Genomic DNA, 89,326 nt, shown 5'->3' with positions numbered 1-89,326 from the left:
GCGGTCGAGTCGGCGCTGAGGAAGCCGGCCGCCCGGGGTGAGGTGGCGGTGAGGTTGATCGCGGCGGCGGTGGCCCCGGCTGGGACGGGTGACCCGGTGACGCCGGCGACCTTGATGGTGAGCGAGGCGCCGGCGGCGATCGCGGTGCGGACGGGGTTGGCCGTCGTGCCGACGCGGGTGTCGAGCAGGCGAGTGGGCGTCACCGGGACGAGGTGCGAGAAGGACGAGGGCCGCACGGCCGCCGACGGGGTCGAGGCTGGGCCGGCACCGATGACGTTCGTCGCCGTCACCGTGAAGGTGTAGGCCGTCTCGTTGCGCAGCCCGGTGAGGGTGGCCGACGTGGCGGAGCCGGACACCGTCGCGCTCGCCCCTGCGGGCGAGGACGTCACGGTGTAGCCCGTCACCGGGCTGCCGTTCGACGTGGCCGCGGTCCAGCGGACGGTCGCGCGGCCGTTGTCAGGGACCGCCGACACCGACGTCGGGGCCGACGGCGCGGTGGCCACGAGGGAGAACCGCATGGCGTCGACGCCGACCTGGGCGGTCGTGGGGCTGGGTCCGTTGTCGCCGGCGTGGACCCGCACCGAGGTCCCGGAGCGGGCGAGGTAGGTGCCGAGCGGGGACCACGTGCCCGCCGCCGTGGACTGGTCGACGACGGTGGTCGCGGACCCGCGGGCGTCGGTGACGGCATACGTGACCTTGGCGTCGGCGCGGGTGGCCGGGACGAAGGCGCTCACCGCGTAGAGGCCGGCCGAGAGGGCCGGGGACCACGTGGCGCCGTTCTCCTCCGTGCTGCCGTTGGCGTACGTGGAGTACGCGCGTCCCTGCACACCCTGGCCCTGGTTGGGCTTCCAGTAGGACATGTTGCCGGTGAAGACGAACGACGGGCTGCCTGGGCCCGTCGTGTCGGAGCCGTAGCTGATCGGGACCGGCGCGCCCGTGACGCGGCCGCCGACCCAGTCGGCGTCGATGTCGATCCTCACCCCGCCCCACGTCTCGCTGCCGGTGGCGTACTGGTGGAGCCGCTGGCCGCCGGCCCAGTAGCTGTCCCGGAACTCGGGGTGACTCGTCGAGTCGGACAGGGTCTGCAGCCCGTTCCAGCTGGCGAACCACACGTTGTCGGGTGCGGTGAAGCCCGTCGTGCCCATCGCCCTGGACAGGTCGACCATGAGCGAGGCGGTGCTGCCGTACGCGCCGGACGTGTAGCCGCGGGCGTGCAGCTCCTGCGTCCATGCCGTCAGGAACGACAGGACCGTGGCCGTGCAGCCGGACACGGTGGGGTCGTACGCCTCCATGTCGTAGTAGACGGGCGTGCCGGCGCCGAGACCGAAGAAGGCCGCGCGCCCGGCCGCGTCGGCAGCGGCGGCCTTGCCCTGCGCAGCCGCCTGCGTCGGGTCGATGGTGCTGAGGCCGGTCTGGTCGACGCAGGGTGCCTGTGGCCCGACGTAGATCGGCATGAGTCCCCAGCCCATCGAGCTGACCTGGCTCACCCACGTCGAGGAGAGGTTGCCGTCGCCGCAGGCCCGCATCGAGCCGCCGATGTAGATGCCCACGGCACGGTAGGGGGAGGCCAGCCAGGACTGCATCGTCGCGACGCTCGGGGCGGCGCACGCGTCGAACGCCATCCCGGTGAAGGGGTGTGGCCCCGACGTCGCGGCGGTCGAGGCCGTGCCCGGGGAGGCGGTGGCCGTGGAGGCGGTGGCCGACGAGGACGAAGCGGAGGAGGTGGACGAGGTGGCTGCCGCCGTGCCGGCGGCGGGGCCGGTGCGCGTGGCCGCCGAGCTCGCGGTCGCGGTGGCGAGGACGTCGTCGACCCTCGACTCGCTCGAGCCCCAGGTGGCGTCGACCTGCACGTCCTGTGCCGTGAACCTCGCCACCGTGGTGCCGGCGGCGCGGTCGGTGCCGGTGTGGGCCCGGAGCGTGCCGAGGGTGGTCGTCCTCGAGGTCGTCGCCGTGCTCGCCCGGTCGGATCCCGGGTGCAGCCAGATCGTCTCGGCGCGCCCGACGAGATGCGCGGGGCAGTCCTGCTGGGAGCCCGGTCGGCCCAGGTAGACGGCCCGCACGTCGAGACGGACGCAGCGGGTGGGGTCGGCGTCGAGGTCGACGACGGCCCAGTCGGACGGGACGGAGAGGTGGACGCCGCGGTAGTCCACGGATCGCGTGCCCGTGGGTGTCACGGCCGGGGCCGGCGCGGGGGTCGCGGCCGCGGGGCTCGCGGCCGCGGGGCGCGCTGGTGCCGGAGCCGCCGTCAGGGCAGCGGCGCTCGCGCTGGAGGCTGCACCGAGGGCCAGTGCGGCAGCACCGACGATTGCCGTGAGTCGGCGGGGTGAACCGGGCATGTCAGAACCTCTCGAGCGTCACGGCGATGGTCCGGACGGCACGTGGATCCCGATGGAGGCACGGCACAAATCGGGTGAATCGGACCACCCCCGTCGGAGGGTACCGGCTCGCCGCACCGCTGGGGCCCTTCCGGGCTCGTCAGCTGCCCGGGCGGGGTGCCGGCCCGCCGATCACGTCGTGAGGAGGTAGGCCGGGTGCTCGGGGACCGCTCCCGTGTCGCGCAGGTGCCGGGCCAGGTGGAGGGCGCCGTCGAGGGCCCCACCGCGGGCCGCTGAGCGCCGGGCGCCGCCGCCGACCCGGGCGAGCCGGTCGTCGAGAGCGTCCACGACCGGTCGGGCGCTGAGGAGGCCGCCGGTCGCGGTGAGGACCGGGTCGGTCAGGCCCTCCGCCGCGCGCAGCAGCGAGTCGGCGAGGTCGGCGCCGGAGCGGGCGCAGAGGGCGTGGGAGACGTCGTCGTCGTCGGCGGCCGCCGTGACGAGCGGGGCGACGGCGGCGAGGCGCTCGGGGGCGTCGGAACTCGTCATGACGAGTCGCGGCCAGCCCTCCGGAGGGCCGAGCAGGTCGCTGGCCGCTGCCAACAGGGCGGACGACCCGTCGGGGAGCCCGTCGTGGGCGCGCAGTGCGGCGCGGAGTCCGGCCATGCCGAGGGTCGCCGCCGACCCGGCGTCGCCGAGCACGTGCCCCCACCCGTCGACCCGGCGCCACTGCTGCTCGAAGTCGGTGCCGAACGCGACCGCCCCGGTGCCCGCCGCGACGACCGCGCCGGGACCGATCCGGCCCGTCGCGCCGACGAGGTTGGCGACGGCGTCGCTGACGACGACGGTGCGCTCGGCGCCCAGGCCCTCCGCCACGGTGCGCAGCACCTCCGACCGGTCGGCGAGGAAGAGCAGGCCGCGCATCGACCAGACGACGACCGCGGGAGCCGCTGTGCCACGACGGGTCTCGTCGTCTGGGCGCGCTCCCAGCAGGGCGCGGGCGTCGGACACGAGCGCTGCGACGTCGATGCCGCCCGCCCCGAGCCGCACGCCCGGTGCCGTGAGCACGGGACCGGGCGACACGGCACACGTCTGCAGTCGGAGGCCCGACCCGCCGACGTCGACGGCCACGACCCGCTGCTCGCTCACGCGAGGGAGCCGATCACTTCGCCATGCCGGCGGTCAAGCCCGCGACGATCTGCTTCGTGGCGACGAGGAAGAGCACGATGAGCGGGACCGTCGTGATGACGAGCCCGGCGAAGACGGCCGAGTAGTTCGTCGCGTTCTCGCCGAAGAAGCTCGTCAGCCCGACCGGGAGGGTGTACTTGTCCTCGCTGCGCAGCAGCACGAGCGGGAAGAGGAAGTCGTTCCAGATCGGCACGAACCGGAAGACGGCCACCGTCGCGAGCGCCGGGCGCACGAGCGGGACCATGATCCGCCAGAAGGTCTGCCAGCTGCTCGCGCCGTCGAGCGCCGCCGCCTCCTCGAGCTCCTCCGGCAGCTGCCGGAAGAACGTCGTGAGGACGAAGATCGAGAACGGGATGCCCGACGCGGCGTACATGAGCATGAGGCCGAGCCGCGAGTCGATGAGCCCGAGCCCGTCGAAGAGGTAGAAGATCGGCAGGATCGCGAGGTGGATCGGCAGCATCAGGCCGGAGAGGAAGAGCGCCTCGAGCCAGCGGAAGATCCGCGACCGCCCGCGGGCCAGCGCGTAGGCGGCCATCGTCGCGACGGCGGTCGAGATCGCGACCGCGCCGACCGTGACGAGGAGCGAGTTGCCGAAGTACGTCGCGAAGTTGCCGGTGGTCCACGCCTCGACGTAGCTGGCCGTCGTCGGGGGAGCGGGGAGGCCGAGCGGGTCGGTGATGAGGTCGGCGTTGGTGCGGAAGCTGTTGCTCACCATGAGCAGCAGCGGCACGAGCGCCAGGGCGGCATACCCCCAGAGGAGCACGCTGGCACCGGCGCCGCCCACGGGACGGTTGACCCGCGGTGGGCGCCTGCGGCTGCCCTGGGTCGGACGGGCCGCGACCTGCTCCTGCGGCGCCTCGGTGGTGACGACGGCCGTGGTCATGCGGTGATCCTCCGCTCGTGACGGCGCAGCACGGCCGTGGCGGCATAGGCGCCACCGAAGATGATGAGGAAGAGCAGGGTGGCGAGGGCCGACGAGCTGCCGATGGCGTCGGTCGCTCCCGAGTCGAACGCCGTGCGGTAGAAGAGGAGTGACACGAAGTCCGTTGCGCCCGCGGGGTTTCCGGTCGAACCACCGAAGGCGTAGGGGAGCGCGAAGGCCTCCATGGCGAAGATGAACGTCAGGACCGACACCGTGCCGATGGCGGGCACGAGCAGCGGCAGCGTGATCTTGGAGAACGCCTGCCGGTTGCTCGCGCCGTCGACGCGGGCCGCCTCGGTCAGCTCCTCCGGGACGCCACCCAGTGCGGCGCCGTAGAGCAGCACGGGGAAGCCGATCCACTGCCACACGCTGACGAGGATGACGACCCAGATGGCCGTCTTCGGGTCACCGAGCCACGGGAGGGCCCATGACTCGAGGCCGACCTTCGTCAGCAGCGTGTTGACCGGGCCGAACGTCGGCGACAGGAGCAGCGTCCAGAGGTAGCCGATGACGATCGGGCTGACGAGGTAGGGCATCGCGTAGAGCGTCTGCAGCATCCGGCGACTGCGCGGACGCGTGTAGAGCAGGTAGGCGATCGTGAGCCCGAAGGTGTTCTGGATGAGCATCGTGCCGATGAAGAAGAGCACGTTGTGCAGCAGCGCCCGCGGGAGGTCTGTCGTGAACGGGGCCCTGGTGAAGAGCGTCACGAAGTTCTCGAGGCCCGCGAACGCTCCGCGGGTCGTGCCCTGCCACTGGAAGAAGGCGTAGGAGAACGCCGTCACCATCGGGTAGAGCACGAACACCGCGAAGAGTGCGAGCGCCGGAGCGACGAAGACCAGGCCGGTGCGGCGCCTCATGCAGGAACCGTCACGCGCTCGGCTTGAACCAGGTCTTGACGCCGGTCTCGAGGTCCTGGCTCACCGCGGTGGCGTCCTTGGAGCCGAGCAGCATCTCCTGCAGGCCCTTGCCGAGCAGGTCGGTGCCCGTGGGTGCGCCGTAGCGGAAGTCGGTGAGCAGCAGGTACGGCGAGCCGGACTTCGTGTAGTTCTCGCTCATCTGCTTGAGCAGCGGGTCGGTCGGCTCGACACCCGGCACGGCCGAGATCTGCTTGATGTCGTCGTTGACCATCTGGCCGAACTCCTTCGTGGTCATCCACTTCACGAGCTCCGTGGCCTCGGTCGGGTGCTTCGACCTGGCGGAGACGGCGAAGTTGCCATCGGCCCATCCTGCCGTCGTCGCCTCGGACCCGCTCGGCGAGCCCGGGGCCGGCGGCACCTGGAAGATGCCGATCTTCATGGCCGGGTTGGCCTTCTGGAAGACGGACAGGTCGAAGCTGCCACCGGGGATCATCGCGGCCTTCTCGGCCGAGAAGAGCGTCTGCGCGTCGGTCTGGGCCACGCCGGTGGCGTTCTTGGGCATGTACTTCTCGAGGTCGCCCACGACCTGCACCGACCCGACCCAGTCAGGGTCGGTGAAGGTCTTCTGGCCCGAGAGGACCTCGCCCTGGAAGGCCTTGCCGCCGAAGCGCGGGGCCGCGAGCACCTCGTGGACGATCGGGAGCGTCCAGTCATCCTTGGCGCCGATGGCGATCGGCGTGACGCCGGCCGCCATGAGCTTGTCGTTGGCGGCGATGAACTCGGCCCACGTCGTGGGGGCCGCGATGCCGTTCTTCTCGAAGAGGCCCTGGTTGTAGAACATCTGGACGGTCTGGCGGGCGAGCGGCACCGAGTAGGTCTTGCCGTCCTCCTTGCCCTTGGCGCTCGCGACGACGTTCTCGTCCCAGCCGGAGAGGTCGACCTTGCCGTCGAGCGGCAGCAGCGACTTGCTCGCGACGGTGCCCTGGAGCTGGCCGTAGGAGCGCACCTGGGGCACGTCGGGGCCGCTCGAGCCGGCGAGGCCGGTCGCGAGGATCTTGTTGTACTCGGTCGCCTTGAACGCCTTGAAGTCGACGGTGACGTTCGGGTGGGCCTTCTCGTACGCGTCGAAGATCTTGGTGTACGCGGCCTCGTCCTCCACGCGCCACGACCACACCGTCAGGGTGACCTTGCCGTCGTCTCCCGTGCTCGAGGAGCTCGAGGAGGACGGCGAGCAGGCGGTCACGACGAGCGCTCCGGAGAGCGCGGCGATCGTCAGGACCGTGCGGCGTGCGCGCCGCGACGAGCCGGGGAGGCGTGAGGCGAACGTCATGGTGGTGCTCCTGTCGGGTTCTGCTGGGTGCCTGGGGGTCGGCACGTGTGGGTGGGAGGGTGGTGGGTTCAGCGTTCGGGGGTCGGGGCGGCGGGGGCGGCGGGGGCGGCCGGGGCGGCCACCTGGCCGCCGAGGGACGTCAGCGCGTGGGCCACGGAGCCGTCGTGGGCGGCGATCGCGTCGCGGGCCGTCGCGGCGTCGATGCCCGCGAGCATCGAGAGCAGTGCGGGCTTGAGCTCGCCGTCGGCGTCGTCGAGCGCCCGCCGTGCCTGCTCGGCGTCGGCGCCGGTGGCCTCCTGGAGGATCCGGACGACGCGGCCGCGGAGCTTGGCGTTCGTCGCGACGACGTCGACCATGAGGTTGCTCCACGTGCGGCCGAGGCGGATCATCACGGCGGTCGAGAACGAGTTGAGGACGAGCTTCTGGGCGGTGCCGGCCTTGAGGCGGGTCGAGCCGGTCAGCGCCTCGGGTCCGGTGCGCACGGCGAGCAGCAGGTCGGCGTGGACGGCGACCTCGGCGTCCGGGTTGGCCGTGACGAGGGCCGTGACGGCGCCGAGCTCGCGAGCCCGCGCGAGAGCGCCGGCGACGAACGGCGTACGCCCGGAGGCCGTGAGGCCGATGGCGATGTCGCCGGGACGCAGGGCCTCGGCCTCCTCGCGACCCAGGTCGACGTCGTCCTCGACGTTCTCGACGGCCTCGAGCAGGGCGCCGGGGCCGCCCGCGTGGTGGGCCACGACGAGCCCGGCCGGGGCGTTGAAGGTGGGGCGCAGCTCGGCGGCGTCGAGCACGGCGAGGCGTCCGGACGTGCCGGCGCCGAAGTAGTGGACGGCCCCGCCGGCGCGGAGCGACTCGACCGCGCGGTCGACGAGGAGGGCCAGCTCGGGGAGGACCTCACCGACGGCACCGGCCACCGTCGCGTCCTCGGCGTTGAGGGCCCGGAGGATGTCGAGGGAGGTGTGCGTGTCGATGGACGTCGTCCCCGGATGGCGCTCCTCGGTGGGGGCGTCCACGGTCACCTCGCTGCTCACCCGAGCGAGGTTAGTTTCCTACGCAGTCAGCGTCAATGCCGTAAATGAGTAACATTCGCGTCACGACGGTCGGTCCGGCGTGCCGGCGCTCGCGTCAGTCGGTGACGTGGTGGCCGGCGACGGCCTCGCGGGTGTCGGCGACGGCCTTGCGGGCCTTGCGGAGGTTGCGCTGCGCGACGGCGATGTAGAGGCAGTCGACGACGGTCAGGGCGGCGATGCGGCTCGCCGTGGCGCCGGAGCGCAGGCTCGTCTCGCGCGCCGCCGTCGTCAGGAGGATGTCGACGCCGGAGGCGAGCCGGGACAGCGGGAAGTTCGTGATCGCGAGCGTCCGCGCACCCGTCGAGCGCGCCGCCGCCAGCGCCTCGATGGTCTCGGTCGTCGTGCCGGAGTGCGAGATGCCGACCGCGATGTCGCCCGGGCCGAGCAGCGTCGCGCTCGTCAGGGCGATGTGGGGGTCGTTCCACGCGAAGGCGACGATGCCGATGCGGTGCAGCTTCTGCTGGAGGTCGGTGCCGACGATCGAGCTCGCGCCGATGCCGTAGATGTCGACGCGACCGGCCCGGGCGATGGCCGCCGCCGCCGCGGCGAGGGCGTCGCGGTCGAGCTGCTGGGCCGTCTCCTCGACGGCGCTCGCGTCGCTGAAGGCCACCTTGGCGATGATGTCGTCGATGGTGTCGCTCGCGCTGATGTCGGTGCCGCCGCGGTTCATGGTGCGCGGGTGGGCCGACTCCTCGGCGAGCGCGAGACGCAGCTGCGGGTAGCCGGGCAGCCCGAGCCGACGGCAGAAGCGCAGCACCGTCGTCTCGGACGTGCGTGCTGCCGTGGCCAGCTCGCTGATGGTCAGGCCGGCGGCGCGGCGCGCGTCGGCGAGGACGATGTCGGCGACACGGTCCTCGGCGGGCGACAGCGAGGGCTTGATCCCCCGCAGGCGGATGAGCAGCGACGCGCTCGCGGCACCTGCGGGGGACGAGGCCCCGTCCTCGGTCCTGGGCATGGGCCTACGCTACGGCGTCGCGGCCGGCGAGCCGCCAACCGTCCGCCGTGAAGGCGTCGGGTGTCTTCTCGCCGTCGAGCAGGACGCCGCCCGGTCCCCGGACGACGACGTCGTCGACGGCGACGCCCCGACCGAGGTAGCCCCCGTCGGTCGTGTGCCGCCAGCGCAGCAGCTGCGACCCGGCCGGCAGCTCGGCCCGCACCTGCACCCAGCGCCTCGTGCCGGCGCCGGAGATGACGCCGTCGGCCGTCTCGGTCTGCCCGCGGTCGACGACGTCGAACGGCAGGGCCGTCCACGTCGCGCCTCCGTCGGTGGAGCGCTCGAGGTGGAGCAGGTCGGTCTCCTCGGTGTCGAGGAAGAGGTCGAAGCCGAGGCGCGCACCTCCCGGACCGACGGGGAGGGCGGGTGTCGTCAGGGTGGTGGCCGTCGCGTTGTCGGATCCCGTGAACCAGGCCGTGTCGCCGTGGCGCGGGCGGATGCCCATCGACGCGGCGAGCCCGTGGGCCCACTCGCGACGGGCGACGTTGATCGATCCCCAGTTGCGAGAGGGGTGCACGCGGTTGGTGAGCAGGATCGCGAACGACCGCGACGTGAAGTCGATGACGATCGACGTGCCCGTGTAGCCGGTGTGGCCCGCGGTGCGGGCGCCCGACAAGGCGTCCATGTACCAGCGCTGGTCGAGCTCGAAGCCGAGGCCGTGAGAGTCGCCGGGGAAGGCGCCGTTGACGTTCGTGATGAGCGCCTCGACGCTCTTGCGGCTGAGGATGCGCTCGCCGCGGTAGGAGCCGCCGTTGAGCAGCGCCTGCGAGAGGATCGCGAGGTCGTCGACGGTGGAGAAGACCCCGGCGTGCCCGGCGACCCCGCCCAGCGACCAGGCGTTCTCGTCGTGGACCTCGCCGCGGACCATGCCGCGCGGCGGCGCCGTCTGGTACTCGGTCGCCGCCGTCCGGGCCTTGTCGGTCGGGTTGTAGCCGGTGTCCTTCATCCCGAGCGGCGCCGTGATCCGGTCGTGGACGACGGTGTCGAGCGGCTCGCCCCGCAGCTTCTCGACCATGACGCCGAGGGTGATGAGGTTGAGGTCGCTGTAGAGGTAGGTGGTGCCCGGCGCGTTGGTCAGCGGCTGGTCCATGACGGCCTTGATGCGCGAGGCCTTGTCGGGCCATTTGCTCCACAGCGGCAGCCACGAGGTGAACCCGGACGTGTGCGTCAGCAGCTGGCGCACCGTCACGGCCCCCTTGCCGCCCGCGGCGAACTCCGGGAGGTATGCCGCCACCGGGCTCTCGAGGGAGACGCGCCCCTCCTCGATGAGCTGGACGACGGCGATCGAGGTGAAGAGCTTGGACACCGAGGCGAGGTCGAAGATCGTGTCGGTGCGCATCGGCTCCCACTGGTCGCGGGGCAGCTCGGTGCTCGCGTCGGCGTAGCGCAGCGCCCAGCCGCTCGCGTCGCGCTCGACGATGCGTCCCTCGTGGCCCATGATCCCGACGGCGCCGGCGAAGAGCGGGTGGCCGCTCGCGTCGACCTGCTCGTGGGCGTGGATCCGGTCGACGGCCTCGGCGATCGGGGCCGGGTCGAGCCCCAGTGACACGGGGCTCGTGTCGGACAGCACGGTGTTGGGCGGCGCGAAACCGCGGTCGGGCTTGCTGAAGTCGTCGGCCGTCGCGGGGCCGACGGGTCCCGCGGTCACGAGACTGCCCGCGAGGGCGAGACTGCCGAGGGCAGCGGGGACGAGGGTACGCAGGCGCATGTCACTCCTAGATCGTGCAACAGGTCGTGCAGCGGGTGGTGAGCCGGTGGACAGGTCAGTTCGAGGGGCCGCGGTAGAGGAGGTACTGCTGGCGCCGCGCGTCGAAGGCCGCGAGCTCGTCGCGCCACGCGCCGACGACCTCGGCGGCGGGGGCGCCGGCCGAGATCTGGGTGCGGAGCCGCTGGGAGCCGGTCAGCTTGTCGATCCAGTAAGGCCGGGCCGGGTCGTAGGAGTCGTAGCGCCAGGCGAAGTCGCTGTAGAGCGCCTTGGCCGCGACGAGCATCTCGACGCTCGAGCGGATCGGGTCGAAGGCGGACGGGTCGGTGACGTGCAGCTGGACGCCGCCGCAGACGAGTCCGGTGTGCTTGCTGAACGTCGGGGAGAAGTAGGCCTCGCGGAAGTCCACGCCCGGAAGGTCCAGGGCGGCAAGGCGTTCGGCCCACCGGTAGTCGACGTAGGGCGCGCCGATGAGCTCGAACGGCCGGGTCGTGCCGCGGCCCTCGGAGAGGTTGGTCCCCTCGAACATCCCCGTGCCGGGGTAGACGAGCGCGGTGTCGGGAGTCGGCATGTTGGGACTCGGCATGACCCACGGGAGCCCCGTGACGGCATACGGCACGTCCCGGCGCCAGCCCTTGACCTCGATGACGGACAGCTCGCGCAGGCGGCCGCCCGCGTCAGCCGTGAGGAACTCGCCGTCGAAGTAGCGGGCCAGCTCGCCGACCGTCATGCCGTGCGCCTGGACGATCTCCTTGGCACCGACGCCGGAGGTCCACGGCGTGGTCATCATCGGCCCGATCGCCGTGCCGCCGATGGGGTTCGGGCGGTCGAGCACGACGAAGCGGGCGCCGACGGCGACGGCCGCGCGCATCGCCGTGTACATCGTCCAGATGTAGGTGTAGAAGCGGGAGCCGACGTCCTGGATGTCGAAGACGACGGTCTCGACCCCGGCCGTGCGGAAGAGCGTCGTCATCTTGGCCGCGTTGGCGCCGTAGGCGTCGTAGACCATGAGCCCGGTGCGCGGGTCGGTGTGGTTGCCCTCGGAGTCGCCGGCCTGCGCGGTGCCTCGGAAGCCGTGCTCGGGCCCGAAGACGCCGACGATGTCGACGGCGCCGGACTCGTGCATCTCGTCGACGACGGTGCGCAGGTTGGTGAGGATGCCGGTCGGGTTGGTGATGATCCCGACCTTCTGGCCCGAGAGCGCCGACCAGCTCGAGGCGGCGGCGCTCTGCGCGCCCGTCGTGACGGGGTTGTTGGGGTAGTTGCTGGCGTATGCCGTCGGGCCGGCCTGCGCAGCAACGGAACCCGCCGCGGTGGCGGGGATGGCGACGGCGCCGAGGGCGCCGGCGGTGAGCAGCTGCCTGCGGTTGAGGTTGGTCATCTGGTCGCTCCCTGTCGTGGCGGGTGTCAGTAGGTGAGGCCGTGGCCGAACGGGTAGAGCACCGTGGCCGGGTCGCCGGCGACGGGGATGTCGACGGGCAGCGAGGCCGTCGGCGCGACGTCGCCCGTGATGACACGCGCCACCGCCTCGATCGCGACGGGGCTGTAGGAGTACGTCGCGACGTAGGTCGGGGCGCTCGTGAAGTAGGCGATGTCGTAGGGGTCGCGCACGGCGACGACGACGACGGTCTTCCCGGTGGCGAGGAGCGCCTTGACGAGCTTCTGCTGCCCGCCACGGGTGTCCGTGACGCTCGTGTCCCAGGCCTTCATCGTCGTGACGACGACGACGTCCTTGTCGGCGGCCGCCGCGACGGCGGAGGCCACCACCGTGTCGGTGGGCGACGTGCCGGTCTGGACGGTCTGGACCGTCGCGCCCTTGGCCGTCATCGCTGCCGCGAGCGTCGCCGTCGTCGAGACGCCGTAGCCGGTGACGAGGACCTTCTTGCCGGCCGGGGCGATCGGGAGGGCCTTGGCGTCGTTCTTGACGAGCGTCGTCGTGCGGTCGGTGACCGAGCTCGCCGACGCGAGGTGCGCAGGCGTGCCGACGACCGACGAGAGCGCGGCGGGGTCGGCGTACGGTCGGGCCACGATGCCGCGGCGGTACTTGAGGCCCAGCACGCGGCGTACCTTCGCGTCGAGCTCGCTGCGCGGGATGCGGCCGCTGCGGACCGCGGCGATGACGGCGGCGTAGGCGTCGTCCATCGCGGGGGTCATGAGCAGCTGGTCGACGCCGGCGAGGAGGGCCCGGACGGCCACCTCGGCGTCGCCGTAGAGGTCGCGGACGCCCTGCATGGCGAGCGAGTCGGTGACGATGACGCCCTCGTAGCCGAGCTCCCCGCGCAGCACGCCCGTCATGATCGGCTTGCTCAGCGTGGCCGGGTTGCCCGAGTCGTCGAGCGCCGGGAACGACAGGTGCGCCGTCATGATCATGTCGATCTGCTCGTTGATGGCGGCCTTGAAGGGCGGGGCATCGATCGACTCCCACTGCTCGCGCGTGTGGGTGATGATCGGGAACGCGACGTGGCTGTCGGTCGCGGTGTCACCGTGCCCGGGGAAGTGCTTGGCCGACGACGCCACGCCACCGTCCCGCTGGTAGCCGGCCACCTGCGCGGCGGCCAGCTCGGCGGCGAGGGCGGCCCGGGACGAGAAGGACCGCGTGCCGATGACGGGGTTGAGCGGGTTGACGTTGACGTCGCAGTCGGGGGCGAAGTTCGTGTTGACGCCCATGGCGAGCAGCTCGCGGCCGGTGATCGCGGCGGCCGTGCGGGCGTCGGCGGCGCTCCGGCCCGCTCCAAGGGCCATCGAGCCGGGGAACTGCGTGGCGGGCGGCCCGATGCGTGTCACGACTCCCTGCTCCTGGTCGGTCGCGATCTGGAGGGGGATCCGGACCTTGCTCGCCTGCGTCAGGGCCGCCTTCTGCAGGCCGTTGGAGAGGCCGACGATCTGGCCGGGGTTCTGCACGCTGTCGGTCCAGGCGAAGTAGATGACACCGCCGAGGTGGTACTTCTGCACGACCTCGGCCGGGCTCGCGACGCCGTAGAGCGGGACGTTGCGGCTGTCGGGGGTCGTGGCGTCCTTGCCGTAGACGTTCTGGATGAAGAGCTGACCGACCTTCTCCTCCAAGGACATCCGGGCGATCGTCGAGGTGACCCATCCCGTCTCGCCGGCGGTCGCTGCCGGGGCGGAGCTCGACGCAGCACGCGCGCTGCCAGCCGCGGCACCGGCCGCTGCGGCGGCGAGGCCGCCCGCGATCACGGAGCGACGTGAGAGTTCGGACATGGACATGGTGCCTCCAGGGATGTGAAGAATTCACGCAATCTGCCGTCGCGCCGGAACTTACCTACGTACTGTGGCGTAGGCAACAGATAGCGGCGTGCCGTCTCACGACGCGCCGCGCGGGGACCGGCCCACCGGCCCCACCCGCCGGCCTCGCTCACCAGCCGGCGAGGGACCTCACGGTCTGCACGGTGTCGATCTCGGAGACCGGCTTGTCGTCGCGGTAGCGCAGCACCCGGGCGAAGCGCAGGGCCATGCCGCCGGGGTAGCGCGACGACTTCTGCACGCCGTCGAAGGCGATCTCGACGACCTGCTCGGGCCGCAGTGACACGACACCCCACTGCTGGGTCGAGCGCCCCGCCTCGACGTCCGCCGGGTCGAGCGCCAGGGCGCTGAACCGCTCGGTCTGCCACGTGAGCATCTCGTCGGTCATCCCCTTGAACGTCTTGCCGAGCATGACGAGCTCGCCCGAGTCCGCGTCGCGGGCGCCGAGGTGGATGTTGGACAGCCACCCCCGGCGGCGTCCACTGCCCCACTCGACCGCGAGCACGACGAGGTCGAGGGTGTGCCGCGGCTTGACCTTGACCCACCCGGGACCGCGGCGTCCGGCGGCATACGGCAGCGCGGGGTCCTTGACGACGACACCCTCGTGCCCGGCCGCGACGAGGTCGGCGAAGAACTGCTCGGCGCGCTGGGGGTCGGCGGTGCGCTCGCGCGGCACCCGCCACGCGGGCGGCACCGTCGCGGCGAGGCGCTCCCAGCGCACGTGCGCGGGCTCGTCGAGGAGGTCCTCGCCGTCGAGGTGGAGCACGTCGAAGAAGTAGGGCGTGAGCGGCACCTCCTCGCGCAGCCGGTCGACGTCGGCGCTGCTCGCCGTGCGGGCGCCCGTCACCTGGAAGGGCTGGGGCCGGCCGCCGTCGCCCAGGGCGATGACCTCGCCGTCGAGGACGAGGGTCTCGACGTCGAGGGCTGCGAGCGCCTCGGTGATCTCGGGCATCCGGTCGGTGACCTCGTCGAGCGTGCGGGTGAAGAGGCGCACGGTGCCCGGGCTCGTGCGGTTGTCGACGTGGGCCTGGAGGCGTATGCCGTCGAGCTTGGTCTCGACGACGACCTCGCCTCCCAGCGTGGCGAGCGCTGCGGCGACGTCGGGGGCCGAGCCGGCGAGCATCGGGCGCAGCGGGCGGCCGACCTCGAGGGTGAGCGCCTCGAGGGCCTCGGTGCCCCCGGTGAGGGCGGCCCGGGCGACCGGCCCCGCGAAGCCGGCGAGCATGACGGCCCGGCGCACCGCGGCGTCGGGGACGTCGGCGGCCTTGGCGACGGCCTGGAGCATGACGCCGTCGCCGGCGCCCTGCCGGGTCTCTCCGGTGATGAGGCCGCGGAGCCAGGCCTGCTCGTCGGCGGTGGCGCGTGCGAAGAGCTCGCGCACGGCGGAGGATCGGGCGGCGCCGGACCCGGACCCGCCGATGGCGGCGATCGCCGTGGCCGCGGCATCGACCTCCTCGACGGTTAGGGTGGAGGTGTCGGCCGGGTCGGGCAGGCCCTGCAGGCCGCGCCAGCTGACGCCGATGCGCCGCTGGGGGAGCGTGCCCGACAGGTGGTCGGTGACGACCTCGACGACGTCGGGCCCGTCCTGCGCCGCACGCCGCAGGCAGGCCGCCAGCGCCTCGACCTTCGCGGTGCGCGACGACGTGGCGGCGACGGTGTGCGAGGTGGTGACGACGTCGGAGAGCTGCATGCCCCGATCCTGCCCGCTCCCACCCACATCCGCACCGTCGAGAGGCCAGAGTTTGTGGGTGGCCAGGTGTCGAGGGGCCAAGGTCTGCGGGTGCCCGGACTAGATTCGCAGGATGAGTGGCATCGTCGACCGGACTCGCGGTCTCGTGCGCAGGGTCGCGCTGGGCACGGCAACCGCGGCCGGTGCGCTGCTCGTGACCGCCCGGACGACGCCCTGGCCGTCGGCGCTGCTCATCCGGGCCGTCTTCGACCGTGGGGCCGCGCACGCGAGCGCTGCCCTGGAGAAGCACGTCCCGGGCGACCTCGTCGAGGTCGTCGACGAGGCGTATGACATCGCCTCCCCCGACGGGCGGCTCGACGTCTTCCGGCCACCACGGACCGAGCCGCTGCCCACGGTGGTCTGGGTGCACGGCGGGGCGTTCGTGTCCGGGTCGAAGGGCGACGTCGCCAACTACCTCCGGGTGCTCGCCGGCCGTGGGTTCACGACGGTCGGGGTGGACTACTCCATCGCCCCCGGCTCGCGCTATCCCACGCCCGTCAAGCAGGTCGCCGCCGCACTCGACCACCTCGTCGACCACGCCGACCGGCTCGGCGTCGACCCGGCGCGCATCGTCCTCGCCGGCGACTCGGCGGGCGCCCAGATCGCTGCGCAGGTCGCGCTGCTCGCCAGCGACGCTGCCTACGCGAAGGACGTCGGCATCGAGGTGGACGTGCCGCCGACGTCCCTCAAGGGACTCGTGCTCTTCTGCGGCGCCTACGACTTCAGCCTCGCGCAGGGTTCGACCCGGCTGGGCAGCTGGCTCATCGACACGGCCATCTGGTCCTACCTCGGCTCGACCCGGCGCCACGACGAGCGGACGACCCGTCAGGGCTCGGTTCCGGTGCACGTCACGTCGTCGTTTCCCCCGGCCTTCGTCTCGGCCGGAAACGGTGACCCTCTCCTCCCGCACACGGTCGCGCTCGTCGAGGCACTCGACCGGCACGGCGTCGACCACGACGCCCTGCTCTTCGACGACGGCCACGAACCACGGCTCGGGCACGAGTTCCAGTTCGACCTCGACACCGCCGACGGGCGTGAGGCGCTGGACCGGGCGGTCGCCTTCATCCAGCGCGTCGCCGGCTGAGGACCGCGCGAACTCTGGCCCCTCGACGGTCGAGGGGTGGGGTGGGGCGGCACTTGACGTGGAGGGGCTCTTGTCGTCAGGGTAAGCAAGCGCTTAGTCCATCGCGAGGAGCACCATGCCCGACACCGCCGTCGTCACCGGAGCAGCCCGGGGGATCGGCCGCGCCATCGCCACCCGTCTGGCCCACGAGGGTTGGCAGGTCGTCGTCGCCGACCTCGACGCCGCTGAGCTCCAGGCGGTCGCGGACGAGCTGGGCGCCGTCGCGGTCCCGGGCGACACGTCGACCGACGCCGGCGTGCAGCACCTCGTCGACACGGCGTACGGCCGCCTCGGGCACGTCGACGTCTTCTTCGCCAACGCGGGGATCGGCACCCTCAAGGGTCTCGACGCCTCGGACGACGAGTGGACCCGCACCCTCGAGACGAACGTCCTCGCCCACGTGCGTGCCGCCCGGCACCTCGTGCCGCGCTGGCTCGACGCCGGCGGCGGGCGCCTCGTCGTCACCGCCTCGGCCGCCGGGCTGCTGACGATGCTCGGCGACGCGCCCTACTCCGTGAGCAAGCACGGCGCCGTCGCCTTCGCCGAGTGGCTGAGCGCGACCTACCGCCACCGCGGGATCGTCGTCCAGGCGATCTGCCCCCAGGGCGTGCAGACCCGGATGCTCGACGGCTCCGGCCCGCTCAAGGACCTGCTCACCCTCGACGCGACGCTGACCGCCGACGAGGTTGCCGACGCCGCGTTCCGGGCGCTCGCGGGCGATGAGTTCTACGTCCTCCCGCACCCCGAGGTGAGCGGCTACTACGCGCAGCGCGCCGCCCACCCCGACGCCTGGCTCGCCGGCATGAACCGGCTCCAGCAGAAGCTCGACCACCAGACCGCCGACCAGCAGGAGAACGCATGACCGACCAGCCGAACACCTCCCAGCGCACCGCCATCGTCACCGGGGCCGCGCGCGGCATCGGCGCCGCCGTGGCCAAGCGCCTCGCCTCGGACGGGTATGCCGTCGCAGTCCTCGACCTCGACGAGTCCGCTTGCGCTGCAGTGGTGTCCGAAATCGAGTCCGCAGGTGGCACGGGTCTCGCCGTGGGTGTCGACGTGTCCGACGAGGCGGCCGTGCAGGCGGCCGTCGACCGCGTCGCGTCCGAGCTCGGTGCCCCGACGGTGCTCGTCAACAACGCCGGCATCATCCGCGACAACATGCTCTTCAAGATGAGCGCCGACGACTGGGACGCCGTCATGAACGTCCACCTCCGCGGCTCGTTCCTCATGACGCGGGCGACGCAGAAGCACATGATCGACGCGAAGTTCGGCCGCATCGTCAACCTCAGCTCGACCTCCGCGCTCGGCAACCGCGGGCAGGCCAACTACTCCGCCGCCAAGGCGGGCCTCCAGGGCTTCACGAAGACCCTCGCCATCGAGCTCGGCAAGTTCGGCGTCACGGCCAACGCGATCGCCCCCGGTTTCATCGCCACCGACATGACGCGCCAGACGGCCGAGCGGATGGGGATCACCTTCGAGCAGTTCCTCGAGGGCGCCGCCAAGGAGATCCCCGTGGCCCGCGTCGGCCAGCCCGAGGACATCGCCGCCACGACCTCCTTCCTCGTGCGCGACGAGGCCGGCTTCGTCTCCGGCCAGGTCATCTACGTCGCCGGCGGACCGAAGGACTGACGTGACCGACGCCCGCGACGCCGCCCCCGACGGGGACCCGCCCGGCCTGCCGCTCGACCGGCTCCGGGGCTTCCTCGACGACACGGCGCCCGACCTGCTGTCGGGCCCGCTCAGCGGGAGGGTCGTCGCGGGCGGCAAGTCCAACCTCACCTACGAGGTCGGTGACGGCACCCGCACGGTCATCGTGCGCCGTCCGCCGCTCGGCCACGTGCTCGCCACCGCGCACGACATGGTGCGCGAGCACCGCGTCATCACCGCCCTGCGCGACACCGCCGTCCCCGTCCCCACGACGTATGCCGTGTGCGACGACCCCGACGTCGTCGGGGCGCCCTTCTACGTCATGGAGCGCGTCGAGGGCACGCCCTACCGCTTCGAGGCACAGCTCCAGCCCCTCGGCGCCGCACGGGTGCGGGCGGTCAGCGAGCGGATGGTCGACACCCTCGTCGCCCTGCACGCCGTCGACCCCGGGTCGGTCGGTCTCGGCGACTTCGGTCGCCCCGACGGCTTCCTCGAGCGGCAGGTGCGGCGCTGGAAGCAGCAGCTCGACGCCTCCCGCAGCCGGGACCTCCCGGGCATCGACGAGCTGCACGAGAGGCTCGCGGGATCCGTTCCGGCACAGGGTGACCCGACGATCGTCCACGGCGACTTCCGCCTCGACAACCTCCTCGTCACGAACGACGACGAGGTCTCGGCGGTGCTCGACTGGGAGATGGCGACGCTGGGTGACCCCCTCACCGACGTCGCCCTGCTCGAGGCATACCAGACCCTCCCGCTCATGATGGACAGCGTCGCCGTCTCCGACGTCTCGCGGACGCCGGGCTTCATCAGCGGTCCCGAGCTGCGCCAGCGGTATGCGGCCGCGAGCGGTCGCGACCTCGGGCACCTCTCGTTCCACCTCGGGCTCGCCTACTTCAAGCTCGCGGTGATCCTCGAGGGCATCCACTACCGCTACACGCAGGGCCAGACGGTCGGGAGCGGCTTCGCCCGCATCGGTGAGGCCACCGTCCCCCTCGTCACCGCCGGCCTCGCCGCCGTCAAGGAGAGCTGACCATGGACTTCGGATTCGACTCCCGCACCGAGGAGCTGCGCCAGGAGCTGCTCGGCTTCATGGACGAGCGCATCGTGCCGTCGCTGCCCGTCTTCGACGAGCAGGTCTCGGCACTGCCCGACCGCTGGGCGTGGAGCACCGCGCCCGTGCTCCAGGACCTCCGGCAGGAGGCCCGCGACCTCGGGCTGTGGAACGTCTTCCTCCCTGGCGAGCACGGCGCCGGCCTGACGAACCTCCAGTACGCCCCGCTCGCCGAGATCACCGGCCGCTCCATCCGCCTCGCGCCCGCGGTCCTCAACTGCGCCGCCCCCGACACCGGCAACATGGAGGTGCTCGCCCAGTTCGGCAACGCCGAGCAGCAGGAGCGGTGGCTGAAACCCTTGCTGCGCGGCGAGATCCGCTCGGCGTTCGCGATGACCGAGCCCGACGTCGCGAGCAGCGACGCGACCAACATCGCCACGAGCATCCGGCGCGACGGCGACGACTACGTCATCAACGGCCGCAAGTGGTGGATCACCGGCGCGATGAACCCCGAGTGCGAGGTCCTCATCGTCATGGGCAAGACCGATCCTGACGCCGACCGGCACCGCCAGCAGTCGATGGTCCTCGTCCCGCGCGACACCCCCGGCGTCGAGGTCCTCCGCGGCATGGAGGTCTTCGGCTACGACGACCACGACCACGGCGGCCACGCCGAGCTGCGCTTCACCGACGTCCGCGTGCCCGCGAGCAACCTCATCGGCGAGGAGGGCACCGGCTTCGCCATCGCCCAGGCCCGCCTCGGCCCCGGCCGGATCCACCACTGCATGCGCTCGATCGGCCTCGCCGAGGTCGCCGTCGAGGCCATGTGCCGCCGCGCCTCCGAGCGCGTCGCCTTCGGGCGGCCCATCGCCGAGCAGGGCGTCGTCCGCGACTGGATCGCCGAGTCCCGCGTGCGTATCGAGCAGCTGCGCCTGCTCGTGCTCAAGACCGCCTGGCTCATGGACACCGTCGGCAACAAGGGCGCCCATGCCGAGATCCAGGCGATCAAGATCGCGACGCCCAAGACCGTCGAGTGGATCCTCGACAAGGCCATCCAGACCCACGGCGCCGCCGGGCTGAGCCAGGACACCGAGCTCGCGGCCGCCTTCGCCGGCATCCGCACGCTGCGGTTCGCCGACGGTCCTGACGAGGTGCACAAGAACGCCCTCGCCAAGGCCGAGCTGCGGAGGTATGCCGCCCGCTGACCGCCGCCGGACGGCATACGCCCGCTGGGCGCCCGACGGCACGACCCACCCGACCGCACGACGAAGGGACCGACGATGGACTTCGACCTCAGCGCCGAGGAGCGCGAGATTCGCGACTGGGTGCGCACCTTCGTGCGCAAGGAGATCGTGCCGCTCGAGCCGCAGGTGCTCGAGCGGGAGCGGCGGGGCGAGCGCGGCCTGACGGCCGAGGATCTGAAAGCCCTTCAGGACAAAGCCCGCTCGTCCGGCTTCTTCGGCATCCAGACACCCGAGAGCCACGGTGGCATGGGCCAGGGTGCCGTCGTCGCCGCGCTCATCGAGATCGAGCTCGGCCGGTCGTTCGTGCCGTTCCGCTTCGCCGGCGAGGCCGACAACATCCTCTTCTCGGCGACCGAGGAGCAGCAGGACACCTACCTCCGCCCGACGATCGAGGGCACCCGGAGGTCGTGCTTCGCGATCACCGAGCCCGGGGCCGGGTCCGACGCCCGCGCCATCCGCACGAGTGCCCGACGCGAGGGCGACGAGTGGGTCATCAACGGCGAGAAGACCTTCATCACCGGCGGCAACGAGGCCGACTTCGTCATGGTCTTCGCCGTGACGGACAAGGAGAAGGGCGCCGACGGCGGCGTCACGTGCTTCCTCGTCGACCGCGACCGCGGGTGGACGAGCACCCCCATCGACACGATGGGCGAGTGGGGCCCGGCCGCGCTCGTCTTCGACGACGTCCGCGTGCCGCACTCCGCGATCCTCGGCGAGGAGGGCAAGGGCTTCGACCTCGCGATGCGCTGGATCGGCAAGGGTCGCTACATGCTGCCCGCGCGCGCGCTCGGCTCGAGCGAGCGGCTCGTCGAGATGGGGATGGAGTGGGCCCGCAACCGCGTCACCTTCGGTCAGCCCATCGCCGAGCGGCAGGCCATCCAGTGGATGGTCGCCGACTCCGCCGTCGAGATCGAGGCGCTGCGCTGGCTCGTGCTCGCCGCCGCCTGGCAGGTCGACCGCGGCCTCGACTCGCGCCAGTCCCAGTCGATGGCCAAGCTCTACGGCGGCGTCAAGGCCAACGAGATCGTCGACCGCGTGCTCCAGATGCACGGCGGCATGGGCTACACCCGCGAGCTGCCCGTCGAGCGGTGGTACCGCGAGCTGCGCCTGCTGCGCATCTACGAGGGCACCGACGAGATCCAGCGCCGCACCATCGCGCGCAACCTGCTCAAGGGGCACGTGTCGGTGCGTGGGCACCTGGGCTGAGGCGCGGCCCACCCGACCCGACGGCATACGCCCTCGACCAAAGGAGCCCCCGCGGGGCCGGTGGGGAGGATGCTGTGGGGATGGCAGGCCCACCCGCAAGCGCGAAGCAGTTCAACAAGGTCGCCGTCCGGCTCGCCGGGCACCGCGTCTTCCCGCTCTGGGCGGTGCTGCGCCACCAAGGCCGCTCGAGCGGCAAGGACTACGCGACCCCCGTCGCCGTCATCCCCACGCCGTCGACCTTCATCATCGCCCTCCCGTGGGGACGAGGCACCGACTGGGTCCGCAACGTCCGCGCCGCCGGCGGCTGCACGATCCGCTGGAAGGGGCGCGAGTTCACCTGCACCGAGCCGACGTTCGTCGACAAGGCCGTCGCCCTCGCCGGCGCGAAGGGCATGACCCGACGGGCGATCGACCGCCGCGACATGCCCGGCGGCTTCCTCCAGCTGACCCGGACCCCTGCCCCCAAGCACTCGGCGATGCAGTCCGGCTGGTGACGACGGGCCAGCCCCGCTGACGACACGGGGTGCGAAAAGTCCCTTTTGCCGGATTGTTCATCCCTCTGCGACATCATGAGTCAATGAGGTCAGCGGAGAAGGCTGCACGTGACGCCCCGCGTCGACCGACGAGCTCCGGGACGCTGGCCCCGAACGGGGCGCCCTCGTGACCCGCCCGACCCTCGGCCGCGCGCGCTGGTGGGTGGCGGCGGCCCTGGCGCTCGTCGGCGTCTTCGTCCTCGGGGCGACCGCGGTGCGCTTCGCCCCGCCCGGGTCGACCGTCGCCGTCTGGTGGCCGGCAGCCGGTCTCGCGGTGTCGTTCCTGCTCGCGACGGCACGGGGTGCACGGGCCTGGCTCTTCGTCGCGGGCGTCCTCGTCTCCAGTGCGGCCGCCAACGCCTACGGAGGGCGCCCGCCCCTCGTGGCCCTGTGCTTCGGCGTGGCCAATGCCGCCGAGGTGGCAGTCGTCTACGGGCTGCTGACCCGCGGCGGCCGGCGACCCGCGCTCGCGTCGATGGAGGATCTCTGGAACCTCCTCGCGGCGACGCTCGCCGGAGCCCTCGTCTTCGGCCTGTTCGCCGGGCTCACCGTGAGCATCGGTGTCGGCGGTCCGTTCCTCGCGACCGCGTCCGCCGTCACCGCCTCGCACGCCGCCGCCGTGCTCGTCTTCGCTCCCCTCGGCATCGCCGTGGGCACGCGCCGCACCCGCCGCCCGGGCTTCGAGGACCTCGTCCAGTGGGTCGTCGTCGTCGGGCTCACGACCTGGGTCTTCAACCCCGGCCAGGCGCTGCCGCTCGCGTTCCTGCCGATCCCCGTCCTCGTCTGGGGCGCCCTGCGCCTCGGGCTGCGCACGGTCGCGATCCAGCTGCTCGTCGTCGGTGTCCTGGCCGTCACCCTGACGAGCATCGGCGGGGGACCCTTCGCTGCGGCGGCGCGGGTCGGCGGACTCCGGCCCGAGACGGTCGGCGCGCTCACCCAGGCGTTCCTCGTGACGGCCGCGGTCACCGCCCTCTCGCTCGCCGTCGCCTCGACGCAGCGGCGCGCGGCCCTCGCCGACCTGCGCAGCGAGGTCGAGCTCAGCGGCGTCGTGCTCGACACCGCCGCCAGCGCGATCATCGTCGTCGACCGCGCCGGCGCCATCGCCCGCCTCAACGCGACGGCGGCGCGGCTGCTCGGTGCAGCCGAGGCGGAGCTCGTCGGACGTCCGGCGGCGGAGGTCTTCCCCGTCGACGACCACGAGCGCGTCTCCGCGCAGATGGCCGGCATCGGCGAGGGTGCCGTGCCGCTCCACGAGGAGCAGGACTGGCGCGTCACGGGGCTCGGGGTGCGCCACATCGTGTGGACCAACGCGTACCTCACCGACGACACCGGGCACCGCACCCACCTCGTCAAGACCGGCGTCGACGTCACCGACGAGCGCGCGGCCCGGACCTTCGTCGAGGCCGTGCTCGAGGCCGCCACCGCCACCGCGATCATCGGCACCGACCTCGACGGCGTCATCACCCTCTTCAACCGCGGTGCCGAGACCGTGCTCGGCTGGCGCGCGTCGGAGGTCGTGAGCCGCAAGGACTGGTCGCTGCTGCACGACCCCGCCGAGATCGACCGCCGGGCCGAGGAGCTCGGCGTCGAGCCCGGATTCGACGTGCTCGTGCACCGCGTCCGGGGCGGCGCCGCGACCGAGACCCGTGACTGGACCTATGTCCGCAAGGACGGCACCCGTCGCACGGTGTCCCTGACGATGAGCGGCATCCGCGACGAGGGCGGCCAGCTCACGGGCTATCTCGGCGTCGCGGAGGACGTCACGAGACGCCGGCAGGTCGAGGTCACCCTGCAGGTCGCGCTCGACCGGGAGCGTGAGGCGGTCGAGGAGCTGACCCAGCTCGACCGGACGAAGTCCGACTTCGTGTCGGCGGTCAGCCACGAGCTGCGCACTCCGCTCGCCAGCGTGCTCGGCTACACCGAGATGCTCGAGGACGGCGCCGCCGGCGCTCTCACCGACCGCCAGCTCGAGCTCGTGGCCCGCGTCGACCGCAACGGCCGTCGCCTGCTCTCGCTCATCGAGGACCTCCTGCTCAACTCCCGCATCGAGGCCGGACGTCTCGAGCTCGCCCCGCGCCGGTGCGACCTGTCCGACGTCGTCGCCAGCGCGTGGACGTCGGTCGAGACGGTGACGGCGCAGCGCGACCTCGTGCGCGAGGTCGAGGTGTCGCCGCGACCGCTGTGGATCGAGGGTGACCCGGCCGCGCTCGAGCGGATGGTCACCAACCTGCTCTCCAACGCCGTGAAGTTCACCCCGGACGGCGGCCGGGTCGCGCTCGCCGCACACCCCGACGACCGCCGTCCGGACACGGTCCGCCTCGTCGTCTCCGACTCGGGGATGGGCATCCCGGAGTCCGACCACGAGCGCGTCTTCGCGCGGTTCTTCCGCTCGAGTGCGGCCAACGAGCGGGCCATCCAGGGCTCCGGTCTCGGGCTGTCGATCGTGCGCGCCATCGCCGAGGGGCACGGCGGGTCGGTGTCGGTCGCCTCGGCCCCCGACGAGGGATCGACGTTCACGGTATGTCTTCCCGTTGCGGGTTCTGCAGGTCCGCCCACGCAGGCGGCCACTCGGACATATCGTGACCATCGGGACGATTCCTAGTGGCGGCGGCCACGATCCAGGGGTATGACGCAGACAGGGGACAGCGTGCGCGACGGCGTGGTGTGGGAGGTGCTGGCGCTCAGTCGGCTCACTGAGCTGATGAACCGGGTCAGCGCGCAGGACGACCTGTCGATCCTCTTCGACATGGTCGTCGACGGCGCCGCCGACGTGGTCGGCTTCAAGGTGGCGGCAATCAGTCTCGTCGTGCCCTCGGGCGACATCGAGGTCGTGGCCGTGGCCGGCGACGACGACGCGCGGGTCGAGCTGCTCGGCAGGCGGACGCCGCGTCCGGTCCTCGAGGCCGAGTTCGCGGTGGCCGAGAGGTGGGGGAGCCTGCGCTTCGTCCCCGCCGGCGAGCTGCCCGACGGGTCGGCCGAGGGCTGGGTGTCGGCCGACTGGACCGCGCCGACCCCTGCCGGTGACCCGGACGCGTGGAACCCCGAGGACACCCTCATCGCACCGTTCTTCGACGCCGTCGGGGAGTTGCTCGGCATCCTCTCGGTCGACCTGCCGCTCAGCGGGCGTCGCCCCGACGTGACGCAACGGGCCGTGCTCGAGCTCTTCGCGAACCAGACCGGCATCGCCATCTCGGCCGCCCGCCAGCGCCACGCCCTGTCCGAGCGGGTTCGTCTCGGTGAGGCCGTGCAGACGGTGGCGCGCATCGCGCAGGAGGACCTCGACCCCGCCCGGGTCGTCGACGTCGCGGCGATGCCGATCTCGGCCGGCCTCGCGTCGGCGGGCCTGTGGCTGCGGGCCTTCGCGGGCGAGGACGACGACGAGCGTGAGAGCGTCTCGGCGCGCAGCGGCGAGCGCGTGCACACGCCCGTCTCGCTCGTCGCGATCGCCCGACGGATGGCCGCCCGCTGCTGGCGTGCCGGTGTCGTCGCGGTCGTCGGCGCCGACGGCCACGTCGAGCCGGCGCGCCTCTGGAGCGACGACGACATCGCGCAGGTGCGCGTCTTCCTGTCCGACGCCGCAGCGCGCTCGCTCCTCATCGCGCCGATGGGTTCGGGGTCGAGCTGCTTCGGCTACATCGCCTGCACGCGGGGGCCCGGTGACCCCGACTGGACCGACGCCGAGGCCCAGGCCGCGCTCGAGATGGGCCGTGACCTCGGGCGGGCCATCCGGAACGCCCGGCTGTATGCCGTCGAGCGGCGGGTCGCGGCCGAGCTGCGTGAGGCCGACCGCAGCAAGACGCAGCTCTTCTCGACCGTGTCGCACGAGCTGAAGAACCCCCTCGCCTCGATCGTCGGGCACGTCGAGCTGCTCCGGCAGGAGCCGGACGGCAACGGCGACTGGTCGCTCGGGGTCATCGAGCGCAACACCGAGCGGCTGCAGAGCCTCGTCGACGACCTGCTGACGCTGTCGCGGGTCAGCGACCCCGACCGGCCCATGCCCGAGGCCGACGTCGACCTCGGCGAGGTGTCACGTGACGTCGTCGACATGTTCCGTCCGCGCGCGGACACCCAGCAGGTCAGCCTGACCTTCGACCTCGAGGAGCGGTTGCCGCTCGTCCGGGGCAGTGCTGGCGACCTCGAGCGGGTCGTGCAGAACCTCGTGAGCAACGCGGTGAAGTTCACCCCCGCCGGCGGGAAGGTGGCGGTCTCCGTCGCGAGCCGACGCGACCGGGTCGTGCTCGAGTGCATCGACGACGGACTCGGCATCTCACCCGAGGACCAGGAGGGCCTCTTCACGGAGTTCTTCCGCGGCACGAACCCGGAGACCCTCCAGGTGCCGGGCACGGGTCTCGGCCTCAGCATCGCGCAGCGCGTGGTGACGAGGCACGGCGGGCGCATCGACGTCGAGTCCGAGCTCGGCCGGGGGACGAGCATCACGCTCCTGCTGCCGGCTCTCTGACCTCGGGCGCGGGGGCCCGACCGGCGAGCAGGGCGACGACGAGCGCGAGCGCGGCCACGGCGGCGAGCACGATCGTCCAGCCCGTTCCGAGGTCGCCGGCGAAGACGACGACGAGCACGCAGACGACGGCGACCCCGATGGCGACCGGGATCGCGAGCGGCGTGCCGGCGGCGCGGTCCATCCCGCCGCGGGCACCGTTCCACCCGGCGACGGCCAGGGACCGCACCCGGCGGGCCCCGCGCGACGGGCCGACGACGAGGGCGACGAGCACCACGGCGAGGGCGACCACGACGACGACGCGCACGAGCTGGCGCAGGCCCTCGGTGACCGTGTCGATGACGGAGACCGCGGCTGCGGAGGCGCCGGGCGGCAGGCTGCTCGCCACGTGCGACCGGGCGAACGACAGCCCGAGCACGAGCACGACGCAGGCGACGGCGGCACCGAGCCCCACGCGTACCAGTGCTCGCCGGTGGTCGCGCGCCATGGCGACCCCTCCGGCGATGAACGCGAGAGCCAGCAGCGGCAGGGCCACGCCGCCGATGCGCAGGGCGTTGTAGGCGGTGCGTGCGGTGTCGAGGTCGCTGCTGGGGAGCAGGGGCACCGACACGGTGATCGGCGGCAGCTTGTCGACGAGCGGGACCCCTGCGGCGACGAGGCGTTGTTCGATGGGCTCGACGAGGTTGCCGATGTCCATGCTCACGGTCGACCCGTTGTCGACGATGGCGCCGTCGGGCGACCGTGACAGCACCGCGACGAGCTGGGCGTGCGAGACCTGGTTGGCGGCGACCCAGACCGTGGCGAACTGGTCGCTCCCGACGACGGCGGTGACGACACGGCGCACGACCTGCTCGACCTGGGCGGCGAGGGGAGCTTTGAGCAGCCCGAGTGATCGTGCTGCGACCGGTCGGCCTCCGGCCTCGAGCGCCTCGATGGCTCGGTCGACCAGGTGCTGGTCGCTGATGGCGACCAGGACGCGTGCCGTCGCACGGTCCTCGACGAACGCGGTCACGGCCGGGTCGGTGGCGAGCGGGGTCACGGTCTCGACCCAGTTGTCGGTGTCGGTCACCGTCGTGCGCAGCCACGTCGCGGTGGCCCCGACGGGCACGAGCACGACGCCGATGACGAGGAGCACGGCTGCCAGCACCGAGCGCAGTCGTGCGGGCATCTCGACCTCCGGGTGTCACGGGGACAGGCCTCCGACCTGTCCTCCGAGCCTCCCGCGGCGCCGGAGCACCCGCATCCCCCGATGCGGGTGAGGCTCAGGCGGCGTGCCGCTTGGCGGGTTGCGCCAGCTGGGGCGCCATCGACCGCCCGCGCAGCAGCAGGAGGCCGCCGACGACGATGCAGACCACCTCGGCGATCGCGGCCGTCCAGACCGAACCGCCCGCCCACACGGTGTGCACGCCGAGCAGTCCGACGGTGGACGCGATGATGAACGCGCCGAGTGTCGCGGCCCCGAAGCCGGCGGTCAGGAACGCGGGGACCCAGTGCTCCCAGCGGAGCAGCAGGATCGCGATGACCACGCCGGCCACGACGTTGATGAGGAACATCGGCCCCACGCTCTGGTTGCGCACCCCGTCGAACCACAGGTAGAGGTGCACGCCGGCGGAGACGAGCAACGCCACCGCTCCCACGCCTCGGAGTCTCATGATGCGCTCCTGTCGTCCGGGTCGCGCCGCGGCGTCCCGTTGGCGTCGCGGTGTTGGACTCCCTTCCCCTGAAGACGCTTCGTCGTGGGCACCGGTTCAGCCGCCGGCGGTCGGCCCGTAGGCGGTGAGGAAGCGGTCGCGGAAGCGGTCCATCGGCCAGACCGGGGCGGTGGGTCCGGGCCGCAGCCCGTCCTGCCAGCCCCACGAGGAGATGCGCGCGAGCACGGCCGGGTCGCGGGCGACGATGCTGACGGGCACGTCGTGCCCGGCGTGCTCGCCCGAGACGATGCTGACCGGCTGGTGGTCGCCGAGCACGAGGACGACGAGGTCGTCGTCGTGGGTCGCGCGAAGGAACGACACGACGCTGTCGAGGGAGTACGCGACCGTCTGGCCGTATGCCGCCCGCACCCTCTCGGGGCTGCTCCACACCACGTCGCGTGGCGTCGCGAGCCCCGCCTGGGCGAGGTAGGGGGAGCCGTCGCCGATCGTCGCCCAGTCGAGCAGCCGCGGCAGCGGCGCCCAGGGCACGTGGCTCGTCACGAGGTCGATCTCGGCCATGACCGGCGGCCGTCGACCGGGTGGGCGGCGCTGCAGCTCGAGCCGGTCGAAGGCTGACAGCGTGTACTGGTCGGGCATCGGTGCGTAGCCGAAACCGGGCCCGGCATAGCCCAGGGTGCGGGCGTCGTAGACGGTGTCGTAGCCGTAGAAGGCCTTGCCCTCGGGCCAGTCGTGACGGTTGGCCGGGATGACGTCGACGGTGCGCCACCCGGCGCGGGCGAAGGCACCGGCGAGGGTGAGGCGGCGGCCGGCCGACGACCCGGTGTCGAGGAGCTGGTCGTAGCGCCGCTGACTGCTCACCCAGAGTCCGGACTGGAGGGTGGAGTGGGCGAGCCAGCTGATCCCGCCGAAGGTGGGGGACGTGAGCCACGCGCTGCGCGTCGCGTAGCCGGATGCCTTCAGCCCGCTCGTCCCGGCCGTGAGCGCCCTTGCCACGTCGGGGCTCTCGTCGACGGCGACCTTGCCGTAGCTCTCGACGAAGACGACGACGACGTCCTTGCCGCGCAAGGCGGTCAGCAGACCGCCCGGCGCGGTGTCGCGGTACGGGTCGACGGCGATCTGCGCGGCGAAGACGTCCTGGTCGTGGAGGCCGTCGCGCACCGACGTGAACTCGCGGCCGGCGAGGGCCGCCGTGCTCGACGACGCGGCGGGCAGGTCGGCCGTGACGCCGAGCCCGAGCGAGGCGCAGACGCCCCAGGCGACCGCCCCGGCCACGAGGGCGCGCGTCGCGCCGGTCCGGTGGCAATCGACGACCCGCCCGACCCGTCGCACGGCCAGGGGCGTCAGCACGACGATGCCGAGCAGGAGCAGCCCTGCCGCGACGACGGCCACCACCGCCGTCACCGGACCCGTCGAGTCGCCGAGGAGGTCGGTGGCCGACCCGGCGTAGCGCCAGTCGGTGAGCGGGTTGAACGTCCGGTAGAGCGTCGCGAGGAAGGCCGCGTCGAGGACGCGGACGACGAGGAGGACCCCGAGGCCGAGCCCGACCGCGATCGTCAAGGACCGCGCGGCCACGCCGCGCAGGAGCAGGAGCCCGGCCACGAGGACGAGGGCCTCGACGGGGATCCGGAGCAGCGCCAGCGGTGTCGGCGACCAGCCGACCGCCGGGTTCGGCGCGACGAGCGCGACCCAGACGAGCAGGACCGCGAGGGTGGTGAGGACGTGGCCGGCGACGCGGCGGCCGGTCCGGGCCCGGGGCGGCGACGTCACGGCAGCACGCGCGCGTCGACGGCCGTCGGCCCGACGACCGGCCGGGGAGCGAGGACCTCGACCTCGTGGCGTCGGGACACCGACATCCGCCGCAGCGTGAGGACCTCGGTGCCGAACGAGAGGACGAGCAGCCCGAGCCCGGCTGCCACAGCGACCGATGCGGCCACAGCGGGCAGGATGCCGGCGGTGGCCACCGTGAGGACGATGCCCTGGTAGGCCGCGATCACCTTGCGCCACAGGCGTGCCGGTACCTGTCCGCGCAGCCACGGCGCCCATCGGGCCGCGAGCACGACGAGCAGCAGGAGGTAGCGGGCGACCCCCACGCCGAGCACCCACCACCCGAGGTCACGGGTGACGGCCACGCTGAGGACGAGGATGAGGAAGGCGTCGGTCTCCATGTCGAAGCGCGCGCCGAGCGGGTGGACGGTCCCGGTGCGGCGCGCGACCCGGCCGTCCACCGCATCGAGGACGAGTGCCACCGAGGCGAGGGCCACGAGGACGCCGGTCGGCTCGTCGGTGCCCCCGGTCCCCGCCACGGTCCCCGCCACGATGTCGGCGACGAGGGCCGCGACGCCGCACACGAGCACCGCCCTCGACAGGGTGACACGGTCGGCGGGCAGGAGGCGCCGGCGCGAGGCCCGGACGAGCCCGGCCTTGAGCAGGGAGCAGAGGGCCACCCCCGAGGCCACGCCGACGATCCAGCCGGCAGGGCCGAGGCCGGTCGCCCGGCCCAGGACGGCGAGCAGGGTCAGCACGCCGACGAGCCCGACGACCGGGCCATGAGGGGTCACATGACGCACTGCGCCTCCACCGGGCTTGAGAGGTTTCATCCAAGGACGCCGTCGTCACCGCCGGAGTTCACGGACAGCCCTAGTCTGGTCGCGTGTCCACCGATGCGCGGGCTTTCTGGGTGGTCGAGCCCGGCACGGGCGAGATCCGGCCGGTCATCGTGCCCGCTCCCGGGCCGGGCGAGGTGCTCGTGCGGGCGCTGCACTCGGGCGTGAGCCGCGGCACCGAGACGATCGTCTTCCGGGGGAAGGTGCCCGAGGACCAGTACGCCGTCATGCGCGCCCCGCACCAGGAAGGGGACTTCCCCGGTCCCGTGAAGTACGGCTACCTCGGTGTCGGCGTCGTCGAGGAGGGACCGACGGGTCTCGTCGGGAGGACGGTCTTCTGCCTGCACCCGCACCAGACGTCCTACGTCGTCCCCGTCGGGTCGGTCGCCGTCGTCCCCGGCGACGTGCCGGCTCGGCGGGCCGTGCTTGCCGGCACCGTTGAGACCGCCGTCAACGCGCTGTGGGACGCCGCTCCGCGGCTCGGTGACCGGGTCGCCGTGGTGGGTGCGGGGATGGTCGGGTGCTGCGTCGCGCGCCTGCTCGCCGGGATCCCCGGGTGCCGGGTGACCCTCGTCGACGTGGACCCGTCGCGGGAGGCGGTGGCGGGATCGCTCGGGGTCGGCTTCGCGCGGCCCGCCGACCTCGTCGACGCGCGCGGGGACCACGACCTCGTCGTCCACACGAGCGCCACGGGTGCCGGGCTCCAGCTCTCGCTCGACCTCCTCGCACCTGAGGCGACGGTGCTCGACCTCAGCTGGTACGGCGACGCGCGGGTCGAGCTGTCGCTCGGCGGAGCGTTCCACTCGTCGCGGCTGCGGATCCGAGCCAGTCAGGTGGGTGCAGTTGCGGCAGCGAGGCGCTCGCGATACACGTATGCCGGGCGGCTGGCGCTCGCGCTCGACCTCCTGCGCGACCCGGCCTTCGACGCGTTGCTGACCGGCGACTCGCCCTTCGAGGAGCTGCCTGCGCTGATGCCGCGCCTCGCGGACGGCTCCCTGCCGGCCATCTGCCACACGATCTCCTACCGACCCACCCACTGAGCGGGGAGCCGATGTTCAGCGTGACCGTCCGGGACCACATGATGATCGCGCACAGCTTCCGGGGGGAGGTGTTCGGTCCGGCGCAGCGGTTGCACGGGGCGACGTTCGTCGTCGACGTGACCTTCCGCGGTCCCGAGCTCGACGACGACGACATCCTCGTCGACATCGGTCTCGCGACCCAGCACGTCCGCGAGGTCGTCGGTGCGTTCGGCTACCGCAACCTCGACGACGAGCCGGACTTCGCGGGGGTCAACACCTCGACCGAGGTGCTGTCCCGCACCATCGCGGAGCGGGTCGCGGGTCGCATACGCGCCGGTGACCTCGGCGGCGCCACCGACCGGGTGACCGCGCTCGCCGTGACCCTCCACGAGTCACACGTCGCCTGGGCGAGCTACGAGTGCGAGCTCTGAGGGAGATCCACGTCGTCGTCCCGGCCGGGATCGACGACCCCCTGCTCCCGAGCGGGGGGAACACCTACGACCGCAGGGTGCTCGACGGCCTGCGTGCCCTCGGGTGGCAGGCGAGCGAGCACCCCGTGCCCGGGCGGTGGCCACACCCGGACGCGCCAGCGACGGCCTGCCTGGCCGATGTCGTCGCGGCCGTCGAAACGGGGTCGGTGCTGCTCGTCGACGGCCTCGTCGCGTCGGCCGCGGACGCCGTCCTCGTGCCCGCGGCGGACCGCGTCCCCCTCGTCGTCGTCGTCCACCTGCCGCTCGGGGTGTCTGACCCGAGCGCGGCCGCGGCTGAGGGCCGGGTGCTGGCCGCGGCCGCGGCCGTCGTGACGACGAGCGGGTGGACCCGGGACGTCCTGCTCGACGCGTACGCCCTCGCCCCCGCTGCCGTGCACGTCGCCCGGCCCGGGGTCGACCGGGCCCGCGTGGCGGCCGGCGGTCCCGACGGCGGGCGCCTGATCTGCGTCGGCGCGGTGACCGCGCTCAAGGGGCAGGCCGACCTCCTCGCGGCGCTCGCGCTCGTGGACGACCTCCCGTGGTCGTGCGTCCTCGTCGGCGCCCTGACGCGCGAGCCGGACGTCGTCGACGGGCTGCGTCGGCGGGTCGCGTCGGCGGCCCTCGGCGACCGCGTGCACCTCGTGGGACCGCGCGTCGGCGCGGACCTCGAGCGGACGTATGCCGCTGCCGACCTCCTCGTCCTGCCTTCCCACGTCGAGACGTACGGGATGGTCGTGACCGAGGCTCTCGCGCGCGGCGTCCCGGTGCTCGCGACCGACGTCGGTGGCGTCCGCGAGGCGGTCGGGCAGGCAGGTGACGGGTGGCCCGGGCTGCTCGTCCCTGCAGGCAGTCCCGAGGCGCTTGCGGTCGCGCTCCGGTCGTGGCTCACGGACGGGGCCCTGCGGGAACGGCTGCGCAGGAATGCCCTGGCGCGACGCGACACCCTGTCATCGTGGTCGGAGACCGCAGGGCACGTGTCGGCCGTGCTCGAGCGGGTAGGGGGTCGCTGAACCCGATCGTGGAGCCGGACGTCGTCACCATCAGGGTCCCGGGCGGATACTCGGCAGATCCTGGGCAGAAAGGGCGGAGGAGATGCAGCGCGACCGGTCCTGGCTGCGCCCCCTCGCGGGGCTCGTGATCCTCGGCGTCCTCGTGTGGCGCATCGGTGGTGGCGCCTTCGTCGACGGACTGCGCCACGTCGACGCCCGTTCGGTCGCGGCGGCGGCCGCCATCGCCGTGGTCACGACCGTCTGCGGCGCGTGGCGGTGGGTCCTCGTGGCCCGCGGCCTCGGGTCCGAGCTGTCCCTGCGCTCGGCGGTCGCCGCGTGCTACCGGTCGCAGTTCCTCAACGTGACCTTGCCCGGCGGTGTGCTCGGCGACGTGCACCGAGGCGTCCGACACGGGCGTGACGGCGGCGACGTCGGCCGCGGCGTGCGGTCCGTCGTGTGGGAGCGCTCGGCCGGTCAGGTCGTCCTCCTCGGGCTGACGCTGGGCGCCGTGCTGCTGCTGCCGTCGCGACTGCAGCCGGTCGGATCCCCCGTGGCCACCATGGTTCTCGTCGCCGGGGCCGCCGCTCTGGTGGGGGTCGTGGCGACACGGCGGAGCCGCACGGGTCGCACCCCGGCCGTGCGGCCCGAGCCCCTCGCGCAGGTCTCGCGGGTCCTGCGGGTCGCGGTCGCCGATGTGCGTCACGGGCTGCTGGGACGGCATACGTGGCCGGGAGTCGTCGTGGTCTCGGCGCTCGTCGTCGCCGGGCACGTCGCGACCTTCGTGCTGGCCGCCCGCAGCGCCGGGGTGGAGGCGCCCGTGGCCGACCTCGTGCCGCTCGCGCTCATCGTCCTCGTGGCGATGGCCCTGCCGCTCAACGTCGCCGGCTGGGGACCGCGTGAAGGGGTGGCGGCCTGGGTGTTCGGCGTGGCCGGCCTCGGCGTCGCCGGGGGAGTGGCGACCGCCGTCGTCTACGGCGTGATGTCGTTCGTCGCTGCCCTGCCGGGTGCGGCGCTGCTCGTCGTGTCACGGCGCGGAGCCCCCCGCACCCCGACCGCGCTCCCACCGGAAGGAGCCGTCCGTGGCTGACCGTCCGTACACCCTGCTCAGCTGTGGCATGTCGATCGACGGCTATCTCAGTGCCGGCACCTCGGCCCGGCTCATGCTGTCCAACGACGCCGACTTCGACCGTGTCGACGGAGAGCGAGCCGCGAGCGACGCGATCCTCGTCGGTGCCAGCACGATCCGTCACGACAACCCGCGCCTGCTCGTCCGCTCGCCCGAGCGGCGGGCTGCACGGGTGGCCCGCGGTCTCACCCCGTCGCCGACGAAGGTGACGGTCACGAGACGCGCCGAGCTCGACTGCGCCGCAAGCTTCTTCGCGGCCGACGGCGCGGACAAGATCGTCTACTGCCCCAGCGACGTCGTGGCCGAGGCCCGCGGACGGCTCGGTGCGGCTGCGGCCGTCGTCGATGCCGGTCGTCCCGCGACGATGCGCCGCGTCTGCGAGGACCTCGGCGACCGGGGGGTGCGGCGGCTCATGGTCGAGGGCGGCGGCACCGTGCACACGCAGCTGCTCACCGACGACCTCGCCGACGAGCTCCAGCTCGTCGTGGCGCCCTTCTTCGTCGGGGACTCGGCGGCGTGCCGGTTCGTCGGCGACGGGCGCTACCCCTGGAACGCCGGCCGTCGGGCGACGCTCGCCGAGGTGCGCCAGATCGGCGACGTGGTCCTGCTGAGGTATGCGTTGTCGCCGCGTTTCCGGGAGAGCGCGTGACCCCCCGGGCGCCGAGTCGTGTCCCGGCAGCTGCTCCGGGACCCCCACCGGCCCGCATCCGCACCCACGTGCTCGTACCGGTCACCTTCGCCGACGGTTTCGCGACGACGGCGCGCGTCTTCACCTTCGACGGACTCGCCGACGGGCGCGAGCACGTCGCGCTGGGTCTCGGGGACCGTGCGGAGGCCCCCGGTCCAGGGGCCTGTGACCGTGACCCGACGCCGACCCGGCTGCACAGCGAGTGCCTGACCGGTGACGTCTTCGGCAGCGGGCGGTGCGACTGCGGTGCCCAGCTGCGCGAGTCCGTCGAGCGCCTCGACGCGAGCGGCGGGTTCCTGCTCTACCTGCGGCAGGAGGGCCGCGGCATCGGGCTCTACCCGAAGCTCGACGCCTACGTGCTCCAGGACGCGGGGCTCGACACGTACGAGGCGAACGTCGCCCTCGGCTACGGCGAGGACGAGCGGGACTACACCGTCGCGGCGCAGATGCTCGGGGCGCTGGGCGTGAGCCGCGTCGAGCTGCTCACCAACAACCCCGACAAGGCGGATCAGCTGCGGGCGCTCGGGGTCACCGTGGCCCGTCGCGTCCCGACCGGCGTCCACCTGTCTGACGCGAACGCCCACTACCTCGCGACGAAGGTCGTGCGTGGCGCGCACACCCTCGATCTGCACGTCCAGCCCTGATTGACCGCAGCACCCAGCGGTGCATCATGGGTCCGTGGACGACGGGACTTTCGGATGACGCCGGGGCAGCGCCTCTCGGTGACGGTCAATGGCACCGAGCGCGGTCTGGCGGGCACCGACCCCGCGACCAATGCCCTCGACTGGCTGCGGGGGCAGGGGCTCACCGGGGCCAAGGAGGGGTGCGCCGAGGGGGAGTGCGGCGCCTGCGCGGTGCTCGTGGCCCGCCCCGACGGTGGGTCGGGCACCGAGTGGACGGCCGTCAACGCCTGCCTCCTGCCGGCCGCCTCGTGGGACGGCCAGGAGGTCGTCACCGCCGAGGGACTCGGGACGCCCCAGCACCTGCACCCCGTGCAGCACGAGATGGCAGTGCGAGGCGGGTCGCAGTGCGGCTACTGCACGCCCGGTTTCGTCTGCTCCATGGCTGCCGAGTACTACCGGGCCGACCGGCAGGTCGACGCGGCCCGTGCGGGCAGCGACGCGGACGCGCACGAGTCGGGGCCCAACGGTTTCCGGCTCGGGGCGCTCTCCGGCAACCTGTGCCGGTGCACCGGCTACCGGCCGATCCGGGACGCAGCCTTCGCGCTCGACTCCCCGGCGGCCGACGACGCGCTCGCCTCGCGGCGCTCGGACGCGCCGCCACCTCCGATCGGGACCCGACTCTCGGGGGCGACCGGCACCTATGCCCGGCCAGCCGACCTCGACGAGGCGCTCGAGCTGCTCGTGGCACATCCGGGCGCGGCGGTCGTCGCCGGCTCGACCGACTGGGGCGTCGACGTCAACCTCCGTGGCACCCGGGCGACGTTCGTCATCGGCATCGACCGTCTGCCCGAGCTGCGCCGCCTCGAGGTCGGTGACGAGGCCGTCGAGATGGGCGCCGCGTTGACCCTCACCGAGGTCGAGCGTGAGCTGGCCGGGCGGATCCCGCTGCTCGACCAGGTGTTCCCCCAGTTCGCGTCCCGGCTCATCCGCAACGGCGCGACCCTCGGTGGCAACCTCGGCACGGGCTCGCCGATCGGTGACCTGGCGCCCGCCCTGCTCGCGCTCGAGGCCGTCGTGGTGCTCGCGAGTCCGGACGGGGACCGGCAGGTGCCGCTCGCCGACTACTGGACCGGTTACCGGCAGAGCGTGCGCCGCCACGACGAGCTCATCCGTGCGGTGCGGATCCCCCTGCCGCTCAGCCCGACCACGGCCTTCCACAAGGTCGCCAAGCGCCGCTACGACGACATCTCCAGCGTCGCCGTCGCCGTGGCCCTCGATGTCGTCGACGGCTCCGTCCGGCGGGCGCGCATCGGTCTCGGCGGCGTGGCGGCCACCCCCGTCAGGGCGCTCGCCACCGAGGCAGCCCTGGAGGGCCGTGCCTGGACCGCGGCGACGGTGCAGGCGGCCGCCGAGGTGATGCGGGGTGAGGGCACCCCGCTCGACGACCACCGGGCCAGCGCGGCCTACCGCAGCGCGGTGCTGGGCACCTCGCTCCTTCGCCTCCATGCGGACGAGCAGTCTGCCGACGGGGTGGGCGCATGACATCCCTGTCGAGCCGGGCCACGGATTCCGTCGTCGGACAGCCGATCCCGCACGAGTCGGCCGCCCTTCACGTCACGGGCAGTGCGCTCTACACCGACGACCTCGCGACGCGCACGCACGGTCTGCTCCACGCCCACCCCGTCCAGGCACCGCACGCCCACGCCCGCGTGACCCGGCTGGACGCCGTCCCCGCGCTCGCCGTCCCGGGCGTCGTGCGCGTCCTCACCGCCGCCGACGTGCCCGGCGTCAACGATGCCGGCGTCAAGCATGACGAGCCGCTCTTCCCGTCCGAGGTGATGTTCTTCGGTCACGCCGTGTGCTGGGTCCTGGCCGACACCCTCGAGGCGGCCCGGCTCGGGGCCCTGGCCGTCGAGGTGGACTACGAGCCGCTGCCCTCGGTCGTCACCGTCCGCGAGGCGATCGAGGCCGGCGGCTTCCAGGGCGGCCAGCCGCGGCTCGAGCGCGGGCAGGTCGACGAGGCCTTCGTCGCGGCCGAGCACGTGTTCAGCGGCGAGCTCGACCTCGCCGGGCAGGAGCACTTCTACCTCGAGACGCACTGCTCGCTCGCCCATGTCGACGAGGGCGGACAGGTCTTCGTCCAGAGCAGCACCCAGCATCCGACAGAGACCCAGCAGATCGTGGCGCACGTGCTGGGCCTGGCCAGCCACGCCGTCACGGTCCAGTGCCTGCGGATGGGAGGAGGCTTCGGCGGCAAGGAGATGCAGCCGCACGGCTACGCAGCCGTGGCCGCCCTGGGAGCCGTCCTGACCGGGCGCCCCGTGCGCCTGCGCCTCACCCGGACCCAGGACCTGACGATGACGGGCAAGCGACACGGCTTCCACGCGCAGTGGCGTGCCGCGTTCGACGGTGACGGCCGGATCCAGGCGCTCGATGCCACCCTGACCTCCGACGGCGGCTGGAGCCTCGACCTCTCCGAGCCCGTGCTGGCGCGGGCGCTCTGTCACGTCGACAACGCGTACTGGATCCCCCACCTGCGGGCCGACGGGCGGATCGCCCGGACCCACAAGACGTCCCAGACGGCGTTCCGCGGGTTCGGCGGACCCCAGGGGATGCTCGTCATCGAGGACGTCCTCGGCCGCTGCGCACCGCTGCTCGGCATCGACCCCGTGGAGCTGCGCCGCCGCAACTTCTACGCGGAGGGCCAGGCCACGCCGTACGGCCAGGTCGTCCGTCATCCCGAGCGGGCCGTCGCCTGCTGGGAGCAGGTGCTGACGACTGGCGAGCTCACGGAGCGCTCGGCGGCAGTCGCCGCGTACAACGCGTCCCACGAGCACAGCAAGCGGGCCCTGGCCGTCACCCCGGTGAAGTTCGGGATCTCCTTCAACTTCACCGCCTTCAACCAGGCCGGGGCGCTCGTGCACGTCTACAAGGACGGCTCGGTCCTCATCACGCACGGTGGGACCGAGATGGGCCAGGGCCTGCACACGAAGATGCTGCAGGTCGCCGCGACGTCGCTCGCCGTCCCCCTGTCGCTCGTCCGGATGGCGCCGACCCGCACCGACAAGGTGCCCAACACGTCTGCGACGGCGGCGAGCTCGGGGGCCGACCTCAACGGCGCAGCGGTCAAGGACGCCTGCGAGCAGATCCTCGAGCGGCTCCGCGCCGTGGCCGCCGCCCGGCTGGGCGTCCCCGCCGAGGACGTGAGGTTCGAGGACGGGTGCGCGCGAGCGGCGTCGGGAGCGGCGACAGGCGCAGCAGAGGTGGCCTGGGCCGATCTCGTGAGCGAGGCCTACTACCAACGGGTCCAGCTCTGGGCTGCCGGCTTCTACCGCACCGAGGGACTCCACTGGGACTCGACGAGGATGCAGGGCTCGCCGTTCAAGTACTTCTCCTACGGCGCCGCGGCAGCCGAGGTCGAGGTCGACGGCTTCACCGGCGCCTACCGGCTGCGCCGCGTCGACATCGTGCACGACGTGGGTGACTCGCTCTCTCCGCTCGTCGACCTCGGCCAGATCGAGGGTGGTTTCGTGCAGGGTGCGGGCTGGCTCACCCTCGAGGACCTCCGGTGGGACGAGTCCTCCGGCCCGACACGCGGCCGGCTCGCCACGGCGTCGGCGAGCACCTACAAGCTGCCGAGCTTCTCGGAGATGCCCGAGGTCTTCAACGTCGCACTGCTCGAGCGCGCCACCGAGGACGGCGTCGTCTACGGGTCCAAGGCCGTCGGGGAGCCCCCGCTCATGCTCGCCATCTCCGTCCGCGAGGCCCTGCGCCAGGCGGCTGCCGCGTTCGGGCCCGCCGGCACGCAGGTCGACCTCGCGTCGCCGGCCACACCCGAGGCAGTCTTCTGGGCTGTCCAGCAGGCACGAGGCGCAGGCCAGCCGCCGCACACGGTGGCGGTCGTACGGGGTGGGCGCCAGGGCGTCGGCGTCGCGCCCGAGCGTGCGGACCCCGACGGGCACCCGCTGCGCCCGCACTCGGAGCAGGTCGCTGCCGGAATGGGTGACTGACGTGCACTGGCTCTCGGCAGCCCAGCGGCTGCGTGCGGACCGGATCCCCGGCGTGCTCGTGACGGTCGCGGCCGTCCGCGGCCACGCTCCGCGCGAGCCCGGCGCCAAGATGGTCGTGTCGCCCGACGACACCTGGGGCAGCATCGGCGGCGGCAACCTCGAGGCGACGGCCGTCGAGCGGGCGCGCGCGATGCTCGCCCGGGGCGAGGTCGCTCCCGAGCAGCTCGACCTGGCGCTCAACGAGCGAGCACCTGTCGAGCACGGCCAGCAGTGCTGCGGCGGCGAGGTGTCGGTCCTGCTCGAGCCACTGCCCGTCGTGCCCTCCGTGGCGATCTTCGGGATGGGGCACGTCGGCGCCGAGCTGGCGCGCATCCTGAGCCGACACGACCTCGAGCTGCACCTCGTCGACGGCCGGGCCGACCGCGTGGCCGCGGGACGACTCGCGGGGCTCGCCGACGCCGTGGCCGGCGTGCACGTCCACCACGCGCCCGTGCCGGAGCTCGTGCTCGGGCAGGTCCCGCGCGGCACGCACGTGCTCGTCATGACCCATGACCACGCCGAGGACGTCGCGCTGTGCGACGCCGCCCTGAGGTGCTCGCACCTGGGCTCGATCGGGCTCATCGGGTCGTCGGTGAAGTGGCGCCGTTTCGAGCAACGCCTTGCGGCAGAGGGCCATTCGGCGCAGGACCTGGGCAGGATCACGACACCGATCGGGGCGCCCGGGCTCACCGGCAAGAGCCCGGCGACCATCGCCGTGGCGGTCGCGGTCGACCTGCTCGCGGCCTTCGAGCGGGAGCGGCAGCTCGAGCGCAAGACGCCGGGCACCCGTCCGTGACGATCTTCAGGGTGCGCGTCCTCGACACGCCGACGAGCCCCTTCGCCGGAGGCACGCTCCGGTCCGACGACGACTGCGGGCTGCTCGTCGGGGACGGCGTCATCACGGCACGCGGCCCCTTCGACGTGGTGCGCGCGGAGCATCCCGACGAGCCGGTCCTCGACCTGCGCCAGGGTCTGCTCCTGCCGGGGCTCGTCGACACGCACGTGCACTTCCCCCAGGTGCGCGTCATCGGCGGGCTCGGCCTGCCGCTGCTCGACTGGCTGGACCGCTATGCCCTGCCGGAGGAGATGCGGCTCGCCGACGTCGACCACGCACGGGGCGTGGCCCGTGACTTCGTGGCGGGACTCGTCGACGCCGGGACGACGACCGCACTCGTCTTCGGGGCCCACCAGGCCCCGGCCGTCGACGTGATGTTCGAGGTGGCCGACCACTGGGGCCTGCGGGTCACGACCGGACTCGTGACCTCGGACCGGCTGCTGCCCGATGCGCTGCTCACGACCCCCGAGCGCGCCTACGCCGAGTCGCGCGAGCTCGCGGGCCGCTGGCACGGCAAGGGCCGGCTGCGCTACGCCGTCACACCACGCTTCTCCCTCTCGGCGAGCGAGGGGGTGCTCGAGGCCTGTGCGGCCACCTTCTCCGAGGTGCCGGGGTCGCTCTTCACCTCGCACCTCAACGAGAACCTCCACGAGATCAGCGAGGTCGCCGCCCTCTTCGGCGGGGCCTCCTACGTGGACACCTACGACCGCTTCGGCCTCGTGACGCCGAGGTCGGTGCTCGCTCACGACGTCCACCCGACCGATGCCGAGCTGGGCACGCTCGCCGCGCGCGGCGCCGCCGTGGCGCACTGCCCCACGAGCAACGCGGCGCTGGGCAGCGGGCTCTTTCCGCTCCGTCGTCACATCGAGGCCGGGGTGCGCGTCTCCCTCGGCTCGGACGTCGGCGCCGGCACCGGCTTCTCGCTGTTCAAGGAGGGACTGCAGGCCTACTTCGTCCAGCAGCTCCTCGGCCCGGACGGGATGCTGCTGACCTCGGCCCACCTGCTCTGGCTGAGCACCGGGGCCGGCGCCGACGCGCTCGGGCTCGGTGACGTGGGTGACCTCTCGGTCGGCAAGCAGTTCGACGCCGTCTGGGTGCTGCCCGAGCCCGGCGACCCGCTCGCCGTGGGCCTCGACAACGCCTCGTCCCCCGAGGACGCGCTGTCCAAGGTCTTCGCGCTGGGGACGACCTCCGACGTCGGGGGCGTGTGGGTCGCGGGTGAGCAGATCGCCGCCGGCCGGTGGCGGAGCCCACGCCCCCGCTGACGTGCCCCCGCCCTACCGAGGGCGTATGCCGCCGCCCCACCTGCCGGGTCGACGTCCCCACGCGCCGGGGTGACGCTCAGAGCGTTGCGGGACCGCTCCCGTGTGCGGGCGTGGTCTGCCGCGTCAGTGCGTCGCGGGCCCGAAGGGGTCCCGGGTGCTCGCGCATCGACGCACCCAGCCGGTGAAGCCCCGCGCGGTCCACGGAGTCCGCGGGACCCATCAGGCGCTCGGCGGCCGAGCGGATCGCGGCGGCGTCGGCGCGGTTGGGGTCGAGCACCTCGCCCAGCCGCTGCGCCTCGACGGCGGCGGCGCCGGCGAACTGGTCGGTGGAGAGGGGGAGGAGGAGCAGGGGAACGCCGGCTGTCAGTGACTCGGTGACGCTGTTGTTGCCGCCGTGCGAGACGGCCACGGAAGCGTGACCGAGCAGGGTCACCTGCGGGAGCATCTCGCGTACGAGCCACGACTCGGGGAGTGCACCCAGCAGGGGGCGCGGCGTCGACCCGTGGGCCAGGGCGACGCGGACGTCCAGTGGGCGCAGCGCCTCGACGATCGTCGCGAGCAGGTCGGAGCGGGCGGAGAGGAAGCTGCCGAGGCTGACGTAGACGACCGGCTCGTCGCTGCGGCCGAGCCACGTCTCGACCTGCTCGTCCGAGGCCTCGGCCCGCACCGCGGAGCCGAGGAAGGTGTGGCGCGGGAGCAGGGCGGTGCGGTCGTGGTCGTGCAGCTCCGCGGGGTAGTTGAGCATGAGGACGTCGCCGGTCTCGGCGAAGGCGTCGACGCTCGGCGTGGCCCCCGGCGACAGCAGCGCCAGTGCGGCGTTCCACTGCGCGGTGAAGTCGTCGCGCACCTGCTCCGAGAGGCGCCGCAGCTCGGCGAGCGCGTCCGGCCCGGGCGTGAAGGCACGAGGCCAGGCAGGCGGGTAGCCGTAGACCTCGTCGCCGACGGTGAGAGCGGACGGGTGACCCAGCACGACGTCGGCGTGGCTGGTGCCCCTGCTGGCGAGACCCAGTCGCGCACCGAAGGCGAGGTGGTCGACGACGACCGTGTCCGGGCGCACCCGGTCGACGACGTCGTGCACGGCCCGGGCCACGCCCACGGCGTTCCAGAGGAGGTCGTCACCACGCGCCCGGGCCTGGTAGGCCAGCGTCTCGACGGCGCCGAGCCGCGTCGCCTCGAAGAACCCACGGAGCGAGTCGTCCTCGCCCGCCGGCTGCTCCTCGGCCCGGATGACGCCGGGGTTCGAGCCGCGCCCCAGCTGCAGGTGCTCGCGCTCGTAGCCGAAGGCGGTGACGAGGGCATCGGTGGCCGTGCCGGTGGCGACGACGACGCGCTCACCCGCATCACGCCAGGCCGTGGCGAGGGTGGCGAGCGGGTAGAGGTGGGAGGCGTAGTCAGGGCTGATGACGAGGAGGGTCACGAGGCTCCCTCCACGGCGTCGGAAAGGCGCGGCTCGCCCGCTCGCTGCGGCGCCACCTCACGGTAGACCGCGGCGAGCGACGCGGCCATCGTGTCGATGCCGAACCGCGTGCGCACCATGTCCCGGGCCTGCGCCATCCGGGTGTCGGCTTCCGGTGCGGCTGCGAGGTCGAGCGCCTCGTGGGTCGCGCCCGCGAGGCCGGCGGCAATGGACGTGTCGGCGAGGATGCCCGTCTCCCCGTGGGCGACGTAGGTCGCCGGGCCCCCGCCGTCGGGTGCGACGACGACGAGCCCGACGGCCATCGCCTCGAGGATCGCGATGCCGAACTCCTCCTTGAGGCTCGCGCTCACGTAGACGCCGGGCGGCGCCGTGTCGCCCGGACGTCCGCGCAGCCGCGCGAGCCACGCGATGGTCGTCGTGTTGGGACGGTGCCCGGCCACGAGCAGCCCCAGGTCGGCCGCCTCGGCGGCAGGCACGACGGCGTCGATCCGGGCCAGCTCGGCGGCCTCCTCGTCGCTCGGGTGGTCGAGATCGCCGCCCACGAGGAGCAGGTTGCAGCGCTCGCGCAGCCGGGCGTCGTCGCGCCAGGCCTGCACGAGGGTCGCCATCCCCTTGACGGGGTTGAGCCGACCGACCGACACGACGGTCGGCAGGGCTCGGCGGTCGTCGGGGAGGGTGTCGAGGAGGCTGTCGAGCTCGTCGACGGCGGATGTGACGCCGGACCCGCGGCGACGTCCCGACCCATCCAGGGTCTCGCCGACGATGCGGTCGACACCTGCCACGTCGATGCCCTCGCCGACGACGCTGAGGCGGTCTCGCTGCACGTCGATGTCGATCCCGAGGTAGCGCCGCAGGTCGTCGCCGACCTGTGGGCGCGGGAAGAGCACGAGGTGGGAAGCGCGCGCGGCGAGGTCGCGGAGCAGCTGGTCGCGGAACCACAGGTGCTCCACGAGATCGGCTGCGTCGAACCCGGCACGGGTCAGCGTCCCGGCGTGGTCCCGCGCGTCGATGAGGGCCTGGGGGTCGGGCGCGAGGGTCAGCACGACGGGGATGCCGAGCTCGTCCGCCACTTCTGCGGCGGCCATGGACCCGACGTCGGCCATCCGCAGGTGGATCGCGTCGACGCGACCGGCGGTCCGGAGGACCCGGCGGATCCCGCGGCGCGCCGCGACCCGCGCAGGCCACGCACGGCTCACCCCCACAGGACCCGACAGCGGCACCTTCGCGTAGTGGTGGCCCCTCGCGAGAAGCGAGGAGCCGACGTGGCCACCGGGCGCGGCGGACGGACGTCCCGAGGGGAACTGGGCCGGTTCGGGGCTGCCGCCCGACACGGTGATGACCCGAGTCATCGCGGGCTCGCCGCGCAGCAGGGCGTCCCCGAGGTGCACGAGCAGCGTGGCGATGCCGCCCGTGTCGCCCCGGCCGGAATGGTGCAGCTGTCCGTCGATGTCGGAGTGGAGGAAGAGCTGTACGACGGTCAACCCGTCGGGCACGGGCGGTGCCGGGGCCGGACGCAGGTCGAAGAGGGCGAGCCGGGCGGTCTGGGCCAGAGGGCCGACCGTACGGGCCAACGACACGAGGAGTGCCTCGGCGCTGTGGTCGGCTGCGGGTCCGTCGCCGAGGGCGGCCGTCGCGGCCGCGCGCACCGGGAGCGCCTCGGTGTCGTCTGCCGCGAGAGCCACGAGCGCCGTCGTGGTCGCTGCGCCGGGCACCAGCCCCAATGTCTCGGCCAGTCGGGTGCGGCCGTCGTCGTCGGTCGTTGACGCCAGACCGGTCACCAGGGCGCCACGCACCCGGTCCGGCTGCCGCACCGCCCAGCTCTCGAGGGTGCGCTGGGCCAGCATCCCAGTGAAGCCGCCGTCGCGGCTCGAGCTGACGAGTTGCGGCAGCGCCTCGTCGACGGGAGCCGTGTGCCGCAGCGCGTCGAGCGCGTGCTCCGCCACGTGGCGCCGCCCGTCAGCCACCAGGCGTGCGAGCACCGGTGCCGCGGTGGGGTCGTCGCAGACGCCGAGCGCGTGGACGGCGGCGAGGGCGGTCAGGGGATCGTCGGAGAGCGTGGCCGAGATCAGGTCACGGACGCCGTCACCGTCCGCCTGCGCAGTGACATCGGCGAGCGTCGACGCTGCCCGCATGGCTTCGAGGAGGGTCGGAGCGGTCCGGACCGCCTCGAGCGCGGAGCGGGGGTCCATGGCTCCGACCTTAAGCGTCCGATCGCGAAGATGTACAACCCTTGTCCAACGTTGGCCGAGGAGTCGGGCACTCCAGGCCGCCTCAACGGTCGAGGGTGGAGACCGTCGAGCTACGGTCGGCGGAGCCAGCCCTTCTCGTGTGCCGCCCAACCCAGCTGGATGCGGCTGTTGGCACCGGTGGCATCCATGAGCGACCGGACCCGGCGCTGGACGGTGCGTAGCCCGACGTCGAGCTGCCGCGCGACCAGGACGTCGGAGGCGCCGGCGATGAGGAGCGAGAGCACCTGGAGGTCGGTCTCGTCCGGACCCGGGGCCGTCTCCACGAGCTCGTCGCTCTCGGGAGACACGAAGTTGAGCGGCCAGGCTTCGCGCCAGACGAAGTCGAAGAGCGACAGGAGGGACTGGACGAGCCCGGTCGAGTGGATGACGAGGGCCGCCGGCTCCGGGGAGTCTGCATCAAGGGGCACCATCGCGGTGCGACGGTCGGCGATGACGAGCTTGGTCGGGACACGGTCGCTGATCCGCACCTCCTCGTCGCGGCGTATCACCGCCACCAGCTCGGTCTGCGACGTCTGCTCCAGCACGTCGCGCTCGAGCACGACCCGGTACCGGACGCCGCGGGCCGCCGCGATGTCTTCGGCCTGGTTCTCCGACGCCGTCACGGCCGTCGGGTTGTCGGTGACGAGGACGCAGACCTCCTCGACGGCGCCCAGCTGCAGCTGGTGGAACCGCTGTCCGACCGCGCCGGCCCCGACGACCACCTCGACGAGATCGTGAACGCTCCCCGCAGCATCGGTGCGGTGCGCCTCCGCCAGCCGCGCGGCCACGAGCTCGGCCTGATCGAGCTCGTGACGGCGGTCGTTGAGGAGGGCGCGCAGCGCGATCCCCGGTGGCGCCGCTACCCAGCGGCCCGGCGTGGCGGCCGACTGTGCCACCAGTCCCATGCGCTCCAGCCCGACGAGACTCTCCTCGACCTCCGCGTTCGAGAGCTGGCAGCGATGGGTGAGGTCGTCGACGGTCGTGCCACCCAGCCCGACCAGCGTGCGGTACAGGTTCGCCTCCGCCGGACCGAGACCCAAAGCCGCAAGCGCTTCCATGTCGCTCCTTCCGCCAACTCTGACGTCGTCAGGGCGGGTGGCGCACCTGCGCCATGACGCATAACCGCCGCACGCACATTCTTCCGGACAAACCGGCGCTCCGGCACTGTGACTGACGGCGCCGGATTCCCCACCCGGCGCCCCCCACGCAGCGTGACCCGAACAGCGGCTCGCGCCCCCACTCCCCGGAGGACCACAGCATGCGCCCCATCTGGCGTCACACCCTAGGGGTGGCAACGGTTGCCATCGTTGCCGCCACCGCGGCCGCCCCCACCTCGGCCTTCGGCCAGGGCTCAGGTGCCCCACCCCGTCCGATCGTCGGATCGCGCGCTGCCCAGGCGACGAGCGACGCTCCCAAGACCGTCACCCTGATCACGGGCGACAAGGTCCTCGTCACCGGGGCAGGCACCAACGCCCCGATCGTCACGGTGCTACCGCGCGAGGACGGCACCGTGCCCTCCGTGGAGACTCGGCGGGTCGGCAAGGACGTCTACGTCTACCCCGCCGATGCCGTGGACGCCCTGTCTTCCGACAAGGTGGACGAGGAGCTCTTCAACGTGACGGGGCTCGTGGCCATGGGCTACGACGACGCCAGCACCGACAGCGTGCCGGTCATCGCCCGCTACTCCACGGACCTCAGCCGGGCGCGTTCCGCGCCCGCCACGCCGAAGGGCGCTGCCAAGGGTCAGACCCTGCACTCGATCGACGGCATCGCGCTCAAGGCCGGCAAGGCGCAGGCCGCTGCCTTCTTCGCGGACGCGACGGACCCGTCCACCGCAGCCGGTGCGAAGATCGAGAAGATCTGGCTCGACGCGAAGGCGTACGCCACGCTCGACCAGTCGACGAAGCAGGTGGGCGCCGACCTCGCCTGGGCGAGCGGACTCAAGGGCAGTGGCACCAAGGTCGCCGTCCTCGACACCGGCGCCGACGCCGAGCACCCCGACCTGAAGGGTCGGATCGTGGCGTCCAAGGACTTCACCGGGTCGGCGGATGGCGCGCTGTCGGACGTGCAGGGCCACGGCACGCACACCGCCTCCACCGTGGGCGGCTCTGGTGCGGCGAGCGCTGGTCTCGAGAAGGGCGTCGCCCCCGAGACCCAGCTGCTCATCGGCAAGGTGCTCGGTGACAACGGTGGAGGTTCCGACTCGATGATCATCGGCGGCATGGAGTGGGCGGTCGGGCAGGGCGCCGACGTCGTCTCCATGAGCCTGGGCAGCAACGGGTCGCCGTCCGCCTGCAACGATCCCATGTCGTCGGCGGCCCAGGAGCTCGCCACGACGAGCAAGGCGCTCTTCGTCATCGCTGCCGGCAACACCGGCTCGGCCAACAACACCGTCTCGGCTCCCGGCTGTGCTCCCGCCGTGCTGACGGTGGGCGCCGTGGACCGTCAGGACGTGCCGGCATGGTTCTCCAGCCGCGGGCCCACAGCGGTCGACCACACCCTCAAGCCGGAGATCTCGGCGCCGGGCGTCGGCATCACCGCCGCGCGCTCAGGCGGGCGGGGCGACAACGCGTACGTCGCGATGTCGGGCACGTCGATGGCGACGCCGCACGTCGCCGGTGCCGCCGCCATCGTCAAGCAGACGCACCCGACCTGGACCGGGCAGCAGCTCAAGGCGGCCCTCGTGTCGTCGGCGAAGTCCGATGTCCCCGGTGATGTCCGCGCGCAGGGTGCCGGCCGCCTCGATGTCTTCGCCGCCACCAAGGCCTCGGTCACCACGATGCCGGTGCAGGGCGGCACCTTCGCGTGGCCGCACACGAGCGCCCAGGTCACGACCATCGACCTTCCCTACACCAACGTCACCGACCAGCCGGTCACCCTCAAGCTGTCCGTCGCCGGTGTCACGGGTGACGACGGTTCCGCCGTCACGTCGACGCCGGCCGTCCTCGGAGCCTCGTCGGTGACCATCCCCGCTGGTGGCACCGTCAAGGTCCCGCTGAAGGTCGACCCGACCGCGAAGCTCGCGGCTGCGCAGTACGGCGATGTCACGGGCCGCATCCTGGCCACCGGCGGCGCCAACGTGTCGACGCCCTTCTCGCTCTACGTCACTCCCCAGACGGTGCAGCTCACCGTCCGGATGAAGGACCGCCTCGGTCAGCCCGCCAACCTGGGTTCGAGCGTCGACGTGGTCAACATCGACTCCATCAAGGCGCAGCGCGCCTTCAACAACGGTGCCGCGGAGCAGACGTTCCAGGTGCGTCCCGGCACCTACTTCCTGTCGAGCTTCGTCAGGAGCCCCGACCCGACCTGGCTGACCCCGAACACCGTCGGCTCCATCGCCTACTTCGGCCGACCGGAGATCAAGATCACCGGCGACACGACCGTCGACTTCGACGCGACCAAGGCGCACCTGCTGTCGGTCAAGACGGACCGACCCAGTGAGCCCAAGGCCTCGGTCCTCTCGTTCTCCCGCACGTGGGACGACACGTGGATCCACGCCGGCTCCCTCAGCAGTGGCTCGACGACGACCGCCGTGTACGCCGACGTGCAGGGCAACCCCCAGCAGGGCACCTGGGAGTTCGGTGACTGGTCGCGCCGCTACGCGCCTGCCGTCGCGTCGCTGTCGGTCGTCGCAGGACCGGTGCTGCACCCGATCGCGGCGCCGAACGCGGCGCCGGGCCTCGACGGTGTCGGCACTGCGGGTCTCGTCGACGGCGGTACCGGCTCGATCTTCGACCCCGCCCGCGTGGGTGGCAAGGTCGTGCTCGTCAAGGTCAGCACCGCTGGCATCTCCCCGTCGATGGTCAACCGGGCTCGCGCGGCCGGTGTCAGGGCCCTGCTCGCGTACGCTCCGGCTCCCGGCAAGTGGCTGCCGGTGGCCGGGTTCACGCCGCTCAGCGTGGCGACCTACTCCCTTCCGATGGCCGAGGGCGACCAGCTCCAGGCTCTCCTTGCCACCGCCCCCGGTGGTCAGCTGACGCTCTCCTGGAAGGCGACGGCCAGCAGCCCGTACGTCTACAACCTCGGCTTCACCCAGTCGACCCCGCTGACCGACGACAAGACGTTCGTCGCCCAGGACAAGAAGCTCGGCCGCACGGAGGCGGACTACAAGGGCATGGGTGTCGACACGCCGCTCCTGGACTACGTCTATGCCGGTCGTGACAACGGCGTCACCTTCGGTGTCTCCGCCTATGAGGCGGTCCACGTCGCGAGGAAGCGCACCGAGTTCTACACCGACGGCGGCACGAAGTGGCTGCACTACCTCACCTCGAGCTTCCCCTTCGGAGAGGCGATGACCGAGGCCTGGCGCACCTACCCGGCCGGCAGCGTCCGCACCGACAGCTGGTACGGCGGCATCGTCGCCCCGGCTGCGATCAAGAACGACCAGGGCGTCGAGCAGCTGACGGCCGAGCGGCAGGGTGGCCTGATGGGCTTCGCCCCCCAGATGTGGGGCGACGACTTCGGGCACGTGGCCAACCCCGGCAGCTTCGGGGACGAGGGCAACCTCACGCTGCGCCGCAACGGCGAGGAGATCGGCTACAGCTACACCCCCAACGGCGTCTTCGAGGTGCCGGCCGAGGACTCGGCCTACGAGCTGGAGATGAACACCGGCAAGTTCGGGAGCCCGGCGCGTCAGTGGGCCCGATCGACCGAGGTCACGACGACGTGGCGCTTCCGCTCCGCGCTCGACCCCGACACGTTCTCGGTCGGTCTCCCGCTGCTCTTCCCGCGGGTCGGCCTGCCCGAGGAAGGCAGCAAGACCCTCGCCGCCTCGGCGGGGCAGGTGCTGCCGATCCGGGTCACCGGTCACGGCGGCTACGCCCCTGGTGACATCGTCTCGGCGACGTTCGCCTTCTCCTACGACGGTGGCACGACGTGGACGGACGCCGCGGTGTCCAGCAACGCCGGGGCGTGGAGCGCGGTCGTCGACCACACGGGTGCCAGCGGCAAGACGGTCACCACGCGGGTCGAGGTGACCGACCGCAAGGGTGCTTCGGTGACGCAGGTCGTCAAGGCGGCCTACGCGGTGCGCTGACGAAGCGACAGATCTCTCGACATGGCGGATGCCGCCCACCTCCCCGGAGGTGGGCGGCATCCGCCCATGACTCGGCGCACCTGCGCGCCGGGAAGTTCACCGCGAACCCGGCTCGCTCGTGCTCGCGGTCATCGCACGCGCCGGGAAGTGAGGGCGCGGCGGCGGACCGACCCTCATCCGAATGCCGCGAACGGGTCGGCCACGCCGATGTAGCAGGTCTCGAGGTACTCCTCGATACCTTCACGTCCTCCCTCGCGGCCGAGGCCGGACTGCTTCACGCCGCCGAACGGAGCTGCCGGGTTGGACACCACGCCCGTGTTGAGGCCGAGCATCCCGGTCTCCAGACGTTCGCCCATCCGGAGCCCTCGGTCGAGGTCGCGGGTGTAGACGTAGCAGACGAGTCCGAACGGCGTGGCGTTCGCGAGGCGGACGGCCTCGTCCTCGGTGTCGAAGGGAACGATCGAGGCGACCGGTCCGAAGATCTCCTCGTCGAGGATGTCCGCGCCGGCTGGCACGTCGGTGAGGACAGTGGGCGGGAAGAAGTGGCCGGGTCCGTCGAGTGCCCGGCCACCGAGGGCGAGACGGGCGCCCGCGGCGACGGCTCCGTCCACGAGACGACCCACCCTGGCGACGGCCGCGGCGTTGATGAGGGGACCCAGGCGTGTGGCCGGGTCGGTGCCACGACCGACCGTGACGGAGGACATCCGTGCTGCGAGGGCCTGTCCGAACTCGTCGGCGAGACTCCGGTGCACGAGGAAGCGGTTGGCGGCGACGCAGGCCTCACCGCCGTTGCGCAGCTTGGCGGCGAGCGCTCCCTCGACGGCGGCGTCGAGGTCGGCGTCCTCGAAGACGATGAAGGGGGCATTGCCCCCGAGCTCCATCGAGACCCGGAGCACCTGGTCGGCCGAGGCGGCGATGAGCCGCCGGCCGACCGGTGTCGAGCCGGTGAACGACAACTTGCGCAGCCGCGCGTCCGACAGCAGCGGGCCGCTCACCGACCCCGGGTCGGTCGTGGGGATGACGCTGAGGACACCCGGCGGCAGGCCGGCGTCCTCGAGGACCTCGGCGAGGAGCAGGGCGCTCAGTGGGGTCAGCGCGGCAGGCTTGAGGACCATGGTGCAGCCCGCGGCGATGGCCGGCGCGATCTTGCGGGTCGCCATGGCGAGCGGGAAGTTCCACGGTGTGATGAGCAGGCACGGCCCGACCGGTCGCCTCGTGACCACGAGGCGGTTGGCTCCGTCGGGAGCCGTGGAGTACCGGCCGGAGATCCGCGTTGCCTCCTCGCCGAACCAGCGGAGGAACTCGGCCCCGTAGCTGACCTCGGCGTGCGCCTCGGCGAGGGGTTTGCCCATTTCGAGGGTCATGGTCAGCGCGAAGTCCTCGGCGCGGATGGTCACGAGCTCGAAGGCCTGGCGGAGGATCTCGGCTCTGACGCGCGGTGGAGTGCGCCCCCACGACGGCTGGGCGGCGTGCGCCGCAGCGAGCGCGCGGTCGCCGTCGTCGGGTCGCGCGTCGGCGACGGTGGCGAGGACGGTCTCGGTGGAGGGGTCGACGACCTCGAACCGGCCACCGTCGGCAGCCTCGGTCCACCGGCCGTCGATGTAGAGCCCGGTGGGGATCCGAGCCAAGAGAGCGCGTTCGGTCTGGTCCGTGACCGCTGTCGTCGTCATGTCGTCACTTCCTAGGTAGGGGAGAGGGAGGGCGCTCGCGCAGCGCAGCACGGCATACGCCCGTGCGGGAGCGCCGCTGGGTCTACCGGCGCACGAGGTCGGGCCCGACGTCGGCGCAGGACCGGCACCCGGCGAGGGCGAGCGCCTCCTCGACCTCCGAGGCCATGTCGACGAGGAGGTCTCGCACCCCGTCGGACCCGCCGGTGGCGAGGGCCCAGATGACCGGTCGTCCGACGAGCACGGCTCGCGCTCCGAGGGCGAGCGCCTTGAGGACGTGCGATCCCGTGCGGACGCCCCCGTCGACGTAGACCTCCACCCGGTCGCCGACGGCCTCGACGACCTCCGGCAGGGCCAGCGGCGCCGGGACGACCCCGTCGAGCTGCCGCCCTCCGTGCGTCGACACGACCACGGCAGAAGCGCCGGCAGCCACACAGTCCCTGGCGGCCTCTGCGGTCAGCACCCCCTTGGCCACGACGGGCAGTCCGCTGGTCGCGGCGAGCCGTTCGAGGTCGTGTGGGCCGACGTCCGCGGCCTGCACCATCCGTCGGTCGCCGACGTCCCGGTGGTCGAGCGACTCGATGATCCCGGTGCTCGGACGGGAGACAGGGAGGCCGGCGCGCTTGCGAGCCACGCGGGGGGTGTCGACGGTGACCACGAGAGCCAGCGCACCGGCGGCGGCGGCACGGCGGCCGACCTCGTCGGTGACGCCGCGGTCCTGCAGCACGTAGAGCTGCTGCCAGAAGGGACCGGCAGCGGCGGCGACAGCCTCCACCCGGGTGCTCGACCTCATCGACAGCACGAGGAGACTGCCCGCCGCCCGGGCCGCCCGGGCGACCCCGACCTCACCCTCGGGGTGGGCCAGCCGGTGGGTGGCAGTGGGGGCGACGAGGACGGGCGAGGTGATCGGATGTCCGAGCACCTGAGACGCCGCCGAGGTCGCCGACACGTCCCGCAGCACCCTCGGCCGCAGCAGCACCTCGTCCCAGGCCTGCTCCTGCCGCGCGAGCGTGGTCTCGTCCCCTGCGCCCGCGGCGAAGTAGGCGAACACGTCTGGCGGGAGGGCGGCCTCGGCCCGGTCCCGCAGTGAGGCATGGTCGATCATCGCCCCGGGTCCAACCGATCCAGCTCAGCGCGGATCCACTCCAGCTCGCGCGAGACGTAGTCGACGATGTCGCCGTTCTTGAGGTGCGCGGGCAGCACGTCCCACGTGTAGGTCTCGATCTCGAGGTGGTCCGAGAGCGGGGTACGGGCATGCACCTCGAGCGCGGCCACGATGCCGGCCCGCGTCGTGCTGAGTCCGTCCAGGTCCTCGAGGAAGATCGGTACGTGGAAGTGCGTCCGCCACTCGCGAGGACCTCCTGAGGGATCGGCGCGCCAGGCCTTGATGGCGTCGGCGAGGTGGAGAAACCGCGTGAGGCGCCCGTCTCGTCGCTCCGTCGTCTGGCTGAGGTAGATCGTGTCCGTGAACGCCTCGAGGGCGTCCACGGCGGAGTCGGTGACGTCCGGGACGCGGAGCGCGGCTGCGGCCTGCAGCTTGAAGACCGGGACCCCGGCCTCGGAGAGCAGCTCCAGCGACCGGGCGATGTCCTCGAACTGCACGGACTGGTGGCAGATGTCGAAGACGACGCCGAGGTGGCGACGGACCAGCCCCGCGACCTCGCTGACGGGGAGTCCCGTGAGCCGGCACAGGGTTTCCGTCCCGGTCGAGGACCAGACGTCCTCGCGGAACCAGTCCACCGTCTCCGGGGTCGTCTCGAGGAAGCAGGCAGGCTCCGGCTCCAGCGCGAGCTTGACTCGCCGCCCCGTCCTGCGCTCGAGGTCGACGAGGTGTGCCACCACGGTGAGGACGTTCTCGGTCAGCGTGGCCCGGTCCGCGGTCGTTCGCACCTTGGGTCGGAAGGCGAGCGGCGAGGTCTGGATGGACGGTGACACGTGGGACGGGCAGACCTCGGCGAGGATGTCGGCGACCTGGCAGGTGTAGCGGACCCGGTCAGGATCCGACCAGTCGGGCTCGTACACCTCCTCCATCACGACACGACCCTTGAAAGGGCCGTAGGGGAAGGCATTGACGGTGTAGACGTACATGTCGTTCTCGTCCAGCCAGACCCGCAGACGTTCCCGCTCGCCCGGGTTGTCGGTCAGCGTCTGCGCCGACGAGGCGGACAGACGGAGCGAGACGGCATACGACGTGTCGGGCGACACCCTCCGCTTCACGGCCGGCGCGTAGGTCATGAGGCTGTCGCGCATCTCCGGCCAGGTGTCGCCCGGGTGCACGAGGGTGGAGTACGCGAGGTGCTCGGTGCGGGCGTTCACGACGAGCTCCCGCTCTCGTGGGCCTCGAGGCGCTGACGCACCCGGGCGAGCAGCCGCGCTGCGCTGGCACCGGCCAGATGCTCGTCGACGGTGAGAGCGAGGTGCACGAAGGAGCCGATCCCGATCCCGCGTCCACCGTCGGGGAGCTCGACGACGGTGGGCCGGTCGACGACGTCTCCGAACGAGATCGCGACGACCACGCCGTCCTCGAGCACGGGGACGTCGAACAGGACGCCGGTGCCCCGGAGGTCGTGGACCGACAGCTCGGGCCGGGAGGCCTGCCCCTCAGAGCCGTTCAGGGGTGTGTCTGCGGCTCCGAGGACTCGCTGGATCCCCTCCACTCCGAGGTCGTGGGCGTTGACGACCGTCCGTGGCGCGCCCCCGGGCGGCCCGTGCACCGACACCGTCGTACGGACGACCTCGGCCGTCGCCGCGCGGACGGACCGGACCGTCCGGACCGACGACTCGACGAGGCAGGCGAGCAGGTCAGGTGAGGTCGTCAGACGGGTGACCTCCACTTCGGTCACCGCGGTGTGGCAAGCGCGCACCGTGCCGGGAGCGGCGACCGGAGAGGCGAGCGGGAGGGACTCCGCCATCGAGGCCGCCCGGTTCACGTCGTCCGTCGTGACCCGGCCGCGCGGACCGGTGCCGGTGAGTCCCCCGAGGTGCACGCCCCGGTCGTGCGCCAGACGGCGCACCCGGGGAGAGTGCACCTGCCGGGGGCGGTGGCCACCTGAAGCGCGAGGGGCCGGCCGACCCCCGGGGAGGAAGGGCGCCAGCGACGGAGGCACGCTCACGACTGGAGCGCCTTCTCGACAGTCCGGGCGACGCTCTCGGCGGACGGCATGACGAGGTCCTCCAGGGAGTCGGCGGACGGCAGCGGGATGTGCGGGGTCGTGATCCTCTGCACCGGTCCGTCGAGGTCCCAGAACGCCTCGTCGGCGACGAGGGACGCGATCTCGGCACCCCAGCCGAGCAGCTGGGGATTCTCCTCGACGGTGAAGAGCCTGCCGGTCCTGGCGACCGAGTCGAGGATCGTCCGGGTGTCGAGAGGTACGAGGGAGCGCACGTCGATGACCTCGGCATCGATGCCGCGGGTGGCCAGGTCCTCCGCAGCAGCCAGCGCCCTCGGCACCATCATGCCGAGCGCCAGGATGGTCGCGTCGCGACCGGGGCGGCGCACCTTGGCGGTGCCGAGCGTGTCGACGATCTCGCCGTCGGGCACCTCGCCCTTGGCGGCATACAGACCCTTGTGCTCGCAGAAGATCACCGGGTCGTCGTCCCGGATCGCCGCGGCCATCAGGCCGACGACGTCCTCGGCGGTCGACGGCGTCACGACCTTGAGCCCCGGGATGGCCATGGCCCAGTTCTCGATCGACTGCGAGTGCTGGGCCCCGAAGCGCAGGCCTCCGCCGTTGCCCGTCTTGATGACGAGCGGCATGGTCACCTGACCCGCCGTCATGTAGCGCGTCTTGGCGATCTGGTTCACCACGATGTCCCAGCACACGGCGAAGAAGTCCGAGAACATGATCTCCGCGACCGGTCGTAGCCCGGTCATCGCCGCGCCCATGGCCGCGCCGAGGATGGCCTGCTCGCTGATGGGTGTGTCGATGACCCGCTTCGGGCCGAACTCGTCGAGCAGGCCGACCGTCGTCTTGAAGACGCCGCCGGCCCCGGCGATGTCCTCGCCGACGACGACGACGCGCTCGTCGCGGCGCATCTCCTGTGCGATGCCGCGCGCGACGGCATCTCGGTAGCTCAGTTGCGCCATGACCATCCTCCATCAGCCCAGACATCGGTGAACGCGCTCTCGGGAGAGGGGAGCTCGCCGGCGATGGCTCCCTCGGTGGCCGCATCGACGAGCGCGAGAGCCGTCGCGTCCATGGCGTCGAGCTCGGCCTCCGGAACGCCGAGCCGCCCCAGTCGCTCGCGGTAGATCGTGAGTGGGTCGTACGCCTTCCAGGCGTCGACCTCACCGGTGGGACGGTACTTCCCGGGGTCGGCGCGCGAGTGCCCTCCGTGGCGGTAGGTCAGGGCCTCGACGAGCGAGGAGCCCCGGCCCGAGCGCGCCCGGTCGAGGGCTTCGAGCGCGGCGAGGTGGACGGCGTCGGCGTCGTTGCCGTCGACGACGATCGACTCGAGCCCGTACGCCGCGGCCCGGTCGGCCGCCGGGTGCGCGACGGCGGTGATGTCGCGGATGGACGTGTACTCCATGTAGAGGTTGTTCTCGCACACGAAGACGACCGGTAGTCGGTACACCGCGGCGTAGTTGAGGGCCTCGTGGAAGGCGCCGATGTTGGTGGTCCCGTCGCCGAAGAAGCAGACGGCCACCTGGCCCGACCCGCGGTACTGCGCGGACCACGCAGCTCCGTTGGCGATCGTCAGGTGCGCCCCGATGATGGCATAGGACCCCATCATCCCGTGCTCGACGCTCGTGAGGTGCATCGAACCGCCCTTGCCTCCCATCAGGCCGTTGGCCCGTCCGAGCAGCTCGGCGAGCACCGGTGTCATCGGCACGCCCCTCGCGAGGGTGTGTGCGTGGCCGCGGTACGTGGCGAAGGTGTAGTCGTCCTCGTGCATGGCGGCTCCGAAGCCCGCCGCGATCGCCTCCATGCCGAGCGACAAGTGGCTCGTGCCCTTGACCAGCTGCTTCATGAAGAGGTCGTAGGCGCGCTTCTCGAAGGTCCGCATCTCTCGCATCGAGCGGTAGAGCTGTCGCCGCGTCTCCAGGTCGACGTCGAGCGCGTCGTTGCTGTCGCTCCGCCCCGGTGGGAGCACGACGCCGTGCTCGCCGTAGCGGTGCTCCGCCAGGGGCAGTCTCATGCGCCGACCTCCGCCGGGGTGGAGCTGTTCCTCGTGCCGGACTCGGCATCGGTGCCGGAGTCGGCGTCGGTACCCGAGTCGGCGTCGGCATCGGTGCCGGAGTCGGCGTCGGTGCCCGAGTCGGCGTCGGTGCCGCGCGGCGCGCGGTTGAGGTGGGACTGGCTGTCGCGCATCGTCGGCAGGTGGCCGCCGGTCGTGAAGTAGCGCTTGCCGGCCACGAGCAGCTCCTCGGCAGGGAACTTCGTGATGACCTCGCAGCCCGTGGCGGTCACGACGACCTCCTCCTCGATCCGGGCCGCCCCCCAACCGTCGGCCGCGGGCCAGTAGGTCTCGAGGGCAAAGACCATGCCCTCCTCCAGCGTCTCGGGGCTGTCGAAGGAGGTGAGGCGGCTGAAGATCGGTCGTTCCCAGATCGACAGGCCCACGCCGTGGCCGTACTGGAGCGCGAAGGCCGCCTCCTCGTTGGCGAAGCCGAACTCCTGCGCGGTGGGCCACAGCGCGACGACGTCAGCCGTCGTCACGCCGGGCTTGACGATGTCGATCGCCCGGTCCATCAGCTCGCGACAGATCGTGTACGCGTCCCGCTGGGCCCGTGATGCGCTGCCCACGGCGAAGGTGCGGTAGTAGCAGGTCCGGTAGCCCATGTGGCTGTGCAGGATGTCGAAGAAGGCCGGGTCGCCGGGCCGGATCAGCCGGTCGGTGAAGACGTGCGGGTGCGGTGAGCACCGTTCTCCCGAAATGGCATTGACTCCCTCGACGTGCTCCGAGCCGAGGTCGTACAGCGTCTTGCTCACCACGCCGACGCACTCGTTCTCACGGACGCCCGGACGGAGGAACTCGTAGAGGTTCTCGTAGGCAGCATCCACCATCGACGCTGCCTGCGTGAGCAGGCCGATCTCGTCCCCGGTCTTGATCCGCCTCGCCTCGAGGAAGAGCTGCTGTCCGTCGACGACGTGGAAACCCGCCGCCTCGAGCGCGAAGAGGACCGGCGGCTCGACGATGTCGACGCCGATGGCCTGGCCGTCGAGCCCGAAGTCGCGCATCACCTGGGCGACCTTGGCGGCCACGTCCGCGGCGCGCCCTGCCCCGGGGGAGATCGCGCCGCGCAGCGTGGAGATGCCCGCGCGGGCGCCGTAGTGTTCTCCCCGACCCGCAGCCGCGTGTGGTTCGTCGAGCCAGGTGGACTGCAGCTGGTGGTGACGGGCGGCCGACCCGAAGTCCCACAGGACGGGGTCCCCCCCGCGGGGGAGAATGGCGAAACGGATCATCTTGTCCATCGCCCATGTCCCGATGTGGGTCGCGGTCATGTAGCGGATGTTGTGGAAGTCGAAGGTCAGCAGGGCGCCGAGGTCCGACCGGTCGAGCTCCGCCTTGAGCCGGGCCAGGCGCTCGCGGCGCAGCCGGTCCAGGTCCAGGCGACTCTCCCAGTCGACCGCGTTCGTGCCGTACGTCGGTGACACCATGACTACTCCTCGAGAACGTGGATGGATCGGCAGCTGGTCGGTCGCGGCCGGTGGCGCAGGGTCGGTGGGCCCGGTCAGGCCGGCGTCGCGCCGGTCGGTGAGACGAGGATCTTGAGCTGGTCGCCCGACGGGTTCACGAGGACGTCAAAGCCGTCCGGGACGACCCGCTCCAGCTCGATCTGGGCCGTGACGGCCTTGGCGACGGGGTACTTCCCCGAGGCGATGAGCCTGATGATGCGCGGCCAGTCGGTGATGAGGTAGCACCAGCTGCCGATGTAGCTGATGTCCTTCTCCGACAGCCGCATCGCGTCGATGGTGGCCGGCTTGGTGTGCAGGCCCGTCTGCACGATCGAGCCACGCGTGCGCACACTGTTCATCGCCGTGGTCAGGCCCGGGGTGCTGCCCGAGCACTCGGCGACCACGTCGACGCCGGCGCCTCGGGTGAGCTGTGCGATCGACTCGGCGAACCCGTCCGCGGTCGGGTCGAGGACCGGACCGACGTCGAGGGAGGCCGCGAGCGCTGCGCGGTTGGGATTGGGTTCGGCGATCACGACGGTCGCAGCGCCGAGGGCATCGGCGTAGAGGGCCGACAGCACCCCGATGGGTCCGGCGCCGGTGATGAGCACGATGTCGCCGCCGCGGATCCCCACCCTGTCGATGCCGTATGCCGCCACGCTGGCCGGCTCGACGACGGCCCCCTCCACGTCCGACACCTCGTCGGGGAGGGTCGAGACCTGGTACTCCTTGAGCACGGCGTACTGGGCGAGGCCCCCGGTCTCGGCGGAGAGCCCGGTGCAGGCGAACCGGACGCACAGGTGACCGAGTCCCTGTCGGCAGAAGGTGCATCGGCCGCAGACGATCGCAGGCATGATGCTCACCCGGTCGCCCACCGCCACGTCGGTGACCTGCGCGCCCACCTCCACGACCCGGGCGGAGAACTCGTGCCCGAGCGTCTGGGGGAGGGTCACCCCGGTCAGGGGGTGCGGCGTGGTCGGGGTGACGATGGGGCCCACGAGGTACTCGTGCAGGTCGGTGCCGCAGATGCCGCACCAGAGGACCTCGACGAGGACCTCGTCGGGGGCCTTGATCTCGGGGGATCCGACGTCCTCGATGCGGATGTCGGACTGTCCGTGGAAGCGTGCTGCGCGCACTTGAGTCTCCTCGGTGGTTGTCGATGGATGACGGACCGCCCTGCCTGCAGGGTGATTCGAAGGTCTGGTGATGGTGTCGAGCGCTGTCAGGCCCTGACTCGGCGCACTTGGCTGTAGATCACGGCGGCAGCCACGATGAGGGCGCCCTGGAAGAAGTACTGCCACGTCTGCGACAGGTCGAGGAAGACCATGGCGTTGAAGACCTGGACGATGAGCCCGGCGCCGAGCAGCGTGCCGATGAACGTGCCACGACCGCCCAGGAGGCTGGTGCCACCGAGGACCACCGCGGTGATGCTGCTCAGGGTGTAGCCCACGCCCTGAGCCGGGTCACCGATGCCGAGCTGGCCGAGCAGCACGATGGAGCCCAGGAAGACGAAGCAGGAGGAGGCGACGTACGCCAGGACCGCCGTGCGGCCGACATTGATCCCGACCCGGCGGGCGGCGTCCTCGTCGGATCCGATGGCGCGCAGCCGCAGGCCGGGGCCCCGCCTGCGCAGGGCGTACTCGAGCACCACGGCAGTGACGACAAGGAGCAGGAAGACGACAGGTACCGGACCGATCTTGGTCTTGACGAGGCGGGTCACGGAGATCGCGATGTTTCCTCCGGGCGAGTCCCGGAGAAGGTAGCTGAGGCCCTGGATGCCGATGTAGCTCGCCAGCGTGGCCGCCACCGGGGTGAACTTGGCGAAGCGGATCAGGCTGCCGTTGGCGGCTCCGGTGGCGGCAGCGACCGCCAGCATGACGACCAGTCCCAGCGCCATGACCGCGGCCGATTTCTCGGCGGTCAGGAAGAACGAGCCGACGACGACCAGGAAACCGGCGAGCGGTCCGACGGAGAGGTCGATTCCCCCGGTCATGAGAACGATCGTCTGCCCGAGGGCGATGAAGCCGAGGGCCGCGCACGAGGTCATGACCGACGTGAGGTTGAAGGGTGCGAGGTATCGCGAGTTCTGCGACAGCACGAAGGCGCCGAGAAGGAGCATGACGAGCGCGAGGATGACGACCGGGGCATAGTCCCCGGTGAGGAAGCGGCTCCGCCGGGTCGAGACGGAGCTGGCCGTCCGGCTGGCGCCGCCCTGGTGCACCGTCGCGCTGACGGCCGAGTGGATGAGTCGTTCCTCGGTGACCTGAGCCCCCTCGACGACGTCGAGCACTGCTCCGCGTGACATGACGAGGACGCGGTCGCAGAGTCCTTCGAGCTCCTTGGCGTCGGAGGACGCGACGACGACCGGCACGCCCGCGGCGGAGACCTCGCGGAGGATCCGGTAGATCTCCGCGCGTGCGCCGACGTCGACGCCCTGCGTCGGCTCGTCGGCCAGGACGATGGCGGGGCGGGAGAGCAGGGCCCGGGCGAGCACGACCTTCTGCTGGTTCCCCCCGGACAGGGCCGAGACGACGGTCTCGGGTGAGGCGGTCTTGACGTCGAGAGCGGTGAGCTCGGCCCCGACGATGGTGTCCTCCCGGCGGCGGCTCAGCAGGACGCGACCCCGCAGCCGGTCCAGGGCGGAGAGAGCTGCGTTCTCGCGAACCGAGAGCGTCATCATGAGGCCCTCGTCGTGTCGGTCGGCCGGGAGGTAGGCCGAGCGCTTGCGCAGGTCGCGCGATGTCCGCGACACGCCGCCGACCGTGACCGAGCCCGAGAAGGCCGTGAGCCCGGCGAGCGCCCGCAGCACCTCGCTCTGGCCGTTGCCCACGATCCCCGAGACGCCGATGATCTCACCGGCGCGTGCCGTGAAAGAGACGTCGGAGAAGCCGGCGCCCGAGATCCCGTCGACGGCGAGGACCTCGTCACCCAGCTCGTCCTGCGGTGGCTTGACCGGGAAGGTCGACTCGAGCTGGCGCCCGACGATGAGTGACAGCAGCTCGTCGTCGGTGATGGCCTCCACCTCGGCAGTTCCGCGTACCTTGCCGTCGCGCAGCACGGTGACGCGGTCCGCCAGCTCGCGGACCTCTGCGAGGCGGTGCGTGATGTAGACGACGGCGGTGCCGGTGGCCGCGGCCCGCCGCACGCGTTCGAAGAGCATGTCGACGGAGTCGGCGCCCAGCGGGGCGGTGGGCTCGTCGAGGATGAGCAGCTTCGGCTCCACCGCGAGCGCCTTGGCCAGCTCGAGGAGGTGGCGCTGGGCGACGCTGAGGTTGCCGACCCGGTCCTCGAGGTGGGCGCTCGAGCCGACATCGGCCAGCATCTGCTGCATCGTGCGGATCTGCTCCGCGCCGGTTCCGAGGACGGCACCGGGCACGGCGACCACGAGGTTCTCGGCAACGGTGAGGTCGGGCAGCACCGCTGGGTGCTGGTGGACGATCGCGATGCCGAGCTGGGTGGCCAGGGCGGGTGTCAGCCGCTCGATGAGCGTGCCCGCGCCGGTGATGGTGCCGGCGTCCGGGCTCACCTCGCCGGAGGCGACCCCCATGAGGGTCGATTTGCCCGCGCCGTTCTCGCCCAGCAGGGCGTGGACCTCGCCCCGACGGATCTCCAGGGAGACGTCGGTGAGCGCCGCGACCCCGTCGTAGTTCTTGCTGATGCCGGAGAGGACCATCGCCGACTCGGCGATCACCGCGGTGTCTCTGGTCACGTCCAGTCCTTCGGTCGGCGTTTCGGTCGGCATCTCGCTCAGCGTCTTGGTCTCGGTGGCGACATCGACGGGCACGGGGTCGGCCGGGCCGTCGGTCGTGACGGCACCGGCCGCCCCGTGCGGAGTCACTTGAGCAGCTTCGCCTGGTCCTGTCCGGCCATCTGGGCGGACAGGTAGATGTCACCGGGAAGGTCCTTCTTGCACGTCACCGGGCTGGGCTTGCCGCCGACCGAGTCCTCGAAGGCGGGAGCCTTGAACTGCTTCGACGCGGGCGGGGTGCCACCGGTCGCGAGGGCGACGGCCCACTGGACCGCCAGTCGGGCGTTGTCGTTGCCCGTGGCCACGGTGAAGAGCTTGAAGTCCGGGTTCTGTGCCTTGTGCGCCTCGTAGAAGCACGAGAGGACGTTGCCGTCGGACGTCGCCAGGGCAGGGATGGAGCGACCGCTCTTCTCGAACTCCGGCAGAGCACCGACGAGGGACGGTCCGAAGTCGGACACGATCGCGTCGATCTTCGGGTACTTCGCGATGGCGGCACTCAGGACCTGCTGGGTCTTGGCGGGATCCCAGTTGGTGACCTCGAACGGCGCCTGCCCGATAAAGGTGTACTTCCCCGGGTCGAGGACCTCCTTCATGCCCTTGAGCTCGTCGAGCCCTTGGCTGTTGCCTGCGGGGCCGGACAGGAAGAGGATGTTGCCCCCGCTCGGCAGGGTCTTGGTGAGCCAGTCGGCCCAGTTCTTGCCATCGGTGACGAAGTCGGCTCCCACCCAGACGTCGTAGTCCTTGCCGTCGGCGCCGCCCGGGTTGACCCGGTAGGGCACCGTGGTGACGCCGGCCTCCTTGGCGCTCTGCAGAGCAGGGAGCATGGCGTTGCCGGCGTCCGGGAACACGACGAGCGCGTTGACTCCCTTGGCGACCAGGCCCTGGATGTCGGAGATGGCCTTCTGGGTGTCGCCCTGACCGTCGGCGTATGTGAAGCTCGTGACGCTCGGGCACTTGGCGATCTCGTCCTTGGCTGAGGCCGTCGTCACGAGACGCCAGCTGTTGCCGCCGAACCCGTCGGTCAGGCCCAGGGTGATCTGCTTGGAGCCGCACCAGGATGGCGCGCCCGAGACGGTGCTGCCTCCGCTGGCGGCGGGAGAGGCGCCGTCGGACGAGCTGCCACAGGCTGCGAGAGCCAGGGCGGCGACGCTCGACACTGCGAGGACGCGGATGGCTGTGTTGGGTCGGGACATTGCGGATCGACCTTTCTGATGGTCATGAGCCGGGTGAGGGATGAAGCAAGAGGGGTCAGGCTGGGACGGTGCTCGCTGGACGCTGTGATCGCCTTCGCAGCCGCGACCAGTTGATGGTGTAGAGCGCGACACCGATTGCGAAGGCGGCCGACTGCACGAGCGTCTTGCCCGCGAAGTCGAAGCCGAGGGCCAGCACGAACTGGTCCAGCTGGATCAGGAAGAGCGCCGCGACGGCTGTGGCGACGAGGTTGCCCCGACCGCCGAGCAGGGAGGTGCCTCCGAGGACGACTGCTGCCACCGAGGCCAGCAGGTAGCTGTCGCCCTGGTATGCCGTGGGCTTGTTGAGGATGCCGGCCAGGAGCAGGGCGCCCAGCCAGTAGAAGACCTGCGCGAAGACGTAGCCGCCGGCCTTGAAGCCCTGCACGCGCAGACCAGCAGCCCACGCCGCCGAGCCGTTGGCACCGACCGCCTCGAAGCGACGTCCCGACGCCGTCTTCTTGACGATCACCGTGACGACGGCGGTCGCGAGGACGGCGACGAGGACCGCGTGTGGGATCCCGAGAGTGCTGTCACCGGCGAGCCGGGCGAGCAGGTCGGTGGTCTGTCGGGGGGTCCCCCCGGACACGGCCAGCACCGCGGCGTAGAGCAGCGCGTTGGTGCCCAGCGTGGCGACGATGGGGTTGAGGCCGAGGCGTCCGATGAGCAGGCCGTTGCCGAGCCCGGTGAGGAGCGAGACCCCCAGCGCGAGCAGGGCGGCCGGGAGCACCTTGGAGTCGTCGCCGTAGGCCTGGTGGGTCACGATGACGATGACGAGTGACACCGAGCCTGCGACCGACAGGTCGATGCCGCCCTGCATGACGACCAGGGTCTGCCCGAGGGCGACGATGGCGAGCACGGCTGCGAACGGCAGCATGCTCTGGATCGCACCGGAGCTGACACTGCTCGGGGCGAAGATGAAGCCGGCGATGACGAGAAGGGCCAACGCCGCGACCACGGTCAGCAGTCCACGCGAGAGCCCCCGGGGGGTGCGGCGCGACGGGCTGACCGTCTCGTTCTTCGGATCCATGACCCACTCCTCGACACTGAGGGTTTCGATGCTGACCGTCCGGATCACGGGCGACCAAGGTGTTGGGTGAGACTGTACATAGAGCATTTGGCGTTAACAAGAGGTTCACGCTTGGGTCTTTGTCAACGAGACAAGACCGTGATGCGCGCCTCGGGACGGACACCCGCGAAGCGGGCGAAACGACTACTCGCGTGAGTCCCCTGCAGGCTGGATACGACTCAGGTCGGCCATGTCTCGCGGGCCCCACCCGGCGTCGACGGCGCCCTGCACCCGCCGCAGCGTCTGCTCCGTCACCGGCAGTGCCGCGCCGGTCGTCCTGCCCTGCTCGGTGATCAGGCGCAGGTCCTTGGCGACGAGCTCCAGGCTCATCGCGATCGGCGTCTGCGGGTCGAGGAAAGCAGGGCGCTTGTAGTGGACGAAGGGAGCCCCGACGACACTGCGTTCGAGCACGTCGTAGGCCTCCGTCCGAGTGACTCCGGACCGCTCCGCGAGGACGAGGGCCTCGGCCAGGGCCGCGTTGAGGTCGTGGACCACGAGGTTGACCGCGAGCTTCATCGCCTGGCCTGCGCCGACGTCACCCACCCGGAGCACCTCGGCCGCGAAGGACTCGAGGACCCCCCGGGCGGCGATGACGTCGTCGGGCCGCCCGGACGCCATCACGAGCAAGGTGCCGGCGGTGACGGCGGGCACGCTGCCCGACACGGGAGCGTCGACGAAGCGATGTCCTGCCTCGCCGAGCCGGCGACCCAGACTCGTTGCCGCCGCCACTCCGCTCGTCCCCAGGTCGATGACGAGGCAGTGGGTGGGCAGGGCGCTCAGCACGGCCTCGGAGAGCAGCAGCGACGTGGTCACGTCGCCGTCCGCGAGCATCGTCAGCACGACGTCCGCGTCCGTCACGGCCTCCGAGGGGGTCGTGGCCAGGAGGAGCTCGCCGTGTGTCTGCGAGTCCACCAGGGCCTGGGCGGATGACCGCGTGCGGTTCCACACCCGCACCCGGTGCCCTGCGGCGGCCACGCGTCGAGCCATCGCCGACCCCATGCGGCCGGTGCCCAGGACCGCGACGTCAGCCACGGCGAGGGTCCACCAGGATCTTGCCGCCCGCGGAGCCGGCCACGATCGGGTCGAGACCACGAGCGACGACATCGTCGAGGGGCACCGTCGTGGTGCCGATGACGCCCGCCAGCGGACTGCTCTCGAGCAGCGCGAGGGCACGGGGGATGTCCGTGGCGCAGATGTGGGCGACGGTGGTCGCGATGTCGACCTCACGCAGCACGATGTCCGCGAGAGCGAGCTCCTGCGGGGCCTTGACGAGGCCCACCAGCAGCGTCCGCCCTCCTCGCGCGCAGAGCGACAGCGCGCGGGCCGCGGCGCCGGGCGCGCCCGAGCTCTCGATGACGACGTGGGGCTGAAAGGGAACGAGGTCGCGCAGCTCCTCGAGCGTCGTCTCGCGGCTCACCGCGACGGTGCTCGTCGCGCCGAGTCGTCGCGCCACGTCGAGGCGGTCGGGGTCGACGTCCACCACGGTGACCGTGCCCCGGTGGCCACGCAGCCCCGCCAGGACGAAGGAGCCGATCGCGCCGGCGCCGAGCACGACGACGTCGTCCCCGTCAGCGATCCCGGCGCGGTCGATGGCGTGCAGGCCGACCGCGAAGGGTTGTGCGAGCGCCGCTTCGGTGTCGTCGCACCCGTCCGGAATGGTGACCAGGGTGCTGACGGGAGCGACGACGAGCTCGGCGAGTCCACCGTGGGTCGACAGCCCGAGCGTGTAGTAGCGCTCGCACAGGTTGGTGCGACCGGCCGCGCACCAACGACAGGAGCCGCACGAGACTCCCGCGCCGCAGGCCACCCGTCGGCCGGTCCAGCGTCTGCCCCCGTCCCCTGCGTCTGGGCCGGCGGCGACGACGGTCCCGATGAACTCGTGGCCGAGCACGGTGGGCCCCACGTGGCCGCTGCCGGTGTGTCGGTCCGTGAGCGGGACCATCATCGGTCCCTTCGCGTACTCGGTGGCGTCGGTACCGCACAGGCCGTTGAGAGCGACCTGGATGAGGACCTCACCCTCGCGGGGTCGTGGCTCTGGTCGGTCCTCGACCCGAAGGTCCAAGCGACCGTGGAGCACTCCTGCGCGCATCATCGGCCCCCTACCCGTCAGAGTTGGGCGGACGAGGTGATGTGGACCTTGACCTGGGACCGGTCCTCCAGAACGGCGGTGATCGCCTTCTCGGAGTCCGCGAGATCGTGGCTGGAGGTGACGAGTGGGCTGAGGTCCACCCCGCTGCGGGACAGGAAGCGCAGGGTCTGCGGCCAGACGCCGGGGGAACCGATGATGCCGCGAGCCTGAAGCTCCTTGGACTGGAACAAGCCGAGCTTCGCAGGTGCGGAGCCGCCCACGTCGATCCCGATGTAGACGATCCGGGCGCGGAACGCAGCGACCTCGAGCGCCGTCGCCATCGCCGCCGGCTTGCCGCTCGCCTCGAAGACGACGGAGGCCCCCTCGCCGTCGGTGGCCTCCTGCACCGCGCCGACGAAGCCCTCGGCAGTGGGGTCGAGCACCTCGTCGGCACCGAGCCGCAGAGCGAGCTCCCCCCGGTCCGCTGAGGGCTCGGCCACGACGACCTTCGCACCTCGGCCCACCGAGGCGGCCACGACGCCGAGCCCGATCGGTCCGGTCCCGAGCACGAGAACCGTGTCGCTCGCGTCGAGGTTGTCGGCGCGGACCGTCGCGTAGTAGCCGCAGCTGAACGGCTCGACCAGGGCGCCCTGGGTCCACGACAGGTTGTCGGGAAGGCGGTGGAGCCAGGCCTCCTTGGCCAGGAAGAACTCGGCGGCGGCCCCGCTGATGCTGAAGCCGAAGTGGTCGTCACCGATGACGCACTCGCCGACGACCCGGTCGCCGACGCCGAGACCCTTGACATCCCGGCCCACGCGGACGACTTCGCCGGACCACTCGTGGCCGGGGATCACCGGGTAGGCGAAGGGGATGATGTATCGGCCGGCGAGCAACTCGATGTCGGAGTGGCAGATCCCGACGCTCCGACTGGCGACGAGCACCTCGTCCGGGCCCGGCTCGGGGACGGGGACCTCGTTGAGGTGGAACTGGTCGGGCCCGGTGAACTGCAGCGCGCGCATGTGACGTCCTCGGCAGATGGCTCGGAGCGGTGCAAACCGCTGAACAGGTGGAACGACGGGAGTTCAGTCAGAGTGAACGCTCGGGGGCCACCTGTCAAGCAATCCGGTGGTCAGGACGGGGGGTGGACCACGAACCAGATCCCGCGAGCCGGCTGAGAATGCAGGTTGCGGAAGAGGTGGGGCTGGGAGGAGTCGAAGCCGAGGGCCTCTCCCGCCTGCAGGGTGAAGACGTCGAAGCCCACCGTGATCTCGAGCTCGCCCTCGAGGAGGTATCCGAACTCGGCGCCGGCGTGCTGCAGCATCCGGCCGTCGTTGGTCGAGTTGCTGTGCGGGGGATACACGATCTCGATGAAGTCGAGGTCCCCGCCGGTGTTGTCGGCCAAGCGTTCCCACACGACCCCGGTGTCCATCTCGAGGCGGGATCGGCCGCCGGGCCTGGTGACGGAGACGCGCTCGGCACGACCGGTGCGGGGAACGGCGTCGACCGGGGAGCTGATCTCCGACCGGCTCGGGAGGCCCTCCGCGTTCGCCGGACGCGAGGCGGCGGCCAAGGTCTCGGTGCCGTCGGCGTCGTCACCCGTGCCCGAGGATGGGCTCGCAGCGCCGCCATCCACGGCGAACAGCTCGTCGATCGACACGCCCAGCAGCTGGGCCAAGGAGTAGAGGGTGGCCACCGACGGTTGCGACTTGCCGTTCTCGAGCTGGGACACGAAGGAGGGCGAGACCCCCAGCTGTCGGGACACCTCGCGAAGGGACATCCCGGTGGCGAGCCGCACCTTGCGGAGGCGGCCACCGAGGTTCTCGACCTGCTCGACCACTCTCGGCTCACCTCTGTGCTGGCGTCGGTTTTCCCCGACAGTAGCGCGGGGCGACCCGTCCTGCCCGATCCGGCCGGCGCTCACTCGGGCACCGCCGCAGCACGACTCGGGACCGGCTCGCCGCGGCGGCACGTGCCGGGCCTGAAGTGGCGCGACAGGGTGGGCGCGGCGTGGGTCCGGGTGAGGATGCGTCCAGCCATGGGGGTCCTCCTCGGGAGCCGGGATGTGGTCGGGGTGGAACGGTCCAGGGCAGACGCAGGCGAGCTGTTTCGAGGTAACGTTAATCATCACTTGACGCCCTGTCCAGATCACGGCACCATCGGCCTGTCGCGGACATGGACGCTCGGACGTCACCCGCCGCACCGTCAGCATCGCCCGAAGGAGCGCGCATGGCACCCACTGCCCTCGTCGTAGGAATCACCGGCATCGGTGGACAGAACTGCGCGCACGCCCTGCTGGACAAGGGTTTCGACGTAGTGGGCCTCTCCCGCTCCGTGCGCGAGCCCGTTCCCGGCGTCGACCACGTCCTCGCTGACGTCCTCGACCCCGATTCCGTCGAGCGTGCGGTCGCGGGCAGGCCGATCTCGCACCTGGTGTTCACCACCTGGCAACGGCAGGCGACGGAGGCCGAGAACTGCCGGGTCAACGGTGCGATGCTGCGCAACACCCTCGAGGTCCTCGGTCGCACCACCACGCTCGAGCACGCCGTCCTCGTGACCGGCCTCAAGCACTACCTCGGTCCCTTCGAGGCCTACGCCAAGGCTCCGGCGGAGACGCCCTTCCGCGAGAGCCAAGGGCGACTGCCGTTCGAGAACTTCTACTACGTCCAGGAGGACGCACTCTTCGAGGCAGCGGCTCAGCAGGGCTTCACGTGGTCGGTGCACCGACCGCACACGATGATCGGCTACGCGCTCGGCAACGCGATGAACATGGGGGTCACGCTCGCCGTCTACGGCAGCATCTGTCGCCAGACGGGGCAGCCCTTCGTGTTCCCCGGGAGTCCACAGCAGTGGGCAGGCGTCACCGACATCACCGACGCTCGCCTACTGGGTAGGCACGTCGCGTGGTCGGCGACCGACCCCGCCGGGCGTGACCAGGCCTTCAACACCGTCAACGGTGAGGTCTTCCGGTGGCGTCAGCTGTGGAGCCGGGTCGCGGAGGGCCTCGGTGTCGAACCCGCCGAGTACCCCGGTCAGCCGCAGCCCCTCGAGGGGCGCATGACCCACGCCGACGAGGTGTGGGCCGACCTGGTCTCGCGCCATGGTCTCGCCCCGCACCCGGTGGCGGAGCTGGCGTCGTGGTGGCACACGGACGCTGATCTGGGGCGCACGGTGGAGACGTTCGCCGACATGGGCAAGAGTCGCAAGCTGGGCTTCCTCGACTACCAGGACTCGGCGGACTCGTTCCTCGACCTCTTCGAGTCGCTGCGACAGCGAAGGATCATCCCTCCCCTGTGAGCCCGGGAGCGACGAAGCCGTCGACAGGACACGGGGCCCGGCGCCGGCCGCATGGGTCACGCCTCGCCGGCGGTCCAGCCGGTGACCCGGACGATGCGACACACGAGCACCCGGTGGAAGGGCTTGTCGGCGTACTGCGGCACGGTGCCGGCCAGTCGGTCGGCGAGGTCGTCGGTCAGGGAGGACGGCGGGTCGCTGACGTGCCGGAGCTCGGCGCGCACCCACCACAGCCTCGACCAGTCGTCGGCCTCCCAGCGCTCGATGAGCAGGGAACACCGCGGGTCGGCCGCCAGGTTGACCTCGCGCTGCAGCCGGGAGGACGTCTTGGGCTTAACCGTGTCGATCGGGATGCCGACGTGCCCGTCGTCGCTCACGGCATACACGACCGGGACCGGGTCGGGCCCGCGGTCGGGGTGCAGGGTGCACAGCACGCCGTGGACCTGCTCGCCCAGGCGGGACAGAGCCGTCTCCTCGTTGAGCCTCATCGCATGCGCTCCTCATCGTCGGGTGGTGCCCAGAAGGTCTGGTCCCAGCCTCCGCCCATCCCGGGGAACGACGAAACCGCAGGTCAGGCGGGGTCTGACCTGCGGTTCCGGGTGGTGGCCAGGGGCGGGGTCGAACCGCCGACCTTCCGATTTTCAGTCGGACGCTCGTACCAACTGAGCTACCTGGCCGCGACAACGAGTGGAACTATAGCCGACCCCTCGGGGCATCAGGCAAGCCGCCCGCGGCTGGCGCATCGCGTGCGTGTGCGGGATCGTCGGGGGGTATGGGAAGGACGGCCGGCGGGGGCTCAGGGCCGGGACTCCGTGCTCCGCACTTGCCAACGAACGAGGCAATAGTGAAAGATTCAAGCACCCTGGGTCGTGAGAGGATGCCGCGACTCATCCATCGACCTGCAGGGGAGAGACCATGACCGACCACGGATCCGCGTTGAGCGGGGACTGGGACTTCGACCCGGCCCACACCCGTATCGGCTTCTCGGCCCGGCACGCGATGGTGACGACCGTGCGCGGCTCCTTCAACGACGTGACCGGCCGCCTCTACGCCGACCTCGACGACATGGCCAAGTCCTACGCCGAGGTCGTCCTCAAGGCGTCGAGCGTCGACACCCGCAACCAGCAGCGTGACGACCACCTGCGCAGCCCCGACTTCTTCGACGTCGAGAAGTGGCCCGACATCCGCTTCGAGAGCACGCAGATCGAGGAGGTCGAGGAGAACGCCTACATGGTCTCCGGCAACCTGACGATCCGCGACGTCACCAAGCCCGTCACGATCCCGATCGAGCTCATCGGCGTGCAGACCGACGCCATGGGTGCCCTGCGGGCCGGCTTCGAGGGCTCGCGCCGGATCAACCGTCGCGACTTCGGCCTCGAGTGGAACATGCCGCTCGACGCCGGCGGCGTCCTCGTCTCCGAGAAGATCTCGCTCGAGTTCGAGATCTCCGCCGTCAAGCGCGGCACCGACCAGCAGGGCTGACCAGCAGGCTGATCAGCAGGGCTGATCAGGCCCCCGGACCCTTCGTGCGCACGTCGGCGACGTGCGACATCGCCTCGCGCAGCTCGCCGAGCCAGTCGCTCTCGTGCTGCCCGACGAGCTTGACGCACCAGGCCAGCGCCTCGGCGCGGGACCTGGCGACGCCGGCATCGACGAGCGTGTCGAGGACGAGTCGCTCCGGCTGACGCAGCCGGGTCATCGCCGGCGCAGCGACGTGGGTGAACAGCTCCGTGCGGTCGCCGACGCGGACGGCCCACGACACCTTGCGCTCGAAGCGGTGCTCGGCCTCGCGGGCGATTTCGATGCGGCGACCGCGGGTGTCCTCGCGGAACGCCTTGGCGCGCCCGGCGCGGGCCTCGTCACGCTCGGCGTCGCTCGACCCGTCGGGCAGGTCGACGTCGGTGACGGTGAGGACGACGGTGATCTCCTCGCGGTCGACGGTGATCTCGGGCGGCGTGCTGCGCCACTCCTCGGGCAGGCGGCCGACGAACCAGCCGCGCACCCGCTCCAGTGCTTCGTTCGTAATCATGTAATCAGGATTACTCCATTACGGGCGGTCGTCAACGCCTTACGCCGGAGGCAGAGCGCGAGGACGCATGCCGTCGCGTGGCGTGCGGACGGCATACGTCCTCGGGGAGCGGCGTGGCCTGACCCGCGGGGCTGTGGGGGCTCTGTGGTGCGAGCCGGCTCAGCGCCGGCGGACCCGGATCGAGTAGGCGCCGGTCCCGCTCGGCCGGTAGTGGCGCACCTGGGCGACGTAGTGGCCGGGGGTCAGCCCGGCGCGCACGCGCGCGTTGACGCCGTAGCCGCTGTCGTCGTCCTCGCCGACGAGGTCGGTGTCGCTGTTCGGTCCGAAGAGCGAGAGGTAGACGTCGGTCGAGCCGCGGGTCGTCACCTCGTAGAGCCCGTCGCTCGCGACGTCGAAGGCGTAGAGGTCCTCCTCGCCCGCGGCGCCGATCGAGTCCTCGACCTTCGGGCCGTCGACCGTGAGCGTCGCGGCGTCGGTGACGACGGGAGCTCCCTTGGGGTACATGGCTGCTCCCGCGACGAACGCCTTGTCGAGCGACGACAGGTCGTCGTTGGCGTGCGTCGCGACGCCGTTGAGGGTCCACGTCGCCGGGAACGCGTAGAGCATGATCGAGTCGGGGTCGAACTGCGTCCCCTTGATCTGGTCGACGGCGTACTTCATGAAGACGTTGTGGCGCACCTTCGCCTCGTCCCAGCGGTTCGGCGGGCCCGCGAGGGCCGCGATGACGACCGGCTCGTTCCACTGGATGCCACCCTCCGGGTTCGAGTGCTCGTGGGCGAGCCCGATGGCGTGCCCGAACTCGTGCCCCGCGGTGCCACCGTCGAGGAAGCCGAGGTTCATCGTCGCCTCGTTGCTCGGGATGCCCTTGTTGTCGGTGCCGACGTAGGACCACGCGCCGTCATTCGGGTCGAAGGAGACGCGGAGGTCGGCGTTCGGGTGGTTGCCGAAGTCGAAGGAGATGTTGCACGCGGCCTGCCACCACGCGGCCTGCTCACGGGCCTTGGCCTGCTGCGCGGGCGTGCCCTCGAGGAAGCGGACGGTGAGCGTCGTGCCGTTCATCCACGCCTTGCCGATGGGCGAGATCGCGCGGTCCGCACCGTCCGGGCCGCGCTCGCGCCGGTGAGGGCGCATCAGGTCCTTGGGAAGGATCCGGTCGAAGCACACGTGCGGTGCATCCGTCATGGCGTTCCCCCAATCGGTCCGGGGCGCAGTCGCGTCCACCGTCCATCGTCCTCCCGCGCGCGCTCGCGCACAGCCGAACGGGCGTATGCCGTGTGGTTGCCCTCGTGGGCCGCTGCGGGCCGGTTGACTCCTGCGCGAGCGACAGCCCACGATGGATGATTTGGGGCACCCCGAAGCAGAGGAGAGCGCCGTGGGCACGGTGGTCTTGCACGGCTCGGTGTCGGTGGACGGCTTCGTCGTGGACGAGAACGACCAGCCCGGACCGCTGTTCGACTGGTTGTCCGACGGTGACGTCCCGTCGGACGAGAGTGGCGAGCTGCAGGTGTCGCCGAGCGGGTGGCACCGGATCGGGCCCCCGGCTGCGCCTGCGCGTCGCTGCCCCGTGCCCGACGCGCCACCCGACATCCAGCTGGCGACGAGCTCTCAACCCTGAAGAGCCGGTTCGGCGGCGGGCTCGGGACGCTCGGCTGCTGCGGTGGTCGCGGCATCGGTGCGGGCGAGCCGGCTCGGCCACCACATCCGTGCCCCGATGTCGAGGTTGAGGGCGGTGACGAGGACCGAGCGGACGATCAGCGTGTCGAGCAGGACGCCGAGTGCCACGGCGAAGCCGATCTCGGCGAACGCGACGATCGGCATCGTCGCGAGCACCGCGAAGGTGCCGGCCAGCACGAGCCCCGCCGACGTGATGACCCCGCCCGTCGCAGCGAGCCCCACGAGCGACCCGCGCCACGTCCCGACCTTCTTCGCCTCCTCGTGGACACGGGTCATGAGGAAGATGTTGTAGTCGATGCCGAGGGCGACGAGGAAGACGAAGACGAAGAGTGGGAACGAGGAGTCGGCGCCGGCGAACCCCAGCACGTGCCGGAAGACCAACGCGGACAGGCCGATTGCCGCTCCGAAGGAGAGCAGGACCGTCCCGATGAGGACGATCGGTGCGGTGAGGGCGCGTAGCAGGAGCACGAGGATGAGCAGGACGACGCCGAGGATGACGGGGATGATCCGCTCGTTGTCGTCGGAGCTGGCCCGGAGCGTGTCGACGCGGGTCGCCGTGTCGCCACCCGCGATGGCGTTCGCACCCGGCACGGCCGCGATGGCCGTCCTGATCCGGTCGAGCGTCGCGGTCGCCGCGTCGGAGTCCGGGGCCGAGGCGAGGGTGGCCTGGATGAGCGACCGGCCGTCCCGAGTCACCGGGTCGGCGACCGTGTCGACGCCGTCGACCGCCTCGAGCGACGACCGCACCTGGGCGGCGGCGGCCTCGTTCGCGAGGACGAGGACCGGGGACCCCCCGCCGGCGGGGAAGTGCTTCGCGACGATCTGCTCGCCGATCACCGACGGCGGCGTCGTGTAGTAGGAGTCCTTGTTCTGCAGCCCGACCGCGTTGAGCTGGAGCACCCCGAGCGACGCGATCGCGAGCAGGAGCGACGTCACCACCCAGGTGCGTCGCGGTGCCCGGGCGATCCGGGCGCCGATGCGGGCCCAGACCCCGTCGCGGGTGCCGTCGACGGAGCCCGGGGTCGGGCGGACGGGCCAGAAGACCCAGCGGCCCAGGACGACGAGCAGGGCCGGCAGCAGCGTCAGCATGACGAGCAGGGCGACGGCGATGCCGATCGCGGCGACGGGGCCCAGTCCCTTCGTCGAGCTCATCGACGCGAAGAGGAGGCAGAGCATGCCGGCGACGACCGTGGCACCCGAGGCGAGGATCGCCGGGCCGGCGCGGTGCAGGGCAACCGCCATGGCCTCGTGCCGGTCGGCGTGACGGCGCAGCTCCTCGCGGTAGCGCGCCACGAGGAGCAGCGCGTAGTCGGTACCGGCGCCGAAGACGATGACCGTGAGGATGCCGGAGCTCTGTGCGTTGACCGTGAGGGTGTCGCCATCGGCGAGGAAGTAGATGACGCCCTGCGCGACGAACAGGGCGGTGCCCGCCGAGACGACGGGAAGGAGCCAGAGGATCGGGCTTCGGTAGGTGATGAGCAGGATGAGGATCACGACGGCCATCGCGCTGTAGAGCAGCTTGCCGTCGATGCCGGAGAACGCCTCCGACGAGTCCGCGCCGTAGCCGACCGGCCCGGTGACGTGCATCGAGAGACCAGCGGGCCCGTTGGCGGCGATGTCGCGCATCTGCGTCGCCGTGGTGCTGAGGGAGTCCCAGCCGGCTTCCCCGGCGTCGACCGGGACGATGACCTGGAGCGCCTGGCCGTCGGCGGACGGGATCGGGCCGACCGAGTCGCGCTTGACCGGCTCGAGGGCGTTGAAGCGCGCGACCTGCGCGGTCACGGCGGCGAGGTCGGCCGGCGTGACGCCGCTCGGCCGCTCGTAGACGATGACGGCGGGGAACTCGTTGGTGCTCTGGAACGCCGAGATCTGGTCGACGACCTGGGTCGACTGGGCGTCCGCGGGAAGCCAGGACGCGGCCTCGTTGTTGAGGACCGACTGCAGCTTCGACGACGGGCCGGCGAGGAAGGCGACCACGACGATCCAGAAGCCGACGACGAGCCACTTCGTCACCCGGGAGGACGGGATGCGCGCAAGCCGCCCGACATCGCCGATCCTGTTGTCATTCATGGCATTTGCCCCCTACCGGAGTCTGCCGCGCAGTCGCAGCCCCATCAACGCTAGGGCCGCCGACGGCCGCGCGAACAGGGGTTGGGGCCAGGTTGGGGGTCCACGTCAGGGTCAGGTGGGGGAGGACCCTGACCTCGGGGCCCCGTCAGGGCCGGGTGCTGACCGCTGCTCGCCCCGGAACCGCCTACCATGGGTTCCCGTGCAGTTCCTCAACGGTCTCCAGCCCCAGCTCGACCTCACCTACGACGACGTCTTCATGGTGCCCAGCCGCTCGTCGGTCACGAGCCGCCTCGACGTCGACCTGTCGTCGGTCGACGGCTCGGGCACGACGATCCCGCTCGTCGTCGCCAACATGACCGCCATCGCCGGTCGGCGCATGGCCGAGACCGTCGCCCGACGTGGCGGCATCGCCGTCATCCCGCAGGACATCCCCGTCGAGGTGGTCCGCGACGTCGTCGGCTGGGTCAAGCAGCGCCACCTCGTCCACGACACGGCGATCACCCTAGAGCGGCACATGACCGCCGGGGAGGCGCTCGTCCTCATCGGCAAGCGGGCCCACGGTGCCGCAGTCGTCGTCGACGGTCCGAAGCCCGTGGGCATCGTCACCGAGAAGGACCTGACCGGCGTCGACCGCTACACACAGGTGCACGACGTCATGCACGAGGACATGGTCGTGCTGCCCGACTCCATCGACCCGCAGGAGGCCTTCGAGCGGCTCTCGGCTGCGCGGCGCAAGGTCGCCCCCGTCGTCTCCGAGCACGGCGAGCTCGTCGGCATCCTGACCCGGGGTGGTGCGATCCGAGCCGGTCTCTACCAGCCGGCCGTCGACGCCAGGCAGCGCCTGCGCGTGGCCGCCGCGGTCGGCATCAACGGAGACGTCGCGGCCAAGGCCGCCGAGGTGCTCGACACCGGCGCCGACGTCCTCGTCATCGACACCGCCCACGGGCACCAGGACAAGATGATCGACGCGTTGCGTGCGGTGCGCGCGCTCGACCCGCAGGTGCCGGTCGTCGCCGGCAACGTCGTGTCTGCTGCCGGCACGCGTGAGCTGATCGAGGCCGGTGCCGACGTCGTCAAGGTCGGGGTGGGCCCGGGGGCGATGTGCACGACCCGGATGATGACTGCGGTCGGTCGGCCACAGTTCTCGGCCGTGCTCGAATGTGCCGCGGCCGCAAGGGAGCTCGGCAAGCACGTCTGGGCTGACGGTGGAGTGCGGCACCCGCGCGACGTCGCCCTCGCGCTCGCGGCAGGCGCGTCCAACGTCATGATCGGTTCGTGGTTCGCAGGCACGCTCGAGTCGCCCGGGGACCTCTACACCGACAACGACGGGCGCCAGTACAAGGAGTCGTTCGGCATGGCGAGCAGCCGGGCCGTGCGCAACCGCACCGCGACCGACACGGACTACGACCGCGCCCGCAAGTCCCTCTTCGAGGAGGGCATCAGCACGGCCCGGATGTACATCGACCCCGCACGCCCCTCCGTCGAGGACGTCATCGACGAGATCGTCGCCGGGCTGCGCAGCAGCTGCACGTATGCCGGTGCGCGCACGCTCGAGGAGTTCCACGAGCGGGCCGTCGTCGGGCTCCAGAGCACGGCCGGGTTCGCCGAAGGGCGCCCACTCCACACCTCCTGGTGACGCCGGCGCCCGACGGCGGCCGACGGCGCCCGACGGCGGCCCGTGTCAGCGGCGGACGATCGGCACGGGACCTGCCGCATGATCCGCCGTCCAGTGCGGTGATCACCCCACCGAAGCGCGGATCGTCACGCGGTCACCGCTCGGGAGGCGACGGCATACACGATCAGTGGCGCTTGCGGCCGACCTCGACGATGCGCCAGCCGCGCTCGCGGGCGAGCTCGCGCAGCTCACGATCCGGGTTGACCGCGACGGCCTCGCCGACGCGCTCCATCATCGGCAGGTCGCTGACCGAGTCGCTGTAGGCGACGCACCGCGCGAGGTCGTAGCCGCGCTCGGCTGCCAGTTTCTCGATCTCGATGACCTTGCCTGCGCCGTAACAGAACTCGCCGCTGAGGTGCCCGGTGTAGCGGCCCTCCTCGTCGAGCTCGCTGCGCGTGGCGACGGCGCCCTCGAGCCCTAGCGCGGCCGCGATGCGGCTGACGAGCTCGATGGGGGAGGCCGACACGACGATGCGGTCGTGGCCGGTGGCGCGCGCCTCGGCGAGCAGGCCCATCGAGGCCGGGATGGCCTTGCGCACGATGCCCGGCGTGATCGCGTCGGTGAGATGGATGATGTCCGACTGCGGGATGCCGGCCACCGCCCGGAGGATGCGCTCACGCAGGGCCTCCGAGCCCTCGTCGGTGGATCCCTTGCGGTGGAAGGAGATCGCGTTGACGGTGTCCTTGACGAGGTCCTTCCACGGCACGTGACCGCCGCGGAAGGCGGCGATCGCGAGCGGGTAGTTGGCGGAACCTCGGATCAGGGTGCGGTCGAGGTCGAAGAAGGCGGCCGTCGGCACCGGTCGTGCCCCCGCCTCAGCCGACACGGGCCACCATCGGCTGGGCGGGACGCCGCGGCGGGACCGGGGCGTTGACGGCGCGGGCGGCGTTCTTCGGCAGCGGTCGCGGCCGGTTCGGCAGGGCGAGGCGGAAGACCTTGGCCCACGCCTGGTAGACCTGCTTGGGCAGCGGGCCGGTCGTGTACGGCAGGCCGTAGCGCTCGCAGATCTCACGCATCTCGACCGCGACCTCGTGGTAGCGGTTGCTCGGCAGGTCGGGGAAGCAGTGGTGCTCGATCTGGTGGCTGAGGTTGCCGGTCATGAGGTGCATGAGCTTGCTGCCCGAGATGTTGGCCGAGCCGAGCATCTGGCGGATGTACCAGTCTCCGCGGGTCTCGCCCTCGATCTCCTCCTCGGTGAACGTGTCGACGCCGTCGGGAAAGTGGCCGCAGAAGATGACCGAGTGCGCCCAGACGTTGCGGATGGCGTTGGCCGTGAAGGTGCCGATGAGCGCCTGCTTGCCCGAGCCGAAGGGGACCGCGGCGAGCGGGGTCGCGGCGTAGTCCTTCGTGAACTGGCGAACGACCTTGCGGCCCATGGCCTTGAGATCCTTCTTGAGGTCGTCCTTGGACTTCTCCCCGTCCTTGACCGCTTCGAGCTCGAGGTCGTAGATGGCGATGCCCCACTCGAAGAACGGCGCGAGGATCATGTTGTAGAGCGGGTTGCCGAGGTTGCCGGGGTGCCACGGTTGGTCCTCGTCCATGCGCAGGATCGAGTAGCCGACGTCCTTGTCCTTGCCCAGCACGTTGGTCCACGTGTGGTGCAGGTCGTTGTGCGTGTGCTTCCAGGCGGCCGCCGGGGTGACGAAGTCCCACTCCCACGTCGTGGAGTGGATGTCGGGGTCGCGCATCCAGTCCCACTGGCCGTGCAGGACGTTGTGGCCGATCTCCATGTTCTCGAGGATCTTCGCGACGCTGAGCATCGCGGTGCCGGCGACGAACGCCGTGCGCTTCTTCGAGAAGAGCAGCGTGGCGCGGCCGGCGACCTCGAGGGTGCGCTGGACGCGGATGACGCGGCGGATGTAGGCGGCGTCGGCAGCACCACGCGTCGCGATGACGCGGTCGCGCAGGGCGTCGAGCTCCTTGCCGAGCTGCTCGACGTCGGCGTCGCTGAGGTGCGCGGCGGCGCTCGGCCGCTTGGCGGGTCCGCCGGACGCCGCGAGGACCGGCTTCCGGTTCCGGGTCGTCGGGGCGGTGCCCTCGGCGACGCCGGTGGCGGCGGCCTCGAGGGTCGTCGTCGTCGGTCGGTTCGTGGTGGCTGTCATGGTGGTTCCCTTCTCAGATGTCCAGGTGGACGGGTCCGGCGGCCGCGTTGACACAGGTCTGGATGAGCTCGCCCTCGTCACCGTGGACCTCGCCGGTGCGCAGGTCGCGGACCTTGCCCGCGACGAGCGGGACGAGGCAGCTGCGGCAGATGCCCATGCGGCATCCGCTCGGCATGACGACGCCGCAGTCCTCGCCGGCTTCGAGGAGGGGGACGTCGCCGCCCGCCTCCACTTCCTTGTCGGACTTCTCGAACGTCAGCAGCCCGCCCTCGCCGCCGGAGCCTTCGAGCAGGACGGGCGCGAAGCGCTCGATCGTGAGGCCCGCGTGCGTCGCGTCGTCGCCGTCGCGCTCCCACAGCTCGGTGGCCGCGTCGAGGAAATCGGTGGGTCCGCAGGCGTATGCCGCCCGCTCGCGCCAGTCGGGACAGAGCGTCTCGAGGTCGGTGACGTCCGACAGGTCGAGGCGGCGGCCGCCCTCCTCGCGCGTGAACCAGTGACGGACCGTGAGGCCGGGGAACTGGTCGGCGAGCTCGAGCAGCTCGTCGTGGAAGAGCGCGTCGTCGCGGGTGCGCGCCGAGTGGACGAGGACGACGTCGGCGTCGGGTCGGCGGGGCACGAGCGTGCGGATCATCGACATGACGGGGGTCAGGCCGCTGCCGGCCGTCAGCATGAGGAGCGGGCGGGGGTGCTCGGGGAGCACGAAGTCGCCCTGCGGGGTGTCGAGGAAGAGGATGTCGCCGACCTTGGTGCTGCGGGCCAGGGCCGTCGAGACGAAGCCGATCGCGGTGACGGTGATGGCGGGGTCGTGGCCGACGGCGGCCGACAGCGAGTAGCTGCGCCACTGGCGCACGCCGTCGATCTCGACGCCGATGCGGGCCCACTGGCCGGCGGCGTGGGGGTTCCAGCCGCGGCCGGGACGGAAGTGGATCGTCGTCGAGTCGGGGGTCTCGCGGACCACCTTCGTGACGACCCCGCGCAGCTGCCGGGCCGAGGCCAGCGGGTTGACCAGATTGATGATGTCCTCGGGCGCGAGCGGGGTCGTCAGGATCGACGCCACACGCCGGAGAGCTCTGATCTGGGTCATCCTCCTATGGTCCTCGCCGAGGGGCTTCCGGATCTTGGGGTGGCGCGTACTCTTTGGGGTAGGAAACTGTTGCGTGACGACAAAAGGCAGGAGGCCGAAGTGGCGTACGCCACGTCCGACCCGCCGTGGTTGTCTCTCCCCGCCGAAGTGACGACCGTGCTGCGTCCCGTCGTGACCGACATCGTCGAGGCGATCATCGAGGGCATCCCGCGCGACGTCCCGGTCTACGCGATGCCGATGGAGGGCCGCTTCGGTCAGGGCGTCCGGCGGGGTGTCACGGTCGCCCTCAACCGCTTCCTCGACCTGCCGGGCACCCGCCTCCAGGCGCTGTCCGAGGACGGCAAGTGGGTCTACGAGAACCTCGGTCGTGGGGAGGTGCGCTCCGGGCGGAGCCTGGAGTCCCTCCTCGCCGCCTACCGCTACGGCGCGCGGGTCACCTTCCGCGCGATCTCGCGCACCGTCGACGTGTCGCAGCTGCCGCCCGACGTGCTCCTCTCCCTCGGCGAGTCCCTCTTCGCCTACATCGACGAGCTGTCCGCGGCCAGCGCGCAGGGCTACGCTCAGGAGCAGTCCGAACGCGCCGGTGAGCAGCTGCGGCTGCGCGGCGAGCTGCTCGAGATGATCCTGCGCGGCGACTCGAGCGACGGGGGCGTGGCACGTCTCGCGGCGGCCGTCGGCTGGACCCTCCCCGAGGTCGTCGTCGTCGCCCTCGTGCCCTTCCCGCACGTCGACGGGCTGCGCGGTGCGCTCGGTCCCGACGGCCTCGTCACCGAGCGAGGCACGGACGTCCTCATCGTCTTCCCGTTCCTCAGCCGCAAGGCCCGCCGTCGCGACCTCGAGCGCGCCCTGAGGGGCCGGCGCGCCATCGTCGGGCCGGCGCGCCCGTGGCAGCAGGCGGGTGAGTCGCTGCACCTCGCGACGGCGGCGGGGGCCCACGGCGTCGCGCCCGGACCGGACCGGCCGGACGCCGACGGCGCCCCCGTGTGGGTCGAGGACCACCTCGCCGAGCTCGTCGTCCTCGCCGAGCCGCTCGCCACCGACGACCTCGCCCGCACCCGCCTCGCGCCGTTGGACGGCCTGCGACCGGCCGTGCGCGAGCGCCTCACCGAGACGCTCCTGTCCTGGCTGCGCCACCAGGGCCAGCGTGCCCCGATCGCGGCAGAGCTCTTCGTCCACCAGCAGACCGTCGGCTACCGCGTGGCGCAGCTCAAGGAGCTCTTCGGCGAGGCGCTCGACGACCCCGAGGTCCGCTTCGAGCTCGAGCTCGTGCTGCGCGCCGGCCACCGCTGAGGCCACGGGCGCGCTCGGGCCGGCCGGACGGCATACGCCCGTGGGCAGGTCGCGCGCGAGATCGCGCGGCTCGGGTCGCCGGGGCGCAGCCGCCGCGCGACCTCGCGCCCGATGAGCGGTCAGAGCGTGCGGATGGGGGAGCCGTCGAGGTATGCCGTCACGTCCTCGACGACGCCGGCCCAGAACGTCGCGTAGACGTCACGCGTCACGTAGCCGAGGTGGGGCGTCAGGAGCGTGCGCGGTGCGGTGCGCAGCGGGTGGTCGACGGGGAGAGGCTCTTCGTCGAAGACGTCGAGGCCGACGCCCCCGAGGTGACCGCGCCGGAGGGCCGCGAGCAGGGCCCGCTCATCGACGATCGGGCCACGGGAGGTGTTGACGAGCAGAGCGTCCGGGCGCAGGAGCGCCAGCTCGCGCTCGCCGAGGAGGCCGCGGGTCCCCTCGGCCAGGACGAGGTGGATCGAGACCACGTCGGACCCGGAGAGCACGTCGTCGAGGGAGGCCGCCCGGACTCCCGCCTGCTCGGCGCGCTCCGCCGTGAGGCTCCGGCTCCAGGCGACGACGTCCATCCCGAACGCGCGGCCCACGGAGGCGACCTGCGTGCCGATGCGGCCGAGCCCGAACAGACCGAGCGTGTGCCCCGCGAGGTCGCGGCCGACCGTCGTCTGCCAGCCGCCCTCGCGCACGGCGGTGGCCTCGGGGACGAGCTGCCGCGCGAGCCCGAGGACGAGGGCCCACGTCAGCTCGGCGGGGGCGGTGGCGAGGCTCTCGGTGCCGCAGACGGTGATGCCGGCGGCGGTGGCCGCGGCGACGTCGATGCTCGGGTTGCGACGGCCGGTCGTCACCACCAGCCGCAGGCGGGGGAGCGAGGCGAGCACGGCGGCCGGGAGCGGGGTGCGCTCGCGCATGACGACGACGGCGTCGTAGCCGGCCAGTCGCTCGACGAGGGCGCCGACCTCGCTGACGTGGTCGCGGAAGACGTCGACGGTGGACGGAGTGCTGGCGTGGTCCGTGACCGGAGACCAGTCGGCGCTGGACAGGGCGACGCCCTGGTAGTCGTCGAGCACCGCGATCCGCACGGACCCCAGCCTACGAGGACCCTCACCTGCGAGAAGCGCCGCTCTCTGATGAGAGCGGCGCTTCTGGTGTCTTGCGACCCCGACCGGGCTCGAACCGGCGACCTCCGCCGTGACAGGGCGGCGCGCTAACCAACTGCGCTACGGGGCCTTACTGGGTGGTGCGTGTCGAACTGTACTGCGTATCCCCAACGGGATTCGAACCCGTGCTGCCGCCGTGAAAGGGCGGAGTCCTAGGCCGCTAGACGATGGGGACCTGCCCGACCTATCCGTTGGGACGTCGAAACTATATGGGAGATTCTGGCACCGTCCAAATCGGCTCCGAACCCCCGTCCGGGGGCGGCCGGATCGCCTCCGGGGCGGTCTCTCGGATCAGCCCTTGGCCCACGCCCGGACCTCGTCGACGGGCCACGTCGTGACGATGCGCTCGGCCGGGATGCCGAGGCGCTCGGCGCGCTCGCAGCCGAACGACTTCATGTCGAGCTGCCCCGGGGCGTGCGCGTCGGAGTCGATGGTGAAGAGGCAGCCGAGGTCGCGCGCCAGCTCGATGAGCTCGTCGGGCGGGTCGCACCGCTCGGGACGCGAGTTGATCTCGACGGCCACGTCGTGCTCGAGGCAAGCGCGGAAGACCTTCTCGGCGTCGAACTGCGACGGCGGACGCTTGCCGCGGTTGCCCGTCACGAGCTGGCCGGTGCAGTGGGCGAGGACGTTGGTGTGCGGGTTGCGCACGGCGGCCACCATGCGGGGTGTCATCTCGAACGAGGGCTGCCGCAGCTTGGAGTGGATCGAGGCGGTGACGACGTCGAGCTGGTCGAGCATGTCGTCGTCCTGGTCGAGCGTGCCGTCGAGGTGGATGTCGACCTCGATGCCCCGAAGGAGCGTGAACGCGTCGCCGAGGCTCGCGTTGATGGCGTCGACACGCTTCAGCTGGTCGGTGAGGCGGGCCCGGCTCAGGCCGTTGGCGACGGTGAGGCGCGGCGAGTGGTCGGTCAGCGCCATCCACTCCTGCCCGAGCTCGACGGCGGCGAGCACCATCTCCTCGATGGGGCTGCCGCCGTCGCTCCAGTTGGAGTGCGCGTGGAGGTCTCCGCGGAGGGCGGCGTAGAGCTCGGCGCCCCCGGTCGTCAGCGGCGCGCCGTGCTTCTCCTCGGCGGAGACGAGGTAGGCCGGTAGGACGCCGCGCACCGCCTGGCCGATGATCGCGGCGCTCGAGTCGCCGATTCCCTTGATCTGCTTGAGGGTTCCGGCCTCGACGCGCTCCTTCAGCTCATCGTCGCTGATGAGTGTGATCGCCTCGATGGTCTTGCGGAACGCGTCGACGCGGTAGCTGCTCTCGCGGCCGCGCTCGAGGAGGAAGCAGATGCGTCGCAGCGCGTCGAGCGGGCTGATCGGTGCCTGCGGAGGGGTCGGCTGCTCCATGTCGAGCAGCCTAACCGCGGCGGCCGACGCGGCGCCTGCTACTGCTGCAGGGGCGGCAGCGTGCTCCCGTCGGGGAACTTGCCCGGGGGCGTCTGGGTCGCCGGGACGACCCGGACGATGTCGCCGTACTGCTGCGCGATGAGGCCGGCCGAGGAGCCCTCGTCGGCCATCACGAGCACCCGGTCGGTGCGGGCGTCCTGGGTGACGGCGATGATCTCGATCCCCTTGGAACGCCAGAGCATTCGCTGCTCGACGATCTCCTTGGCGACCTTCTCCTTCTCGGCCAGGGTGTGCTTCATGACGACGAACTCCACATCGGTCGGTGACGGCATCGCGGCGGCCACGAAGGCCTCGAGGTCGGGGTCGTGCCGGGTGACGACGACGGCCACGCGGGCACCGGGGGCGTCGGCGGCATACGCCCCCGAGAAGACGTCGGGCCAGCGCGCGGCCACGGTGGGCTCGACGGCGGTGAAGGCGTTCGTCTGCCGCGTCGAGAGGGTGCCGAACCAGCGCGTGGTGTCGCGGGCGGGCGGCGCCGACGGCACGAGGTCGACGGCCGTCGGAGGCAGGCTGCCGCTGAGGGTCCCGGGTCCGCGAGCGCCGTTGTCGGCACTGGCGCTCCCGGTCGCGTCCTTCATGACCTCGGGGGCCGAGCCGGCGCTCGCGGTGCTCGACGACGCGCCGTGGTTGCCGGCCGCCCAGGAGGCGCCGACGGCACCGACGACGACGAGTGCGGCAGCGGCGCCGAGGAGCGTCGAGCGCCGGCGTGAGGTGCGCGCCCGTCCGCGCATCAGGGCGCGCTGGGCGAAGAGGTCGTCGCGGGGTGGTTCGAGGTCGTTCATCGTGGACAGCGCCTTTCGCAGCTGCAGCTCGCCTTCCTCCGGCGCAGCGCCGGGTCCGCTCGTGGTGTCGTCGCTCATGGAAACGCTCCCGCCCCGGTCAGTGGTGGTTCGGCGAGCCGGTCGCGAAGGGCGGCGAGCCCGCGCGAGATCTGGCTCTTGATGGTGCCCTCGGCCACGCCGGTGCACTCGGCGATCTGGGGCACCGTGAGGTCCTCCCAGAAGCGGAGGACGAGCACGGCACGCTGCTTCTCCGGGAGGTCGCGCAGCAGGTCGGTGAGGGTCATCGCGAGCTCGCGGTCGTGGTCGGTCGTCTCCGGCTCGGGCGCCTCGTCGGTGAGGACCTCGCGCCGCCGTTTGCGCTGGTCGTTGAGGTAGAGGTTCATCATCGTGCGTCTCGTGTAGGCGGTCTCGGCCCCCGTGGCGATGCGAGGCCAGGCGACGTAGACCCGGGCCAAGGCCTCCTGGACGAGCTCGTCGCCGTCGGCCCAGTTGCCGCAGAGCAGGTAGGCGCGTCGGCGCAGCATCGTCTGCCGCTCCTCCACGAAGCTGCGGAACGCCGCCTCGTCCCTCCGTCTCATGTGCTCCCGCCGGTCCCGGTCGTCATCGGTGGTGCCGATCGTCTGGCTGTCAGTGTCGTACACCCCCTAGACACCAAGTCGCGGCGAACCGTTGCACTCGGGTCTCGATCCACCGCGATGGCGTATGCCGGGTGGCCCGGTCGTCGGGGCGTCGCGGGCTCCGGGCGGGCTCAGGAGACCCGCCCGAGGGCGACGAGCGTGAGCATGAGCGCGGCGATCGTCTCGCCGTCGGTGATCGCGCCGTCCCGGACGAGACCGATGACCTCGCGGAACGGGACGCGCCGGACGTCGCGGATGCCCTCCTCGGCGCGGGCCGCGCTGGCGGGGGCGCCGGGGACCCGCGCGAGGCCGGTGGCGAGGTAGACGACCTCGGGCGCGCGGCACACGCCGTTGAGGGCGTTCATCGTGCCGATCTCCCTCCAGTCCCGGGCCACGAGCCCGGTCTCCTCGGCCAGCTCCCGCCGGGCGGCCACGAGCGGGTCCTCACCGTCGGTGCCGCCGGCGGGCACCTCGACGGAGGTGCCGACGGTGTGCCGGTCGACCGTGACGAGGACGACCTCGTCGGCCTCGGTGAGGGCGACGACGAAGACGGCGGGGCGTTGCAGCTCGACGACCCCGTAGATGCCGTCGGTGCCGTCCGGCCGGGTCACGGCGTCCTCCCGGACCCGGATCCACGGGTTCTCGTAGACGACCGTCGTCGCTCGCACGGGCCAGCTCACGACGGGTCTCCGAGGCGCATGCCCCGATCGTGCCACCCGTTCCCCTCGAGTGAGCGCCCCGTCCCACACGAGTGAGCGCCCCGTCCCGGACGGGTGGGGGTCGACGGTCAGTCGAGGAGCGTGATGAGCACGACGGCGCGGCCCGCCGTGCCCGCGCGCACCTCGTCGAGCGTCGGGGGCCGGTCGACGTTGACCTTGAGGGCGACGCGGTTGGCGCGCTTGGGTCCGAGCTCCTTGAGGAGCCGGTCGAAGATCTCCGCCACGCGGTCCGGGTCCTCCTCGAGGACCGCGTGCGCCCGGCGTCGACGCCCGTCGATCGTCACCTCGAGGTCGGCCCCGCCGCGCAGGTTGGCGCGCCAGGCGCCGCCCCCGTAGGTCATCAGCTGCCCGTCGAGCTCGTGGCGGCCGACGGGGACGTCGTAGACGCGGCCAGAACGCCGTCCGGTCACGTGCAGCACGAGCAGGCCCTTGCTCGCGATGCCGTGCAGCGGAGACGACAGGAGCCAGCGCAGCACCGGGTTGACGATCTTGACCATCGCAGCGGGGGCCAGGGCCTCCTCGACCGCGGGCTTCGTCGTGTCGGTCACGGCCCCAGCATGACACCGCGGAAGCCGACGGCGAGGCCGATCGCCGAACCCGCCCCCAACCCACTCGAGTGAGCGCCCCGTCCCACTCGAGTGAGCGCCCGGTCACGCAGACGCAGGTCAGGCGGCGTGCTCGAGGGCGAGGAGGCGCTCCTTCGTCTGGAGACCGCCCAGGTAGCCGCCGAGGGACCCGTCCGACCGGAGGACGCGGTGACACGGCACGACGATGGGCAACGGGTTCGTCGCACATGCCGACCCGACGGCCCGCACGGCCCGTGGGCTGCCGGACGCCACCGCGACCTCGCCGTAGCTCTCGGTCGAGCCGTACGGGATCTCGCTCAGGTGCCGCAGCACGGTGAGCCGGAAGCCGCGTGCCAGCCGCAGGTCCAGCGGGACGTCGAAGCCCCGCCGTCGTCCCGTGAAGTAGTCGTCGAGCTCGCGCGCCAGCGGATCGAGTCGGTCGCCGCCGCGGAGGATCCGCGAGCCGACCGACGACCCGAGCGACTCGAGGACCCGGTCGTGGTCCTCGATCTCGAAGGCCACGCGTACGACCCCGAGCTCGGTCGCGGCGAGCAGGAGCGACCCGACGGGCGAGTCGACGAGGCGGTAGGTCACGTCGACGGCGGACTCCGCAGAGGCGCGGTCGACGAGGGCTGCGTGGAGGACGGCGAGGCGCTCTGCCTCTCCGGAGCCGGCCCCCGTCAGGAGCTGGATCGGGTTGTCAGACATGGGTGCTCACCCTTCCGTAGGTGGCGTACGTGGACCGGAGCCGCGCGATGCCGTCGGCTGCCGCGCGGCGCGCTGCCGCGGGCGTGCCGCCGACGATGCGGGCGACCTCGGGGTGGGGCAGGCCGGCGACGTGGTGGTAGGCCACGCAGAGGCGCTGCTTCTCGGGGAGTGCGGCGACCGCCGTCCAGAGGTCCCCGTCGGGCAGGGCCTCCTCAGGCTGGTCGACGCGTGGGGCCGCGGCGTCGGGCACCGCCGCGACCGGGACCGCGTGACGGGCGCCCGCTCGGGCGACGTCGACGGCCTTGCGGTGCGCGATGGTGACGAGCCACGCCCGGACGTTCGCGTCGTCGGGCAGGTCGGGCCACGCGCGCAGGGCCGAGAGGAAGGTCTCGGACCACGCGTCGTCGGCCTCGATCGGGCCGAGCACGGCGCGGCAGACGCGCAGCACGACGGCCCCGTGCTCGGTGACGGCCTGCTCGAACGGTCGCTTCATGCCCTGTAGACGCTCCGGCCCGCGGAAGTGTGAGGTCCCAGTGTGACGGACGGGGCGGCGCGCTCACTCGAGTGGGGCGGGGCGCTCACTCGAGTAGGGGAAGGGGTCAGAAGAGGCGGCCGGAGTCGGCGGCGGGGGGCTCCTCGAGCGCGAGGAGGAAGCGCTTGCGACCCAGCCCGCCGGCATACCCCACGAGGGAGCCGTCGGCGCCGATGACGCGGTGGCACGGCACGACGACGGCGATCGGGTTGCGGCCGTTGGCCGTGCCGACGGCCTGGGCGAGGTTGCGGTCGCCGAGCGCCCGCGCGAGGTCGCCGTAGCTGCGCGTCTCTCCGTAGGGGATCTCGCGCAGCAGCCCCCACACCTTCTGGTGGAAGACGTCCCCCCGCGGCGCCAGCGGGAGGTCGAACTCGGTCAGGGCGCCGGTGAAGTACGCCGCGAGCTGGACCGCCGCGGCCGCGAACGGCTCGTCGGCCGGGTCACCGGCCTCGCCGAGCACCTCGGGGTCGTCAGGGCGGTACTTCGCGGCGTCCATGAGCAGGTGCGTGATGGCGCCGTCCTCGGCGACGACGGTCAGCTCGCCGATGGGCGAGGGGAGGACGACGTGCGCACGGCTCATCCCTGCCCGTCGCCTCGCGTCGCCGCCCCGTGGGAC

At 72.0% G+C, this 89,326-nt stretch carries 74 protein-coding genes, 3 tRNA genes and 1 pseudogene (1 of these 78 cut by a window edge); 25 read left to right on the top strand and 53 right to left on the bottom strand.

Going from position 1 to position 89,326, the window contains the following annotated elements; genetic code table 11:
* From AB4Z14_RS17930 to AB4Z14_RS17880, 11 genes are all read right to left on the bottom strand, one after another.
* Window positions 1-2,336, bottom strand: a 2,336-nt coding sequence (locus AB4Z14_RS17930; protein WP_442276391.1) for a glycoside hydrolase domain-containing protein, incomplete at its 3' end; no start/stop codon positions are given.
* Window positions 2,337-2,507: 171 nt separating this feature from the next.
* Window positions 2,508-3,461: a BadF/BadG/BcrA/BcrD ATPase family protein gene (locus AB4Z14_RS17925; RefSeq protein WP_442276390.1), complete on the bottom strand. Its 954-nt coding sequence runs from the start codon at window positions 3,459-3,461 to the stop codon at window positions 2,508-2,510.
* Between the two features lie 13 nt (window positions 3,462-3,474).
* The gene (locus tag AB4Z14_RS17920; RefSeq protein WP_442276389.1) at window positions 3,475-4,383 is read right to left on the bottom strand and encodes a carbohydrate ABC transporter permease; all 909 of its coding nucleotides are present in this window, start codon (window positions 4,381-4,383) and stop codon (window positions 3,475-3,477) included.
* Window positions 4,380-5,279: a carbohydrate ABC transporter permease gene (locus tag AB4Z14_RS17915; RefSeq protein ID WP_442276388.1), complete on the bottom strand. Its 900-nt coding sequence runs from the start codon at window positions 5,277-5,279 to the stop codon at window positions 4,380-4,382. Before AB4Z14_RS17915 ends, AB4Z14_RS17920 begins: the two co-directional genes overlap by 4 nt.
* A gap of 10 nt (window positions 5,280-5,289) precedes the next feature.
* Complete coding sequence (locus tag AB4Z14_RS17910; RefSeq protein ID WP_442276387.1) at window positions 5,290-6,609, bottom strand: ABC transporter substrate-binding protein; 1,320 nt, start codon at window positions 6,607-6,609, stop codon at window positions 5,290-5,292.
* Window positions 6,610-6,677: 68 nt separating this feature from the next.
* Entirely contained in the window at window positions 6,678-7,637 is a 960-nt protein-coding gene (locus AB4Z14_RS17905) for an N-acetylmuramic acid 6-phosphate etherase (protein WP_442276386.1), read from the bottom strand.
* A gap of 94 nt (window positions 7,638-7,731) precedes the next feature.
* Window positions 7,732-8,631 (bottom strand): MurR/RpiR family transcriptional regulator, encoded by a 900-nt coding sequence (locus AB4Z14_RS17900; RefSeq protein ID WP_442276385.1) that lies wholly within the window; start codon window positions 8,629-8,631, stop codon window positions 7,732-7,734.
* A 4-nt stretch (window positions 8,632-8,635) separates the two neighbouring features.
* Window positions 8,636-10,378: a serine hydrolase gene (locus AB4Z14_RS17895; protein ID WP_442276384.1), complete on the bottom strand. Its 1,743-nt coding sequence runs from the start codon at window positions 10,376-10,378 to the stop codon at window positions 8,636-8,638.
* Window positions 10,379-10,433: 55 nt separating this feature from the next.
* Complete coding sequence (locus AB4Z14_RS17890; RefSeq protein ID WP_442276383.1) at window positions 10,434-11,756, bottom strand: exo-beta-N-acetylmuramidase NamZ family protein; 1,323 nt, start codon at window positions 11,754-11,756, stop codon at window positions 10,434-10,436.
* 26 nt (window positions 11,757-11,782) lie between these two features.
* Window positions 11,783-13,594: a glycoside hydrolase family 3 protein gene (locus AB4Z14_RS17885; RefSeq protein ID WP_442276382.1), complete on the bottom strand. Its 1,812-nt coding sequence runs from the start codon at window positions 13,592-13,594 to the stop codon at window positions 11,783-11,785.
* Window positions 13,595-13,748: 154 nt separating this feature from the next.
* Entirely contained in the window at window positions 13,749-15,326 is a 1,578-nt protein-coding gene (locus AB4Z14_RS17880) for an ATP-dependent DNA ligase (protein WP_442276381.1), read from the bottom strand.
* A gap of 112 nt (window positions 15,327-15,438) precedes the next feature.
* On the opposite strand from AB4Z14_RS17880, the gene AB4Z14_RS17875 reads away from it, so the two are divergent.
* The 9 genes from AB4Z14_RS17875 to AB4Z14_RS17835 all read left to right on the top strand — a co-directional run bounded on the left by AB4Z14_RS17875 (window position 15,439) and on the right by AB4Z14_RS17835 (window position 26,625).
* The gene (locus tag AB4Z14_RS17875) at window positions 15,439-16,449 is read left to right on the top strand and encodes an alpha/beta hydrolase (RefSeq protein ID WP_442276380.1); all 1,011 of its coding nucleotides are present in this window, start codon (window positions 15,439-15,441) and stop codon (window positions 16,447-16,449) included.
* A gap of 115 nt (window positions 16,450-16,564) precedes the next feature.
* Window positions 16,565-17,350: an SDR family NAD(P)-dependent oxidoreductase gene (locus AB4Z14_RS17870; RefSeq protein WP_442276379.1), complete on the top strand. Its 786-nt coding sequence runs from the start codon at window positions 16,565-16,567 to the stop codon at window positions 17,348-17,350.
* The gene (gene fabG, locus AB4Z14_RS17865; RefSeq protein ID WP_056771899.1) at window positions 17,347-18,117 is read left to right on the top strand and encodes a 3-oxoacyl-ACP reductase FabG; all 771 of its coding nucleotides are present in this window, start codon (window positions 17,347-17,349) and stop codon (window positions 18,115-18,117) included. The genes AB4Z14_RS17870 and fabG overlap by 4 nt, the downstream gene beginning before the upstream one ends.
* Window position 18,118: 1 nt before the next feature.
* Entirely contained in the window at window positions 18,119-19,165 is a 1,047-nt protein-coding gene (locus AB4Z14_RS17860) for a phosphotransferase family protein (protein WP_442276378.1), read from the top strand.
* 2 nt (window positions 19,166-19,167) lie between these two features.
* On the top strand, window positions 19,168-20,388 hold the full coding sequence (locus AB4Z14_RS17855) for an acyl-CoA dehydrogenase family protein (protein WP_442276377.1): 1,221 nt from the start codon (window positions 19,168-19,170) through the stop codon (window positions 20,386-20,388).
* A gap of 75 nt (window positions 20,389-20,463) precedes the next feature.
* Window positions 20,464-21,633, top strand: a complete 1,170-nt coding sequence (locus AB4Z14_RS17850) for an acyl-CoA dehydrogenase family protein (RefSeq protein ID WP_442276376.1) — start codon at window positions 20,464-20,466, stop codon at window positions 21,631-21,633.
* An 80-nt stretch (window positions 21,634-21,713) separates the two neighbouring features.
* A complete protein-coding gene (locus AB4Z14_RS17845; protein WP_442276375.1) occupies window positions 21,714-22,127 on the top strand; it encodes a nitroreductase family deazaflavin-dependent oxidoreductase in 414 nt (137 codons plus the stop codon).
* Between the two features lie 166 nt (window positions 22,128-22,293).
* Entirely contained in the window at window positions 22,294-24,768 is a 2,475-nt protein-coding gene (locus tag AB4Z14_RS17840; protein ID WP_442276374.1) for an ATP-binding protein, read from the top strand.
* A gap of 24 nt (window positions 24,769-24,792) precedes the next feature.
* Window positions 24,793-26,625: a sensor histidine kinase gene (locus AB4Z14_RS17835; protein WP_442276373.1), complete on the top strand. Its 1,833-nt coding sequence runs from the start codon at window positions 24,793-24,795 to the stop codon at window positions 26,623-26,625.
* Here the strand turns inward: AB4Z14_RS17835 and AB4Z14_RS17830 are convergent.
* From AB4Z14_RS17830 to AB4Z14_RS17815, 4 genes are all read right to left on the bottom strand, one after another.
* Entirely contained in the window at window positions 26,600-27,790 is a 1,191-nt protein-coding gene (locus tag AB4Z14_RS17830; RefSeq protein WP_442276372.1) for a hypothetical protein, read from the bottom strand. The genes AB4Z14_RS17835 and AB4Z14_RS17830 overlap by 26 nt on opposite strands.
* 94 nt (window positions 27,791-27,884) lie before the next feature.
* Window positions 27,885-28,274, bottom strand: a complete 390-nt coding sequence (locus tag AB4Z14_RS17825; protein ID WP_056771876.1) for a hypothetical protein — start codon at window positions 28,272-28,274, stop codon at window positions 27,885-27,887.
* A 96-nt stretch (window positions 28,275-28,370) separates the two neighbouring features.
* The gene (locus AB4Z14_RS17820) at window positions 28,371-30,041 is read right to left on the bottom strand and encodes a CDP-alcohol phosphatidyltransferase (RefSeq protein WP_442276371.1); all 1,671 of its coding nucleotides are present in this window, start codon (window positions 30,039-30,041) and stop codon (window positions 28,371-28,373) included.
* On the bottom strand, window positions 30,038-30,832 hold the full coding sequence (locus AB4Z14_RS17815; protein ID WP_442276370.1) for a CDP-alcohol phosphatidyltransferase family protein: 795 nt from the start codon (window positions 30,830-30,832) through the stop codon (window positions 30,038-30,040). Before AB4Z14_RS17815 ends, AB4Z14_RS17820 begins: the two co-directional genes overlap by 4 nt.
* A 92-nt stretch (window positions 30,833-30,924) precedes the next feature.
* Between AB4Z14_RS17815 and AB4Z14_RS17810 the strand changes: the two genes are divergently transcribed.
* From AB4Z14_RS17810 to AB4Z14_RS17765, 10 genes are all read left to right on the top strand, one after another.
* Window positions 30,925-31,917 carry a zinc-dependent alcohol dehydrogenase gene (locus AB4Z14_RS17810; RefSeq protein ID WP_442276369.1) on the top strand — a complete coding sequence of 331 codons (993 nt, stop codon included), beginning with the start codon at window positions 30,925-30,927 and terminating at the stop codon, window positions 31,915-31,917.
* An 11-nt stretch (window positions 31,918-31,928) separates the two neighbouring features.
* Window positions 31,929-32,327 (top strand): 6-pyruvoyl trahydropterin synthase family protein, encoded by a 399-nt coding sequence (locus tag AB4Z14_RS17805; protein ID WP_442276368.1) that lies wholly within the window; start codon window positions 31,929-31,931, stop codon window positions 32,325-32,327.
* A complete protein-coding gene (locus tag AB4Z14_RS17800) occupies window positions 32,315-33,376 on the top strand; it encodes a glycosyltransferase family 4 protein (protein ID WP_442276367.1) in 1,062 nt (353 codons plus the stop codon). Before AB4Z14_RS17805 ends, AB4Z14_RS17800 begins: the two co-directional genes overlap by 13 nt.
* An 82-nt stretch (window positions 33,377-33,458) precedes the next feature.
* On the top strand, window positions 33,459-34,442 hold the full coding sequence (locus AB4Z14_RS17795) for a lysylphosphatidylglycerol synthase transmembrane domain-containing protein (RefSeq protein WP_442276366.1): 984 nt from the start codon (window positions 33,459-33,461) through the stop codon (window positions 34,440-34,442).
* Entirely contained in the window at window positions 34,435-35,130 is a 696-nt protein-coding gene (locus AB4Z14_RS17790) for a RibD family protein (RefSeq protein WP_442276365.1), read from the top strand. Before AB4Z14_RS17795 ends, AB4Z14_RS17790 begins: the two co-directional genes overlap by 8 nt.
* Window positions 35,131-35,198: 68 nt before the next feature.
* On the top strand, window positions 35,199-35,813 hold the full coding sequence (locus AB4Z14_RS17785; protein WP_442276364.1) for a GTP cyclohydrolase II: 615 nt from the start codon (window positions 35,199-35,201) through the stop codon (window positions 35,811-35,813).
* Between the two features lie 54 nt (window positions 35,814-35,867).
* Window positions 35,868-37,334 (top strand): xanthine dehydrogenase small subunit, encoded by a 1,467-nt coding sequence (locus tag AB4Z14_RS17780; protein WP_442276363.1) that lies wholly within the window; start codon window positions 35,868-35,870, stop codon window positions 37,332-37,334.
* Window positions 37,331-39,802 carry a xanthine dehydrogenase molybdopterin binding subunit gene (gene xdhB, locus AB4Z14_RS17775; protein WP_442276362.1) on the top strand — a complete coding sequence of 824 codons (2,472 nt, stop codon included), beginning with the start codon at window positions 37,331-37,333 and terminating at the stop codon, window positions 39,800-39,802. The genes AB4Z14_RS17780 and xdhB overlap by 4 nt, the downstream gene beginning before the upstream one ends.
* A 1-nt stretch (window position 39,803) precedes the next feature.
* A complete protein-coding gene (gene xdhC / locus AB4Z14_RS17770; protein WP_442276393.1) occupies window positions 39,804-40,637 on the top strand; it encodes a xanthine dehydrogenase accessory protein XdhC in 834 nt (277 codons plus the stop codon).
* Window positions 40,634-41,941 carry a guanine deaminase gene (locus AB4Z14_RS17765; protein ID WP_442276361.1) on the top strand — a complete coding sequence of 436 codons (1,308 nt, stop codon included), beginning with the start codon at window positions 40,634-40,636 and terminating at the stop codon, window positions 41,939-41,941. The genes xdhC and AB4Z14_RS17765 overlap by 4 nt, the downstream gene beginning before the upstream one ends.
* 76 nt (window positions 41,942-42,017) lie before the next feature.
* Here AB4Z14_RS17765 and AB4Z14_RS17760 read toward each other — a convergent pair whose 3' ends face one another.
* The 3 genes from AB4Z14_RS17760 to AB4Z14_RS17750 all read right to left on the bottom strand — a co-directional run bounded on the left by AB4Z14_RS17760 (window position 42,018) and on the right by AB4Z14_RS17750 (window position 46,644).
* Window positions 42,018-43,358, bottom strand: a complete 1,341-nt coding sequence (locus AB4Z14_RS17760) for a nucleotide disphospho-sugar-binding domain-containing protein (protein ID WP_442276360.1) — start codon at window positions 43,356-43,358, stop codon at window positions 42,018-42,020.
* The gene (locus AB4Z14_RS17755) at window positions 43,355-45,547 is read right to left on the bottom strand and encodes a glycosyltransferase (RefSeq protein ID WP_442276359.1); all 2,193 of its coding nucleotides are present in this window, start codon (window positions 45,545-45,547) and stop codon (window positions 43,355-43,357) included. The genes AB4Z14_RS17760 and AB4Z14_RS17755 overlap by 4 nt, the downstream gene beginning before the upstream one ends.
* A 110-nt stretch (window positions 45,548-45,657) precedes the next feature.
* Complete coding sequence (locus tag AB4Z14_RS17750) at window positions 45,658-46,644, bottom strand: helix-turn-helix domain-containing protein (protein ID WP_442276358.1); 987 nt, start codon at window positions 46,642-46,644, stop codon at window positions 45,658-45,660.
* Between the two features lie 230 nt (window positions 46,645-46,874).
* On the opposite strand from AB4Z14_RS17750, the gene AB4Z14_RS17745 reads away from it, so the two are divergent.
* A complete protein-coding gene (locus AB4Z14_RS17745; RefSeq protein ID WP_442276357.1) occupies window positions 46,875-50,621 on the top strand; it encodes a S8 family peptidase in 3,747 nt (1,248 codons plus the stop codon).
* Between the two features lie 173 nt (window positions 50,622-50,794).
* Here the strand turns inward: AB4Z14_RS17745 and AB4Z14_RS17740 are convergent, their stop codons facing one another.
* From AB4Z14_RS17740 to AB4Z14_RS17670, 15 genes are all read right to left on the bottom strand, one after another.
* On the bottom strand, window positions 50,795-52,291 hold the full coding sequence (locus AB4Z14_RS17740) for an NAD-dependent succinate-semialdehyde dehydrogenase (protein ID WP_442276356.1): 1,497 nt from the start codon (window positions 52,289-52,291) through the stop codon (window positions 50,795-50,797).
* A gap of 82 nt (window positions 52,292-52,373) precedes the next feature.
* The gene (locus tag AB4Z14_RS17735; protein ID WP_442276355.1) at window positions 52,374-53,393 is read right to left on the bottom strand and encodes an alpha-hydroxy acid oxidase; all 1,020 of its coding nucleotides are present in this window, start codon (window positions 53,391-53,393) and stop codon (window positions 52,374-52,376) included.
* Window positions 53,390-54,604: a metabolite traffic protein EboE gene (eboE, locus tag AB4Z14_RS17730; RefSeq protein ID WP_442276354.1), complete on the bottom strand. Its 1,215-nt coding sequence runs from the start codon at window positions 54,602-54,604 to the stop codon at window positions 53,390-53,392. Before eboE ends, AB4Z14_RS17735 begins: the two co-directional genes overlap by 4 nt.
* The gene (locus AB4Z14_RS17725; protein ID WP_442276353.1) at window positions 54,601-55,302 is read right to left on the bottom strand and encodes an E3 binding domain-containing protein; all 702 of its coding nucleotides are present in this window, start codon (window positions 55,300-55,302) and stop codon (window positions 54,601-54,603) included. Before AB4Z14_RS17725 ends, eboE begins: the two co-directional genes overlap by 4 nt.
* Before the next feature lie 95 nt (window positions 55,303-55,397).
* Window positions 55,398-56,375 (bottom strand): alpha-ketoacid dehydrogenase subunit beta, encoded by a 978-nt coding sequence (locus tag AB4Z14_RS17720; protein WP_442276352.1) that lies wholly within the window; start codon window positions 56,373-56,375, stop codon window positions 55,398-55,400.
* Window positions 56,363-57,427: a thiamine pyrophosphate-dependent dehydrogenase E1 component subunit alpha gene (locus AB4Z14_RS17715; protein ID WP_442276351.1), complete on the bottom strand. Its 1,065-nt coding sequence runs from the start codon at window positions 57,425-57,427 to the stop codon at window positions 56,363-56,365. The genes AB4Z14_RS17720 and AB4Z14_RS17715 overlap by 13 nt, the downstream gene beginning before the upstream one ends.
* Window positions 57,424-58,890, bottom strand: a complete 1,467-nt coding sequence (locus AB4Z14_RS17710) for a M24 family metallopeptidase (RefSeq protein ID WP_442276350.1) — start codon at window positions 58,888-58,890, stop codon at window positions 57,424-57,426. The genes AB4Z14_RS17715 and AB4Z14_RS17710 overlap by 4 nt, the downstream gene beginning before the upstream one ends.
* A gap of 74 nt (window positions 58,891-58,964) precedes the next feature.
* Window positions 58,965-60,041 carry a 2,3-butanediol dehydrogenase gene (locus tag AB4Z14_RS17705; protein WP_442276349.1) on the bottom strand — a complete coding sequence of 359 codons (1,077 nt, stop codon included), beginning with the start codon at window positions 60,039-60,041 and terminating at the stop codon, window positions 58,965-58,967.
* Between the two features lie 86 nt (window positions 60,042-60,127).
* A complete protein-coding gene (locus tag AB4Z14_RS17700) occupies window positions 60,128-62,743 on the bottom strand; it encodes an ATP-binding cassette domain-containing protein (protein WP_442276348.1) in 2,616 nt (871 codons plus the stop codon).
* The gene (locus AB4Z14_RS17695) at window positions 62,740-63,846 is read right to left on the bottom strand and encodes a substrate-binding domain-containing protein (protein ID WP_056771813.1); all 1,107 of its coding nucleotides are present in this window, start codon (window positions 63,844-63,846) and stop codon (window positions 62,740-62,742) included. The genes AB4Z14_RS17700 and AB4Z14_RS17695 overlap by 4 nt, the downstream gene beginning before the upstream one ends.
* 55 nt (window positions 63,847-63,901) lie before the next feature.
* Window positions 63,902-64,912, bottom strand: coding sequence for an ABC transporter permease (locus AB4Z14_RS17690; protein WP_442276347.1), 1,011 nt, complete (start codon window positions 64,910-64,912; stop codon window positions 63,902-63,904).
* 183 nt (window positions 64,913-65,095) lie between these two features.
* On the bottom strand, window positions 65,096-65,983 hold the full coding sequence (locus AB4Z14_RS17685; RefSeq protein WP_442276346.1) for an NAD(P)-dependent oxidoreductase: 888 nt from the start codon (window positions 65,981-65,983) through the stop codon (window positions 65,096-65,098).
* Window positions 65,976-67,040 carry a zinc-dependent alcohol dehydrogenase gene (locus AB4Z14_RS17680; protein WP_442276345.1) on the bottom strand — a complete coding sequence of 355 codons (1,065 nt, stop codon included), beginning with the start codon at window positions 67,038-67,040 and terminating at the stop codon, window positions 65,976-65,978. Before AB4Z14_RS17680 ends, AB4Z14_RS17685 begins: the two co-directional genes overlap by 8 nt.
* Before the next feature lie 17 nt (window positions 67,041-67,057).
* Window positions 67,058-68,038: a zinc-dependent alcohol dehydrogenase gene (locus tag AB4Z14_RS17675; RefSeq protein WP_442276344.1), complete on the bottom strand. Its 981-nt coding sequence runs from the start codon at window positions 68,036-68,038 to the stop codon at window positions 67,058-67,060.
* A 110-nt stretch (window positions 68,039-68,148) separates the two neighbouring features.
* On the bottom strand, window positions 68,149-68,856 hold the full coding sequence (locus tag AB4Z14_RS17670) for a helix-turn-helix domain-containing protein (protein ID WP_442276343.1): 708 nt from the start codon (window positions 68,854-68,856) through the stop codon (window positions 68,149-68,151).
* A gap of 389 nt (window positions 68,857-69,245) precedes the next feature.
* On the opposite strand from AB4Z14_RS17670, the gene AB4Z14_RS17665 reads away from it, so the two are divergent.
* Window positions 69,246-70,313: an SDR family oxidoreductase gene (locus AB4Z14_RS17665; RefSeq protein WP_442276342.1), complete on the top strand. Its 1,068-nt coding sequence runs from the start codon at window positions 69,246-69,248 to the stop codon at window positions 70,311-70,313.
* A gap of 56 nt (window positions 70,314-70,369) precedes the next feature.
* On the opposite strand, the gene AB4Z14_RS17660 is transcribed toward AB4Z14_RS17665, so the two are convergent.
* Complete coding sequence (locus AB4Z14_RS17660) at window positions 70,370-70,798, bottom strand: hypothetical protein (protein ID WP_442276341.1); 429 nt, start codon at window positions 70,796-70,798, stop codon at window positions 70,370-70,372.
* Window positions 70,799-70,910: 112 nt separating this feature from the next.
* Window positions 70,911-70,987 (bottom strand) — tRNA-Phe (locus AB4Z14_RS17655).
* Between the two features lie 238 nt (window positions 70,988-71,225).
* Between AB4Z14_RS17655 and AB4Z14_RS17650 the strand changes: the two genes are divergently transcribed.
* Complete coding sequence (locus AB4Z14_RS17650; protein WP_442276340.1) at window positions 71,226-71,792, top strand: YceI family protein; 567 nt, start codon at window positions 71,226-71,228, stop codon at window positions 71,790-71,792.
* A gap of 25 nt (window positions 71,793-71,817) precedes the next feature.
* Here AB4Z14_RS17650 and AB4Z14_RS17645 read toward each other — a convergent pair whose 3' ends face one another.
* Both AB4Z14_RS17645 and AB4Z14_RS17640 read right to left on the bottom strand, forming a co-directional pair.
* Window positions 71,818-72,339 (bottom strand): hypothetical protein, encoded by a 522-nt coding sequence (locus AB4Z14_RS17645; RefSeq protein WP_043647959.1) that lies wholly within the window; start codon window positions 72,337-72,339, stop codon window positions 71,818-71,820.
* A 159-nt stretch (window positions 72,340-72,498) separates the two neighbouring features.
* Complete coding sequence (locus AB4Z14_RS17640) at window positions 72,499-73,521, bottom strand: M12 family metallopeptidase (protein WP_442276339.1); 1,023 nt, start codon at window positions 73,519-73,521, stop codon at window positions 72,499-72,501.
* 190 nt (window positions 73,522-73,711) lie between these two features.
* Here AB4Z14_RS17640 and AB4Z14_RS17635 point away from each other — a divergent pair.
* Window positions 73,712-73,873: pseudogene (locus tag AB4Z14_RS17635) on the top strand (dihydrofolate reductase); the annotation flags it as partial.
* A gap of 71 nt (window positions 73,874-73,944) precedes the next feature.
* On the opposite strand, the gene AB4Z14_RS17630 reads toward AB4Z14_RS17635, so the two are convergent.
* Window positions 73,945-76,083 (bottom strand): MMPL family transporter, encoded by a 2,139-nt coding sequence (locus AB4Z14_RS17630; protein WP_442276338.1) that lies wholly within the window; start codon window positions 76,081-76,083, stop codon window positions 73,945-73,947.
* 199 nt (window positions 76,084-76,282) lie between these two features.
* Here AB4Z14_RS17630 and AB4Z14_RS17625 point away from each other — a divergent pair, with 199 nt between their 5' ends.
* On the top strand, window positions 76,283-77,719 hold the full coding sequence (locus tag AB4Z14_RS17625; RefSeq protein WP_256796109.1) for a GuaB1 family IMP dehydrogenase-related protein: 1,437 nt from the start codon (window positions 76,283-76,285) through the stop codon (window positions 77,717-77,719).
* Window positions 77,720-77,882: 163 nt separating this feature from the next.
* Here AB4Z14_RS17625 and AB4Z14_RS17620 read toward each other — a convergent pair whose 3' ends face one another.
* The 3 genes from AB4Z14_RS17620 to AB4Z14_RS17610 are packed head-to-tail and all read right to left on the bottom strand — an operon-like array spanning window position 77,883 to window position 80,944.
* On the bottom strand, window positions 77,883-78,584 hold the full coding sequence (locus tag AB4Z14_RS17620; RefSeq protein ID WP_442276337.1) for an HAD family hydrolase: 702 nt from the start codon (window positions 78,582-78,584) through the stop codon (window positions 77,883-77,885).
* Window positions 78,574-79,860, bottom strand: coding sequence for a fatty acid desaturase family protein (locus tag AB4Z14_RS17615; protein ID WP_442276336.1), 1,287 nt, complete (start codon window positions 79,858-79,860; stop codon window positions 78,574-78,576). The genes AB4Z14_RS17620 and AB4Z14_RS17615 overlap by 11 nt, the downstream gene beginning before the upstream one ends.
* A 13-nt stretch (window positions 79,861-79,873) precedes the next feature.
* Complete coding sequence (locus tag AB4Z14_RS17610; protein ID WP_028785341.1) at window positions 79,874-80,944, bottom strand: ferredoxin reductase; 1,071 nt, start codon at window positions 80,942-80,944, stop codon at window positions 79,874-79,876.
* Between the two features lie 99 nt (window positions 80,945-81,043).
* Between AB4Z14_RS17610 and AB4Z14_RS17605 the strand changes: the two genes are divergently transcribed.
* Complete coding sequence (locus AB4Z14_RS17605) at window positions 81,044-82,234, top strand: PucR family transcriptional regulator (RefSeq protein WP_056771772.1); 1,191 nt, start codon at window positions 81,044-81,046, stop codon at window positions 82,232-82,234.
* A 119-nt stretch (window positions 82,235-82,353) separates the two neighbouring features.
* Here AB4Z14_RS17605 and AB4Z14_RS17600 read toward each other — a convergent pair whose 3' ends face one another.
* The 12 genes from AB4Z14_RS17600 to AB4Z14_RS17545 form a co-directional block, all read right to left on the bottom strand.
* Window positions 82,354-83,310, bottom strand: a complete 957-nt coding sequence (locus tag AB4Z14_RS17600; RefSeq protein ID WP_442276335.1) for a D-2-hydroxyacid dehydrogenase family protein — start codon at window positions 83,308-83,310, stop codon at window positions 82,354-82,356.
* 74 nt (window positions 83,311-83,384) lie between these two features.
* Window positions 83,385-83,458 (bottom strand) — tRNA-Asp (locus tag AB4Z14_RS17595).
* Window positions 83,459-83,490: 32 nt separating this feature from the next.
* Window positions 83,491-83,563, bottom strand: a tRNA-Glu gene (locus AB4Z14_RS17590).
* A gap of 116 nt (window positions 83,564-83,679) precedes the next feature.
* Window positions 83,680-84,726, bottom strand: coding sequence for a PHP domain-containing protein (locus AB4Z14_RS17585; RefSeq protein ID WP_442276334.1), 1,047 nt, complete (start codon window positions 84,724-84,726; stop codon window positions 83,680-83,682).
* Window positions 84,727-84,764: 38 nt separating this feature from the next.
* A complete protein-coding gene (locus tag AB4Z14_RS17580) occupies window positions 84,765-85,646 on the bottom strand; it encodes a hypothetical protein (RefSeq protein WP_442276333.1) in 882 nt (293 codons plus the stop codon).
* A complete protein-coding gene (locus AB4Z14_RS17575) occupies window positions 85,643-86,146 on the bottom strand; it encodes a SigE family RNA polymerase sigma factor (protein WP_235508504.1) in 504 nt (167 codons plus the stop codon). Before AB4Z14_RS17575 ends, AB4Z14_RS17580 begins: the two co-directional genes overlap by 4 nt.
* Before the next feature lie 170 nt (window positions 86,147-86,316).
* A complete protein-coding gene (locus tag AB4Z14_RS17570) occupies window positions 86,317-86,865 on the bottom strand; it encodes an NUDIX domain-containing protein (RefSeq protein WP_442276332.1) in 549 nt (182 codons plus the stop codon).
* 107 nt (window positions 86,866-86,972) lie between these two features.
* Window positions 86,973-87,452 carry a nitroreductase/quinone reductase family protein gene (locus tag AB4Z14_RS17565; RefSeq protein WP_442276331.1) on the bottom strand — a complete coding sequence of 160 codons (480 nt, stop codon included), beginning with the start codon at window positions 87,450-87,452 and terminating at the stop codon, window positions 86,973-86,975.
* Between the two features lie 117 nt (window positions 87,453-87,569).
* Window positions 87,570-88,178 (bottom strand): methylated-DNA--[protein]-cysteine S-methyltransferase, encoded by a 609-nt coding sequence (locus tag AB4Z14_RS17560; protein WP_442276330.1) that lies wholly within the window; start codon window positions 88,176-88,178, stop codon window positions 87,570-87,572.
* Window positions 88,171-88,671, bottom strand: coding sequence for an RNA polymerase sigma factor (locus tag AB4Z14_RS17555; RefSeq protein ID WP_442276329.1), 501 nt, complete (start codon window positions 88,669-88,671; stop codon window positions 88,171-88,173). Before AB4Z14_RS17555 ends, AB4Z14_RS17560 begins: the two co-directional genes overlap by 8 nt.
* Window positions 88,672-88,777: 106 nt before the next feature.
* On the bottom strand, window positions 88,778-89,290 hold the full coding sequence (locus AB4Z14_RS17550) for a methylated-DNA--[protein]-cysteine S-methyltransferase (RefSeq protein ID WP_442276328.1): 513 nt from the start codon (window positions 89,288-89,290) through the stop codon (window positions 88,778-88,780).
* Window positions 89,287-89,326: the end of a cation diffusion facilitator family transporter gene (locus AB4Z14_RS17545; RefSeq protein WP_442276327.1), read on the bottom strand. Its footprint extends 989 nt past the window's final position; only the last 40 of its 1,029 coding nucleotides appear in the window; the start codon falls outside the window, past its right edge; its stop codon occupies window positions 89,287-89,289. The genes AB4Z14_RS17550 and AB4Z14_RS17545 overlap by 4 nt, the downstream gene beginning before the upstream one ends.

It is taken from the genome of Terrabacter sp. 2TAF16 (assembly GCF_052115065.1).
Lineage (GTDB): Bacteria > Actinomycetota > Actinomycetes > Actinomycetales > Dermatophilaceae > Terrabacter.
Note: the sequence above shows the minus strand (reverse complement) of the source record. Positions and strands in the feature narration are given on the sequence as shown.

Bases quoted from the DNA above. Each gene is read 5' to 3' on its own strand.
- AB4Z14_RS17920 (WP_442276389.1), bottom strand. From the start codon at position 4,383: ATGACCACGGCCGTCGTCACCACCGAGGCGCCGCAGGAGCAGGTCGCG.
- AB4Z14_RS17915 (WP_442276388.1), bottom strand. From the start codon at position 5,279: ATGAGGCGCCGCACCGGCCTGGTCTTCGTCGCTCCGGCGCTCGCACTC.
- AB4Z14_RS17910 (WP_442276387.1), bottom strand. From the start codon at position 6,609: ATGACGTTCGCCTCACGCCTCCCCGGCTCGTCGCGGCGCGCACGCCGC.
- AB4Z14_RS17900 (WP_442276385.1), bottom strand. From the start codon at position 8,631: ATGCCCAGGACCGAGGACGGGGCCTCGTCCCCCGCAGGTGCCGCGAGC.
- AB4Z14_RS17895 (WP_442276384.1), bottom strand. From the start codon at position 10,378: ATGCGCCTGCGTACCCTCGTCCCCGCTGCCCTCGGCAGTCTCGCCCTC.
- AB4Z14_RS17890 (WP_442276383.1), bottom strand. From the start codon at position 11,756: ATGACCAACCTCAACCGCAGGCAGCTGCTCACCGCCGGCGCCCTCGGC.
- AB4Z14_RS17885 (WP_442276382.1), bottom strand. From the start codon at position 13,594: ATGTCCGAACTCTCACGTCGCTCCGTGATCGCGGGCGGCCTCGCCGCC.
- AB4Z14_RS17880 (WP_442276381.1), bottom strand. From the start codon at position 15,326: ATGCAGCTCTCCGACGTCGTCACCACCTCGCACACCGTCGCCGCCACG.
- AB4Z14_RS17875 (WP_442276380.1), top strand. From the start codon at position 15,439: ATGAGTGGCATCGTCGACCGGACTCGCGGTCTCGTGCGCAGGGTCGCG.
- AB4Z14_RS17870 (WP_442276379.1), top strand. From the start codon at position 16,565: ATGCCCGACACCGCCGTCGTCACCGGAGCAGCCCGGGGGATCGGCCGC.
- fabG (WP_056771899.1), top strand. From the start codon at position 17,347: ATGACCGACCAGCCGAACACCTCCCAGCGCACCGCCATCGTCACCGGG.
- AB4Z14_RS17855 (WP_442276377.1), top strand. From the start codon at position 19,168: ATGGACTTCGGATTCGACTCCCGCACCGAGGAGCTGCGCCAGGAGCTG.
- AB4Z14_RS17850 (WP_442276376.1), top strand. From the start codon at position 20,464: ATGGACTTCGACCTCAGCGCCGAGGAGCGCGAGATTCGCGACTGGGTG.
- AB4Z14_RS17845 (WP_442276375.1), top strand. From the start codon at position 21,714: ATGGCAGGCCCACCCGCAAGCGCGAAGCAGTTCAACAAGGTCGCCGTC.
- AB4Z14_RS17835 (WP_442276373.1), top strand. From the start codon at position 24,793: ATGACGCAGACAGGGGACAGCGTGCGCGACGGCGTGGTGTGGGAGGTG.
- AB4Z14_RS17830 (WP_442276372.1), bottom strand. From the start codon at position 27,790: ATGCCCGCACGACTGCGCTCGGTGCTGGCAGCCGTGCTCCTCGTCATC.
- AB4Z14_RS17825 (WP_056771876.1), bottom strand. From the start codon at position 28,274: ATGAGACTCCGAGGCGTGGGAGCGGTGGCGTTGCTCGTCTCCGCCGGC.
- AB4Z14_RS17805 (WP_442276368.1), top strand. From the start codon at position 31,929: ATGTTCAGCGTGACCGTCCGGGACCACATGATGATCGCGCACAGCTTC.
- AB4Z14_RS17795 (WP_442276366.1), top strand. From the start codon at position 33,459: ATGCAGCGCGACCGGTCCTGGCTGCGCCCCCTCGCGGGGCTCGTGATC.
- AB4Z14_RS17780 (WP_442276363.1), top strand. From the start codon at position 35,868: ATGACGCCGGGGCAGCGCCTCTCGGTGACGGTCAATGGCACCGAGCGC.
- xdhB (WP_442276362.1), top strand. From the start codon at position 37,331: ATGACATCCCTGTCGAGCCGGGCCACGGATTCCGTCGTCGGACAGCCG.
- AB4Z14_RS17755 (WP_442276359.1), bottom strand. From the start codon at position 45,547: ATGGACCCCCGCTCCGCGCTCGAGGCGGTCCGGACCGCTCCGACCCTC.
- AB4Z14_RS17750 (WP_442276358.1), bottom strand. From the start codon at position 46,644: ATGGAAGCGCTTGCGGCTTTGGGTCTCGGTCCGGCGGAGGCGAACCTG.
- AB4Z14_RS17740 (WP_442276356.1), bottom strand. From the start codon at position 52,291: ATGACGACGACAGCGGTCACGGACCAGACCGAACGCGCTCTCTTGGCT.
- AB4Z14_RS17735 (WP_442276355.1), bottom strand. From the start codon at position 53,393: ATGATCGACCATGCCTCACTGCGGGACCGGGCCGAGGCCGCCCTCCCG.
- AB4Z14_RS17720 (WP_442276352.1), bottom strand. From the start codon at position 56,375: ATGGCGCAACTGAGCTACCGAGATGCCGTCGCGCGCGGCATCGCACAG.
- AB4Z14_RS17715 (WP_442276351.1), bottom strand. From the start codon at position 57,427: ATGAGACTGCCCCTGGCGGAGCACCGCTACGGCGAGCACGGCGTCGTG.
- AB4Z14_RS17710 (WP_442276350.1), bottom strand. From the start codon at position 58,890: ATGGTGTCACCGACGTACGGCACGAACGCGGTCGACTGGGAGAGTCGC.
- AB4Z14_RS17695 (WP_056771813.1), bottom strand. From the start codon at position 63,846: ATGTCCCGACCCAACACAGCCATCCGCGTCCTCGCAGTGTCGAGCGTC.
- AB4Z14_RS17690 (WP_442276347.1), bottom strand. From the start codon at position 64,912: ATGGATCCGAAGAACGAGACGGTCAGCCCGTCGCGCCGCACCCCCCGG.
- AB4Z14_RS17680 (WP_442276345.1), bottom strand. From the start codon at position 67,040: ATGCGCGCAGGAGTGCTCCACGGTCGCTTGGACCTTCGGGTCGAGGAC.
- AB4Z14_RS17675 (WP_442276344.1), bottom strand. From the start codon at position 68,038: ATGCGCGCGCTGCAGTTCACCGGGCCCGACCAGTTCCACCTCAACGAG.
- AB4Z14_RS17665 (WP_442276342.1), top strand. From the start codon at position 69,246: ATGGCACCCACTGCCCTCGTCGTAGGAATCACCGGCATCGGTGGACAG.
- AB4Z14_RS17660 (WP_442276341.1), bottom strand. From the start codon at position 70,798: ATGAGGCTCAACGAGGAGACGGCTCTGTCCCGCCTGGGCGAGCAGGTC.
- AB4Z14_RS17650 (WP_442276340.1), top strand. From the start codon at position 71,226: ATGACCGACCACGGATCCGCGTTGAGCGGGGACTGGGACTTCGACCCG.
- AB4Z14_RS17645 (WP_043647959.1), bottom strand. From the start codon at position 72,339: ATGATTACGAACGAAGCACTGGAGCGGGTGCGCGGCTGGTTCGTCGGC.
- AB4Z14_RS17640 (WP_442276339.1), bottom strand. From the start codon at position 73,521: ATGACGGATGCACCGCACGTGTGCTTCGACCGGATCCTTCCCAAGGAC.
- AB4Z14_RS17630 (WP_442276338.1), bottom strand. From the start codon at position 76,083: ATGAATGACAACAGGATCGGCGATGTCGGGCGGCTTGCGCGCATCCCG.
- AB4Z14_RS17615 (WP_442276336.1), bottom strand. From the start codon at position 79,860: ATGACAGCCACCACGAACCGACCGACGACGACGACCCTCGAGGCCGCC.
- AB4Z14_RS17610 (WP_028785341.1), bottom strand. From the start codon at position 80,944: ATGACCCAGATCAGAGCTCTCCGGCGTGTGGCGTCGATCCTGACGACC.
- AB4Z14_RS17585 (WP_442276334.1), bottom strand. From the start codon at position 84,726: ATGGAGCAGCCGACCCCTCCGCAGGCACCGATCAGCCCGCTCGACGCG.
- AB4Z14_RS17580 (WP_442276333.1), bottom strand. From the start codon at position 85,646: ATGAGCGACGACACCACGAGCGGACCCGGCGCTGCGCCGGAGGAAGGC.
- AB4Z14_RS17575 (WP_235508504.1), bottom strand. From the start codon at position 86,146: ATGAGACGGAGGGACGAGGCGGCGTTCCGCAGCTTCGTGGAGGAGCGG.
- AB4Z14_RS17560 (WP_442276330.1), bottom strand. From the start codon at position 88,178: ATGTCTGACAACCCGATCCAGCTCCTGACGGGGGCCGGCTCCGGAGAG.
- AB4Z14_RS17555 (WP_442276329.1), bottom strand. From the start codon at position 88,671: ATGAAGCGACCGTTCGAGCAGGCCGTCACCGAGCACGGGGCCGTCGTG.
- AB4Z14_RS17550 (WP_442276328.1), bottom strand. From the start codon at position 89,290: ATGAGCCGTGCGCACGTCGTCCTCCCCTCGCCCATCGGCGAGCTGACC.